Source organism: Brevibacillus sedimenti (assembly GCF_020923495.1).
Taxonomy (GTDB): domain Bacteria; phylum Bacillota; class Bacilli; order Brevibacillales; family Brevibacillaceae; genus Brevibacillus; species Brevibacillus aydinogluensis.
Genome location: NZ_CP064048.1, coordinates 2,337,208 through 2,452,550, shown reverse-complemented (window position 1 = coordinate 2,452,550; position 115,343 = coordinate 2,337,208). Strand labels below are relative to the sequence as shown.

Here is a 115,343-nt window from a genome sequence, read left to right as displayed (position 1 = left end):
ATGGACAGGGGTCGTGGCGGCGTGGTCCAGATAGATCATCTCGCGCTCTCCTTTTTTGCTTCGTACGCTGTTGCGTCAAATGTAGAACATGTAGCCGTCCGTCTGTCCTTCATCCTTGTAGCTGATCAAATCCTGCAGCGTCGTGGAATCGAGGACGGCAGATATGCTGTCGCGGATGCGCAGCCACAGATAGCGCTTGGCCGGGTCTTCCTCCTCGGTGAACTCCACCGGGCTGATCGGCCCTTCCAACACGCGGATAATGTCGCCGGCGGAGATTTCATCCGGCTTTTTTGCCAGGACATACCCGCCGTATGCGCCGCGGATGCTTTTCACCAGTCCGGCATTGCGGAGCGGCGCGATCAACTGCTCCAGGTAATGTTCGGACAAATCGTGCCGCTGGGCAATGCTCCGCAGCGAAATCGGGCCTTCGCCAAAGCGGTTGGCCAATTCCATCATAATGGTCAGGCCGTAACGTCCTTTCGTCGAAATTTTCACGGTACCAACTCTCCTTTTTTCCTCTCGCTCCCTGCCCACCTCCTCCATGACCATTGACCTACATGAGACGGGCGGTTGGGGACACACTACGTTGCAGGGGGTGAATGCACATGGCCACCAATCAAAAAGCGGTAGACGGAAAAAACCATCCCTCTGCGGCGCTGTACGACCATCCAGCCGGCACGATCGCCCACAAGGCGCGATTCGGAGCCAGCGAGCAGAGCAAACAGCCGAACGAAAACGGCGATCTTCCCAACAAACCGGGCGGAACCGCCCGTACCTGATCGCTCGTTCCCCCGCCACCCGGGGGAACGTTTACGGTCTGGGCATCTGTAAGCGCTCTGCCTGTCTGCAGCGAATTTCCTGCTCGTAGCCGATCGGCTTCGGCTGATAAAACGTGTAGTCGGTCCCGTCCGGCAAATACTGCTGCGGGACGTATCCGCCGGGATATTCGTGCGGATAGAGATATCCTTTGCCGTGGCCGAGCCGGGACGCACCCTTGTAGGCGGCGTCGCGCAGGTGGAGCGGCACCGGTTTGTGCCCGTCTCTCCTGATCGCGGCCAACGCCTGGTTGATCCCGTTGTAGGCGGCGTTACTCTTGGGCGCCGTCGCCAGGTACGTGGTCGCCTGGGCCAGGGGAATCCGTCCCTCCGGCATGCCGATCAACTCCACCGCCTGGAAGCAGGAAACAGCGACAGTGATCGCCTGCGGGTCGGCGTTGCCGATGTCTTCCGAGGCGGAGATCACCAGCCGGCGGGCGATAAACCGGGGGTCTTCGCCCGCATCGATCATCCGCGCCAGCCAGTACAGGGCGGCGTCCGGATCGGAGCCGCGAATCGACTTGATAAACGCGGATATGGTGTCGTAGTGGTTGTCGCCGCTTTTGTCGTAGCGAACAGCGCGCCGCTGGATGGACTCCACCGCTACTTCCAGCGTGACGCGAATCACGCCGTGTTCATCCGGAGGCGTCGTCTTCACGGCCAGTTCCAGTGCGTTCAACAGTCTGCGCGCATCTCCTTCGGCGTACCGGATCAGATGATCAGCAGCCTCGGGCGTGACCGTGACGTTCAATTCTCCCAGGCCCCGTTCGCGGTCGGTAACGGCCCGCTCCAACACCTGCCGCAGTTCTTCCTCGTTCAGCGGATGGAGCGAAAATATCTGCGAACGGGAGAGCAGGGCGGCGTTTACTTCAAAAAACGGATTTTCCGTTGTCGCCCCAATCAGGATAATGGTCCCATCCTCCACACAAGGGAGCAGGGCATCCTGCTGCGCCTTGTTGAAGCGGTGTATCTCGTCGATAAACAGCGTCGTGCGCTGACCGTTCATAACCAGACGGTCTTTGGCCTCGTCCACGATGCGGCGGATGTCGGCGACTCCTGCCGTCACCGCGTTTAGTTCGGCGAAATGGGATTTGGTCGTGTTGGCGATGATTTTCGCCAATGTCGTCTTCCCCGCCCCGGGCGGACCGTAAAAGATGAGCGAAGAGACCTGGTCGGCCTCGATCGCTCGCCTGAGCAGCTTGCCTGGTGCCAAAATATGTGATTGTCCGAGCACCTCATCCACGGTCCGCGGCCTCATCCGCGCCGCCAGCGGCTGGAGTTTGCCCGAATCGTGCTGTTCGTATGCGAATGAAAAAAGATCCATTACTACATACCCTTTCATGTTAATGGGGTTGTCTCAATATCATAGCATAATGGAAACAAACGTGCATTGGCAAGCAACCATTCATCGCTCAGGCGAGTCGGCAGGTCATGTGCCTATAGCAGCGAAGTCCCCCTGCCGGATATGCCCCACTACCGAACCGAGATCACACGCTGTTCCCGGCTGCTCTGCTCCGCCCATTCAATCACCCGAATCACGTTCATCGCATCCACAGGTGAAACAGGCGCCGGTGTATCGGACACAATCGCTTCGTACATCTGTTGATAGTACGTCTGATACGCGCCGGGAATGGTTTCCACGCTGCTGCTCACGTTCAGTTCTCCCACGCTCAGCGTGAGCTGTCCATACGTCTCTTTGCGATCCCTGCCCCACTCAGGTCCTCCCGGGATCTGTCCCGCTCGCAACGCGTCTTCCTGCGGGTCCAAACCGTACTTGATGAAACTGCCCTTGTCGCCGTGAATCATAAATCGGGGACCAGGCTGACGGACCAGCGAACCGGCGTGCAAAATCACCCGCAGCGCCCCGTATCCGAGCACGATGTGGAAAAAGTCCGTCGCCCTGGCTCCGGGACGCTGCGCGCCGACATCGGCCATCACCGTCTGCGGCAGACCGAAGAGATGAAGCGCCTGATCGATCAGATGGGAACCCAGGTCGTACAGAATGCCGGAACCGGGCAAATCCCGCTCCCGCCAGCGGTCGGTCACCTCCGGACGGTAACGGTCGTAGTGCGCTTCATACAGGAAAACCTCCCCCAATGCACCGGTTTGCAGCAGGTGTTTCACCGTCAAAAAATCGTTGTCCCATCTGCGGTTGTGGTAGACGCTGAGCACGCGCCCGCGCGACTCGGCCAGCCGGATCAGCTCTTCCGCTTCCGAAGAGCGGATCACAAACGGCTTCTCCACCACGACATGTTTGCCTGCCAAAAGCGCCTGCTTGGCGTACGGGTAGTGGGAGGTGTTTGGCGCGGCAACGACCACCAGTTCAATCTGATCGTCAGACAAAAGATCATCCACGCTGGCGACCACCTCTGCCTCGGGCAGGTCGGCACGCACCTTTTCCGGACGGGATGAGACGACCTTCGCCAGTTTTAATCCCGGCACTGCCCGAATCACCGGCGCATGAAAGACCTGGCCCGATAATCCATATCCAATCAACCCGACGTTTACCTGTTTCACAATGTTCCTCCCCCTTGCTCCGTCAAACGGGAAGCGACCAAGAGCTCCACGCCCGCCTGCTCCAATGCGCCCCGAACCGTTTCCGCCGGCTCCGCGTCGGTGACGACGATGTCGATTTTGTCCAGGCTGCACACCTTGTGAAACAGCCGCTTGCCAAACTTGCTGGAATCGGCCAGCACGATGACCTGATCGGCGCATGCCAGCATTGCCTTTTTCACGTACGCTTCGTCCACCGTTTGGGCGGTCAGTCCTTCCGACGTGATGCCGCACGCGCCGAGCAGCAGTTTGTCTACGCGCATTTCGTGCAGATCGGCGATCGTCTTGGGCCCAAACAAGCCGCGGTGCCAGACGTTTAGCTGACCGCCGAGCAGATGTATTTCCGCCGACCGCTTCCGGCTGAAAATGTCGGCCACGTCAATGGAGTTGGTGACGATTACGCACTGTTCGGCTGACATGCATTCCGCCGCAAACTGCACCGTCGTGGCCGTATCCAACAGAAGATAGTCACCGCTGCGGATCAACGACGCAGCCGCCCTGCCTATCTCCCGTTTGCCAGCGGGGTTGTTCAATCGCTCTTGGTAGCTCTGCACATGCTTGGTCAAGGTGGGCAGCACTGCTCCGCCGCGGACGCGAATGATTTCCCCTCGCTCCTCCAATTTGACCAGGTCGCGGCGGGCCGAGTCGCGGGAAATGCCAAACCAGTCGCACATTTGCTCCACAGTGATCCGCTGGTGTCGCTGCAGATGGCGCAGGACAGCGGCTAGACGTTCTTCTTGCTGCATGGTAACTCCCTCGTTTACGGAAAAGTTATCTCTATGATAAGCATTTTGCTTACGACCGTCAAAAATATTCGTGTATTGCGAGTGGTTTGTAAGCAAAACGCGCAATACCGTTGATCAGGAAAAGGAGATGCGCTATAGTAGACGGAAACGATATCCAAGGAGAGGAGCGAATCAACATGGCCCGGACAGAATCCACGATGTTCCCGCTCGGTCAAAAGGCACCTGACTTCGCACTGCCGGACACGGTAACCGGCAAGGTCATGTCGCTTTCCGAGCTTGCCTCCAAACAGGCGACGGTGATCATGTTCATCTGCAACCACTGCCCGTTTGTCAAACACGTACAAGCGGAACTGGTACGCCTTGCGAACGACTACCTTCCCAAGGGCGTCTCCTTCATCGCGATCAGTTCCAATGACGCTGCCGCCTATCCGGACGATTCGCCCGAGCGGATGAAGCAGGTGGCAGAAGAATGGAAGTATCCCTTCCCGTACCTGTACGACGAAACGCAGGAGGTCGCTCGCGCCTATCAGGCCGCGTGCACACCCGACTTTTACGTGTTCGACGGCAATCTGGCATGCGCCTATCGCGGTCAATTGGACGACTCCCGTCCAGGCAACGACATTCCTGTCACCGGCGCGTCCATCCGCGCTGCTCTGGATCAACTGCTCAAAGGCGAGCCCGTAACCGTCCCGCAAAAACCGAGTCTTGGCTGCAATATCAAGTGGAAGCAGCCTGAATGATGAATGAACAAAACCCACTACCGAAAGCTGGTAGTGGGTTTTGTATCATTATGTCTGCAGTCAAAGAAGCTGCTGCGTCATTTTCGCAGCAGCTTTTCCTTGGGTTATCCTTTTGCCGGCTGCCAGTCCAGTATGTCGCGGACGACGACGCTGGCCAGAATCAGCCCCGCAACGGAAGGCACAAACGCGTTGCTTGCTGGGGGACGGCGTGCCTTGCTGATCGGCGAATTGGTATCGGCAATCTGGGTACGCACGTCTTCGCGGATCGTTACCGGAATTTCTTTGGAATACACCACTTTGACGCCTTTGTGGATGCCTTTTTTCCGCAGTTCGCGCCGGATCACCTTGGCGATCGGGTCGTAGCTGGTCTGGGAAATGTCAGCCACTTCGAACCGGGTCGGGTCCATCTTGTTCGCCGCCCCCATGCTGGAGACGATCGGAATGCCGCGCCGCTTCGCCTCCTGGATCACGTGAAGCTTGGCCGTCATGAGGTCCATCGCGTCAACGATGTAATCCAGCTTGTGGGCGAAAAGCTGATCGGCCGTCTCCTGGTTGTAAAACATGTTCAGTGTGACCACTTCGCACTCCGGATTGATCGCAGCGATGCGCTCCTTCATCAGCTCGGTCTTTGGCTGGCCGATGGTATGCAGGGTGGCGTGAATCTGCCGGTTGATGTTGGTGATGTCCACCACGTCCTTGTCCACCAGCACCAGCTTGCCGACGCCAGTGCGGGCCAATGCCTCCACCGTAAACGAACCGACGCCGCCGATGCCCAGCACGGCGACGGTGCTGTTTTTCATTTTTTCCAAGCCCTCGGGACCGAAGGCCAGCTCACAACGGGAAAATTGATGAAGCATGTTTCCGTCAACCTCTTCCTCTCACACGATCTGTACGACCCGGCTTCTCCCTCTTGCCCGCTGTAATGATCATCGGAAAAGTAGGAATCCCGGGCAAAAAAGGAGCCCCATAATGCCGTGCAGCTCCTGAAGTTTTGAACCTGCGCCTGGCAGGTGGGTGTCTCGCCCAACCGTTCCGGACGTCCACTCGATGGAGGCGTGTCCTCGCGGGTGGGACGGCAGACTCCCATGAATGTGTTTGTGGCTCAAAACTATTCGGAAGTCACGGGCATCGCAGGGCTATTCTTCAGTATAACCAATGTATCAGAGGCGAATGCGCCTGTGCAAGTACGCTTATTCCTGCTCGTCTTCTTCCTTGACCGTGGTGGTGATGTTCAGTTCGGCAAGCTGCAGCGGCGATACTTGTCCCGGTGCGTCCGTCATTAGGTCGCTGGCGCTTGCTGTTTTCGGGAAGGCGATGACTTCGCGCAGGTTGTTGCGGCCGGCCAGCAGCATGACCAGACGGTCCAGACCGAGGGCAATGCCGCCGTGCGGAGGCGTGCCGTATTCAAAGGCATCCAGCAGGAAGCCGAATTGCTTGCGCGCTTCCTCCTGCGAAAAGCCGAGTGCCTTGAACATTTTTTCCTGCACGTCACGCTTGTAAATCCGCATCGAACCGCCGCCCAGCTCGTAGCCGTTGAGCACCATGTCATACGCCTGTGCCCTGATCTGTCCCGGGTCGGTTTCAAACAGATGCAGGTCTTCGTCTTTCGGACGCGTGAACGGATGGTGCAGGGCGACGTAGCGCTGCGCTTCTTCGTCCCATTCCAACAGCGGGAAGTCCACCACCCACAGGAAGGCAAACTTGCTGTGGTCGATTAGGCCAAGCTCTTCACCCAGTTTGGAACGCAGTGCGCCCAGCGCGTCTGCCACCACTTTCGGCTTGTCGGCCACAAACAGAAGCAGGTCGCCTTCTTCCGCTGCCAGCCGCTGTTTCAGCGCGTCAATTTCTTCCGCAGAGAAGAACTTGGCGATCGGCCCTTTCACCTCGCCGTCCTTGAAGCCCATCCAGGCCAACCCTTTCGCCCCGTAGCGGGCCGCGAATTTGCCCAGATCGTCCGCTTCCTTGCGGGAGTAGTGACCGCATCCTTTGGCATTGATCGCTTTTACCTGGCCACCGGTAGCGACGGCACCGGCGAATACTTTGAAATTGCAGTTGGCCACGAGATCGGACACGTCCGTCAGCTCCATGCCGAAGCGGATGTCCGGCTTGTCGGAACCGTAGCGGGCCATCGCTTCCGCATAGGTAAGGCGCGGGAACGGCGTTGGAACGTCCACGCCAATCGTTTCCTTGAAAACGTGGGCGACCATCTGCTCCATCATCGGCAGCAGCTCTTCCATGGACAAGAACGACGTCTCGATGTCCACCTGGGTAAACTCGGGCTGACGGTCAGCGCGCAGGTCTTCATCGCGGAAGCAGCGGGCGATCTGGTAGTAGCGCTCCAGGCCGGAGATCATCAGCAGCTGCTTAAACAACTGCGGCGATTGCGGCAGCGCGTAAAATTCGCCCGGATGTACGCGGGACGGCACCAGGTAGTCGCGCGCCCCTTCCGGTGTGCTCTTGGTCAGGATCGGCGTCTCCACTTCAACGAAGCCGCGGCTGTCCAAAAAGTCGCGGAATGCCTTGGACGCCTTGCTGCGCAGCAGCAGAGCGCGCTGCATCTCCGGACGGCGCAGGTCCAGATAGCGGTACTTGAGTCGGACCTGCTCATCCACGTCGATCTCGTCTTCGATCACAAACGGCGGTGTCTTCGCATCATTGAGAACCTCGATTTCGGCGACGTGCACTTCCACTTCGCCGGTTTTCAGCTTCGGGTTGACCGCTTCCGGATCGCGCTTGACCACGGTTCCCTTTACGGCCAGCACGTATTCGCTGCGGACCTTGTCGGCGATTTCCCACGCTGTTTTGTTATATTCCGGGTTGAACACGATCTGCACGATGCCGGTCCGGTCGCGGAAGTCGATGAAAATCACTCCGCCCAGGTCGCGCCGTTTCTGCACCCAGCCATTCAGGACGACCTCCTGACCGATGTGTTCCTTGCTTACTTCTCCACAATGCACGGTACGGTATTGCCACGTCATCTTCGGTATTCCTCCACTCTTCATCTCTGCGAATTATACTGAACCATTTTGTTATGCGCGTGCCGCCAGTCGTTCGGCCAGCACGGCGGCGACCTGGTCGCGCTTTACTTCCTGCTGTTCGCCGGTCGCCATCTCCTTGAGGACGACCGTGCCGTTTGCCAGCTCCGCCTCGCCGATAATCGCCGTATAAGCGGCACCCAGCCGGTCGGCCTGCTTGAACTGCGCCTTCATTTTGCGATCCAGGTAGTCCAGATCGGCGGACACCCCGGCGCGGCGCAGCTCGTCGACGAGGATGAATGCCTCCTGCTTTGCATCAGGGGTCTGGATCGCCACGAAACAGTCAATCCCCCCACTCACAGGCAGCTGGACGCCCTGCTTTTCCAGCGCGAGCAGCAGCCGCTCAATGCTGAGCGCAAAGCCAATGCCCGGCATGTCTTCGCCGCCCAGTTCGGCCACAAGCCCGTTGTAACGGCCGCCGCCGCAGAGCGTTTCGACAGCGCCGATTTCCGCCATTTTGATCTCAAATGCCGTCAGGGTGTAGTAATCCAGTCCCCGCACCAGCCGCGGATTGACCGTGTACGGGATGTTGAGCGCGCTCAGATAGCCCTTGACCGCCTCAAAGTGGGCAGCGGACTCGTCGCTCAGGTAGTCGAGAATGGACGGTGCGTCCTTGGTCAGCGTCCGGCATTTTTCGTTTTTGCAGTCCAGCACGCGCAGCGGGTTGCGGTCAATGCGGGATTGACAGTCGGCGCACAGCTCGCTGCGGACGCCGTTCAGGTGGGCGAGCAGGTGCTCGCGGTGGCGGGCGCGGTCCTCAAGGGTGCCGACACTGTTCAGCTCCACGCTCAAGCCCGTCAGTCCCATCTCCTGGTAGAATCGCATCGCCAGCGCGATCACTTCCGCGTCAATCGCCGGATCGCTGGAGCCGATCGCCTCCACCCCAAACTGGACAAACTGGCGGTAGCGTCCGGCCTGGGGACGTTCATGGCGAAACATCGGGCCCAGGTAGTACACTTTCACCGGCTGGTTGGGCTGCCCGTACAGCTTGTGCTCGACATAGGCGCGCACCACGCCGGCCGTCCCTTCCGGCCTGAGTGTCAGCGCGTCGTCGCTTCGCGGATTGGAGACGCTGTACATCTCCTTTTCCACGATGTCCGTGGTTTCGCCCACGCCGCGTTGAAACAGCTCCGTGCTCTCAAACAACGGCGTGCGGATTTCCTGATAATTGTAGCGGCGGCTAAGGTCGCGGGCCCTGGCCTCGACGTACTGCCACAGCTCCACGGTACCGGGCATGATGTCCTGCGTACCGCGGGGAATTTGAATCCTTGTCATCTTGCCTGAAACCTCCATTGTCTGTTCCCGCAGGAACGTTGGTAAGCAAAATAAAAAATCTCCCGCCGCCCGACATGCCGTCCGGACATGTCAGGGACGAGAGATGGTTTTCCCGTGGTGCCACCCTGATTGGACTCCGACAGGGAGTCCCGCTTGTTGGCCGTTAACGCCGGCGTACGCCTGCCGGTTACTGGGATGGCGGCCGAAATTGCGCCGTTTTTTCCGTTCACCGACGGTCCTCGGGGATGTCATTCGCCAGGCCGTTATAGAGAAACGCTCTCAGCCGCGGCGCTTCCTCTCTGGCTATCCGTCTCCTGGGTACTTGTTCCCGTCATCAGATCAGACAATTGATCTATCGTGAAAGCTTAATGAAAATCATAGCAAACCGCCAATCCGCCGTCAACAGGCGCTCGGTAAAACTTTTTCCACCGGCTACTCCGCCTGCTGCGCAGGTGCGGCTGCGGTCCCAAAGTAGACCTGATCGAGATCACGGAGCTTTTCTTCCGTCAGTTTCCGGTAGGTTTCGTTGTACGTCTTGGGGTCTTTGGGATTGGGCCAGCGCGTCAGCTTGCCGCTGCCGGGCGCCATCAGCTTGGACACGGCGCCGCAACCCAGCCCCAGGATAGTCTGAACTTCTTCCATGATCATGATATTGTAGATGCTCTCCCGGCCGTCAAGGGCGTAGCCGACATTTTCCAGGTTGCCGAGGATGTTTTTCTGCCGGTAGAGGTAGTACGGATGGTAGCCGTGGGCTTTCGTCCACTCCGACGCCAGCTCCATCATCCGGCTGATCTCCTCCCGGCTGGCTACCTTGTAGCGCTCTTTGTTTTGCGTCATCTCGGACGCCCGCTTGAACGAGAGGGTGTGCACCGTCAGCGAGGCGGGCATCAGTTTTTCCACTTCCCGCAGGCTGTGTTCCAGCTCGGCCAGTCCTTCGTTGGGCAGGCCGATGATCAGGTCCATGTTGATGTTGGTCAGCCCCATCTCCATGGCGAGATGGTACTTTTCAATTGTCTCCTCGACCGTGTGGTGGCGGCCAATTGCATGGAGCGTCTCCTGGGTAAACGACTGCGGGTTGATGCTGATCCGGTCCACGTTCCAGCGCTTCATCACCGCCAGCTTTTCCCGCGTGATCGTATCGGGCCGTCCCGCTTCCACAGTCAGCTCGCGCACATCCGCCATGTGCGGAAACGAGCGGTGCATCTTGTCGAACAGCTGATCCAGATCTTCGGCTGTAATGCTGGTCGGCGTGCCGCCTCCAAAGTACACGGAGGTGATCCGCATGTCATGCCGCTTCAGCCACTCGCCCAGCCGTTCCATCTCGTAATGCAATCCTTCCAGAAACGGATTGACGGAGGCGGTGTGGCTGCGGATGGCGTAGGCGGGAAAGGTGCAGTAGGCGCACTTGGTGGGACAAAACGGGATGCCGATGTAGACGGACAGCTCCCGGTCGATCCGGTACAAATCAGGCACCACCTGCAGCTGCCGGTCGACAATCTCCTGCAGCAGGCGGAGCTTGTATGGCCGGACCATGAAGTCCTGCCGCAGCCGGCGGTGTGCTGCTTCCTGACTGGCGCCGGAAGAGAGCAGATGATGCAGCAACTTGGTGGGGCGGATGCCGGTCAGGATGCCCCAGCCCTGCTCCATGCCGGTGAACTCCTCCAGCATGACCAGCAGGACGTAGCTGACCGCCTGCTTGGCGACTTTCCGCTTCCCTATCTCATCCAGGCCGGCAGTCTGTCTCTCAGCGCTGTGGACAAACCGGCGCCCTCCGGCCAACAGCTCGCCCTCCGCCGATACACTGCCGTCCCTGTCTGACAGAGCAATCCGGATGCGTACCCCCTCATCGCCGCTCCATTCGTCCACGTAGGCGATCTCCGGGTCTTCGTAAAACAAAGCGAGAATCAAGGCGATTTCCCGCTCGAATGCGTGTCCTTCACATTTGACTTGTATCATCGGTTCCACCTGCTTTTCAGTATGCCACCCTTCATCTTATCCGACCTGAAAAGCCGGGTCAACCGAATCGGCCGGTGCAAAAACGTCGCGTCATGAGTGCAGCTTTCGCCTCAATGTCCGTACATCCCGCACGCTGATGTCGAATTCCCTCGACAATTCCACGTCGGTGAGCGCGGATTCTTTCTCCAGAAAATCGTGGAAATCGACAGAAAACAGACGCCGATTGGCTTCCTGGGCAAATGCTTCCTTGTTGGATTGTCTCACTTTGTTCTCCTCGCTTTCTCGATGTATGCTCCAATCCCTAGTATGGCCGCGTCCGGAGAAAAGCATAAGCGAGGCGGAGCCAGGTGTGCCGTTTTGAGCGCAACGATTCGCAATTGCAAAAGAAGTTTGTCGGATAATGCAGGAAAAAGCAGGGGAAAGGCCGAAGGTATAACTTGGCAAATCATGCATGCGATCGACTTTTACTATCATGGAAAGGATGTCTGACGTGTTTCAGCAACAAAAGATTCTGCGGACCATTATGGCGGCGGTCTGCATCGTATCGCTTCCCGTATCGGCCGCAAAGGCGGAGAGTTCCGTCCAGGTCAGCGTGGACAAGCTGAACGTTCGATCCGGGCCAAGCCTGCAGGATCAGGTGCTTACCACGCTGCCCGTCAACAGCGTCCTGCCGGTCCTTGCCGAGCAAGGCGAGTGGCTGAACGTCCGGCTTCCCGACGGCCGCACCGGCTGGGTGGCCGGCTGGCTGGTCAAACCGACAGCCCAAGCGAACACAGGACTGCTGGCGGAGAGCCAAACGACCAACCTCAACGTGCGTACTGGTCCCGGCCTGACGTATTCCGTCATTCAGACCATTAATCCGGGTACGCGCTATCCGATCGTGCAGCGCAGTGGGGATTGGCTGATGATTGAGCTGCCCTCACAGAAAAAAGGGTGGGTGGCCAGCTGGCTGGTCACTGAGCACCGCGCTGCCGATCAAGGGACGACGGCGCCCGGCGGCGTTAGCGGCGGACAAGCTAACGGCAGCACGCCGGCGACGTCTCCCGCCGGACAGACAAATCAGCAGGGGCGCGAGCTGATCCTGGACTACGCGCCGTACGTCTACCCCGTACCGGACTACGCGCAGCCAGCCATCGGACAGCTCCACAACGGCGAGATCATCACCGTTTTGACGGAACAAAACGGGTGGATCCAGTTTCCCTACAACGGCGTCAACGCCTGGATACCCAAACAGGGAACGGGCCAGACTCCGGCTCCAGCCGGCAGCGGCCAGCCAAATCCGAATCCGCCGCAGCCTGCTCCGAACGCCGGTGCGCCCAGCTCCGGCCAGCCGCAATCTCCCGCAAAGCGGACTGCCACGGTCCAGACAGACGGTCTCAACCTGCGCGGCCAGCCCAGCACGAACAGTCCCATCCTGGGAACGTTAAAGCTGGGGACCACGCTGACCATTCTGGAACAGCAGGGCGATTGGTACCGCGTCCAGACGCCGGACGGCAAAACCGGCTGGGTGGCCGGCTGGCTCATCAGCGTGCAGCAACCGGCCATGTCCGGTCCGCACGTCACCATATTGAATCCGGACACCAACATTCGCTCCGGTCCCGGCACCCAGTACGACATCATCAAACGGGTACAGACCGGGGAAAAATACGCGATCGTGAAAAAAGAAGGAGACTGGTTCCAAATCACCTTGAGCGACGGTTCGACAGGCTACGTCGCCGGATGGCTGGTGTCTCCGCAGGGCATGCCTCCCGTCATCAAGGGCAATGAACTGGTCGGCAAGGTGATCGTGGTCGACCCCGGCCACGGCGGCAACGACACGGGAGCGACCGGTTCCAGCTTTTCCACACAGGAAAAGACGGTCAACCTGCAGGTGGGGCTGCTGCTGAAAAACAAGCTGGAAGCAGCCGGAGCCAAGGTGATCATGACCCGCAGTGACGACCGCAAGCTCACGCTGCAGCAGCGCGTGGACATTGCCGTGCAGAACAATGCGGACATTTTCGTCAGCATTCACCACAACACCCATCCCAACTCGCAGACAAACGGCACGATCGTCTTTTATTACAACCAGGGCAATTCGAGCAAGCTCGCCTCGCTGGTGCAAAGCGAAATCGTCAAGGCGACCAACTACAAGGACCTGCAGTCCAGGTTCGGCAATTACTACGTCCTGCGGGAGAATCCGATTCCGTCCATTCTGGCAGAGATCGGTTTCCTCTCCAACTACAACGAAGAGATGCGGCTGCGTTCCGAAAAACAACAGGATTTGGCCGCCGAAGGGCTGTACAAAGGCATTCTGCAGTACTTCGCCTCCCAAAACGTTCAGGGAGGATAAGCGTAAGACCCCTTGTCCGTTTTCCATGGAGAAAACAGCAAGGGGGTTTTTCGTTCGTCCGCGATGCAAGGAAACCATTTCCTTGACATCCATTTCATGCAACCGTTATGCTGAAGACATACTCATCAGTATGGAATGAATACATGGTCGGAGAGATACGATGACGACACGCGAACGAATCATGGAAGCGGCCCGACGGTTGGCCGCCCGCCACCCTTTTGACAGAATCAGTTTCGCCGATGTGGCGAAAGCGGCCGGCGTCCACTGGACAGCGGTGAGACGCCACTTCGGCAGCAAGCAGGAGATGAGAGCCTGGCTGGCCCAACAGCAGGAAGACAACGTGCCGTCACTGGCCGATACGCGGACGCGCATTTTGGATGCTGCCGCCCGCGTATTCGCCCGACTGGGGTATGCCGGAGCATCGTTGGAACAGGTGGCCGCCGACGCCGGGATGACAAAGGGAGCCGTCTACTGGCACTTTTCTAGCAAAAGCGATCTGTTCGCCGCCTTGTGCGAGAAAAACCTCACGCAGCAGCTCAAGATGCTTACCCAACAGGCGGGTTCCGCCCTCAATTCGGCTGTTCCCGCACAGGGGCTCGCCCGTTTGCTGCAGTCGCAATTTGCCTGCGTGGAAGAGGGTCAGGGCAATCCGATGCTGTTTTTCGAATTTGTCACCGCCAGCCGTGATCCGGCGGTCGGCGAAGTTCTGCGGGACGCGTACGGAAAAATCATCGACGGCGTCAGCGGCGTCCTCGCGCAGCTGCAGGAAAGCGGCGTCGTTAAACGCGATGTCGCCCCGGACTCCTTGGCAGTTCTGTTCCAGGCGTTAATCAACGGCCTGATCTTGGGCTGGCTGATTGACCCGGACCGCATCCGCTTTGAGCAGGTGGTGCCCGAGCTGTCGAGAGTCCTCTGGGAAGGCCTGCAGCCCTCGGTGGACGACGCCACTGCACCCGTTTGAAAGGCAAACGGGTTTTTTTCAGCAACCACATACTTATTGGTACGTTATTCTCATACGTTTACGTATGTAAAACGAATAGAAAGGGATGATGGAGATGATGGAGATCTATGCGATCGCGGGGGCGACAGCAGTCATGGTGGCGCTTCATGCGCACAACCACCGGAAGGTACGCCGCGCCCAAATGGCCTTTCCTCCTCGCGGATCATTCGTCACGGTGGAAGGACTGCGCCTGCACTACGTCTGTCAGGGGGCGGGACAACCGGTCGTGCTGCTGCACGGCGGAATGCTCTCCGCCTGCGATTACGCCGGGGTATTGGAATTGGCCGCAGAAGCAGGCTTCCGGGCCATCGCGTTTGACCGGCCAGGCTACGGCTACAGCGAGCGGCCCCGGCGGGACATGTCGACGCCGGCAGTTCAGGCCCGCCTGCTGCGGGAGGCGCTTTCCGTCCTTCAGGTGAAATCCCCCATTCTGGTGGCCCATTCGTGGAGCGGGTCGCTCGCGCTTTCCTATGCTTTGACCTATCCCGACGAGATCGCCGGTCTCGTACTCCTGGCACCGGGGGCCTACGCGGGTGACGCCTATCCGGCCGGAACGGCGGACCTTTTGATTGGCCGACTGCTGCGCGTTCCCTGGCTGGGCGAATTGCTGGCCAACACCGTGCTTCCGCCGTTGGCACGGCTGCTCACCAAACCGATGGTCACGGCGACATTTTCTCCTGACCCAGTGCCGCCGGGCTACCTGGAACAGGCCCGAGCCTTGTGGTCGAGACCGGGTCAGTTGAGGGCCAACCGCGAAGACATTTTGGCCTACGTCCGTACGGTCCCGCAGTGGGAGCCGCAATACGCCGAGATTCGCACGCCGGTCGTGATCGTCGTCGGCGATGCCGATCCGTTCCACCCCGAGCTGCAAGCCGGCCGCCTGCATCGGGAGATCGGCCACTCCCGGTTGGTGGTGCTCCCCGGCACCGGCCACATGATCCCGGATGTGCGTCCGGATGCCGTGGTGGAAGCTGTGCACATGGTATTGAAACACAAACAGCCGAGCTAGGCTCGGCTTCGTTTTCTCAGACCGGCCGCCTGTCCCACGGCTCCACCTGGCCGACGACCGTGAACGGCCGGTCGTCCTGGATCGCCGCACGGACGCCAACGGTGATCTCCTCGTTGGTCAGCCAGCGGGAATCGTCTCCCTGCAGCCGAAACCCGAGCAGAATCCGCCGGTACAAACAGTTGGGCACGTCGGCGACGCGGGGCGGTTCCTTGTAGGCACGGCTGCCGCAGACGTGAAACAGCCGCCATGTCCTGCGTTGCGCCGACAGTTCCTGCTGAACCGCCGGGAGCGCGTGGGGAGCGGTCGAGTGAATCCAGGCTACCACCAGATCGATTCCGCCCCGCTCGCGAACCAATGACGCGACCACTTCCCGAAACCGGTCCGTCTGGTGATAATCGACCGGCAGCAGGGAGAACCCCTCCGGCCTGCCGGATCGCTCCACCAGGGCCTGCAGCTTCTTCCGGTCTCGCCCAATCACGGCCACATGGTATCCCGCTTCCTGCAGCCACAGCGAGACCCCGGCCAGCATGCCGCTTCCGCCGATTACCAACGCTTCACGTCCCATCGCCATCCCCCTCTCCGATTCCCGTACGCTTCGCGATTAACCCGCACCTTCCGCCGTGGAATTGTCACGACTCCACGATCAGCGTGACGGGGCCGTCGTTGACCAGCCGCACTTCCATCATCGCACCAAACCGGCCTGTCTCCACATGCAGCCCTTTTTCCCGCAGCTTGTCGTTGAACAGTTCGTACAGCGGTTCCGCCTGTTCGGGGCGGGCCGCCGCCATGAAGTTGGGCCGCCTGCCCTTGCGGCAATCTCCATAGAGGGTAAACTGGGAGACGGACAAAATCTGTCCCTTTTGCTCCAGTACAGAGTGGTTCATTTTTCCCTCGCTGTCTTCAAAAATGCGCAGGTGGGCGATTTTTTCGGCGACAAACTCCACGTCCTGTTCGGTATCCTCATGGGTAATGCCGACCAGGAGCACAAGCCCGTGCTCAATCTGTCCGACGATCTCTCCCCCTACTGTAACGCTTGCTTCCTTGGAGCGCTGTACCACTACGCGCATGCATGATTCTCCCTTCTCTCTCAAATGAAGAGCACCCAATCTCTCGCGATCAGGTGCTTAAAATCCGCCGCACGGAATAAATGTCTTTGATGCTTTTGATTCGCTCCACCACTTTTTGCAGGTGGGCCACATTGCTTATCGTAATCGTCATGTGGATGGTAGCGAGACGGTTTTTGTCCGCTTTGCCGCTGACTGCGGCGATGTTGGTCTTGGTCTCCGCCACGACCTGCAGCACATCATTGAGCAGGCCGCTGCGATCCTGACCGGTGATTTCGATGTCCACGTTGTAGTTGTGCTTGGCGTCGGCATCCCACTCCACGTCGATCAGCCGCTCCAGGCACTCTTCCGTCAATACGTTGGGACAGTCACGCCGGTGAACCGATACGCCCCGGCCGCGAGTGACGAAGCCGATGATCTGATCGCCCGGAATGGGCGTGCAACATCGCGATATCCGCACCAGCAGGTTGTCTACGCCGCGCACTTTTACGCCCGATTCGCTGCGTGCGATCTGCGGGGACGGACTCGGTTTGTACTCCGGTGCGGGCGGGTTCTGTTCCTCCCGCTCCCGCCGCACCTTGTCGATCAGCCGGGTGACGATCTGTGCGGCGGTGATGCCTCCGTAGCCGACCGCAGCGAACATGTCCTCGTGCCCCTGGAAGTTGAAGCGTGCCGCCGCCTCTTTCAGGTTGGCTTCGGTCATCACCTCTTTTACGTCGTAACCGCGTGCCTTGATCTCCGCCTCCACCATCTGCTGCCCTTTGGCGACGTTTTCTTCCCGCTTCTCCTTTTTAAACCACTGCTTGATCTTGTTGCGAGCGTGGGCTGACTTGGCAATTTTCAGCCAATCCTGGCTGGGGCCGTAGGAATGCTTGGAGGTGAGAATTTCGACGATGTCACCCGTTTTCAGCGCGTAGTCCAACGGGACGATCTTGCCGTTGACCTTGGCGCCGATAGTGCGGTTGCCGACCGCCGAGTGAATCCGGTAGGCAAAGTCCAGCGGCACGGACCCTTTGGGCAGTTCCACTACGTCTCCTTTTGGTGTAAAGACGAACACCGTGTCGGAGAACAAGTCCTGCTTCAGCGACTCCATGAATTCCTGAGCGTTGGGCGCCTCCTCGGACCCCCCCTGGATGATCTCGCGCAGATTGCCCAGCTTTTCGGCAAACGAGCCCTGCACGATGCTTTTGCCTTCCTTGTAAGCCCAGTGGGCGGCGATCCCGATCTCCGCCGTCCGGTGCATCTCCCAGGTGCGGATCTGCACTTCCAGCGGTTCCCCTTTTGGCCCAATCACAGTGGTGTGCAGGGATTGGTACATGTTGGCCTTGGGCATCGCGATATAGTCCTTGAAGCGGCCCGGCATCGGCTTCCACAGCGTGTGAACGATGCCCAGCACCGCGTAGCAGTCGCGGATGTCGTTGACGATGATACGCAGCGCAAGCAGGTCGTAAATCTCGTTAAACTGCTTGTTTTTCTTGGTCATCTTCTTGTAGATGCTGTAAATGTGCTTCGGCCGGCCGGAAATCTCCGCCTCGATGTTCAGCTCTTTCAGCTTCTCCTTGATCATCTCGGCGGCCTCGTTGATGTACGCCTCCCGCTCGGCCCGCTTTTTCTGCATCAGGTTGACGATGCGGTAATACTGCTGCGGATTCAGGTAGCGCAGGGCCGTATCCTCCAGCTCCCACTTGACCGAAGCAATCCCCAGCCGGTGAGCCAGCGGTGCAAAGATTTCCAGTGTTTCGTCGGAAATTTCCCGCTGTTTTTCCTCGGACATGTGGCGCAGTGTCCGCATGTTGTGCAGGCGGTCGGCCAGCTTGATCATGATGACCCGGATGTCCTGGGCCATTGCGACCAGCATCTTGCGGTGGTTTTCCGCCAACTGTTCCTCTTTGGACTTGTATTTGATTTTCTCCAACTTGGTCACGCCGTCGACCAACAGCGCTACTTCCGAACCGAACTCTTCACGAATGCGATCCAGCGTAACGTCGGTATCTTCCACGACGTCATGCAAAAAGCCGGCGGCGATCGTCACTGCGTCCATGTGCAGGTTGGCGAGAATCCCCGCGACGGCTATCGGATGCATGATGTAGGGGACACCCGATTTGCGCACCTGACCTTCATGCGCTTTCTCCGCCAGGCGGTAGGCGCGCGTAATCAGATCCATATCGGTTTGGGACAAATAGCTGCTTGCTTTATTCAGTACTTCTTCCACGCCGGTGCTCATAGTTCCCTTCCCTTATCCTCTCATACAGAAACTTCCCACGAAGCCGGTTCACCTGTTCCATCTCGTTGTAAGGGTGGAATTAATACAACATGTCTATTTCATACTATTATCTTGTATGTCGTTTGCCTTGTAAAGTGATTTCCCCGCAAAGTATGAAGGAACCGTGAAAAGGGTCACAATTGGACAGCACAGCTGTTGCGCCCTTGTCGCCAAGAAAAAAGCTCTCCGTCCGCTGCGAGGGACAGAGAGCCACGCTTGCTAGTATTGAACCAGTGACTTGACAGGGATGTCGCCCAGTTTTTGGCGTCCGTCCAGATAGGTCAGCTCGATGAAGAAGGCAGCGCCGACAACTTTGCCGCCCAACTGTTCAACCAGGTTGATCGTGGTAGTAATCGTTCCGCCGGTTGCCAGCAGGTCGTCTGCAATCAGCACGCGCTGCCCGGGCTGAATGGCATCGACGTGTACAGCCAGCGCGTCCTTGCCGTACTCCAGGCTGTAGTCCGCCTTGATCGACTTGTACGGCAGCTTGCCGGATTTGCGAATCGGCACAAAGCCCAGGCCCAGCGTATAGGCGAGCGGAGCGCCCACGACAAAACCGCGCGCTTCCGGTCCGGCAATCACGTCTGCCTGCAATTCGCGGGCAAATTGGGCCAATTCGTCAATCGCCGCCTTGTAGGCAGCCCCGTCTTTCAGCAGGGTGGTAATATCCTTGAAGCGGATGCCCGGCTGCGGGAAATCAGGAATCACGCGAATGTATGATCTAAAGTCCATGAAACAATTCCTCCTACCAGGTGACAGTCTCCACCTGTTGTTGAAAATGGTGAATCAAAGAGTCATATGAGGAAAGCAGGAGTTCTGTCGCCAGTTCCGCCTCTTCCTTCCACTCCGCATAGTAGCGGGAGTCATCCAGCGGCCGTTTCGCCGCATCCGGCTGCAGGCGGAAGCTCTCTTCGTCCGAGCGGATAAACTCCAGCTCCGCAAACACGGCCAGCATGCCGTCCAAGACATCCCGCTTCAGCTTCAACCGACGGGCCAGGGCGTCCAGATGTATCCGCTGGACGCAGGGGACCTGCAGCAAAAACTGGTACAGCGCCTTGAACTGCTCACGTCCCGGACAGGACAGCCGCTCCGCCCCCAGATCGGGATCGCCGAACAGACAGTAGATCCGCTCCGCCTGTTCGAGGCGGGCCAGCACTCTGGTCAGATCGTATCGCCGCTTCGGCAGATCGTAGAGCACGACTGTCGGCACGGCCGGCAGATGACCGTCCCACGCCTCATCTGCGACAACGAGGAGCCTTTCCGGCTGCCCCGCCGCGGCCAATCCAGCGGCCAGCTCATCGTAGCTTTCCCGCCGGAACAGAATGGTCAGCATCTCATGCCGGGCGGCCAACTGCCGCCACCGTTCCTGTTTGTCGCGGCACCCCCTCCAGTCAAAAACCTGTCTGTGCGGCACGGCGAGATCGCGAATCGTCAGCTGCGGCTTGCGATGGCCGTTCCACTCGTTGACAGACAGCTCCGCCAATACGTCAAACCGCGCTTTTGGCGTCACTTCGCTGACGACATGGGCCCAGTTGAAGCCAATGGCATCCACGCTGCCGCCATCCTTGCAGAGCGAGCATTTCAAATGGCTGTCGTCTCGGCCGATCGTGCGCATGCCGGACGTCTCCACATCCCGCACCAGCACCAGCGGCGTGGGGTTGCCCATCCCAAACGGCGCCAGCTGTTCCAACTGCTCCGCCGTGTCGAGACTGATTTCCGCGAGGTCCAAGGTGACATCCGCCTTGGTCAGCGGCACGAAGTCTTCGTCCGTCAACCACTCGGCGGCCAGCCGGTTAAGCTGTTGGCGCAGCGGTTCGAGATTCTCGATCGGCAGTGTCATGCCAGCCGCCATTGTGTGACCGCCGTAGTGGGGCAGCCACTCTTTGCACGCCGTCAGCGCTTCGTACATGTCGAAACCGGCAATGCTGCGGGCGGAACCTTTGGCCGTTCCTTTTTCCCGATCAATTCCAAGCACGATTGTCGGCCGGTAAAACATCTCCACCAGCCGGGAAGCGACGATGCCGACCACCCCGACGTTCCAGCCTTCCTTGGCGAGAACGAGCACGCGATTTTCCTCCAGGGGAAACTGCTCGCTCACCATCTGCACGGCCTCGTCGGTGATGGCCTGCACCAGTTCCTGCCGCTCACGGTTAAGGTTATCCAGAATTCGGGCACATTGCTCTGCTTCCTCAGGGTCCTGCGTCGTCAACAATTTCACGGCCGCTTCGGCCGTCTCCAGCCGCCCGCCTGCGTTGAGACGAGGTCCGAGGGCAAAGCCGACGTGGCCCGCGGTCAATTCGCTGTCCGTCAGGCCGCAAACGCGAATCAACGCCTGCAGTCCGATGTTGCGTGTATGATTGAGCCGCTGCAGCCCGATACGGGCGAGAACCCGATTTTCATCCACCAACGGGACGAGGTCGGCGATCGTGCCCAGCGCGGCGAGATCAGCCAGATGCAGCGGCGGCTCTCCCAGCAGTGCATGGGCCAGCTTGAACGCCACCCCAACGCCGGCCAGCATGTCAAACGGATACGGGCAGCCCGGCTTTTTCGGGTTGATCACGGCAAATGCCTCCGGTAACACTGCCGGAGGTTCGTGGTGATCCGTCACGATAACATCCAGACCCAGTTGGTTGGCAAATGCCACCTGCTCCACCGCGCTGTTGCCGGTGTCAACGGTGACAATCAACTTGAAACCGCTTTCCTTGAGGTGGGCCAGTGCGTCTTTATGTAAACCGTACCCTTCCGTAAAGCGGTTGGGAATGTAGCAGTCAAACACTGCGCCCAATTGGCGCATGACATGAACCATCAACGACGTGGAACTGACACCGTCTGCGTCGTAGTCGCCGTAAATGCAAATCGGTTCGTTCCGCTCAATTGCCTGGCGAATCCGGTGCACGCTCTCTTCCATCCCGTCAAGCAGAAACGGGGGGTGAAACAACTCCGGCCCTGGCTCGAGAAAGGCACGCGCCCGCTGCGGCGAATCGATACCACGGATGACCAGGAGCCTGGCGATCAGCGGAGACAATCCGCATTCCCGGGCAATTTCGTCCGCCAATATCTCGTCATACGCGGCCAGTTGCCAGCGTGTTTTCGCTTTGAGCATAGGCCTTTCCTCCAATCCTCATTCATTATAGAGGAAAGGACGGGAGACTGACAACTGGCGAACACTTACGCCTGATCGTCCGGTGGCGGCTGATCATTCACCGGTGTTTCCTCGGGGCGGGGATCGTACGGGTTGACGTGCACAAACACGTCGCGTACGGCAGAGAATTGATCCATCAGTTCCCGCTTGACCTGTTTGGCGATCCGGTGGCCCGCTTCCACGGTGATGTGGGGATCGACGCCGATCTTTACGTCGACAATCTGGTAGTGGCCGTGTTCACGCGCGCGAAACGAATCAATCCGCTTCACGCCGGGCACTGCCTCGATGACTCGGCGCAGCTCTACCGTCTCCTCTTCGTGAAGCACGTGATCGAGCGTGCTGTGAATCGATTCCATCAAAATGCGGTAGGCCATCTTCAACACCAGCGCAGAGACGAAAATGCCGGCGATCGGGTCCAGGTACAAAAGCCAGGAGATCTCAAAGCGGCCGCCGAGGATTGCACCGCCAATCCCGATCAACGCGGCGAACGAGGAATAGACGTCGGAACGGTGTTCCCAGGCGTTGGCGATCAGCGACGCGCTGTTCAGCTTTTTGCCCAGATTATACTTGTAGCGAAACATCCACTCCTTGACAATCATCGAGCCGACAGCCGCCCAGGCGGCCGCCATGCCCGGCGGTTCCAACGGAGCGAACAGTGATTTGACCGACGCTGAGCCGATTTCTACGCCGACCAGCGCCAACAGAACGGAGACGATGATCGCCGCCACGGATTCCGCCTTTCCATGTCCGTACGGGTGATCTTCGTCGGGCGGACGCTCCGCGGCCCTTAGTCCAATCAGGACAGCCACCGACCCGACCACATCGGAGGCGGAATGGACTGCATCGGCAATCAGCGCCTGCGATTTGGCCAGCCAGCCGATCAGCAGCTTGACTGCGGCCAGCGCCAGGTTGCCAACAATTCCCACCCAAGCGCCAAACTGCGCCTTGGCCAAACGGTTATCCACAGCCATCGCCCCTTTCGCGGGAAGTATGGTGGAGAGAAAAAAACCGCGGGGAAGCTCCCCCGCGGTTTCGTCACTCAGCCCTCATTCGGAGCCGGAGAAAAACGCTTCTTTTTCATTTCCCGTTCTTTCAGGGCCACCCATACCTGAGCGGAAATGAAGATGGACGAATACGTCCCGCTCACTAGACCAAAAATCAGGGCCAGCGAGAAGTTGCGGATGCTTTCACTGCCCAGAGCGGCAAGCGCCAGGGCGGTGAAGAACACCGTCGCCACCGTAAAGATGGAGCGGCGCATCGTCTGCCACAGGGAGACGTTGACCAGGTGCTCCAGGTCTTCCACGGTTTTGGACTTCATCGTTCTTAGGTTTTCCCGAATCCGGTCAAAAATTACGATCGTGTCGTTGATTGAATAACCAACAATTGTCAAAATCGCCGCAATGAACGTCAAATCAACTTCCAGCCGGAACACGGAGAACAGCGCGATCGGAACCAGCACGTCGTGGATCAGACCGATGATGCAGGCGATGCCAAACAGCAGTTGGAAACGGATCGCGATGTATACGATGATCCCGACGCCGGCAATCGACACGGCAATCGCCGCCTTTCGCACCAGTTCACGGGCGATGCTCGGATCAACCGTCGCTTCCTGCTTGGTTACCTGCGGCCCGTACTTTTCCTTCAGCGCCTTTTCCAACGATTTCAGCTTTTCGGCGTCCACTGTCTGGTCAAAACGGGTCTGTGCCTGATGATCGCCATAGGGCGTCACAGGGGTGAAGACGGTATCCGGCACGTGCTGCTTGATCAGCTGTTCCACGTCGGATGGATTAAACTCCTTCCCAATGTAGATGTCGAGTCGGGTCCCCGCTTTGAAGTCGACACCCAGGTTCAAGCCCATAAACAGTGTGACGAGCAGGCCCAGGACGAGAATGATACCGGAAAAGAGGAAAAATTTCCGCCGGTTTTTGACGATGTCAAACTTGACAATATCTTCGTGTCGTTTAGAGCTCACCGATCTCACTCTCCTTTACCCCGAACCAGAACGGCTTCTTGATCATGTTGGAACGAACGAGCAGCCACAGCAGGAAGCGGGAACCAAACACGTTGGTGATGACGCTGACGATCAGCGTCATGGCCAGCACGATCGCAAACCCTTGGATGGAGCTTGTCCCGAAGTAGAACAGCACCGCTGTCGCGATCAGCGTGGTCACGTGCGCGTCGATGATCGTGATCAACGAACGGCGTTCCCCCGCACGGAATGCAGACAGGATCGTCTTTCCGGAGCGAATTTCTTCCTGAATGCGTTCGTAGGTAATAATGTTGGCGTCTACCGCCATCCCGACGGAGAGGATGAAACCGGCGATCCCCGGCAGGGTGAGCGTCGCGTCCATCCAGTCAAGCACGACGAGACAGAAGTAGGTAAACGCGACAAGTGTGATGTTGGCGATCAGACCGGGCAATCGGTACACCACCAGCATGAACACGATGATCAGCGCGGCACCCACGTAGCCGGCGTAAATCGTTTTTTGCAGCGCCAGCGTACCGAGCGACGCCCCGACCGATGTCACCTGCTTCTCGATCAGTTTTGCCGGCAGGGCACCCGAGTTGAGAATGTCAGCCAGTTCCTGCGCCGACTCCTGGGTGAAGTTGCCGGAAATCTGGGCGTTTCCGCCGGTAATCACGTTTTGAATGACCGGATTGGTCAGCATGTTGTCGTCCAGGTAAATGGCCATCGGTTTGCCCAGATTGGCCCGGGTAATGTCTTCCAGCTTTTTCGGGTCGGAAATTTTCAACGTCACGACGGGACGTTTCAGATCGTCGTATCCGACGCCCGCACCGCCCGAGGCGAGGTCGCTTCCGCGCAGCAGAACGTTGCCGTTTTCGTCGCGGAACTCCAGCACCGCCGGTTTGCCGATCAACTCGCGCAGTTCGTCCTGATTGGCCTTTTCCGACGCAATCTTGACGCGGATGCGGTTGGGCAACTCGGTCTCAATCACGGGTTCCGTCACTCCCCCGATGTTGACCCGCTTTTCGACCATGCCCGCGGTCGCTTTCAACAATTCCATATCCACTTGTTGGTTTGGCTCCAGCGGCTCTACGACGTAGAGAATCTCAAAGCCGCCCTGCAGGTCCAAACCAAGCCGGATGTTGCCTGCCACCTGCTGGGTCGTCGTGGTGATGAGCGTGGCCAACATGCCCACAACGACCAAAAACAGGAGGAATCTTCCCCATTTGATCATGTAGTAATACCCCTCTTTCCTTCCAGGGTTCGGTCAGAAGACGCAAACCAATATGCCCATTATAGCGAAGTGGAAAAAAACGTGTCAATTTTTGCTGGAAAGTAACACCATGGCAACCATCCCCTTTTCTTCGCATCAGCCAACTGTTACGAATGGCAAGGGGAAAAGTTTCACTGGGATTGCTTGTACATTTGCAGCATCAACCAGTTCATGTACTTGGTCGGTTTCAGCGACAGGATGTCGTTGACCAGGCGATGCAGGGGCGGAATGTCCTTGTATGCAGCTGTGACGCACTCCCAGACGTCCTCCGCCGTGACGTTTTCGTAGCCGAGCAGGGCGAATTCCTCTGCCTTGCTTTCGCACAGGCCGGCCACCTGTACGTACCATTCCCGTTTGCGCTGCTCGTCCATCTGCTCTCCCCCTCAAAGTAGTCATGCCGCAAGCGGCACGTCCATATTCTTATAGTACGAACTGTTCACGAAATTTGGGCGGTAAAGGAGCCTGCCATGAGACAGTCTTTCTTTTACGGAACGGTCATCCTCATCATCGCGGGCGGCGTGACCAAGGTGCTCGGCTTTGCCAACCGCATCGTCCTGTCGCGATTGATCGGCGCGGAAGGGATGGGCTTGTACCAGATGGTGGTTCCCCTGCTGTACTTTCTCATCACAGTGACCACATTTGGACTGCCCGTCGCCATCGCCAAACAGGTAGCAGAAACGGAGGCGGCTCAGGACAGCCGGCAGAGCCGCCGGTTCCTGCTGCTGGCGCTGGGGGTCGCCGGGGGTATCAGCCTGATCCTGTGCGCGCTGTTGCTTGCGCTGTCCGGGCGCATCTCACAAATGCTGTTTGCCGATGCCCGGGCCGATATCGTCCTCTTGGCCGCGGTGCCGGTCATCCCGATCGCCAGCATTTCGCTGGTGCTGCGCGGCTATTTTCAAGGCAAACACAACATGACGCCGACAGCCGTCTCGCAGTTGGTGGAGCAAGTGGTCCGCATGGGGACAGTGGTCGTTATGACGCTCGCCTTCCTGCCGTTTGGTATTCAATACGCCACCGCAGGCGCCGTCGGCAGCATCGTGTTCGGCGAAGCGGCCGGCCTCATGTACATTCTATGGCAGTACCGGCGTTCCAGCCGCAACACGGCGGCCCGCATCTGGGAACAGCCGCTGCTGACTGTTTTTTCTCAGAGCCGCGAAAGCCTGCGCCAGTTGTTCAGCGTATCGCTGCCCGTCACCCTGAGCAGGATCGTCGGCTCGATCGCCTATGTGCTGGAGCCGATGATCGTGCCGTTTGCCCTGGTGATGTCCGGACTCTCGACGACGGTGGCGACCAGCCAGTACGGTCAATTCGCCGGGATGGCCGTCCCTTTGCTCTTGTTTCCTACGTTTTTAACCTATTCCTTGTCCGTTTCGCTCGTTCCTGCCGTGGCGGAAGCGTCCTATCAAAAAAATGCCCCACTCGTGCATCGGCGCATCTATCAGGCGATGCGGATTACACTCGTCATCGGAGCACCGTGTACCGTCCTGCTGTACATTTTTGCCGAACCGCTCTGCGGGCTGCTTTACAAAAACCCGGACGTGGGACTGCTGTTGAAGGAGATGGCGCCGTTTTCCGTCTTCCTCTTTTTTCAGGCGCCGCTGGCGGCTGCGCTGCAAGGGCTTGATTACGCACAGGTGGTGTTTCGCAACACGCTGATCGGCGCTGTTGTCAAGACGGTTGCGATGTTTGTCTTCACGATTCAGCCCCCGTTCGGCATTCACGGAGCGGTGATCGCGCTTAACATCAACATCACGTTGGTCACGCTCCTGCACCTCGCCAGCCTGGTCAAGGTGATCGGTTTTACCGTGAACGTGCTGGAGCTGTGCAAGATCGGCGCGGCGATGGTGGCGATGGGATACGCCGGTTCGTACATGGCTGCTCACTGGTTTGCCGACACCGCGACGGTCATCTTGCCGCTGCTCGTCTGCTCTGCCGCCAGCACGCTTTTGTACATGGTGCTGCTCGTGGCGATGCGGATTCTCGGCAAACAGGACGTCCAGCGCATTCCCTGGATCGGCGAGCAATTGGCCATCTTTTTCCCGCGGCGCTGATTGCCACGGCGCTGACGCCTTGGTACGTTAACGCTGCCGTTTGTCCTTGGTGTCCAGATAGATGATCCCGCGCTCGTCAATGCTGCAGAATGAGACATCGCGGATGTCCTTGATGCCGTACTTGCGGATTTCCCGTTTCAGCCACAGCTTGTTCTGGCCGATTTTTCGCAGCGCCTCCTCCCGCACCTGTCCGTCCAGGATCAGCGGGATCGGCAGGCCCGAAAACGTCACCTCACCCAGCGGCTTTGGGTCCGGTAGATTCAGGTCTTCCCGGGTCAGCGGCTGCTTCGACTGTTTGAGAAAGACGCTCATCTGCCCGGTCGGTTCCATGAGGGCAAATTCCACGTCCGCCAGGTTCTTGATGTTCTTCTGCCGCAGGTGAACCATCAGGTCGTCAAAAGAGAGCCGGTTGCGCCGCATCGCGTCTTCACGAATCTGGCCATTTTCTATGATCAAGTCGGCCGAACCGCCAACCACGTCGCGAAACTTCTTGTTTTTCATCGACAGATACGCCATGCCGATTTCCAGCAGTCCGATCAGCAGCATCGGGACGTAGAACAGGAACGCCTGTTTGTCGATCTCTTCAATCGCCAGTACTGCCATCTCTGCCAACATGATGGAGATGACGATGTCAAATACGGACAGTTTCCCCAATTCCCGCTTGCCCATGAGGCGCAGCAGAACCAAAAGGAAGAAGTAGGAAAACAGGGTGCGCATCAGCGCGATTGTCAGATCTTCCATTTCCGTCGGCCTCCCCACGCAGAGTTTGTGGTTAGTCTCCGCGAGAGGCCGTACGTGTATAAGCGCCAATTTTGACTAAACGCACCCCGGCTGTGCTACAGCCACTTTCGCTTGCGGAAAATGTGCAGCATGGCAAAGGTCATGCCGATCATGACGACGAGGGCGATGATCAACATGTACGGCTCCGCCCCCGGGCCCAGCCAACTGAATGTGTTCATTCCAAACAGGCCGGTGATGAACGTCAGCGGCAGAATGATCGTGGAGATGATCGTCAGCACGCGCATCGTCTCGGTAGTCTTGGCGCTGATGATCGTGTAGTACGTGTCCAGCGCGCCGTTGACCAGGTCGCGGAACGTCTCCGTGGAGTCGGCAATCCGCTCCAGGTGATCCGTCAGGTCGCTGTAGAACGGAACGTTTTCCTCGGATATGTCAAATGAATAGCGTCCATTGACATTGGCGAAAATCCGCTTTTGTGGCAATATCACGCGACGAATCAAAATAATCGTTCGCTTCAGCGCCAGAAACTCTTCCGTGATCTCCTCCATCCTGTGCTCGAAGATCTCGTCTTCCAGCTCGTCGATCCGCACGCTGATCCTGTCCATGATCGGGAAGTACTCGTCGGTGATGCCGTCCACGATCGCGTACAGCAGGTAGTCGGGGCCGCGGTTCAGATAGGAGATGTTCCGGTGGCACATGGCCGCGATTCGGCCGATCGTGTTCATTGGCGATTTGTGAATCGTCACGATGTAGTTGGGACCGAGAAAAACGTTCAGTTCCACCGTGGTGATTTCGTCGTCGCTCTCTTCGTTGTAGCGCAGCGCATGAAACACGAAAAAGTAGTAGTCGTCGTACTTGTCTACCTTGGCACGCGGGCTGACGTGCAGACAGTCTTCAATCGCCAGCGGGTGGAAATCAAAGATCTTGGCAATGTACTGAAGTTCATTGTTCCCCACATCGTACAGGTCAATCCAAAGCAAATCTTCCGGTGACTTCAGCCATTCGTCCTTTTTGCTCAGGTCGACATCGTGGTACATCTTCTGCTCCGAGTGGTTGTAAAAGTAAGTCTTGATCACGCATTCCTCACCCCCCGTCTGGTTCCTCATCCATCATACGAAAATTCCTTCCGATGTTCAACGCGAAGATGAATACGCCGCCCAAGCCCCTCATATAGATGGTACAAACTGACCAGTGAGGAGGGTTAACCGTGCGGAGTGCTACCACCTCGGTATTTACAGGTCTCTTATACACGCTCGGTCTGGTGCTGACGGGCGCTCTCCTGGCCGCCCTGCTGCTGTCCTTTACCAACATACGCGAAAGCACCCTGCCGTATTTCACCTACACCATCAACGCGCTGGGCCTCTTGTTGGGCGGCTATGTGACAGGACGGCGCTGCGGAGGAAAAGGCTGGTACTACGGCGGGCTGACCGGTCTGTCTTACTTCCTGCTCGTGCTGTTGATCGGGTTTTTGGGCTTTGATGCGACCATGCAGTGGAGCACCCTGTTGTACCTGCTGGGCGCGTTTGTGACAGCGGCTGTCGGCGGCATATTCGGCGTCAACTCCGTTTCCAAGCAGTACTAAGCAATTTACGGAAGGGTTTTACGTGACCGAAGCCGCGGGCATCACCCGGTCTTTCCCCCGCATGCGACAGGCAGCAAACGTAAAAAACATCCGGCACCATTGAGGTAGCCGGATGTTTTCGCGTGGATGAAAACTTATTTCGACTCTTCCTTCGATTCCGCAGCCGGTTCGCTGGCGGAGACCACGTTGTTAACGGCACCGCGGTCAAACGTAACGTGGACGTTGTGGGCAATTCGCAGCGTAACGGTATCATCCGTCAAATCCTGAATCGTGCCGTGGATACCGCCGATGGTTACGACTTTATCACCTTTTTTCAGCGAAGCCAGCATGGCATTGCGCTGTTTCTGCCGCTTCTGCTGCGGGCGGATCAGCAGAAAATAGAAGATCACAAACATGATGATGATGGGCAAAAAGCCTTGCAGTTGTTGCATGATTGTCCTCCTTTTTTCTTAGAAAGATCTATCTTCACTCAATCCGTATTGAGCGAAAAACTGATCGCGAAAATCGCGCAGCCGGTCTTCGGCAATCGCCTGACGCACCTGTTCCATCAGCTTTACCAGAAAATACAGGTTGTGATACGTGGTGAGCCGGACGCCAAAGATTTCGTCTGCCTTGATCAGATGACGGATGTAGGCGCGCGTGTAGTTTTTGCAGGTGTAGCAGTCGCAGTTCGGGTCCAGCGGGGTGAAGTCGCGGGCGTACTTGGCGTTGCGGATCACCAGCCTCCCCTGGCTTGTCATGCATGTCCCGTTGCGGGCAATGCGGGTGGGCAGCACACAGTCAAACATGTCGATGCCGCGAATCGCTCCCTCAATCAGCGCGTCCGGTGAACCTACGCCCATCAGGTAGCGCGGCTTGTTGGACGGCAGCAGCGGTACCGTATGCTCCAGCACCTCGTACATTAATGAAAACGGTTCACCGACACTTAATCCCCCAACCGCGTACCCGGGGAAATCGAGCGAGACAAGGTCGCGGGCGCTCTGCTCGCGCAAATCCTTGTACATGCCTCCCTGCACGATGCCAAACAGCGCCTGGTCATTCGGCCGGGTGTGGGCTTTCAGACAGCGCTCCGCCCAGCGCGTGGTCCGCTCCATCGACTGCTTCACGTAATCGTATTCAGCCGGGTACGGCGCGCACTCGTCAAACGCCATGAAGATGTCGGCGCCGAGCGCATTTTGTATCTGCGTCGCTTCTTCCGGTCCGATAAACAGCTTTTCTCCGTTCAGATGGGAGCGAAAGAAAACGCCTTCTTCCGTAATCTTGCGCAAATTGCTCAGGCTAAACACCTGAAATCCGCCGGAATCGGTCAAAATCGCCCGATCCCAGTTCATGAAACCGTGCAAACCGCCTGCCTCCCGGACAATTTCATGACCGGGCCGAAGAAACAGGTGATAGGTGTTGCTCAGGATGATGCCGGCACCGATCTCCTTCAGTTCCTCCGGACTCATCGCCTTGACGGTCGCTTGCGTTCCCACCGGCATGAACACAGGGGTGTCAATCGTCCCGTGCGGCGTATGCAGCTTGCCGAGCCGTGCCCCTGTCTGCTTGCAGGTTTTGATCAATTCGTAGCGTACAGCCAATCTGTGTGCACTCCTCAAACTCTGGATGTAATTCTCACCTATTATATAGAAACTGGCAGCTTTTCACAAGGAAAAACCGGGGGACAAGCCCCGGCATTACAAAATCAGCATGGCATCTCCGAAACTGAAAAAGCGGTATTCCTCGGCAATCGCAGTCCGATATGCCCGCAGCACGTTTTCCCTGCCGGCCAGCGCGCTGACCAGCATGACCAGCGTTGACTTGGGCAGGTGGAAGTTGGTCAACAGGCCGTCGATAATCCGGAACTCGTAACCCGGATAGATGAAGATGTCCGTCCAGCCCGATCCGGCCGCCAGCCTGCCGTCATGCATGCCGCCCACCGTCTCCAGCGTCCGGCAGGCGGTGGTGCCGACCGCAATCACACGCCTGCCTTCCGCCTTGGCCCGGTTGACCGTCTCGGCGGTCTCCGGCGGAATCTCGTAATACTCGGCGTGCATCACATGCTCTTCCACGACATCAGCGGTGACCGGGCGGAACGTGCCCAATCCGACGTGCAGCGTGACATACGCAATCTCGACGCCCTTTTCCGCGATCTGGCGCAGGTACTCCTCGGTAAAATGAAGGCCTGCCGTCGGTGCGGCCGCCGACCCCCGTTCACGGGCATACACGGTCTGGTAGCGCTCCTGGTCTTCCAGCTGCTCGTGGATGTACGGCGGCAGCGGCATGGTGCCGAGTTGGTCCAGTATCTCGTAAAAAATCCCGTCGTAGTGAAAACGGACAATGCGCCCGCCGGTCTCCGTCACTTCTTCGCAGACACAGCGCAGCAGTCCATCGCCAAAGACCACTTCCGTCCCCGGCTTTACCCGCTTGCCCGGCTTGACCAGTGTCTCCCAGCGGTCGCCGCCAAGCGACTTGAGCAGGAGCACTTCTATTTTCGCTCCCGTTCCGCTCTTTTCGCCGATCAGGCGCGCGGGCAGCACGCGGCTGTCATTTAGCACCAGCACGTCGCCCGGCCGCAGGTACTCCACCAAATCCGTAAAGCGGCGGTGTGTCAGCTCCCCTGTCCGCTTGTCGAGGACAAGCAGTCGCGACGCCGTGCGATCCTTCAGGGGATGCTGTGCAATCAGCCGCTCTGGCAGTTCAAAATCAAAAAGTTGTACGTCCACAATTCCGACTCCTCATCTGCAGTCCAACGAGCCGTGACGGGATCACCGCTCAATTGTCACATCCTGGTAGTAGTGTTGCAAGATTTGTTTATAGTCATACCCGTTTTCCGCCATCGCTTTCGCCCCGTATTGAGATACGCCGAGGCCGTGGCCAAAGCCGTAGCCGCGGAACAGGAACATCGGCTGCTTGCTGAGCGTGCGCCAATCGCCATCACCGCTGTAAATCAGGAACTGGTCGCTGTAGCCGTTGGCCGAGGGCGACTCCCAACCGTCAGCCCCGAGCACCGCCACGCTGCCGCCACGCGTGTACTCGCGCCGTTTGCCGTCCGCGCCCAACACCGTAAACGTCCCCATTTCCTCCACGTCAAACTTGGTGCTGCGCAAACTGCCGCCGCCCTGTGTGAATATGGAGCGGTGCGCGTCCGGCGACGACACCTTGAGCGTCACGCCGTTCGCCTCCATTTCCAGCACACGACCCGACGGCCCCCGTTCGGTGACGACAAGCGACTCCACTGTTTCGCCGACCCGCTGCGCTTTGTTGCGGTCCTGACTGGCGTTGACCATCGCCGCCACTTCTTGCCCTGTAAACGGTCCGCGCGTCCAAGCGTAGGCATTTTCTTCCGCTTCCTCCCGGATGATCGTCACCTGCGTCCCTGCGGGCAGCGTGGTGAGCACGCGGTGGTAAGTGGTGCTGGGACCGGACCGCAGGTTGGTCCCCTCCGTCGCGATCACGGCCTGCTTCAATCCCACAGGATTGACGCCCCCGTTCAGCCGGATGAGGTCGCTGCGCACATATCCCAGGGTGCCGTCCGTCAGCGCCACGTAGTACCAGCGGTTGGCCGTTTCCAGCGGTCCGCGGTCTTCACTGGGCACGGGACGAAGGTAGGGAACAGGATTGCCCCACGCTTCCGTGCCGTCGGCGGTCATGCCGCCTGCGTTGGAATAGTACAGGGATTCAACCAGTTTTCCTCTGTACCTGATTACTTCGCCTGCCGTCTCGTCGACGGCCTGGCGGATGTCGGCAGACTCGCGCCCGTACCCGTAGTACGCCTGCTCGTACACAGTGTCAGATACGTTGGCCACGCCGTATTTGTTCCCTTGGCTGATCGCCCTCGTACGGGCCAGGACAGCCTGCGTCTTGAGCGCTTCCAGCGGCCAGCCCGCAGCCATTTCTGATCCGACCACGCCGTACAAGTACTGCTCCAGCGGCAGTTCATTCACGACCGTCAGATGCCCGTTGTACTCGGACAGCTCGATTTTTCCCCGATACTTGCGCTGGTCCCGCTCCTCCACGCCGATCAGCGGCAGGGCACCTCCCTTTTTCGGCTCCACGATCAGCCTGGCTTGCGGCGAGAACGCGTATTTCCATATGGTCTCGGAACCGTACACGTCCTTTTTCAGCACCGCATACGCACGGCTCGCCGCTGCCCGGTAGGAATAGCCGGGTCTGGCCGCCGCCGCTTTTTGCGCCAGGCTCTGGACAGAGTCTTGGCTCACTTCGTCTCCGATCCACACGGCGTATTCCAGCTTGCCATTGTCCGCCACCAGCACCGGGTACGCCGGAAGACCTGCGCCAGCCAGCGCCTGCTGTGCATCCAACGCCTGCTGCCAACTGCCGAAGCGGCCCGCTTCCAGTCTCATCGGTCCTTTGACCGCCGGCTGCTGCCCGGTTGCCTGAGCGACTGTTTGGGCCTGGGCTGCCGCCGCCTGATACGTGTCATACGTGCCGCTGACCACCTGGTACATCGTCTGTCCGCCCCGCTGGACCGCCTGAATGGAAGCGTCCCACTTGCGCTGGCTGAGCTGCTGCGCCACTTGCTGAGCCCGGTTGAGGTCACTCGTTTCCGTCACCAGCAGGTGATATTCGTCGGTGCGAAAACGCGCCGCATTTCCCCCCAAGGCAGGCAGTTTTACCGCTCCCTCGCTGCCACTGAGCGTTACTTCCAATCCAGTGCCGCTGGTCAGCGTCACTGCCGGCACCACACCGCGGTATCCTTGTCCAGTATCAATAAACAGCGCGACCCTGATGTTGGAGTCGGCTGCTTCCACGGGAACCTGTCCCGTCAGAAGCGTCGCCGACAGCAGGCCGGCCGTAAGGATTTTCCCCATCCAACGCTTGCACATGCCGCTCGTCCTTCCTCTCCGATGTTTTGTTGCGCGTCGAAAAATGGCATCAACTCCCATGTTTTTCGACAAAATCGCGATTTTTCCTGCCCCGTTTGCGAATTTGGAACCGGGGAGATTTCTGCTGGAGACAAAAAGAAGCCGACGTCGGCAAGAAGGACGTATGTAAACAGCTACTTTTTGTAAAATGAATGTGAACCTAAAAGAAACCCCTGCACAATCCCGCTGCACTCATGGATTTCCATATGAGCGCCTAACAGCTGGTAATACGAGATGCTTTTCGTTAGACTTTCCAACCCCTCGTCGATCTGTTTACCAACCAACTCGTGCATGCCTTTTAGCTTATAATACAGCGCCACATGCTCCAGTTTTTTGGGGGTATTTAGGACCTTCGGCATGAATTGGCTTTCCTGTTTCACCAGTTCGTTTACCCCGTCATTGTCTCCGGTCTGCAAATACACTTCCATAAGATCTACCGCAATAGCAATACGACCTTCGTGAGCAGAGTCAGCGAGACACGCTTTCAGTTCTGCAATTGCCTTGTCGAATTCCGAATTTTTGACGTAAAGCTGGGCGCGCAGATATCTGGCGCGGTTGGCTTGCGAATAGGGATGTTTTTCGTACCTCTTCAGGTAAAGCTCGGCGAGAATGCAATCGCCCACATTTATGTACGCGTTTGTAATGGCTAAAAGCGCTGATGATTGCAATTCGTTTACCGAACTGTCTTTTTCAACCGCTTCCTTGCACAGGCTGATGCACTCGTCAAAGTATTTTAGCGCGTAAGCCTGCAAGCCCAATCGATAGTAAGCTTCAATGCGATCCGCGGGCTGCAAGTATTCCATATACACCAAAAGCTCCTTCCCTCTGCGATACGACTCCTCCATCCTGTAAAAGTCGTAACGTTCAATCAGGTAGCGTTCAAAAAGAGCCTTTGCCAAGTAAAACGGGATGCCGCGCTTTTTTGTATGGGCGATCATCACGTCGTAAAGCGTCAGTTTAATTTCCTCTGCGTCTGAAGCATTCGCCGCCTGAAGCAAGTGATCGAGCGCGAGGAATTCGTTCATTTTTGGGGCTTCCAGTAGCTTGTTAGCCGCTTTGCGGACGAGGTATCTGTCCGAGCAGGCGATGGCTTCCTTCAACAACCGCTTGATGATGTCAGCTCGTTCTGAGATGTCCAGGTAAAAAGAGATTAGACTCTCATGCGGAATATGCAATACTGAAGAAATTTTCTGACACTTGGAAAATTCCGGACGCTTAATCGCTCCCGACTCAATGCGAGACAGCACGCTTTTGTTAATGCCGGTTTTCTCAGCTAATTCGCTTAATGTCATCTTCTTTTTAGATCGATGTTCCTTTACCATCTCTGCAAACGACATTGGTACGCCCCCCAAACAGTATATAACCATTATCTGTAAATACTGTTGCCAGAGTACCATGAAAAATAATTTTTGTAAATATTTTGTTAATTTTGTTGAATTTTTACTGCTATATCAAACAAAGAGCCTGCTCTTCAATTGAAGGGCAGGCTCCGTCTTTCATGGCTATTTGAACAGGCGGAACAAGTATCCGGCCAACGACAGCAGAATACTGATCACGATGCAGGTGACGATCGGAAAGTAAAACTTGACGTTTTCCTTTTCCACCTCGATGTCTCCGGGCAGGCGTCCGAGCGGCAGAAAGCGGCCGCCCACCTGCCACAACAGACCGATTGCGATCAGCACGGCTCCTCCAATAATCAGCAGTTTGGCTACCGGATTCACGCTTTCATCTCCCGACCAAAGTGTTGATAAGCCAACGGCGTCACCACACGGCCGCGGGGGGTCCGCTGCATGAAGCCGATTTGCAGCAGGTACGGCTCACAGACGTCCTCAATCGTCTGCCCTTCCTCTCCGATGGTAGCGGCGATTGTGTCCAAGCCGACCGGCCCCCCGTCAAACCGGTCGATGATCGCCAGCAACAGTTTGTGGTCAATGTGGTCCAGCCCGCAGGCATCCACCTGCAAGCGCTCCAGCGCTTCCCGGGCTATCTCCGCGGTAATCACGCCCTCACCCTGCACCTGGGCGAAATCGCGGACCCGTTTTAACAGCCGGTTGGCTACGCGGGGTGTTCCGCGCGAGCGTTTGGCAATCTCTTCGGCGCCGCCCTCGGTGATGCCGATCTGCAATATGTCGGCGGCCCGCGTAACAATAAACGTCAGTTCGGGAACGGTGTAGAACTCCAGCCGGTTGACCACGCCGAAGCGGTCCCGCAGCGGAGACGACAGCATCCCCGCCCGGGTGGTGGCCCCGACCAGCGTGAACGGCGGCAGATCCAACCGGACACTGCGTGCGCTCGGCCCTTTGCCGATGACGATGTCCAGGGCAAAGTCCTCCATCGCCGGGTACAGCACTTCTTCCACGCTGCGGTTGAGCCGATGGATCTCGTCGATGAAGAGCACATCGCCCTCCTGCAGATTGGTGAGCAGCGCGGCCAGATCGCCGGGCCGTTCGATCGCCGGACCGGAGGTGGTGCGGATGTTTACCCCCAGCTCGTTGGCGATGATTTGCGACAAGGTGGTTTTGCCGAGGCCGGGGGGACCGTACAGCAGGACGTGGTCCAGCGCTTCCTTGCGCATTTTGGCCGCCTCGATGAACACCTTCAGATTATCCTTTACCTGCTGCTGTCCGATGTATTCATTCAGATAGCGGGGACGCAGGCTCAGTTCCGCCGCATCCTCCTCCACATGCATCTGCGTCGTAATGATGCGATGATCCAACTCCTCACCCCCTCATTAACAGCGCAAGCCCCTGCTTGATCAACTGCTCAACCGGCGCGCCACCCTTGGCCGCTTCGGACAGGGCGCCGCGAATCGACTGCAGCTCGGCGTCGGAATAGCCCAACGCCGTCAACGCCTCCTGCGCCTCCTGTAGCGCGGACGCCGCCTTTTCGCCTGCCGCCAGTTCCGTCGCGGCAACAGCCATGACCGCCGACGGCGTGTAGCCGGTCAGCTTGTCTTTCAAGTCAAGGATCATCCGCTGCGCGGTCTTTTTCCCGATTCCGGGGAACTTCGTCAGATAGGAGACATTCTCCTGTTGAACAGCCATCACGATCTGTTCCGGCGTCGCGGCGGCCAGGATGGACAGCGCTCCTTTGGGGCCGATGCCGTTGACGTCCAGCAGCTTGCGGTACAAGTCGCGCTCCTCCCGCGTGGCAAACCCGTAGAGCAGGATCGCGTCTTCCCTGACGTGGTGATGGGTGTACAGCCTGGTTTTCGTCCCTTCGTACCGGACGAACTGGTACGGATTGGGACAAAAGAGGCGATAGCCGATGCCGCCGGCTTCGATGACGATGTACTCGGCATCCAGGTAAGCCAGCGTGCCTTCCACAAAATCAATCATCGTTGTGCTCCTTCCGAAAGGGAAATAAAGGCGCGGAACTGCGCGTGGGTGATGGCGATGCCCAGTGCGTCGGCGACGTCATCCGGCTTGGGCGTCTCCTTCAACCGGAGCAGCATTCGCGTCATCTCCTGAATCTGCCTTTTTTCTGCTCCGCCATAGCCGGTAACCGCCTGCTTCACCTGCATGGGCGTGTATTCGTAGACGGGAATGCCGGCCATCTCGGCGGCCAGCAGGATGACTCCCCTCGCTTGCCCGACCGTAAAAGCGGTCGTGACGTTTTTGTTGAAAAACAGCTTCTCAACGGCCATCTCATCCGGCCGGTATGTATCAAGCAGGCTCTGCATCGCTTCAAAGATCTGTTTCAGCCTTAGCGGCACCGGCAGGCCCGCCTCCGTCTGAATGCTGCCGTACTGTACAGGGCGCAGTTTACTGCCCTGTTTTTCCAAGATGCCAAACCCGACGATGGCAATGCCGGGGTCGATACCGATGATGCGCATGGGCCCACTCTCCGCGTTCAAGTTTCTGTTCCTACTGTACCACAAAGCGGAGAAAAAGCGAACGTGCATTTCCATCGGCAAAAGAAAAAGCCCGACCCTTTCACAGGATCGGACTGCATACGGCGTCACCTAGTGCTTGTTCAATCCCAGTGCATCCGCTTCGTCGTGCAGCATGTGCGCGTATTCGTCCACGCTTTCACGCATCTGTTCGCGGATCTGGTTGATCCGGCGATAGTCGAGCTTGTTGTGCCCCTGGTTCAATTGAACATACAAACGCTGGTGAAACTGGTCTTTGTAGCTTCCTCGAGGCATCGAAGACATGCTGGCAAGACCCCTCCTTAAAGCGCCGTATGAGAACAGTTTGGCGTGAGCATCAGCATGATATGATGGCAAGATTTGCTTCGCAAGCGGGATGCGCCCGGCAGCGCACACTATTACGCGGAGGTGTCCTGACGTGCGTAATGTCCTGATCGTCACATTATTCCTCTGCTCTGCGCTGCTGTGGCAGCCCCTCCATACCGCAGCGGCCGCACCCCCGTCCGAACTGCTGATTGTCGTCAGCGTCGGACCGAATGCCGACTTTTTGTCCACGCTGTCCATCCGTCAAAAAAACGGGCTGGCTCAAATCATCCTGCGCAGCCCGATCGGCCCTGCCAGCCACCCTCCCGAACCCGTCAGGGCAACGGTCTCCATCGGCTCCCGCACGTTTTTGTACGGGTATGACGGCCGCCTGTACGACCAAAACCGGCATGCTGCCGTGCACTTGCCCAACGATGCGGCTGCTGAGCTGGATCGGTACGTGAACCGGCTGGAACAGGTCCACTTCGGCAAACCGCTTGACTGGAGCGAAGTGCGCCGCATGTTCAAACGAATGGGGTACGCCACCGTCATCGACTTGGAGACGGGAAAACAGTTTCGCGTGCAGCGGCGGGCGGGCAGCCGTCACGCCGACGTGCAGCCGCTCACCAAAGAGGACACCCGGATCATGAAAGAGATCTACCAGGGCAAATGGAGCTGGAAGCGTCGGGCGATCCTGGTGAAGGTGAACGGCACGTACCTCGCCGCCTCGATGCACGGCATGCCGCACGGGGCAGGCGCGATCCGCGGCAACCAGTTCCCCGGTCATTTCTGCATCCACTTTACGGGCAGTTCCACGCACCGGCGCAAGGAGCCGGACCCCAGTCACAGCCTGATGATATTGAAGGCGTCGGGAAAACTGCCGGAAACGGTGATGGCCGCCTCGCCGTACCAACTCGTGGACTACTTCCTCACTTCCTTACACGAACACGATTCGCAGACGCTGCGCATGACCACGGACGGCTTTGCGCTGCCCCCGTTCCTTCAGGGGATTGACTCTGTCAAACGAACCGAGGAGATCCGGCCCGGCGATACCCACGACATCCTCGCTGTGGAGATTCCGGTGCGCCTCGACTACGTGAACAGCGAGGGTAAGAAAAAAGAGGGGCGCTGGGTGTTTCACTTGTGCCGAACCGCCCCCTGGACCCCGTGGAAAATCACGGATATATGTGCCGACGAGTAAAGGCTGCCCGCAACGGGTCAGCCTCCCATCTCAACTTTCTTCTTCGTCTGTCTGAAACTCACTGTACGTGGACAGCACGCTGTTGTACTCCGCCAGATCGCGGACACGGATGCCCCGTTTCAACGATTCCAGCTTATCCTTGGTCAGTTTTGTTTCCATTTTTGCGGTGTCAATCCGGTAAAACGTCTGCACCACCTGCTGCTCCGCCGGCAGGCCATTGAACAACGTCAGCACGCCATCGGGCGACAAGCCGAAGTATCCGTTTGCCTTGCACGACGGAGCCAGATCGTTCTCCCGCTTGTACAGGATCAGCTTGGCAGGATCGGACGCGATAATCTCCCACCCGCTGTACGCCACCAGGGCTTGGGCCAGTTGCTCGTGCGGAACCTGTTTGATTTCTTCATCCTTTACGCCGCACAGGTAGGTGCGAGCCAGCACCAGCTGGTACGGCTTGTTCACGGTCTCCTGTGATCCGCCTGTCTCCACAGCCAGCCAGGATAGTCCGCTCCCGTTTTGGTCCCGGATCAATTCTCCTGCCGCAATGCCGCCGGCCAAACCAACGGCAAACACGGCTGTCCACGACATGAAAAACAACCAATGCCGCCTCATGATACCCATGTACTCCTTTGTACCTGTTTCCAACTAGCATTGCCAATTTTCTAATAGGAAATACCCGGGAATCGCCAAAATTCTTATCTTTGCGACAACTACCCGTGGAAAATATACCCAATCCCCTACAGACGTGATACACTATGATTGCACGTAATCTATCTTTCACGGGAGGAATGCAATCCTATGAAAAAGGCACGCGTACACAGGCTGGCCAGCTGTCTCCTGTCTGCTTCCCTGGTTGTGGCGGCGCTTTCGTTCCCGCTCGTACCGGCAAGCGCCAACGGGGACTCCACACTGAAACTGCGCCTCTTGGAGACGACCGACCTCCATACGCACATCGTCAACTACGATTACTATCAAGACAAGGAAACGGACGAGTTCGGCCTGGCCAAGACTGCTTCGCTGATCAAAAAAGCCCGCGAAGAAGTGAAAAACTCAATGCTGTTTGACAACGGCGACCTGATCCAGGGCAATCCGCTGGGCGATTACGTGGCAAGGGTAAAACCGCTCAAGGACGGCGAGATTCATCCCGTTTACAAGGCGATGAACCTGTTGAACTACGATGCCGGCAACATCGGCAACCACGAGTTCAACTTCGGCCTGGAGCATCTGGATCGCAGCCTCAAGGGGGCGAAATTCCCCTACGTCAACGCCAACGTGTACGTGGACGACAAAGACAACAACCCGGACAACGACAAGAACAAGTTCACGCCTTATCTGATCCTGGAGCGCACGTTCAAGGATGAGCGCGGCAAGGACGTCAAGCTGAAAGTGGGTGTGATCGGCTTTGTTCCGCCGCAGATCATGGTGTGGGACAAGTCCAACCTGGAAGGCAAGGTGATCGCCAAGGACATCGTGGAGACGGCGAAGAAATACGTGCCGGAAATGAAGAAAAAGGGAGCCGACATCATCGTCGCCATTCCCCACTCCGGACTTGGCCCCGTCGAAGCGGGCACCACTCTGGAGAACGCCAGCTATCAACTGAGCAAAGTGGACGGCATCGACGCCATCTTGTTTGGCCACTCCCACTCTGTCTTCCCGGGCCCCGGCTATGAGAACATCCCGGGCATCGACGCAAAAAAAGGGCTGATCAACGGCAAGCCGGCCGTCATGCCGGGCTACTGGGGCAACCATCTGGGCGTGGTCGACCTGACGCTGAAACAGGAAAACGGCAAATGGAAGGTCGTCGAAGCGGAATCCCGGGCGATCCCGATCTACGATACTGCGAACAAAAAAGCTCTGGCTGACGTGGACACCTCCATCGTCAATGCCGTGAAGGAGGATCACGACAAAACCGTCGAGTGGGTGCGTTCTGCAGTAGGCACAACCACCTCGCCAATCCACAGCTATTTTGCGCTGGTCCAGGACGATCCGTCCATCCAAATCGTCACCAACGCTCAAAAGTGGTACGTGGAGAAAAACATCAAGGGCACGGAATATGAGGGCATTCCGGTGCTGTCTGCAGGCGCTCCGTTCAAGGCGGGCGGCCGCAACGGGGCAAGCTACTACACCAACATTCCGGCCGGCACCATCGCGATCAAGAACGTGTCCGATCTGTACATTTACCCCAACACGTTGAAAGCGGTGCTGGTGAACGGCGCGCAATTGAAAGAGTGGCTGGAACGCTCCGCCGGCCAGTTCAATCAGATCGACGTGAACAAGACGGAGGAGCAGCCGCTGATCAACGAAGCCTTCCCGACTTACAACTTTGACGTCATCGACGGGGTCACTTACCAGATCGACGTCACCCAGCCGTCCAGGTACGACAGGGAGGGTAAGTTGGTCAACCCGAACGCGAACCGGATCAAGAACCTCTCGTACAACGGCAAACCGGTCAAGGCGGAGGACAAGTTCATCGTCGTGACCAACAACTACCGGGCCAGCGGCGGCGGCAACTTCCCGGGTCTGGACGGCAGCAACATCGTCATCGACTCGCCGGACGAAAACCGCCAGGTCGTGATCGATTACATCCTCAGCCAAAAGACAATCAACCCGGCAGCCGACAACAACTGGTCGTTCGCTCCGATCACCAAGAAGGTAAACGTGACCTTCACCACGTCCCCGGACGCCAAACCTTATGCCGAACAGATGCCGCATCTCAAGTACCTGACTACGCTGGAAAACGGCTTTGTCAAATACAGCATCGACCTGTCCAAGGCAGCCTCCAAGTAACGCGAAAAAAGCTGATGGCATCCGTGCCGTCAGCTTTTTTCTTTTACCCGACAAATAGATAGGACCCCCAGGGAGAGCGCTGAAAAATCGCCGGGCCCGCTTCCAGAAACATTCGGCGCGACCGGCGCAGCCGCGCTTCCATCTGTACGAGCTGCAGCACACCGCGCATGGTGTAACCCGGCCGGTTGGCGTACACGCCCGTCACTTCGCGCAGGAAATTGTCCGGGTAGCGCAGAAGCTGGTGGATCATCCAGACTTGGGTGTCGCTGAGCACATTTACCCGGCTGTACGCCTCAATCGCTTCCACAAACGATTCGACGCGGTACCCCTGCATCAGCAGCATGCGCCCCATGAGCTGGACCAGATCGCTGAGCTGCATGTCGTGGCTCACGGTGTCCAGGTCGATCAAATAGCATCTTCCTTGCGGCGTGATCAGAAAATTGTGGCTGGCCACGTCCCGGTGGGCGAGCGTACCCTGTTTGACCACGGCAAACAGCTCCGACGCCAGCGGCAGTTTGTACGCCGTCTGCAAAATCTCGCGGCTGTCACGGATGACTTCATCCGCCATCTCCAGGATGATCTGTTCCAGCCGGTTTTGCGGGCCATGCTGTTCCACGTGCCAGATGATCCGCTCGAAATGCTCCAATCGGCTTTCCCATTTGTCCAGCAAAGCCGGTTTGCCTTCAAATGCATAGGGATAAGGGACGGGGAAGCCGCTGGCCGCCTGGTGAAATCTGGCCAGCGTCGCGGCCGATTTTTTTACGTCGGATAGCGAGGTGTTGTCGGCTTCCCGGCCATCGATCATTTTCATCACGGTGTAGTAACGGTTCTGAAACGGAAAGATTTTCTCTCCGCGCTCATCGGAGACGTACTGAACCGTTTGGTAAAATCCTTTCTCTTGCAGGGTATCGGAGAGTCGGGTCACCCACTCCGCCTTCTCCCGATCTTTGTAGCCCTTGATGATCCAATGGCCCCGATCCGTCTTGAGAAGATGAACATTGCGTCGGGGCTTTATCCCATAGATGCGGCAGCGGAACGCTTTTTCAAGAGAAAGAACAAAGGATCTGCTCATGTCCTGACACTCAGGAAGAAGAAGATTCATCGTGCCCCTGTTCCCAATTTGGCCACACTTCCTGAGCGGGCAGGGCCGGAATGGATTGGGAAGCAGAGTACGTCAACGGGGTCGCGTTCTCCTGTGTGCCGCTGTCACACTGACAATCTTGATAGGGCAAGTCATCATATGGACCATCGTGACCGCTGTCCCGACACGAGCAAGAGCTGGACGTCGAATCGCAGCACTCCCGATGATGCCGCTTTTTCTTGCGGCGGGTACGGCCCGGCGGACGCCGCCATCTCGACGGACTGTCTTCATACAGGTAATCCGGCGGCATCGCGTGTGGCGGCAGCATTTCCGGACCTGTCCACGGCGGCATCATGTTCGGCGAAATCATTTCCGGACCCGCCCACGGCGGCATCATGTTCGGCGAAATCATTTCCGGACCCGCCCACGGCGGCATCACGTTCGGCGGCAGCATTTCCGGGCCTGCCCACGGCGGCATCGCGTGTGGCGGCAGCATTTCCGGGCCTGCCCACGGCGGCATCGCGTGTGGCGGCAGCATCTCCGGGCTTACGCGCGGCGGCATCGCGTTCGGCGGCAGCATTTCCGGGCTTACGCGCGGCGGCATCGCATTCGGCGGCAGCATTTCCGGGCTTACGCGCGGCGGCATCGCGTTCGGCGGCAGCATTTCCGGGCTTACGCGCGGCGGCATCGCGTTCGGCTGCTGCGTCTGCGGGCTTACCCACGGCGGTCTTCCGCAAGGCGGGCAGATCGGCTGCGTCGGACTCACCTTGGCCGGTGGAGCCGTCGGCGGAACCGGCCTCAGTTGAGGCGGCACAGGCGGCCGAATCGGTTGAATCGGCGGCTGTGGAGTGACCGGACGAGTGGGCGAAGGCACAACCTGCGGCGATAACCTGGTAGGCGGTGTCGGCGCAGCGTACGGCACGAACGGACGCACTTGGCCGGGGGGCGCAGGCGGAACATTCGGCCCATATGGTCTTACCTGGCCGGGCGGCATTGGCGGCACTCCTGGTCCGTATGGTCTTACCTGACCGGGCGGCATTGGCGGAACATTCGGCCCATATGGTCTTACCTGGCCGGGCGGCATTGGCGGCACTCCCGGCCCGTATGGTCTTACCTGACCGGGCGGCATTGGCGGCACTCCCGGCCCGTATGGTCTTACTTGGCCGGGCGGCATTGGCGGAACATTCGGCCCGTATGGTCTTACTTGGCCGGGCGGCATTGGCGGCACATTCGGTCCATACGGTCCAATATCGCCGAACGGCGCGGGCAGTTCAGACGGCTCGGAAGGCAGGGCCTGCGGCGCTTCTTGTTCTGCTTCGATTTCCACTTCGCGCTCTTGCCCGATGTCTGTGTCCATCTCTGGTTCTGTTCCTGGTTCCGCTCCCGGTTCGGTTCCCAGTTCCGTTTCCGGTTCTGTTTCCGGTTTCAGCTCCTGATCCGTGTCTTCCTCCGGCGGCTCCATCGGCCGCATCTCGATTTGCTGCGGCACCTCCGGCTCCATTTGTTCTTCCTTGATCGGCTTTTCTTTAACCCGGGGAGATTCCTGCGATGATGACGTCCTGTTTTTCTGCGGCCGTACCGGCACGCGCTTGGACGGGATTTTTACCCGCATGCCGGGATAAATCAAGTCAGGGTTTTTTATCTGGCTGTTCAGGCGAAGCAGTTCTTTAAAATCGACGCCGTATTTTTTGGCGATTTTCCACATGGTGTCGCCTCGTTGAACTACGTGGATTTTCACAGTTTCTCCTCCCTCTCGGAAACTCCTTTTCATGGTATGCACCCATGGGCGTTTTGCTCACCCCGGCAAAAAAGGGCGTTCGCCCATCTTGCGGAGCGCACGAAAAAACGGCTGTTTGACGTGTCGTCAAACAACCGTTCCGATGGGAGTTTTCTGCAGCAGTGCAGTGAAACTGCCGCTTTCCTCCACGCACTTGCCACGCTTTCACCTTTTTTCTCCAACGCGGACACCATGCTTGAACCGCTCAGAAGGTCCCCGGCATTTTCCTCTTCTACATATGGCTTACTCCTTGTAAATGGCCTTCAGATAAAACGGATACGTGCCGAGCTGGCGGACCTGGCAGCCAAGTGCCTCAATCTCGGCAAACGCGCCGGGAAGCAGCACATCGTCCATTCTTTGTTCAATGTCAATCACGAACAGGTAGCTGCCCAATCCCTTTTTGGTCGGGCGGGATTCGATGCGGGACAGGTTGATCTTGCGCCAGGCAAACGCGGCCAGCACCTGGTAGAGGGCGCCCGGAAAATCTTCTGGAAGCGTGACCAGGATGGTCGTCTTTTCCCTGTCAGACGGGGGCATCTCCAGCGGTTCGCGACCGACGAGGACAAAGCGGGTATAGTTGTTGGAATAGTCTTGAATCTCCTGCTGAGCAAACGACAGCGGGTAGATTTCCGGATTGAGCCGCGTCCCGATCGCCGCCCACGGTTCCTCCGGATGCTCGCTGACGATCTGTGCCGCCTGCGCCGTGCTGTTGGTGTACTCAATTTCAGCGTGGGGCAGGTGCTTGCGGAGAAAATTGTGACACTGGGCGATGGCGTGCGGGTGCGACAAAATCCGGGTAATGGCTTCGAGCGGCAGGATGTCGTCCCGCTTGGCCACCAGCAAGTGCTGTGATATTGGCAGCGCCAGTTCGGCCAAAATCGGCAGGTCCACCTCGTGAATCAACCAGTCCATGGCCGCGTTGACGGTGCCTTCAATCGTGTTTTCCACCGGCACCACGCCGTAGTCTGCCTCTCCTGTGGCAGCGGCGTTCAGAACGTCGATGATGCTCGGACACGCCAAGTAACGAAACGGCCGACGCGCCGTCAACGCGCGGGCCGCTTCTTCTGAAAATGTTCCGCGCGGTCCGAGAAAAGCCAATCGTTTCTCCATGACAATACTCCTATCCGCATTCTCTATCTGGTCGAGATTGTCACCTGTGCGCCATGCTCATCGGGTCTTAACCGCATCGTCCGGTAGGAAACGCCGTGCTTTTGCATCACACTGTCGACAAACGCCTGCAGCTTTTCCCGCTCCGCGTCCGTCGAGTAGAAGCAGAGCATCGTCGGTCCCGCGCCGCTCAGCGCCGCACCCAGTGCGCCGTTGCGAGACGCCCCGTCCAGGATTTCACGCAGGCCGGGGACAAGCGCAGCCCGGTACGGCTGATGCAGCCGATCCCCCATCGCCTGACCCAACAGGTCCAATCTGCCTTGGGCCAAAGCGGCCACCAGCAAACTGCTATGACCAACATTATATATGACATCCGGTTTGCTGTACACATCAGGCAGGACATGGCGCGCCTTTTCCGTCGACAGCGGATAGTCAGGGATGATTACGAGCGTATGCAGCCCCTCCGGGGGAGCAAGGCGGACGTAAGGGATCGGCTCCTCGTCCCGCTCCGGCATCGTCGCCACCACAATGCCGCCGAACAGCGACGCCCCCACGTTGTCCGGATGGCCTTCCAGCCGGGTGGCGATGGCAAACAGCCGCTCCCGGTCAAACGGCTCTCCGGCCAGCTTGTTGGCGGCGACGAGTGCGCCGACGATCGCCGCGGCGCTGCTGCCAAGCCCCCGCGTCAGCGGCGCTTCCGTCGTTGCGCGGATATACAGTTCGGGGACGGGCAGCCCCGCTTCCGCAAACAGTCCTGCGGCCACCTGGTACAGCAGGTTCCCCTTGTCCGCGGGCAGCCCCTCCAGTTCCTCGCCGATCAGCACGATTTCCGTCGTCTCGCTGAGCGCCATCTCCACTGTGGAGTACAATTGAAAGGCCATGCCCACGGCATCGAAGCCCGGTCCCAGGTTGGCGGTGCTGGCGGGGACGGTGACCCGCACGAGAGGACGGTTCATCACGAAACGCCTCCCGCATTTTCGCGAATCAACGCCATCACCGCGTCACGCGTCGCCGGCACGGAGCGCGGTTCTTCCCCTACCAGCTTGAGGGCGGTATTGGGATCTTTCAGTCCGTTGCCCGTCAGCACGCATGCGATCGTCAGGCCCTGCTCCAATCTACCCGCCTCGCGCAGCTTGATCACGCCGGCCAGGGAAGCGGCCGATGCCGGTTCGCAGAAGATGCCTTCGCTTTTCGCGAGCAAATGGTAGGCGTGCAGAATTTCCTCGTCGGTCACGCTGTCCACCAGACCGTCCGATTCGGCGATAGCCGCCAGCGCTCCATCCTTGCTCGCCGGGTTGCCGATGCGAATCGCCGTGGCAATCGTCTCCGGATTGGGCACGGGATGGCCGAGGACCAGCGGCGCCGCTCCCGCCGCCTGAAAGCCGAACATGCGCGGCAGTTGTGCCGTTTTTCCGGCTGCGTGGTACTCCTTGAAGCCCTTCCAGTATGCCGTGATGTTGCCGGCGTTGCCCACCGGAATGGCGAGAATGTCCGGGGAGGTGCCGAGCGCGTCGCAAATTTCAAACGCGGCGGTTTTTTGCCCCTCGATCCGGTACGGGTTGACCGAGTTGACCAGCGTGATCGGCTCAGCAGCGGTGATGTCGCGGACGATGCGCAGCGCTTCGTCAAAGTTCCCGTCGATGGCGATAACCTCCGCTCCGTAGGCGATCGCCTGCGCCAGTTTGCCCAGCGCGATGTTGCCGCTCGGGATCAGCACGATGCAGCGCAGCCCGGCGCGGGCGGCGTAGGCAGCGGCAGCAGCAGAGGTATTGCCGGTGGAGGCGCACATGATGGTGGTGCTGCCTTCTTCCAGCGCTTTGGCGACGGCCATCACCATGCCGCGGTCTTTAAACGAGCCGGTCGGATTCAGCCCCTCATACTTGAAGTACAGCTCTACACCCAATTGCCGGGAGAGAGACGGAGCGTATATCAGTGGCGTGTTGCCCTCGTGAAGGCTGACATGCGGAGTCTTTTCCGTCACCGGCAGAAACTGGCGGTACCGGGCGATGATGCCTGATTGCCGGTCGGCCTGAACAGACGATTGCCATTGGCTCATGCCTGCTCGCCTCCTTCCACGCGGTAGCAGCTTTTCACTTCGCTCACGATCTCCAGTTCTTCCATGCCCTGCAGCACCTCGTCCATGTCTCCCTTCGACGCCAGATGCGTCACGATGATGATTTCCGCCTGTTCACCGTTGTTGTACGGCTGCTGCAGCACCTGCTCCAGCGAGATGTTCTTGTCCGCCAACAGCTGCGTAATCTGCGCCAGTACACCGCGCTTGTCGGCCACGACGATGCGGAGGAAATATTTTGACAATTTCTGCTTGTCATCCTTGAGAATCTTTTCTTTGTATGGAGCGACCATGCCCCGTCCGTTTACACCCAGCTTCATGTTTTTCACCACCGTCACCAAGTCCGACACGACGGCCGTTGCCGTCGGAAGTTCGCCTGCACCCGGACCGTAAAACATGGTCTCGCCCACTGCTTCCCCGTGCACGTAGACGGCGTTGAACACTCCGTTGACCGATGCCAGCGGGTGACTCTTGGCGACCATTGTCGGCTGTACGCTTACCTCGATTGCTTCGCCGTCCCGGCGGGCCAGACCCAGTAGCTTCACCTCGTAGCCCAGCTTTTTGCCGTAGGCGATATCTTCCTTGGTCACCCCGCTGATGCCTTTGACGTCCACATCCTCCAGCTTCATCGGCACACGGAAGCCCAACGTCGCCAGAATCGCCATCTTGCGGGCAGCGTCATAGCCTTCGACGTCGGAGGTGGGATCTGCTTCGGCGTACCCGAGCGCCTGCGCTTCCTTCAGCACGTCGCTGTAATCGGCACCGTCCTGGCTCATTTTGGTGAGGATGTAGTTGGTCGTGCCGTTGACGATCCCCATCATTTTGGTGATACGGTCAGACGAAAAACCTTCCACCAACGCTCTCAGAATCGGAATACCGCCGGCGACACTGGCTTCGTAATAGACGTCGCAACCTTTCTCCTGCGCTTTTTGCAGGATTTCGCCGCCGTGCAGGGCCATCAGATCCTTGTTGGCGGTGACGACGTGCTTGCCCCGTTCCAGCGCTGCCAGAATATATTCTCTCGCCGGCGAGATGCCGCCGATCACTTCCACGATCACGTCGATCTCCGGGTCGTCCAGCAGATCGGACGCATTGGTCGTAAGCACGCTGTTCATCGACGGGATGCTCCGGGTCTTCTCTGCATCCTGCACCAGAATCCGCTTGATCTCGATGCCCAGCCCCGTCTGTTTTTGCAAATCCTCCTGATGGGCCTGGATGATGCGAACGACGCCAGTGCCTACTGTGCCAAACCCCATCAACCCCAGTTTTACCGTTTGCTTGTCCATGTCTCTCTCCTCCTATCCGGCAGCCGCTATCCGCGACCGACAATCATCGCTTTGCGCACACCGTTTATCTCTTGCAGTCCTTCCAGAAACTCCGTGCTGGACACCTTCAGATGAGCCATGTCCACCGACATGGAAATGTTGGCAATACCCTGGAGCGGGATCGTCTGGTTGATCGTCAGCACGTTGCCCCCTTGCTCCGCTATGTACTGCAGCACCTTGGACAAGTACCCGGAGCGGTGTTCCAGCGAAAACGTGATGGTCATGATCTTCTCACTCATCATCGCGTTGAACGGAAAAATGCCGTCCTTGTACTTGTAAAAAGCACTGCGGCTTAATCCCACCCGTTCCACCGCCTCGTTTACCGTATCCACTTCTCCGGCCTCCAGCAGTTTTTTCGCCTCGATGGTCTTGGCGATCGACTCCGGTAAAATGTCGGAGCGAATCAAGTAAAACTTTTCTTCCCGTTTCACACGTTGTGTCCTCCTGAGAAAAACAGTTGTTTTTGCCTAGAGGACATTATAGCTGATCCCTTTTCCCCTGACAATCCTTCTATGCAATTTTTTTGTGCTCGCCTGCTCGTACATGAGCGAATTTCCCTTGGCACAGACTATAACGGACCCAGAGCAAAGCGAGGTGAGTGACCAATGGCTGGACGCGGCAAGACGGACAAGTCGGAGCGCCGGAACAACCACCCCGCCGCCAAGCCGAGCGATTTGGACCAGTTCGGCGACAACACGCGGGGGAAAAAAATGGCCCAGTCTCCCCACGCAGTGGAAGATCCGAGCGGCAACAAGTAAACGGGCACAGCAAAAAAAGTATGCCTGTGGTCAGGCATACTTTTTGCTCCCAAAATATTCCATTTATTTCCTCCGGACGAACGCTTTCTTCCTGAGACGTTCACGCATTCCTGCTCGTTGCAAGGAATTGCAAGACTTATGCGTTGCGTCCGGATTGTGCCAATTTTTCGTAATAACGCTGCAGCACGTGACGATATCTTTCCTCCAGATCGGTGATGACCAGCTTTAACACCGCCGAACCGTCCCGAAACGTCTTCTCCACCACTTTTGTCATCGCCACCAGTTCCTGCTTGTAATGCGGAAGAAAAAAGGACAAGTGCAAAAAATCGCCTACGGAGACGAATCCGTCCGTGCCGACAATCAGATGCGTCGGGGAAAACCGAAGCAGGACGCCCTCCCCGCTTTCTTCTATGGGTCGGGCTCCCATGATTTTGTACGGAACATTGATGACAAAATCAGGCTGCAGGAGCGGCCGCTCTCCTTTGGCTTCCTGTTCGATGCTGGTCGGCACCAGGCGCGCCAGCTTCACGGGCCACACCGCCTGTTCCTGCACCACCTGCAGACTCAGCCAGGTAATGGCTTCATCCGTTTCCCAGCGCAGATGGACGATGGTTCCCAACAGGGAGGTGTTCGTGTCGCTCTCCACGTACGAAAGGATCAGATAGCCCGAATGAACATGTTCGACGATGGCATGAAGCGGCCGATTTGCTGCCAAGGGCGTCACCAGTTCGACCGCTCCGCCCCGCTGCAACCGCTTGTCCGCAATAAACGGAGAAAGGGAGGGGATATCCGCCATACTGTTATCACTCCACAAATTCAAACTCAAAATCACCAATGCGGACGGTGTCGCCATCCTTGGCCCCGTGTTTGCGCAGGGCTTCGTCCACGCCCATGCTGCGCATCATGCGGGCGAAGCGCTGAACAGAATCGTAGCTGTTCAGATTGGTCATGCGGACCAGCTTTTCAATTTTTTCGCCGCTGACGACATATACCTCGTTGTCGCGGGAAATCTCAAACGGCTCCGGCTCTTTCTCTGCGCGGAAGACGACGCGCTCTTCCGCTTCCGCCACCTCTTCGACAGCCGGCTTGTCCGGCAGCGTTTCCAACAGATCGGCCACGGCGTGCATCAGCTCCTGTACCCCCTGGCGGGTAGCCGCTGAAATTTCGTACACGGTCACACCGGGCACCAGTTCCTGAAAGCGGCGCAAATTCTCCTTTGCCTCGGGCAGGTCCATCTTGTTGGCGGCGACGATCTGCGGCCGCTCTTCCAGCTTCAGGTTGTACAGCTTCAGTTCCCGGTTGATCTGATGGAAATCTTCCACCGGGTCGCGTCCGTCCACGGCTGCCATGTCGATCACGTGGACGATCAGACGGGTCCGCTCTACGTGTCGCAAAAACTGGTGCCCCAGCCCCACACCTTCATGCGCCCCTTCGATCAGCCCCGGCAGGTCCGCCATGACGAAACTGCGTTCGCCCAGATCGACCACGCCCAGGTTGGGCGTCAGCGTGGTAAAGTGGTAGGCGGCAATCTTCGGCTTGGCCGCCGTTACGCTGGCCAAAAGCGTCGATTTGCCGACGCTGGGATAGCCGACCAGACCGACATCGGCAATCAGCTTCAGCTCCAGTCTCACATAGCGCTCCTGTCCCGGTTCACCGTTCTCCGAGATGTGCGGCGCCGGATTGGCCGGTGTGGCAAAGCGGATGTTGCCCCGTCCGCCGCGCCCGCCTTTGGCGATGACGGCCCGCTGTCCGTTCTCGACCAGGTCGGCGATGACCTCCCCGGTATCGTCATCAATCACGGTCGTCCCCGGAGGAACCCGCACGACGAGGTCTTCCGCTCCGGCTCCGTGCTGCCCTTTATTGCGTCCGTTCTCGCCGCGCGGAGCCTTGAAATGCTTCTGGTAGCGAAAATCCACCAGCGTGCGCAGCCCTTCATCCACGACGAAGACCACATCTCCGCCGCGCCCGCCGTCACCGCCGGCCGGCCCGCCCAGCGGCACGTATTTTTCCCGTCGGAAAGAGACGGCTCCATTTCCGCCGTCTCCCCCCTTCACGTAAATCCTTACCTGATCGACAAACATGCTGTCACCTCTCTCATTCCGCCACTGGAACAGCCGTTTCCAGTACCCATTCCTCGTCTGTATGTATGCACGCGGTGATTATCACCGGAATTCGACTCTTGTCACGTACCAGTTTTTCCAGTTCGCACTGCGCGGATGCACGCAGCTTCCCGGCCAGGTCAAAGCGAAAATGGATGCCCTTTTCGCCTCGGTACAAGCTGATTTGCATGCTGGCCGGTTCAAATTCATTCCGGTCCAGGTGCTCTCCGACCGTAAACACAATACCTGCCACCAACTGAAACAGGTCATGCTCGTCTGCTGCTGCCTTGCGCAGGTCCACTTCGCTGCAGACATCCACTTCCAGCAGCAGGTCATTGTTTAGCGCGTTAAACGTCAAAAAGAAGACGGACAGCAGCGAGCTGTTCAGCCTGGCCACCATGCTTTCCTGCATGGCCAGCTCCGCGATGCGTTTCAGGTACTTTTCACCTTCTTCCAAGCGGCCCAGACGCAGGTAGCCGAGCAAAACCTGGACATGGTTGAGCCAGTCGTGCCGCTGCCGGTTCAATACGGCCAGCAGTTGATCAGTTTGCTGCGTGAACAGCGTGCGCTCGTCCCTCATCTTCCCCACCCAAACCGATAAATTTCTTTCTTCTACCATTGTACCATACCTGCGTAACGACTAAAAGAAATCCTCCATGCCGGATAAAAAGAAAACCCAGCGACAAGGCTGGGTTTTCGTCTCCGAACTATTTACGCTTGAGAAGCGACCGGTTCGATCACCACTTGTTTGCGATCGCGGCCCAGACGCTTGAAGCGAACGATGCCGTCAGCCGTTGCAAACAGCGTGTCGTCGCCGCCTCTCATGACGTTAGCACCCGGGTAGATCTTCGTACCGCGTTGGCGTACGAGGATGTTGCCAGCTTTCACGAATTGACCGTCGCCGCGCTTCACACCCAGACGTTTGGAGATGGAGTCGCGACCGTTCTTGGTAGAACCTACCCCTTTTTTGGAGGCGAAGAACTGCAGGTCAACTGGGAACAGGAATTTCATAGTCAGGCACCTCCTTGCCATTTTGAATCGTGAATCGCCACGTATTTTCCGTTCGTTTCAGCTACAACAAACAGGGCAACAACCATGCTCTCAGCCAAGAGCTGTTGTTTCTCATGAAGGCGAGCGTCGTCGAGACGGCCCACTCTCCAGCGGAGAAACCCGCCCTCTTCTGCTGCGTGCTCAACGTCCGGAACAAATCCGAGCAGTGGCTGAATCGAATTGACGATCCCGAGACTGACCGCGGACACGGCTGCACAGACGATGTCCTCGCCATGCCTGCCGGCGTTGGCATGTCCCGAAATCGCAATCTCTTCAATTTCACAGTGCGCATTGCGCTGAACAGTTACGGTAATCATCTCGGTACGTCACCAAAATTACGCATTGATCTTTTCGATCACAACTTTGGTGAACGGTTGACGGTGACCTTGTTTGCGACGGTAGTTTTTCTTGGCTTTGTATTTGTACACGATAATTTTTTGACCTTTACCGTGTTTTTCTACTTTGCCGGTTACCGTTGCGCCTGCTACGGTAGGAGTACCTGCCGTAACTTTGCCGTCTTTGCTTACAAAGAGAACTTTGTCGAAAGTAACTACGTCACCTTCGCCTGCAGCCAGTTTCTCGATGTAGAGAACAGAGCCTTCTTCTACTTTGTATTGCTTGCCGCCGGTTTCGATAATTGCGTACATGTTGTGCACCTCCTATACTCAGACTCGCCTGTGCAGGTGCGCCGCGAACGGCGTCTTGTCCAACCTGATTCGAGCGGTTACAGTATGCGCGAGGCATAGCTGCATGACAGACATTAGGTTACCATACCTGTACTGTACAGTCAAGGCATTTTATGCTTTTTCCCGATACAGCCGGTCCGCTTCCTCTCTGCGGCCGGCGTACAGGATGCGGTATCGCTCGGGCGGAAGATGGTCAGCGCGCAGCACGTACAGATGCAGCGGCCGCCCCTCTGGACTATCAGCCGCCAAGCGTTCGTACATCCGGGCCGGCACCTCGACCAGCGCCGCTTCCGCCTCCTGGCTGAGGACAAGCCCGCCCAGCTCGTCAAACAGTCGGCGCTCCAGCTCGTCGACGGAGAGGACTCGTCCCGTTCCGCCACAGCAGGAGCACGGCTCCGTCATCCGTTCGGCCAGGCTGGCCCGCACCCGCTTGCGAGTCAGCTCAACCAGGCCGAGCGCGGTCATGCCTAACACCGCCACCGGCGCCGTATCCTTGGCCGCTTCGGCGCGCAGGGCAGCCAACACCCGCTCCCGATTGGCCGCTTCCTGCATGTTTACAAAATCGATCAGGACAATCCCACCGATGTCGCGCAGCCGCAGTTGACGGGCAATCTCCCGGGCCGCTTCCAGGTTGGCGGCAGTTATCGCCTGTTCGCGCTGCTGTCCCCCTTTGCCGCTAAAGGCTCCCGTGTTGACGTCGATCACCGTCATCGCTTCCGTGCGGTCAAACACGAGATGGACGCCGCTCGGCAGGGGGATGCGCCGCTGCAGCGCCCGGTCCAGTTGGGCCTCCAAGCCGAGCCGCTCAAACAGCGGTTCCCTGCCCTGATAGCGGCGAATCTTGTCCGCCGCGTCGGGATACAGCACCTCCGTCAGTTCCTTGACGCGCTGAAAGGCGGCCGTCTCTTCGACGATGATCTCCTCCGCGTCCTCCGCTCCAAAGTCGCGCAGTGCCGCCTCAATCAGTCCGACATCGCGGCAGATCAGGCACGGCGTTTTCCGCCCGGCGGCCGAGGCGAGCGCTTCCCGCCAGCGCTTTCGCAAAAAGGTTAGCTCGCGGGCCACTGCTTCATCGTCGACATGTTCGGCTTCCGTCCGCACGATCACTCCTTCGCCGTCCTCCAGCAGTCCGGCGGCCCGCTCCCGCAGCTTCCGCCGTTTTGCCTCGTCCGCAATCTTGCGCGAAACCGAGACGCGGGCAGTCGGCTCGGCCGGCACGCTTGCGACCGGCAGGCCGTTTTCCACCGTCCCGACGGCTCGTCCCTCCGGAGGCAGGTACACCAGCAGTCGGCCGGGGATGCTGACGCGCGTCGTCACTTTTGGCGCCTTCCCTTCCGCCGCTTCCTTGCTCACCTGCACCAGCAGTGTTTCACCTACTCGCACCAGCTCGTTGATCAGGCGCTTTTCCGTTCCATGAAACGGCGGCAGGGCATCGTCCACGTACAAAAAGGCGTTTTTTCCCTGGCCGATGTCGACAAAGGCGGCCTGTATCCCCGGCAGCACATCCGTCACCCTGCCCCGGTAGACACAACCCGCCTGCGGTTCCGTCTCCGCCTGTTCGCTGCGCCATTCGACCAGTCGCCCCTGTTCAAGCAGCGCCGCCCAGAGCCTGCCGCCAGACCCGCTGATAGCCACCTGTTTCACGCCGTTCCTCTCCTTTTTCCCTCTTCCCGCGCATGTAAGACGGACGGGCCGGCTTGACGTCCCGCACGTCCACGCCATGCCCACCATCGCTTGGGCGGGGTCCGCATCATCACTCGCACCACGTACTCTACCACAGCGGTGAAAAAAAGAAAAGCGGCGGGGCCGCGCTCACACCAACTGCCCGACGGCGGTATCGTGTTTGTTTTCAAACAGAAGCGCATGCAGCAGCCGCTCCTCAGCCAGCAGACCGCTCCCCTGCACGTAGACCAGGTGGGAACAGCCGCGCCGCAGCAGATGAGACACCTCCATCGCCGTCGACTCGGGCGGAACGGTCAAGGCCCGCACACCGTACTCTTCCGGCTGGCGCGCGTATTTTTCCATCAGAAAGCGGATGAATTGGTAGGGAAAACGCAAAAAGGCCTGAATGTTGACGGCCAGCAGATACACGGCCACCACGGCGACATTCGTCTGCAGAGACAGGACAGACACACCCAGCATCAGTGCAGACAGCATGGCGCTCAGTGTCAGCGACGCGATGGCTGCCCGGCGGTATGGCATGCACCAGCAGAGGACAGCTTGAACGATCCGCCCCCCATCCAGCGGCCAGATCGGCAGCAGGTTGAAGCCGGCGACCGCCACGTTGCCGGCCAGGAAAAAGCGGGCCCACTCATCCGTCCAGATGCCGGCATACCAGCATACCAGGGAGACCGCGATCATGACCACGTTGAGAAACGGGCCGGCCAGGGCCACCACAATCTCGTCAAGCGGATCGACTGCGTAGGCTTCCTCCATCGTCGCCACGCCGCCAAACGGCAGCAATTCCACTTCCGTGACCGTCCAGCCCAGCTCCCTGGCGACCGCGATATGCCCCATCTCGTGAATCAGCACGATCACAAACAGGGTGATAATCTCCCAAAACTTTCCCAACAGGATCGACATGCCGATCACAATCCAAAACAGCAGGTGAATGCGCAGGCGGATGCCGAACGGGCGCCACTCATTCAAAGGAAATCACATCCAGCGGATCGATCGCCTGCTCCTGCGCCCGTGCCCCCAGGTACAGATACCGGGCCGTTTCATTGATGGCTCGCGGGATGCCCACCACCTGTCCCGGCTGGAGAAAGTCGTTTACCGCGACCTGAATTTTCTCCAAATTGCCAAACCACATCTCCCGTCCCTGGGCCAGACGGACAACCACCGTCGTGCCAAAACCAGGCTTTTCCCCCACAAACGTCACCCACCCGGCCTCGCCCATCGTGACCGCACCGTCTGTCCCGGTGCTCAGCACAACCTTGCCGCTGGCATGGTCAAAGGGCTTCACCACTTTCCACGAAACCGGCCATTTCCAGACGGTCTGTGTGCTGTGCCCGTCCACCGGAACCGCTTTCTTGCCCGACAGGGACGGCAACAGCGTCGGCAATGCACCGAAGCGCGCTTCGTACCAGTCGGCCACGCCGGCAAAATTAAAATCGCGCGTCATCACTTCGCGCGCCGAATGTTTCCAGTCCAACGGAACGACGGACGTTTGGAAAATCAGATAGGCCAGACCCACCAATAGCGCGGACGCGAAGATCCGGATGCCCCATTGCTCCCGGTCAGGCAGTTGGGGCATGGTGCTGTTCCGGCGGGAAACGTATGGAAACAGAGCGTCGTCGGGGTCGATCGGATCTTTCCAGTCGTCGACAAACGGGGCCAGACTGTCGCGCGACTGTGAGCGAATCCGCTCCATCCGCGCCCGCCTCCTCTCTTTGACACGATCCACTTCGTCGAACATGTCCCATCCCTCCGATGGCCAAGCTTTTGTACCATCTTATGACCTGTCTGTCCGCATTATAACCGCGCGGCATACAGCCGTAAGGAACGGATGACGGCTGTTGACCTGGGCAGCTGGGGACTGCCCCGACATGCAAAAAAGCAGCCTCTCCATCGAGAGACTGCTTTTGATATGGGCCATTGTTTACAGTTTCACAACGTTCGCAGCTTGCGGTCCGCGGCTGCCTTGAACGATTTCGAACTCAACCTTTTGACCTTCTTCCAGCGTTTTAAAACCCTCTGCCTGGATAGCGCTGTAGTGTACGAATACGTCATCTCCGCCTTCAACCTGGATGAAACCGTATCCTTTCTCCGCGTTGAACCATTTAACAATACCTTGTTGCATGAAACAAAACCTCCTAAACATGCGCCCGCATCGGGGCGAAAGAGTGATCCGTTAACCTGTTTTTACAGAGGAGTTTTTGCCGGTATGGAAAAAGTCGTACCGAGCCGAGATTTGACCACATGGTGGCGTCTCTCAACAAGGTACGACTCCACAACCTATATCAAATCACTACAGCTAGTAAAACGGGTTAACTTAGATTGAGTGTATCACATCCGGATCGGTTTGTCACGCATTTAATCAAAACGCAGTCTGTCCTTGCGCATCCCGATGTTCAGGACGACGCCGATGATCAGAAAATTGGTCAACAGCGAGCTGCCGCCGTAGCTGATAAAGGGCAGTGGAAGCCCGGTGATGGGCATCAACTGGATGGTCATGCCGATGTTCTCAAAAATCTGGAACGTGAACATGCCGACCACCCCTGCCACTACATAGGAACCAAACGGATCTTTAACCTCCATCGCGATGCGGATCATCCGGTAAATCAGGAAGAAGAACAGGATCATCAGCACACCCGCGCCGACGAAACCGAGCTTTTCCGCAATGACGGTAAAGATGAAGTCGCTTTCGCCGACGGGGACCCAGCCGAAACTGGCCTGGGTCGGCGTGTTAATGCCTTTGCCAAACAGTTGGCCGGAGCCGATCGCAATCAGCGATTGCTTCAATTGAAAACCGCGCCCCATCGGTTCCAGATCGGGGTTGAGCCAAAACTTGATCCGATCAAACTGATACGGTTTGAAGATCTTGAAGAAAATCGACTGATGGAAAAAGTACAGATACGTCATAAACCCGAAAAAGCTGCCGACGAGCGTGCCCAGGTAGAGCACGTGTTTCAACCGGATGCCCCCCACAAGCAGCATGGTGGCCAAAATGCTGCAGTACACCAGCGCGCTTCCCAAATCGGGCTGCACCAAAATCAACAGCAAGGGCACGGCGACGATGAGCCCGACGGGAATGAGCTGATAGAAATACCGGAACCGCTCGGGATCGTCAGCCTTGTTGGCCAGGTAACGGGCCACCGTCAAAATCGTAAACAGTTTCATCGGCTCAGACGGCTGAAACAAAACGCCCCCCGGCAGGCGGTACCAACTCGTGGCGTTGTTGATCGGCGTCGTCTGGAATACGCCGATCAAAAGGATGATGCCGATGGCGTACAAGACGTAAGACATGGAGTAATACAGCCGATAGTCGAACAGCAGCGTAGCGAAAAGCACCATAAATCCGATCGCGTACCAGATCATCTGCTGGTTGGCCATGTGGATACCTTTGTCCGATCCGGAAATACCACTGTAGCTGTACACGGCCAAGCCAAACAGGATGATCACAATTGGCCAGTCGATCGATTTCAGATGTCGTTTTTCAAGGTCAAACATAGTAGTTTCTTCGCCCTCCCTGGCTCCCATTCTCACGAGGGACGCGGCTTCCTGGGATCCGCTTGCGCATCTGCGCCGATAAGAATGAAAGAACAGGAAAACTCCTGTTCTTTTGGTTCGGCTAACGTCGCTTTATTTCAATCCGAAAAACCTGCGCACCTTTTGCAGCACGCCCGTCTTTTCCTGCAGCGGCTGAAGCGGCACGGCTTCGCCCAACAGGCGGCGGGCGATGTTGCGGTAGGCGATGGACGCACGGGACTCGTGGTTCATCACCACCGGCTCACCCTGGTTAGCCGATTTGATGACATGATCATCATCCGGCACAACGCCAATCAAGTCAATGGCTAACAAATCCAGAATATCTTCCACATCGAGCATGTCGCCGTTTTTCACCAGGTGCGACCGCACACGATTGATCACCAGCTTGGGCATGCCGACCTGTTCCCGTTCCAACAGACCGATGATCCGGTCCGCGTCACGGACAGCGGCTTTCTCTGGCGTCGTGACTACGATCGCCTGATCCGCGCCTGCCACCGCGTTGCGGAATCCCTGCTCGATCCCGGCCGGGCAGTCGATCAGGACATAGTCAAACTCCCGCTTCAACTGTGTGACGATTTCCTCCATCTGCTCGGGGGAAACCGCCGACTTGTCCTTGGTCTGTGCAGCCGGCAGCAGGGACAGGGTTTCGAACCGCTTGTCTTTGATCAGCGCCTGCTGCAGGCGGCAAGTCCCTTCCGCCACATCCACCAGGTCGTAAATGATGCGGTTCTCCAGTCCCATGACGACATCCAGATTGCGCAGTCCGATATCCGTATCGACCATGCAGACTTTCTGGCCCAGGAGAGCGAGCGCCGTTCCCAAATTGGCGGAAGTGGTCGTCTTGCCCACGCCGCCTTTTCCTGATGTTACGACAATTCCAATACCCACGTCCGTTCCTCCTCTTACCCTAACGCCTCACACTTTTTTCGCGCCCAATTCGGGGCGAATCCGGGGCAGATAATTCATTTTGGCTACCAGCATGGTGCCGTTCTCCAAATAGGCGAATTCCGTGCCGCCGTTTTTCGCCCACTCTTCTCCCGGCCTGCTGATCACTTCCGCGATGCGCAGTTGGGTGGGATTCATGACCGCGGCGGCGATGATCACCTGCGTATCCCCGTTGATCCCGGCGTGGGCGTACCCGCGCAAATGACCCAGCACGTAAATGCTGCCCGTCGTCCGCACGATGCCTCCCGGGTTGACGTCTCCCAGAAGCAGCAAGTCACCGTCGAACTCCAGCACCTGCCCGGCGCGAACCGTGTGTACCTGGATGGAAAACGTCGATTTGAGACGTTCGGCAAACGCTTCTTCCTTGGTGATCACGTCCGCTTCGATCGTGTGGATCACCAGATTGCCTTTTTGCCGGATAATTTGCGTCAACTGCTCCTGTTGTTCAGGAGTGCAGTATCGCTTTCCCAATTTAATCGAAACGCGAATCAACGGACCCGACAAGATCTGTTGATGGCTGTGCTCTATCTTTTCACGCAAATCGGCCAGAAGTTCGTCGAAGGAACAGGCGTCATCCATGAAAAAGACGAGACCATCTTTTGTTCCCTTGATCGTGACCTTGTTTTTCACAGTCGTCACCTGTTTCACCTCGAGCGATACCATTCGCCACGATTACAAAAGATTCCTGCTCCATTGAAAAAAATTGCCGAATGCAGTCGGTCGCAGCTCATTGCTGTTCAGCCTGGGTCGGCTGCTGCTGCGAAGCAGTGTTCGCGGCGGGGGTCAGCACGCCCGGATACATTTCGTTGTATGCCTCCAGCAGTCTGCGGGCAATCGGACCGGTGGCGTCCGAACTGGACGTGCCGCTGCGCAAGCTGTCGGGAGCGAGCACGACAAACACCAGTTGCGGGTTTTCGTAGGGGGCAAAGCCGACCAGCAGGGCGTTTTCTGCCTTGCGCCCGGTCTGCGCCGTCCCCGTCTTGGCCCCGACGTTGAACGGCAGGCCCTTGAACGTGCTTGCCGCCGTACCGCCTGGCTTCGTCACGGCCAGCATCCCTTCCTTGACCACCTGAATGTATTTCGGATTGACGTTGACCCGGTTCAGCACTTCCGGTTCGATTACGGTCAACGTCTGTCCAGGCTGTTTCGGGTCCGTCGTGCCGCGGCGGATTTCATTGACCAGATGCGGGCGCACCCGGTATCCGCCGTTGGCGATAGTCGAGACGTACTGGGCGATCTGAATCGGCGTGAACAAATCATATTGGCCGATCATGGCGTCGGCCAGGTTGCCGTAGTGTGAATAGGGGTTTTCCCATCCCATCTTCTCGCCGGGAAGATCGATGCCCGTCTTCACCCCCAGTCCAAACTGCGCATTGTAGTAGTCCAGCACGGAAAACTGTTCGGACCAGTGATTCTTCGCCCGTCCTGCCAGGCGGATCGCCATCTCGTACATGTAGGTGTTGTTGGACACGGCCAGCGCGCGACGGGCGTTGACCGGACCGTGTCCGCTCGGTTTCCAGTTCCGTTTGTACATGTTGCCCACCTTGAGGCCGCCGCGGTCGATGATGGTTTCGTTGGGAGTGGTAAGCCCCTCGTTCAGGGCGATCATCACCGACATGGGCTTGTAGGTGGACGCCGGAGGAAACGGCGTATAGATGAATCGGTTTGCCTCGTTGGGCAGGATGACCGACGTATACACCTCGTTAAATTTCTTGCGGTCGTAGTACCAGTTCACATCGTAATCCGGATAGCTGGCCATCGCCAGGATTTCCCCCGTGTTCGGATTCATCACCAGAACATGGGCCTCCTTGAATTCCTTTGGCGTGGTCGGCTTGCTCTTGAACTTGAGAAACTCCTCTTTCAAAATGGCTTCCACCTTGCTTTGGAAGCGCCAATCCATCGCCAGCACCAGATCGTTGCCCGGTTCCGGTTCCCGGCTCATCCGCTTTTCAACCGTCTGCGAGTCCTTGTTGACGTGCACTTCCATCACGCCGTCCTTGCCGCGCAAATAACGCTCGTAATACGCCTCCAGACCGGTCACGCCGACGCGGTCAAACGGATTGTATCCCTGCGCCTGGTACTCCTTTAACTGCTCCGGCTTGATGGCGTTGATATAGCCAAGGAAGTTGGTGCCAAACGGCGTTCCGTCCGGGTCCTGAATAATTTGTCGCACCGGTTCCAGCACAACGGAAATACCGGGCAATTCGGACAGACGTTCCTCGATTTGATACCGCTCCGCATCCGAGATGTTCACTTTTACGCGGCGCGGAATGTAGCTCGGCATATGTGAAGAGCGCATTTCCTGCAGCAGGGAAAGCTTGTGCCACTGGAACTGGCGCTGCTGGTCGTTGAGCGGCAGACTTACGTCCAGGTCAAAAATGGCCGCGTAGCCCAGCAGTTCCGTATCCGATTTCCCCTTCAACTCCTCGGGATTGGGAAGCTTGTTGATCCGGTATTTGATCTGGCCGATCAGGTCGTCCCGGTACTCCTTGTCCAGCGTCAACTTCAGTTCCGCGTTGCTGGAGACGGCGTATTTCAACAGCTCCGCATCGGACATTTCATCCAGCTCTGCGCGCTGCCCCGGGTCGTTCAGCTTTGCCTTGAGCAGACTCAGTGCCTGCTTTCGCGAGGTGTCGTCAAACGGGGAGCGCACATACAACCCGACGTACAGCGCCGTCTTGATCAGTTGGTAGTCGGACATGCTGTCGATCTCACTTACCTTCGGCACCTGCCGCAGCTTGTGCTCGATCTGCTCGATCAATTTGTTTGTCTCCTCGGGGCCAAACGCAACCGGCAGCTTGGATTCCAGTTCGACCGTCTTTTTCAGAAGTTCCTTGTCCGTCCCCATTTTCACGCCATCCATCGACAGGATGCGGGCCAAAAGATCGGCCACCTTATCCTCGTCGATCTCCTGCCCCAGCTCCTCCACGTAGGTAACGGTATAAACCGGCTTGTTGGAGACCAGCACCTCGCCGTTTCGGTCAAGGATGCGGCCGCGGGGAGCCGAAATCGGCAGCTCGCGGATGCTGTATTTCTCCAGTTCATGTCGGTACTGCTCTCCTTGCACTAGCTGGACGTAGGCGAGACGCAGGATGATGGCGGCAAAAAACAGGAACACAAGCAAAAACAGGATGTTTAATCGAACCGGTATGTCCGACTTCTGCTCATTCTTTTCGTCCACGACCCCTCTCCTCCTTTCCAGTGCCCCCGCCGGGATGACCCGGCTGCTTGTGCCGCTACTCCAACGGGAGGTCGCGTTTGAACATAACGGATTCGCACAGACGCTTGATCGGGGAGTAAATCACCAGGGCACTCAACATATTTAATACGACCGTTGGCAGAATCTGCCAGTTGAGCATCCACTGCACGTCAACAGGGGCTTTGGTGAGAAGCAGATGGAGGCTGTACAGCAGCCACTCGTGGGCAAACAGGATCAGGCTGCACGTGACAAACACCATCCCGAAGCCCCGCTGAAACAACAAAACGATTAATCCTGCAAAATAGCTGGCCACCATCATCGTTATCATGTACAGACCGATCACCTGTCCGTACAGCACATCTTGCAAAAATCCGAGTGCCAGCCCGTAATAAAGTCCTTCCCGCCGCCCCAAAAACATCGAGACGAGAATGGTGCCGACAAGCGCAAAGCGGGGTACTGTCATCAGAGACAGACCCCATTTGTCAGGCAAAAAGACCTGAACCAGCGTACCTTCCAGAACAAACAGCAAGAGCAGCGTCGCAGCGAGCAGAAACCGTGGCATTACCTTCCACCTCCGCCCGATCCTGCAGACGCTTGCGACTGCGTGTTCTGTCCAGGCTGAGTTGACTGTTGTCCCTGCGGCTGATTGGGTATCAGCTCACCCGTGGGCGAGAAGGTGAAGTTGCGCTCTACCACCATCACTTCGTTCAATTGGGAAAAGTCGGCGCTCGGCTGGATATAGGCGGTCTGCGTCAATCCGTAATCGTCAGGCTGTACACGAACAACGTATCCAATCGGCAGATTGGGCGGAATCACTCCACCAAATCCGGAGGTGATCACCTGCTGCTTTGGTTCGATTTTCTCTCCCAAAGGGATTTTGCGCATGACAAGCAGGCGTTCTTGCGGATCGTATTCTTCAATGACACCGCTGACGGGATGGTGGGTAACGGTGCCGTTGACGTTGCGCACGGTTTGAATCGAGGCCGAGACGTTATTACGCCGCTCATAGCTGGTCAACAGTTCCACGGTGGCGGAAAAGTTGGCCACGCTCTGCACCCGGCCGATCAATCCCTTGGCGGTCATGACCGCCATGTCTTTCTTGATGCCGTGTTTCAATCCCTTGTCGATCGTGATGACGTTGTTCCACGTGTCCGGATTTCTGGCCACCACTTCTGCGTAGCGAAGCTGGTAGGACTTTTTCAACGATTCCTCTGCTTGCAACAGCTTGCGAAGACGGTCGTTTTCCGCCTGGAGCGAGTGCAGCTCCGCCGTTATCCGGGCGTACTGGTCCAGGCTTGCCTTGAGCGCCCGGTTTTCTTCGTATACGTTGTACGCGTCGCCAATTTCTTGAAAGAAGGTGGAAACAGCCTGGGCAGGGCGGTAAAAGATCCCCTGCACCACGCTGAACACATCCTTGAAAAACATTTCCGGCCAGGTCAGGCGAGCCCGTTCCCGGGACGTAAAGCCCACGATGGAAATCAACAGGACCAGGCCCACAAGCACAATAATCAGCCGCTTGTTCCCGAAAAACGACATGCCGCAACCTCCGATTATTTACCGCGCTTTTGTCTGGAAGAGGTGATTCCGTGTTTCGATTTGAACAGATGGAGGTTTTCCAGCGCGCGGCCGGTTCCGATCGCGACACAATCCAGGGCGTTTTCCGCCACGTGCACCGGCATGCCGGTCTCCTTGCTCAGCAGGCGATCGATATTACGCAGCAGCGCTCCGCCGCCGGTCAGCACGATGCCGCGGTCCATGATGTCAGCTGCCAGCTCCGGCGGACTTTTCTCCAGTGTTACTTTCACGGCTTCGACGATGGCTGCCACCGTTTCCGCCAGCGCTTCGGCAATTTCCTCGCTGCTGACGGACAGAGTTTTCGGCAGCCCGGTCACCAGGTCGCGCCCGCGAATCTCGACGGTCTCCAACTCGTCGGGAGCGATGGCGGAGCCGATCTCCAGTTTCAGCGTTTCCGCGGTGCGCTCGCCGATCATCAGGTTGTACTTACGTTTGATGTATTGAATGATGGCTTCGTCCATTTCGTCGCCCGCGACGCGAATGGAACGGGAGGTCACGATGCCGCCGAGCGAAATGATCGCCACTTCCGTCGTCCCCCCGCCGATGTCCACGACCATGCTGCCGGTCGGTTCCCACACCGGCAGGTCAGCGCCAATCGCTGCGGCAAACGGTTCTTCGATGGTGTACGCTTCCTTCGCGCCGGCCTGTTTGGTGGCGTCTTCCACGGCCCGTTTTTCCACCGCGGTAATGCCGGACGGAACGCAAACCATCACGTTTGGACGGCGGCTGAACAGTCCCTGGTTTTTCTGCGCCTGGTTGATGAAGTAGCGCATCATTGTTGCCGTCGTGTCAAAATCGGCAATCACGCCGTCCTTCATCGGGCGAACGGCGACGATATTGCCGGGGGTACGGCCAATCATGCTCTTGGCAGCATTCCCGACTGCTTCGATCGTATTGGTGTCGGTGCGAATCGCCACGACGGACGGTTCGCGTACGACAATCCCTTTTCCTTTTACATAGACCAGTGTATTGGCAGTGCCAAGGTCAATCCCCATGTCACGAGAAAATCCACCAAACATAAAAAAACTCCTTCCGCTGTTGTCCGGTTACAAATCAATGATGTAATAAACTCTGGTAAAACATGCTCGGTAACACCGGTCCATTATGCGGAGCCAACGCATACCCGTTACAGGTAGCCCTGCTCTTTCAAGCTCACGTACCTGGCGTCACCGATGATAATGTGGTCCAGCAGGGTAATGCCAAGCAGTTCGCCGGCTTCCCGCAAGGTGCGGGTAATGGCGAGGTCTTCCCTGCTGGGTGTTGGGTCGCCGCTGGGATGGTTATGTATGCAAATGACCGATGCGCTGCTGGAGCGAATCGCTTCTTTGAATACTTCCCGCGGATGCACAATGGAGGTGTCCAGACTCCCGACAAAAATCGTTTTTTTGCCGATGACGTGATTTTTGGTGTTGAGAAACAGACAGACAAAATGCTCCTGCGTCAGATGGCCAAGCTCTGGCATCATCAGTTCCGCCACATCGCGCGGCAGACGGATGGACGCGCGGCGCTGCCCCGAACCTCCAAGCAGTCTGCGCCCCAACTCGAATGCAGCATGCAACTCGATCGCTTTCACCTGTCCGATTCCCTTCAAGCTGGTGAGTTCGGTGTGAGAGGCTTGAGCCAGGCTGCGCAAGTCGCCAAACGTAGCCAGCAGGCGCTGGGCAAGTTCAAACGCCGTCTCCTGTTCACTGCCCGTTCGCAGCAGAATCGCGAGAAGCTCGGCATCGGACAGATGGCCCGCTCCTTCGCGCAGCAGTCTTTCTCTTGGGCGGTCATAGTAAGGGACGTTTTTCTTACGCATTTCGTTACAGGTGGTTGCCGACATTTTTACCGCCTCCAGCAAATCGTGATCGGTTTGCGGAAACGGCTGGCATCAGAAGCGTCATGAGCGGGCAGAGGCCGTTGCCGCGGAATGCGCAGCACTGATGCGTTACAGCAGGGTGATTCCGAAGCGGGAAAGCATGCGGGCCGTCAAGCACAGCGGCAGTCCGACCACCGTAAAGTAGTCGCCTTCGATGCTTTCCACAAGGGTGGAGCCAATGCCTTGAATGGCGTACGAACCGGCCTTGTCCATCGGTTCCTTGGTCGCGATATAGGAGCGAATTTCCCGCTCGGTCAGCGGGCGAATCCGCACCGTGGTCTTGCAGTGTGCAACCTCGAAACGGCCGGTAGCGGCATCCGTCAGAGCGACGCCGCTGTACACGGTATGCTCACGGCCCTGGAGCTCCGAGAGCATGCGAAAAGCGTCCGGCTCGTCAGCCGGCTTGCCCAAAATGCGTCCGTCCAGGACCACGATGGTATCAGAGCCGAGCACGACGCCGGCATCGAGGCGGGAAGCGACGGCCTGCGCCTTGCGAAGGGCCAATTCTTCCACTACCGCTTCCGGGGACATTCCCGGCTGTGTCGTCTCGTCCACTTCACTGGTCATGACGGTAAACGGCAGACCCAACGTCTGCAAAAGTTCCCGCCTCCTCGGCGACGAGGAAGCCAAAATGAGTGATGTTTCTGCTTTCATGTCACGTTCGACCTACTTCATTCTGCGATATATCCAAAAGGCGAGAGCAAGCCCTCCGATACTGGCCAGATTTAGTTTTACCTGAATGTTTATGTTATACTTCAGGATTTCCAAATCGGCCGCCGGGGTCCATGAAATCTCTTTACTCTTTGCGAGAAACGGGATCCACGGTCCCAAAATCTCTCCCAGGATACTGCCGCATAACATCCCGGAAAGTAAAAGAAGCAGAAGCGTAAGTGTTTCTTTCCCCTTCAAATCCCTCATCTCCCTTTTTGTCTCTGCGTCCGAACCACTATTCCCCGCATCCGTCCCGCAGAGGTGCGGTGCAGCCAATGGCGGCTGCCCGACCGGTGCCGTGCGGCAGCCCGGCAATACCGGAACGAAGCCGTTCGAACATCTATATCTCTCAAGGGATTTCTTTTTTGCCAACCATAAGTGTAGCAAATGGGACAAGGTGAAACAATCCCCGATACTTACTGTATGTAAAGAAAAAACTTCCTGCAAGAAAACCTGCATGGAAGTCTTGGTCATGTACCGTTATTCCGCCGCTTTCACCTGCCGGACCCAGTTGGCGTAGTTCTCCCAGAACGTCAGCACGCCGGCCTGCACCTGCCAAGCATACGATTCCGCGCTGGCCGTCTTGCCGCCGACAATTGCCTCCGCCATTTTGTCGCGGGCCTGCACAGCCTGGTTCATGCCGTTGACCATTCCGGCGAACAGAGACTGCCCCGACTCTTGCGCGGAAACGGATCGGCCCTGCTCCAGAAAACGGCGGTGCTGTTCTTTGATCGCGGACGCTTCTTCCTTAGACAGCACCGGCTGGGCCGAACTGATCACGTGACCCGATTGGCTGGCCAGGGTGCGGGCCATCTCCAGCCCGGTTTGGAAAAACGCATTCAAATCCTCCGGTGTTGCCGTCCCCGCCGCTCCTGTAACGGAAACGCTTCCGGAGACACCCGGCAGGACCCATTCCTTGACGTAGACGTCCATTCCCTTTGCCTTCAGATTGCTGGCAAACCCGAGCACGGCGTCGCGGGCAGGCGCCGCAGCAGCAAACAGATACTGTTTGTCCTCTCCTTTGTACAGGAAGTGCGGGATGCCCGCTGCGTCCAACGGCTTGATCGCCTCGACTGTTGACGTCTCGGGTTGGAACACTCCGATCTGGGCCACGTACAAACGCTCCTCCGGCAGTTGCAGCTCCACCATTTGCTTTGTGCCGTCCGCGTCAGTCCCTGCGGCTTCGGGTGTGACCGGTCCGGCCGCTTTCATCCCGTCTGCCTTATCATCCTTCCCCCCGGCCGAAAACGTCGTCACGGTATCGCTCAATACACTTTGATACGACCGGGACAGTTGTTCTTCGCCGAAAACGCTCAGCACCAGCAGTCCGAACACCAGCCCGATCGCCACCGCGCCGCCGGTGGCAAACAGATTTTTTGTCACGGTGCCTTGACGCACCCATTTCGACAGGACAACCCGGCTGCGTCTGAAACGGCCGCTTTCCTCCTCATCCGGGGAGAACTCCGCCTCCCGCTGCGGCTCAACGCCGCTATCCCGCACTGCCGTCACCTGCGGGTGCTTTTTGTGAAGCTCTTTTAACAGCGACCAGGCATCCTCTTCCCGCGACGTTTTGACGGTCGGGACGAGAGGGATCCCCTCTGCTTTCCGCCACTCGATCGGGGGCTGCCCGCCGTCCGTCTGCCCTGTTTTTTTCTCCGTCCTGCTTCCATCCCACCGCTCGCCGTTCAATTTTACCGTCACCTGCGTTTTTCTCTGTCCGCTCATGACAACGCCCTCCTCAAAAACAGGCTCTGTTTGTACCAGTCTACGTCGTGTGGGGACAGGTTATGACAGCATGTGGACAGCGAGGATGCCCGCACAGAGAAACGGAGCAAACGGCAGCGATGCCCCACGCCTTGCCTGCCCATCCAGCAGCATCAGGACACCTGCCGCCAGCGCCAGCGCACTGCCGACGGTAAGCCCAGCGGCAAACGTCCGCCAGCCGACCGCTGCCGCCAGCACACCCGCCAGTTTGGCGTCCCCCATCCCCACCACATCAGGTCGAACCGCGGAGATCGTCCCGAACAGCAGCAAGCCAAAACCCCCTGCCAACAGCGAGGAAAGCCAGGCGTCCGGATGCTTCAGCCAATGCAGGGCCGACAGGACGGGCAGGGCCGCCAGCAGGACGGCATTGGGGATGCGCCGGAACAAAACATCGGTCAGAGAAACCAGGAGACTGAATACAATGAGTAGGAGAGCGGAAAGCTGCTCTGCGATGTCCCTCCCGTCCTGCATTCGTACGACGGCAAACAGGGTGCCGCAGAGAAGCGACACGACCAGCCGGCAAAAAAGCGCAGGAGCACGGAAAGCAGACGGCCCAAAACGACAGGCCAGTCCGCATACATACCAGCCGGCAGCAGTGCCAAGAACTCCCGCACCGATCGCTCCCCACATCTCCACAGCAATGCTCCCTCCCTGTTTTTCTTCGCTGCAATGATTCTGCCTCTTCACAGCGGGACAAAAACAGGGGAGCCGTATCTGCCTAATCCAGCGGCCTCATTTTTCTGAGGCCATGCTCAAACTGGTGCAGCTGGTCTATGCGCTCGTTGACGAACTGGAAATCCTCCTGCCACCCCTGCTGCTTCGATTCCTGCACGACTTCCGCCTTCTTTTCCAGCGTCTTGATTTCGTTTCGCAGCGCGATGATGATATCCACAAATGTGTCCATATTCATCTGCCGGATTCGCTGAATAAACTGCCATCCCGCTTCCGTCAGCCGATATTGTTTGTTTGCCACGAAGTGATCCCTTCTTTATTGTAAAATGTGTCAAATTTTAATACTTTCGTTTCAAAACATGGACTTTTTGACGTCGCAATTTATATAATTATATTTGAATATGTTTATATAGACGAATTTACAAGGAAGGAATGAATGCATACTAGCATGAAAGAATTCCCTCCCCTTCGTTGAGGTCAGAGTTGACGTCAGTTCATCCAAACAGGAGGCGATCGTTGTGTTCAATATTCGGGAGTGTGACTTGCCTGGTATCGGGCGAAAGTACCAAATCGATACCAGGGGAGGAGACAAGCTTGTAGTCGTCGTTCACGACGACGGCCGAAGAGAGCTGTACCACTTTGACAAGGACGACCAGGATGACAATATCTCCATGGTCACGCTGGATGACGACGAAGCGCGTCAGGTCGCCGGCATCATCGGCGGGATGACCTATAAGCCGAAAGCCCTCGATACCATTGAAATTGCCTTGGATCAGCTGGTCATCGAATGGTACAAGATTGAACCTGGTTTTCGCTGCATCGGAAAAACCATCGGCGAACTGGACATCCGCCAAAAAACAGGGGCAATCGTCATTGCCATCATTGAAAAAGACCACAAACAGATTATCAGTCCCGGGCCGGAGCAGGTCCTTACCGCCGGCTCAACCCTGGTGGTTGCCGGGGAAAGAAAGCAGGTGAAGGCGTTAAAAACCACGCTTAGCACGGGAGGTGAATGATATTGGAGTACATCGTGTTTGAAGTAGGCCTGGCCATCGCGTTGATTGCCATCGCCGGCTTCATTTCCACGAAACTTCGCTTCTCCATTGTCCCCTTTTACATTCTGGTCGGCATGGCGGTGGGGCCCCACGCCCCTGATATCGGCCTGTTTGACCTCCGCTTCATTGAAAGTGCGCCGCTCATCGAATTTATGGGCCGCATCGGCATGCTGTTTCTGCTGTTCTACCTGGGACTTGAATTCTCCGTCGGCCGCCTGATCAAGGCAGGCCGCTCGATCGCCGTAGGCGGTACCATCTACATCGCCATCAATTTCACGCTCGGACTTTTGTTCGGGTTTGCCGCCGGGTTTCCCACAAAGGAAGCGCTGGTGATTGCCGGCATTACCACCAGTTCGTCCAGCGCCATCGTGGCAAAAGTGCTGGTCGACCTGAAACGGACAGCCAACCCGGAAACGGAGATGATCCTCGGCATTATCATGTTTGAGGACATCTTCCTGGCCCTCTACATCTCCATCATGTCCGGCCTGGTGCTGGGCGGGGCCTCATCGATTGCGGGCGTCATTACTTCCGCACTGATCGCGCTCGGCTACATGCTGCTGTTCATCATCATTGGGCGAAAGGCGGTCCCCTTGCTGAACCGCGCGCTCCAGATCAAATCCAATGAAGTGTTCATGCTCGCCGTGTTTTCCGGCCTCTTTCTGGTCGCCGGCTTCTCCGAGAAGATCCACGTCGCCGAGGCGATCGGAGCGCTGCTCGTCGGCCTGGTGCTCGCGGAAACGGAGCATATGAAACGAATCGAGCATCTGATTCTGCCTTTCCGCGACTTTTTTGGCGCCATGTTCTTCTTCAGTTTTGGCCTGACGATCGATCCCTTGGCGCTGAGCGGAGCCGTGTGGCTGTCCATCATCGCCGTACTGCTCACAATGATCGGTAACTTTTCCGCCGGTCTGCTCGCCGGACGAAGCGTCGGCCTGTCCCCCAAGGCTTCGTCCAACATCGGACTCACCATTATGTCACGCGGTGAATTCTCCATCATCATCGCGAATCTGGGGAAATCCGGCGGCCTGCTTGAGATCCTCCAGCCGTTTGCGGCCCTTTACGTGTTAATTCTGGCGATTACGGGCCCGTTACTGACGAAGGAATCAAAGCGGATTTACAACCTGCTGAACCGGGTAATCCCATTAGAGCGGATGGGGCGGAAGAAGCCTGCGGAAAGCTCCGGCCAGCATTGACAACCGGCAAGGCCACAGCCAGAGGCCGCTCGGATGTGTTCCACGCGGCCTCTGGCGACCACTCACGGCATCCATTTGACCAAGAGACCGGCGTGCACCAGCCCGCCGCCAAAGCCGTAGAGGAGCAGCGTATCCCCGGGCTTTACCTTTCCGTCGCGGATGCCCAGTGAAAGCGCCAGCGGAATGGTGGCCGCCGACGTATTCCCGTAGTACTCCATGCTGTACAGTGTCTTCTCCAACGGAAATCCGCTTTTTTCGCAGATGGACTCAATCATCCGCAGATTGGCGCTGTGGGGAATGAACCAATCCACGTCCCCAAGCGTAAGTCCGGCCTGCTCCACCACTTTCGCCATGCCTGCGGGAACCGTAGTGACCGCCCATTTGTACACTTCCCGGCCGTTTTGCACGATACAACCGTTTCCTGCCAGTTCTGCCTCACCCATTCGCCGCGACAACCCCGTGCGGTACAGATGAATGCCTCCCTCTCCTTTTGTTCCCAAATGGGCGGCAAGAAATCCCGGGTGCTGCTCATCCCGCTCCACCAGTACCGCCCCGGCGCCGTCGCCAAACAGAATGCAGGTGGTCCGATCCGTGTAGTCGGTCACCTTGGACAAGGTTTCCGCGGCCACGACCAGCACTTTTCGATGCAGCCCCGCACTGATCATGCCGTTGGCCAAGTGCAGGGCGTAGGCAAACCCGGCACAGGTGGCGTTTACATCAAGCGCTCCCGCCTGCCCGATTCCAAAGCGGGCTTGAATGCGGCTGGCGACGCTGGGAAAGGGGTAATCCGGCGTGGTCGTAGAGACGAGAATGAGGTCGACATCCTCCACCGTTTTTCCATACGCCTTGATCATATCCTCAACGGCGGCGATTGCCAAATCGCTGGTGAACTGGTTTTCGTCGGCGATCCGCCGCTCCCGTATGCCGGTGCGCTGCACGATCCACTCATCCGACGTGTCTACCATCTTTTCCAGGTCAAAGTTGGTCAGCACACGCGCCGGCACGCAGGTACCAATGGCCGTGATGCGTGCTTTCGATGCCGTTTTCATACTCATCTTTTCTCACCTCGCTCGTATTGTACCCCTATTATATCACCAAGTATTATTACCTGATGCTAATTTTCCCGTTTTATTCTATTGCTTTCATCACAAAAAACGCCCGGACCGTCATCCGGACGTTTTTTTGCCGTTTTTCACACGTGCTTGCCGTTACTTGACCAGCTTTTCCACCAGCCAGTAAGCGGACTTCCAAATGTCGCCCGCTCCCATGGTCAGGACCATGTCGCCGGGCCGCAGCGCGTTGACCAGATGCTCCTGTACCTGTTCTTTCGTCGGGATGTACTGCGCGCGCGGGTGGCTGTTGGTGCGAATCTTTTCCACCAGCGCTTCGGCGGTCACCCCTTCGATTTTCTCCTCGCCAGCCGGGGAGTAGATGTCGGTGATGATCACCTCGTCCGCTTCCTTGAACGCCCGGCTGAACTCATCCATGAGAAAATACGTGCGGGTGAATCGCTGCGGCTGAAAGACGGCGATCACGCGTCTGCCCGACGCCCGGGCGCCGTTCAGCGTGGCCATGATTTCCGTCGGATGGTGGGCGTAGTCGTCCACCACGAGGATGTCACGCGCTTCTCCGATAATCTGGAACCGACGTTTTGCTCCTCTGAACGTTCCCAGCGCCTGCGCAACCGCTTCAAAGCTCAGCCCCGCTTCCAGACAGACGATAATCGCTGCCAGTGCGTTGGCCACGTTGTGCTTGCCCGGCACGTGCAGCGTCAGCTCGCCGAGCAGCTCTCCACGTCGGTACACCTCGCATTGGGTGCGGCGGTCGCCGCAGACGATCGACCGTGCGCAAAAATCCGCCTGATCCACAAACGACGGGTGGATGGCGTACGTAATCACTGTTTCGGATACCGCTGTCAACATTTCCCGGACAGTCGGATCGTCGAGACACAGAATCGCTTTTCCGCCCGGTTTCAAGTGACTGAGGAACTGCGCGTACGCCCGCTTGAGATTGTTAAAATCGCCGCCAAAATGTTCCAGGTGGTCCGGTTCAATGTTGGTGACGACTTCGTACACAGGCCGATACTCCAGGAAGGAGCCGTCGCTCTCGTCCGCTTCCGCAACGACGATATCGCTTTTGCCCGCTTTTGCGTTGGTTCCCGCATTCAGCAGTTCTCCACCGATGATAAACGTTGGATCTACTCCGCACTCTTCCAGAACGTGGGCGATCATCGAAGTCGTCGTCGTCTTGCCGTGTGCACCTGCAACGGCCACGCCCGTCCGCTCGTTGAGAATACGGGCCAGCATCTGGGAGCGGTGCAGCACAGGAATGCCGCTTGCCTGGGCCGCGACGACTTCCGGGTTATCCTTTGGAATACTGGTGGAATATACGACCAGATCGCTGCCTGCGACATGCTTGGCATCGTGGCCGATATACACGACAGCTCCCCGTTCCACCAGTTTTTGGGCCAGATCGTTCATTGCGACATCTGAGCCGGTTACCTTGTAGCCAAGGTCGATCAAGACGCGGGCGATGGCACTCATGCCATATCCGCCAATGCCCACAAAGTGGACGCGTTGGGCCTGATCCACCCTATTCACCTGCCTCTTCTACTGTAGTGGGAAAGAACGCGCGTACTTGGGCGATGAAGTAGAGCGAACCGCAGACAACCAACCAATCGTCGCCGTTTACCCTCCGGCTGTCCTTCACCCAAGAAGAAAGAAACGCCTGCCAGTCGGAGACGGACTCAAGACTTTCTGTCTGCCATCCTCCCGAGCAAAACGCATCGTACAATTGCCGGCTCTCGGCGGCGCGAGGAAAGTCAAACGTCGCAAGGTGTATGGTCTTCACACGCTCTTGCAGCGGTTTGAGCGCCTCGGCCATCTGAGCAAGCGGCTTATCCGCCAGTCCGGCAAACAGCAGGTGCAGCCGGGTGTCTGCTGTCACCAACCGCTCCAGACTGCTCACCAGCGCTTCTATTCCCTCCCGGTTGTGTGCCCCGTCCAACACGACCATCGGTCTTGACGAGACGACTTCTAGACGTCCTGGCCAGCGAGTTTGTTGCAGTCCGCGGGCAATTTCCTCGTCTTCCAGCAAAAAGGAGAAGAAGTTTTTCAGCACGTCGATCGTCATCAGGGCAACGGCAGCATTATCCGCCTGATGGGGGCCGTTCATGGCCAGCCGGTAATCCGTCTCGTGCCGGCGGTGCAGGCTGCGGTAGCGGATGAGCTGCTCACCCATCCGCTCCTCCAGCTGCTCCACGTCAAAGTGTTGACCGATTGTGTACAGTGTGCCGCGTGCTTTCTCGACGTGTTCCCGGAAAACGGTGAGCACTTCCGGCCGCCGTTCACCGGTCACGACAGGCACACCCGGTTTGATAATCCCCGCTTTTTCCCGAGCAATCTCCTCCAGGGTGCCTCCCAGGACATCCGTGTGATCCATGCCGATGTTGGTAATGACCGAAACGAGCGGAAAGACGACGTTGGTGGAGTCGTTCCGTCCTCCCAATCCCGCTTCCCACACGACGACGGCGGGTCTGGCAATCTTGGCAAAGTAAAGGATGGCGATCATGGTGATCACCTCAAACTCCGTGGGCGAGCCGTACTCCGTTTCCGCCGCGCAGCGCTCCACGAGCGGCTTCACCTCATTGGCCACCGCTACCAGATCATCCTCGGGGATCATGACGCCATTAAACCGAATCCGCTCGCGAAAATCGAGCAGATACGGAGAGGTGAACGTGCCCACGCTGTAGCCGGCTTCCAGCAGCATCTGCGTCAGATAGGCGCAGGTGGAGCCTTTTCCGTTCGTGCCGGCGACGTGGACAAACGCCAGCCTGCGCTCGGGATGATCCAATTCCTGCAGCATCCACCGCATTCTCTCCAGACCCGGTTTCTGCCCGAATCTCAGCAGCCCGTGCAGCCAGTCAAGCGTTTCACTGTACCCTTCCAAACGGTTTACGTTCATACCGCATTGCTCCATTCTCAAAAGTATGCGAAAGGTCGGCGGTTCATTCGCTTTTCAGTTCCGCCAGGCGGGCAATCACTTTGTCCCGCTTCTCCATGTAATCAGCCAGTTTGGCCTTTTCTTCGTCAATCACTTTTGCCGGGGCTTTTGCCATAAAGCCCGGGTTGTTCAGCTTGTTCTCGATCCGCTCCACTTCCTTGTGCAGCGTCGCCAGTTCTTTTTCCAGGCGTTTGATCTCCTGGTCGAGATCGATCAGCCCGGCCAGCGGCAGGAACAGCTCCGCACCCGTCACCACAGCGGACATCGCCTTGTCCGGCGTCGCCAACTGCTCACTGATCTCCAGGCGTTCAGGATTGCAGAAGCGGACGATGTACTCTTTGCCCCGGTTCAGGCGTTCCAGCGCAACGGCGTCGCCCGGCTTGATCAGCAGCTCGATCTTTTTGGACATCGGCACGTTGACCTCGGCGCGAATGTTGCGCACGCTGCGGATCACTTCCATGAGCAGGTTCATCTCTGCCTCGGCATCCGGGAAGCTCCACTGTTCATTGACAGTCGGCCATGCCGCCACCGTGATGCTCTCGCCCTGGTGAGGCAGCGCCTGCCAGATTTCCTCGGTGATGAACGGCATGAACGGATGCAGGAGGCGCAGCGTTTGATCCAGCACGGTGGCGAGCACGGACTGGGTCGTCTTCTTCGCCGCCTCGTCGCTGCCGTACAGCGGCAGTTTGGCCATCTCGATGTACCAGTCGCAGAGATCGTCCCAGATGAAGTTGTACAGCACACGTCCTGCTTCGCCAAATTCAAACGCGTCCATCAAGCGGGTCACGTCGGCGATGGTAGCCTGCAGACGGGAGAGAATCCACTTGTCCGGCGTGGACAGTTCGCCCGACAGGTCAATGTCCTCGTAGCGGAAGCCGGCCATGTTCATCAGGGCAAAACGGGAGGCGTTCCAGATCTTGTTGGCGAAGTTGCGGTTGGATTCCACCTTCTCCCAGTAGAAGCGCTGGTCGTTCCCCGGCGAGTTGCCCGTCGCCAGCGTGAAGCGGAGCGCGTCTGCCCCGTATTTTTCAATTACTTCCATCGGATCGACGCCATTGCCCAGCGACTTGGACATCTTGCGCCCTTCGGAATCGCGAATAATGCCGTGAATCAACACGGTCTCAAACGGATTTTTCCCGGTAAACTCCAGGCCGCTGAAAATCATCCGGGCGACCCAGAAGAAGATGATGTCGTAGCCGGTGACCAGCACGTTGGTCGGATAAAAGTACTTCAAGTCCTCGGTCTCGTCCGGCCAGCCCAGCGTGGAGAACGGCCAGAGCGCGGACGAGAACCAGGTGTCAAGGACGTCCGGGTCCTGCTCCAGCTTGTGGCTGTGGCAGTGCGGGCACTCGGTCACGTCGTCGCGGGACACAATCGTCTCGCCGCAGTCCTGGCAGTACCATGCCGGAATCCGGTGTCCCCACCAGAGCTGACGGGAAATGCACCAGTCGCGAATGTTTTCAATCCAGCGCAAATAGTTGTTCTTGAAGCGTTCCGGAACGAATTTGACGCTGTTCTCGCTGTACGCATTGGCGATGGCAGCATCGGCCAGAGGCTGCATTTTGACGAACCACTGCGTCGACAGGTACGGCTCGACGACGGCGTCGCTCCGCTCGCTGTGACCCACCTGGTGGATGTGCTCCTCGATTTTGAACATGACGCCCTGCTCGGTCAGGTCCTTGATGATCTGCTTGCGGCACTCGAAGCGGTCGAGGCCCTGATACTTGCCGGCGTTTTCGTTCATCGTGCCGGTTTCGTCCATGACCACGATCTGCGGCAGGTTGTGTCTCAAGCCGATTTCAAAGTCGTTCGGATCGTGGGCCGGCGTGATTTTCACGGCGCCGGAACCAAACTCGGGGTCGACGTAGTCGTCAGCTACGATCGGAATTTCCCGGCCGACAATCGGCAGAATCACCGTTTTGCCGATCAGGTGCTTGTATCGTTCGTCATCCGGGTGAACAGCGACAGCAGTATCACCCAGCATCGTTTCCGGACGGGTGGTCGCCACTTCGATGTAGCCGCTGCCGTCAGCCAGCGGGTAGCGCATGTGGTGCAGCGCGCCCTTCACCTCTTTGTAGATCACCTCGATGTCGGAGAGCGCCGTGCGTGCGACCGGGTCCCAGTTGATGATGCGGTTGCCGCGGTAGATCAGGCCTTTTTCGTAGAGACGGACGAATACCTCGCGCACCGCCCGGGACAGTCCTTCGTCCATGGTAAAGCGTTCACGCGAATAGTCCAGCGCCAGCCCCAGCTTTTCCCACTGGTCGCGGATGTGTTGGGCGTAGATGTGCTTCCACTCCCAGACTTTTTCCAAAAACTTCTCCCGACCCAGATCGTGGCGGGAAATGCCCTGTTCGCGCAGGTTTGCTTCCACGCGGGCCTGAGTGGCGATTCCGGCGTGGTCCATCCCCGGCAAAAACAGCGTGCTGTAACCCTGCATTCGCTTGGCGCGGGTGATGATGTCCTGCAGGGTGGTGTCCAGAGCGTGCCCCAGGTGCAGCTTGCCCGTCACGTTCGGCGGCGGGATGACGATCGTGAACGGACGTTTGTCCGGATCACGCTCCGCCTTGAAAAACTGCTTTTCGATCCAGTACGGATACCATTTGCTTTCCGCTGCCTTCGGATCGTAGTTCTTCGGCAGCAGTTGATCGATGTCTTGCGTCGGTTGAGTCGACATAGCACATCCTCCTTCGGAAAATAAAAAAACCTTTCATCCAAAGGACGAAAGGATCATTTCGCGGTACCACCTTTGTTAACACACGGCGCGTCGAAAAGACAGACGGGGCGTGCGTTCCCTCAGACACATAACGGCTGTTGACCGGTTTCGGCTAAGCGGCATCGCTTCACCGAAACAACTCCCGGGCGACCTTCAGCCATTCCCTGCCTTAGAGAATCTCGCAGCAAATGATTCTCCCTCTCTGCCAAGGCGTCCTGGCCTACTCTTCCCGTTCATCGCTTGTTCCCTGTTCTGTTGCAGATTCTAGGTTATTATTATATACAAACTGCGCGCAGCCCGTCAAACCCGGCCTGCTACGCTTTTTTGACGCCAATGCCGAGCGCCTCCGCAAACCCCAGCAGTTCCAGGATGTCCAATATCTCTTCCCGCACGTTGACGATTTCCACGTGTTTGCCCGCACTAAGCAAATCCTTGGTGGTGTAAAACAGGCTGCAAATCCCTGAAGAATCGACAAACGTCACGTCGCGAAAGTCAACCGTCACGCGTTGATTCCGCTCCCCGTATTCGCGCAGCAGCCGCCCCACTTCGTCCCCTACGGCCATGTCCAGTTCTCCGGCAAAAAACAGCGCGGCCTGTCCGTCCGCTTCGATTGCCCGGTATTCCATGCACAAACTCCTCTCCCTTGGTTTTCTCATCACGCCACCGATACTGACAGTTCCCTGCTTTCATGTATTACCCTTTTGTGCATTTCCCAAACATTCACAATGGTTGGACGCGGCACTCCAAGACCAGTTTTGTGCCCGCCGACGAACTGCAAAGCAGGAGCCGGTCGCAGCACCGCAGCATGACGTGAAACCCGACACCCAGCGAGTTTCGGGTGGAATAGCCCTGGATCAGCGTCGCACGCGGCAGTTCTTCCAGATCGATGCCGCCCCCCTGGTCATGGACGACGGCGCGGCACACTTGCTCATTTGCCCGGTAGAGAGTGACCGTACCGCCGCTGCCGTGCTTCAGCGTATTGCTGGCCGCTTCGTTCAGCGCCACGATGTACTGCAATAGACGCTTGTCCGCCATTCCGAGCGGCTCCAGCACCCGTCGGCACTCGCGCCTCAGCCTGCTCAAATCCTCCGGAGCCCGCACGTCAATGGCAGCCAGCATCTCTCCTTCCCTGATCAGTGCAAACAGTTCCTCGTCAGTCAACAGGACCAGCTTGTCGCCCGTCACCGACGCCAACACCTGTTTGTACAAATCCCACTCTTTTTTCTGCCGCCGCCGCTCCTCGGCAATCGCCTCCGTAATGTCGATCAGCGCAAGGCCGCACGTCCGGTCCGGCAGGGGAGACGCGTACAGCTCGTAGACACGGCTCCCGTCCGGCGCCACGACCTGTTCCCTGAGCGCGGTGCCCGCGTCCGCCGCCCGTGCCGCCAGACGGCGCATCTCCTGCTCCAGCGGCTCGTCCACCCGAGCTGTCCCGAGCGGACGCAGGCGGCCGTCCTCCACCAGATAAAGGTAGATCGCCCCCACCTGGCGCAGGATGGAGAGCTTCTGCAGCTCCTGCTTGATTATCCGGCTCCACTCGTCGTTCCGCTCCCGCATGTTTTTCAACAGCGAGGCCGGGTCGAGCTCCCCGCTCAGATGCCAGCGGTGAAACTCATCCAGGAGCAGCCGCTCCAGCACCTCGTTCCGGCGCAGCACCTTTTCAATATCCAGCACGTAATACGGCACATTGCGGATTCCCCGGACCAGGCTGCCGATAATCCGAAAGTCGGCGGCCAGCTCCACTTCAATTCGCCCATGCAGCGGCTGCCCGGGACAGTACAGCCCCACTGCGGTCCGGCTGACCGCGCGCAGCTCCGCGACAGCCTCCGCGCCGTCCGCCAAAAGCGTCAGACGAACCTGCCGGGGCGGCAGCACCTTCTGCGCCGAGCGGCCCACCCGCAGTTCGTTCAGGCAGTTGCGGCAGGAGGGCTCGTCGGGACACCGCTCACACAGTATCATGCTCCTTCCCCCTCTTTCTTCGCAGCCGTTTGAAACTGAAGGATCAACAAGGAAATGTCATCCTTCTGCTGCCAGGCGCGGGTCAATTCCCAGACGCGCTGCTCCACCAGGGCAATGCGATCTTCGGCCGATGTCCGGCATTCGTTCCACAATGCGGACAATTCCCGGCGCCATCTGTCGGGGCAGCGGCTCGAATCGCGCCGCTTCAGGTCTGGCAGGCCATCCGTGTAGACGAGCAGCATGCCGTCTTCAGTAATGTCCATTTCCTCCCGGACGTAGCGGCTGTCGGACGACAACCCCAGCCCCAAGCCCCCGGCGCAGGAGAACAGGCCGACCTTGCTGGCCGACAGGTACAGCGGCTGGGGATGGCCCGCCCGGCTGAGAAAGAGCTTGTGGGCAACAGCGTCGTACACCACGATCAACATCGTGATGAACGAGCGCGTTTTGCTCAAATCCGCATACAGCAGGTTGTTCAGCCTGTAGAGTATCTGGTCAGGCTCCCAGCACGTCTGGATCACTGCCCGCAGCGCGCTGCGAATGCTGTTGGCCATCAGGCTGGCCGGCAGGCCGTGTCCCGATGCGTCTGCCACGACAAAGCAGGTGTAGCGCTGGTCAATCCGGACGTAATCCACGTAGTCCCCGCCCACGTAGGCAACCGGCAGATAGACCGCTTTTGCCTGCAGGCGCGGCAGCACCATCCGTTCCTCAGGAATGAGCAGCAGTTGAATTCTCCGCGCAAGCTCCATCTCCTGCTCCATCAGGCGCAGTTCAAGCGACTGGTTTTCGTGCAGACAGCGCAGGATCAGACCACGCACGTTGACCGCGAGCAGTCGGTAAAAGGGGTGCTCCATCTCTTTTTCATCCGCCTCTTCGTCCGCCGTCTTGGCCAACACCACCACGTAGCGGGGCGACAGCGGCGAATCCCGCTGTTCGTCGACGACAATCTGCTCCGTCAGCGTATGCCGAATTTGCGGATGGTCCGGATTGCCCCGGACGCTCTCGTAATAGACGACACCATCCGCTGACTCCAGGGACAGCCGCAGGTATAAAAGCGTGCCCATTTTGGCAAACCAGGCGTCCACCAGCTCCTCGATCACCAGCTGCAGGTTTTCGTAGCTCACTTCCCTCATGCTGTGCTCGTTGCTGACGATCAGGAGCTGTTCATAGCGCTGCTTCAGCTTGAGCAGCTGCGCCATCTGGGCGTTTTTCCGCCCACTCTGCTCCAATTGCTCCGCGAACCTCCGTTCCAGTCTGTCCACATACCCAAAGGCGCGTTTGATCACGCTCCGGTTGGCCCGGATTGTCAGCACCAGCCTCACCAGCGCCACCAGCGCTCCCAGGGCCATGCCGATCAGACTGAGGCGCGGTATGGCGGCAACGGATAAGGCGGCAACCACGGTACCTGTCAGCAGTACCGCCGCCATGGATGCATCATGGAGGGAAAATGTCAGTCTTTCGTACGAATGGGTGCAGTCGTCGATTTCCAGTGAGCGTTCACTGACTCGCTCACGACGCTGATGCGCCCGGCAGAGAAGCCAAAGCGAAGCGGCCCCCGCTCCAAACAGCAGAGCCGGAGACAAAAAGGGCAGCGCCGCCGTCAAAACAATAAACGGCAAAACGGCCGCAAGCAGGCGGCGCCGATCCGGCTGGGCCGCATCCGCCATCCGCCGATTGGCGAGTGCCAGGGTGACGGCGGGAAGCAGCAGCAAAAACCCGCTTTGCAGCGCCATTTGGGCGTGCAGCTGGCGGGACAAATCCGGCATGAGCATCAGGCAGACGGCTGTTGTGCCCAACATGGCGCACAGCGTCAGTGCGTCCAGCAGCGTCTTCCACCGCTCGCGGCCGAGATACGGAGCAAACATCGTGTGCAAGGCCAACAGAAAAAAGAGCGAAAAGCACACACACAAAGACAGGCTGATTATCCGGACCCAAGCCATCGGGATGAATCCCAGCAGGTGTCCGGCTCCCCAGCTGATCAATCCCCATCCCAGCCAAAACGCATCCCAACCCCTATCGCAAGCTGAACGACGGGACACATGCACCAGATACGCGCCCGCGCCCGTACCCAGCGTGTAAAGAAGAGCTTCCCAGATCATCGTGGATCTCCTTATTTTTGCTATCCTATCAGACTATTTTCATTTTACCTACCCGCTCACTCCTGCGTCCAAACCTGTTTTTGCCCCGATAAGCGCGGCTGGTGCAAGGCACTGGCTGTATTCCTTGCGCATATGCTGGAACGAGGTGATTCCGATGAACTGCCGCTGGAAATTCCACCCCACCTATCTGAGGATCAAGTACGGCTGCAAACAGGTTCTGCTGCCGCTGATCATCTTTCAGTTCATCCGCACGGTGATCGTTCCCACATCGTTTGACGTCGTCCTGCTCGGCATCCTGGGGCTCTTGTACGTGGCCATTTACCTCGGCTGGCTGTAGGGGACTTCAATGAGGACAGCAAAAAAACAACGCCCCACTCTGTGAGACGCTGCTTGTCAAAAGGCCTGCTGAACCCAGCGGTTGAGCCGCATCAACCGGTCTATATCCTTCTCCAGCCGCTTGACGGCGTACAGTTCGTTCCAATCCCGCATGCCGCCGTAGTAGATTTCGATATCCCGCATCACCCTTTCCGGGTAGGTGAGAAAGATTGAAAGCAGGTCGATCTCATCCGGCCGAAGCGGAAAGATGCTGGTGTAGTGATGAAACAGTTGACTCGCCCCCGCCGCGTCGCCCGCCTGGTGAAAATAGGCGCGGTAGAACAGGGTCAGGTCACGGGTGGGCGTGTCAAAGAGGGCGCGGTCAAAGTTCAGCAGCTTTCCCTTCCCCGAGCGGTCGGGCATGATGTGGGCCGGATGGGGGAAGCCGTGGATCAGGGACAAGCGGAAGTGGGCGTGGGTCTGGTGCCGTTCCCGCCAATCCCGGAGCCGGGCAATCGCTGTTTGGGCCAGTTCGGACACGTACGCCTGATTGGCGAGGAAGACCACGTCAAACGGCGATGGATACAGGCGCTCACGGGCCAGGTCGGCCGCCTTCTCCGCATGTGCCAACAGATGCTGCCAGCGTTTCAAAAGGGAGTCGATCAGCGGCTCTACCTGGCGAGGATCGTCAAACCGGAAATTTTGCGTCAAATGGTGCAGCTCGGCCAATCGTTCCACGGTCGGCGTCGCCCAGGCCAATGGCTGATTGTCCCACAGTTCGCCACCGGGCATCCAGACGGTCAGGTAATACGTGGTCTCTCCCTGCTGGACGTAAGGTTCGTCGTATTTCGTGTAACAGTACGGCACGGCTCCGTCCCATCCCCGCTGCTGCAGATGGCGCAAAACGCCGCTGACAAGCAGCAGCTTTTGCGCAGAGACCCGCGTCCGCTTGCAGACAAACGATCCGTAAGGGGTCAACACCTTGTACACGTTGGGGGGTTTTAGTTCATCGACGGTCTGGGCGTACATGTCGTATTCACGAAACAGCGGATAAATATCGTCAAAGCGGCTCATACGCCTACTCACTCCTTGCACCCTCAGCCCGCTCAGCCACACGCCGCAGCAAACCGTCGACGGCTTGCTGACGAACGAGGGCCTGCTCAAACTCCGCTGCCGAGCCCCCGTCCGGCTGACCATCATCCTCCATGTATTTTTCCATTTGTTTCCATAATTCCATTGGTGCCGCCAGAAACGCCAGCATTAGCGTATAGTCGCCGTAACTGAGCGGTTTTGCCTCCTCGTAGCCGTCGAGAAAGGCATCCACCTGAGCTTGGTCATGATGCGTCAGGTACAGATCCCGCAAAAAGACGGCCACATCCCGCTGCTGAACGGACAGCGTCGGCTGGAAAAAGCCGCGCAGGTAAAGCCTGCCATCGATCATGCCCAAATTGTCCCGGTGCAGTTCGCCGTGCGAGACGGACAGTGCAGCCGGATCAATCCGCGAACTGGCCAATAGGTCGGCGCTGCGCTGCATACGCTGGAGCACGAAGGGAAACAATTCGGCGACTCGCCGCCGTTCCCCCTCCGCCCGCCTGTACCTGGCCCGTACCGCTTCCCACAATTCCCGTGCCCGCCTTGACTCGGCCACCGCCTGAAGCTGTTCCTGGCGCCAAAAGTCTACGGCGGGAAACAGGCTGCTCTCCCGCTGGGCTGCGTGCATCATGCCGATGATCCTGCCGCATTGGCGGATGGTCTCGTGATCCGTCGGAACCGGTTCGATGTGGCGCAGATGGTCTGTCAGGGTAATGCCGCGGCTGGCCTTCACCAGATACGGTTTGGCATCCCGCGTGCGAATGAACCGTTCCAGTTCGCGAAACCCCTGCCGGGCCATCCTCTCCCGCCAGGCAAACGACCAGCGCATCACGTCCACACGCGGCCAGATACGCAGTTCCTTGGTGCCCCGGTTTGTCTCCAGCAGATAGCAGTCTTCCAGCGGCGTCATGTGGATTACCCTCGCCCGATAGCGCCGACAAATCTCGGAAAGGTCGATTTTCTCCACGGTTCCCCGCTCCTCACTCTGGAATGTACAAAATTTGCCCCTCCACTACCTGGTCCGCGCTCAACTTGTTTACCTCCAGGATCTTGGAGATGGGCAGGGAGTACCGCTGGGAAATGGATTCCAGCGTGTCGTTGCGCTGAATGATGCACAGTTTCAACTTGCTGTACCGCTCTTCTTTGCCGCGGATGAACGAGGTGAGGTTGTGCATCGCTTCCAGCGTCCTACTGTCCGGCTCGTACGCGTCCGCCCTGCGGGAAGAACTGGAGGACGACTCGGCGCTTTCGGCTGCCTGCGCTTCCTGTTGGATGCGACTTGCCTGGGAAAAGATGGACGTGAGGTTCAGTTTCTCCCCTTCTCCCTCGGTCGGCTTGCCGGAGATGGCCACACGCACCTCCCGCTCCTCTTCCGTCTTGGGAGCAGTCTGCACTTCCAAAACGTCCGGCTCCTCCTGCGCTTCGACGGTATCCGCCTCTTTCGCCTCCGCCTTGGCCTCGGCCACTCCCGTTTCTTCCGCTTTTACGCTTGCTTCAGCCGCTTCCGCTGCTTCCGCCTCCACGCTTGCTTCGGCCTTCACGCTTGCTTCCGCTTCGGCCGCTTCCGCTGCTTCCGCCTTCACGCGGGCCTCAACCGCTCCCGCCTCTTTTGCCTTCTTGTTGGCCTCGACAATTCGCGATTCACCCGCTGCAGGCCTGGCGCTTCCCGTTTCTTTACCTTCTGCCTGGGCCTCAACACCGCGTGTATTTTTCAATTCGGCCTCGTACGATGATGCGAATCTGGGAGCAGTGGCATCTGGAGCACTCTCCCACCTGCTTTGCTCCTCCCGAGCAGACGCGCGGTTCACCTCCCAGGGTGGAGCCTGATGAAACGACATCTCTGGATATTCGTCTGCTTCCAAAGCCGGCTGATCCCACGCACCTGTCACCTCACCGTATTCCGCTGAGGCGGTCACATCGCCATAATCCGTCTGGGGAGATGGCAAAGGTGAGGCAGGCCGGTCAAACATCGCCGCGTATTCAGCAAGCTCCTCTGCCTCCGCATGAGGCTCCCGCTCCATCCTCTCCAGCTCAGACAGCCTCTGTTCGAGTTCTTCCAACGAAGCTGGACGTGCCACGCGGTCCCGCTGGTCCGGGCTGATTGCTTCGGCCTGCCACTGTTCTGCTGCGCGGCTCTCCACATCCACGTCCGAATGCATGTCCGAGTCCGTCTGCGGCTGCACGTCTGCACGCACGGACATGTCCGCTTCCGCCGTTTCCACCTCCGACTGCATCGCCTTCTGGTCGGATACCCAGTAAGGCTCTGCCATGTGGGCGGCTTCATCGGCGGGGGCCGTTGCCGAGTCAGGCTGCAGGGCGGATTGTTGCCCCTGCTCGGTCAGCTGAATGCCGGCAATTTTCAGTTCTGCTTCGATCAGCAGTTGATGCGGCGTTTCCACCTGGCAATCAAAACCGTCTACGACCGCGTAAATGTCCCCCATTTCGGCAACCCGGCTGACTGGGATCGTGATGTTGACGGGGATCCGATGATTCACTTCCTCCTCAAAACCGAACAGCCCGCCGTTGTTTCCCGCCTGCGGAAACGGAGCGAATGTCACCGCTTCCACCAGGGTTTCCGCTCCGCCTTCGGTAGGCTCCGAGGCGCCCCTGGCCGGCTCGTATGTTCCGTACAACTGCAGGCAGCCTGTTATGGAGATGAAGGACTGGTTTTCCAGCACCTCAATATCGGGGACCAATTCCAGCTCTTTCAATTCGCCAATCCCGGCGCGTTCCGCGGGGAGGAATATGGTTTCCTTGATGGCGAACGACAGCAGCCCATCCTGAATCGCCATTCGTGCTCCTCCTTTCAAGTGCAGGACATTTCCCTATACTATATGGACAGGACGAGCCGTTTAGCACTGCAAAATGAAAGGAGCACAAAAGAAATGATAGCCGTGCTGCAGCGAAAAGACGGAGACGTGCGCCAACCAGCGGTCTGCCGGTGATGTCCAATGCTGCCATCAGCAAATGAGGGCAGCCACAACAGCTTTTTTGACATGGACATGCCGCACGGATACGCAAAAAAACCGGGGCATCAATTCCCCGGTTTTTGTGTCAAGTGGTCAAGCAGTTCGCGCATTGCCCGTTTTCCCTGGTCAATGCAGTCGGGCACCCCGACTCCGCCGTATGAGGCGCCTGCCAGCCGCACTGCAGGAAGCGCTGCACCTACTTTGGCAGTCACGTCGCGCAGCCACTGCTGATGGCCGACCATGTAGGGAAGGCCCCTGTTCCAGCGGGTGACCCGGTAAAAATCAGGCGTATCGCCGATCTTCATGACCCGTTTTAAATCGCGAATGACCACGTCGACGATCTCCTCGTCGGAGCGGTCGACGATTTCCTCGTGGCCCGGCTTGCCGACATAGCAGCGGACGAGCGCTTTTCCCTCGGGTGTCGTATGGGGCCACTTGCGATGCGTCCAGGTGCAGGCGGTGATGGTGTAATTGGCCTTGCGCGGCACGACGAAGCCCGTTCCCTCCACGTCCAGAGGCACCGCCTCCGCCGGGTAGGCCATCGCCACCGTGGCCATGATCGTCGGCTTTGCACCGCCGAGCGGCGGGATATCGACGTACGGACGCAGCAGTTCCTGCGCCACCGGATGAGGGACGGCCAACAGCACTGCATCCGTCCGCAGCGTCCGACCGTCGCTCAACTGCAGCATATATCCCTCCGGCCGCTTTTCGATCTGCCGCACTCCGGTATTCTTCTGCACCGCCTCTGCCGGCAACAGCTGCTCGATCCGCTCCGCCAGCGACTGCAGTCCGCCTTTCAGCGTCATGAACATGCCCGTCGGCTTTTTCGGCTGTTCCGGCTTTGCCTGCGGCCGTGCGTTTTTCATCGCCAGGATCAGGCTGCGGTACTTTTGTTCCATTTGCGCATACTGCGGAAACGTGGAGAGCAGGCTCAGCTTGTCGATGTCGCCGCCATACACACCGGAGATGAGCGGCTCGATGACGTTTTCGATCACTTCGTCGCCGAGACGGCGGCGGAAAAAGTGACCGACTGATTGGTCCTCGCCCGGTTTTCCGCCCGGCAGCACCAGGTCGGCGGCAGCCCGCAGTTTGCCCAGCGGCGACACCAGCGGCGTCCAGACAAACGGCAGCAGTTTGGTGGGAATGCCCATTACCGCCCCTTCCGGTATGGATACGAGGCGATCCTTATGGACGATGTACGCCTGTCCGGCGTGGTTGTGCACAAGCTGATCGCCCAACCCGACGTCTTTGATCAGTTGGGAGGCGCTTGTTTTACGCTCCAAAAAGGAGTCCGCCCCCAACTCGATGGTAAATCCCTGATGCCGCCACGTCTGGATTTTGCCGCCCAACCGGCTGCTTTCCTCCAGCAGGGTAAAGCTGACCGGTACGCCCTCTTCACGGCTCCATTTTTGCAGGTAGTAGGCGGCGCTCAGTCCCGTGATGCCGCCGCCCACGATCGTCACATGCAGGTGTTTGTCGCTCATACGCTATTTCCCCAAGTCCGCCAACTTCTTTCCGACAACATCCGCCAAACAGGCGATAAACTCCGGTCTGGCGTTGGGCATCGGCGGGCGGTAGTAGTTTGCGCCCAGTTCTTCCGTCACCGCTTTGCACTCGATGTCGTTGTCGTAGAGGACTTCCAAATGTTCGGCGACGAACCCAACCGGACAGTAGACAAACGACGTGTAGCCATGCGCCGCGTGCAGCTCTCTGGTCAAGTCCTGCACGTCCGGCCCCAGCCACGGTTCCGGCGTTCTGCCGGCGCTTTGCCATCCCACCGCGTAGTGGGTGACTCCGGCGGCCTCGGCAATCCGTTTGGCCGTATCCTCCAGCTGTTGCGGGTACGGATCGCCCAGCTGCAGAATCTTCTCCGGCAGGCTGTGAGCCGAGAAGATGACCACCGCTTTCTCCCGCTCCGCTGCCGACATGGCAGCAAACGTGTCGCGAAGCGCATTCGCCCAGTAAGCGATAAAGCCCGGCTCCTCATACCAACTGTCGATGCTGTTGATCACCGGACCGCCAATCTTCTCCGCATGGGCTTTTGCCCGAGCGTTGTACTCCTTGACACTGTAGGTGGAGTAATGGGGAGCAAGCACCAGGCTGATCGCCTCGGTGATGCCGTCGCGGTGCATCGCATCCACCGCGTCCTCGATAAACGGCGCGATGTGCTTCAAGCCGAGGTAACCGACAAATTCCGCATCGGGGTGACGGCGGTTCAACTCCGCTTCCAGCGCTCGCACCTGCTCGTCCGTAATCTCAGCAAAACGGTTGATCCCGCCGACCGCTTCGTAACGCGCCTTCAGGTCGTTCAGCAGGTCTTCCGGCGGTTTGCGACCGCGACGAATATGGGTGTAGTACGGTTCGATTTCGTCCTGGCTGCGCGGCGTTCCGTACGCCATCAGCAAGAGGCCCCATTTACGCTTCGCCATCTGTTCACACCTCCCGTCACGAATCTCGGCGGTAACTGTGGATGAAGCGGGTCAGTTTCTGCAGCGTTTCCACCTTCGCATCCGGGAAGACGCCGTGCCCCAGATTGAAGATGTAGCCAGGCTGTTTGGTCCCCTCGTCCAAAATCGCCTTCGCTTTGGCCTCCAGCATGTCCCACGGCGCCAGCAGGAGCGTCGGGTCGAGATTGCCCTGCAGCACCTTGGTGACCCCCAGTTCCCGCGCGGTACGGATGGAGGTGCGCCAGTCGAGACCGACCACGTCCACCGGCAGGCGGTCCCACTCCTTCAGCAGGTGGCCGGCGCCAACGCCGAAGTAGATCGTCGGCACGCCTGTTTCTTTCAGCGCGCTGAAGATGCGGTGCATCACCGGCGCAATATAGGTGCGGTAGTCCTCGTCGTTGAGTGCGCCCACCCAGGAGTCGAACACCTGCACAGCCTGCGCACCGGCGCCAATCTGCGCTTTCAGGTAGCGAATGGTCATCTCTCCCAGCTTGTCCATCAGCGCCTGCCATGCCTCCGGCTGCGTGTACATGAACGCTTTCGTCTTGTGGTAGTGCTTCGACGGGCCGCCCTCGATGATGTAGCTGGCCAGGGTGAAAGGCGCGCCGGCGAAACCGATCAGCGGTACGGAGAGCTGCTGGCGCAGGATTTTAATCGCTTCCATTATGTACGGCACGTGCGATTCCGGGTCCAGTTCGCCCAGGCGCTGCACATCGGAAAGCGTTTTGACCGGATTGGCAATGACTGGTCCGACGCCCGACTCGATGTTGACGTCCACTCCGATCGGCTTCAGCGGGGTCATGATGTCAGCAAACAAAATGGCGGCATCGACACCCAACTGCTCAACGGGCAGCCGCGTGACTTCCGCACACACTTCCGGTATGTAATTCATCTCAAAAAAGCTGTACTTGGCGCGAATCGCCCGGTACTCCGGCTGATAGCGCCCCGCCTGCCGCATGTACCAGACCGGTACGTGCTCCGTCGGCTCGTGGCGACAGGCTTTCAAAAACGTATCGTTAAACGGTTTTGCACTCATGAACAAACCTCTCTTCGTTCAAAGAATGATCCTCTTTCATGATACCATCCACCATTCGACAAATCCCGCATCTTTTGTGTCAAAATCGTTATCGTTTCATAGTGTTTCCAAAAAGTTCCTACTGAATGCGAATATCCCCGGTCGCGGAGCGGACGAGGATGCGGGGTCCGTCGGAGCCGTTCGATCCGTCCAGCCTGTGATCCGTTCGCTCGCTGTAGGATAGTCCGGGCCACTCGGCGTCCACTTCACCCGTGTCGGATTTCAGGTCGAGCCGGACGGCCGCCGGTTTCTTCTCCACTTTGATCTGCACGTCGCCCGTATCAGTTGTGATGTCAACATTGCCGGTCAGTTCGGCCAGCACCAGATCCTGCACGTTTCCCGTATCGCTGTCGATGTTGACATCGCCGCGGATGCCGACCAGGTCCATGTCACCCGTGCCGGTGCTGACCGCCAGCTGGTCGCCCTCAAAGCCGTTCAGCTTCACGTTACCGGTGCCTGTTTGGATCGTCAGGCGCTTGGCCTGCAAGCTGCCGGTGCGAATGTCTCCCGTCACGGTGGCAAGCTGCACGTCCTGATAGGCAGCAGCAGGAATGGTCACCTGGAGTTCCAGTCGAGTGTTGGGAGAGAAGAAAAAGCCGCCCTGTTTTGGCTCCCCCACAGTGATCCGCAGGATACCGTCAGGGGTTACCTCCGTCTGCAGCGTCGGCTTGAGAGCAGCGGACAGCTCCCCGACCAGCCGGACGCTGATCGACGACTCCTGGGCTGCGGAGAAGACAACATCAGCTGTCTCCGTCTTCAATTCGATATTGTTCACCTGCTGTGTGATCGTACGCTGCTCGTCGATGGACTGCACGTCAAAATGGAAATGCCCCCCCTGATGAAACTGCCAGACGAGCCCTCCCACTCCGACAAGAAAGGCAAGAAAGAAAAAGCCGAATAATCGATTACTGATGCGTTTCATCTCATTTCCCCCTGATCAAGCGCAGATTGAAATGCAGGTAGCGCAGAGATTGCCGGTACAGCCAGCCGGTCACCCGGAACAGCCCGATCGCCATCATGCCGCCCAGTCCAAACGACGCGATGCCGGCAAACACCATGTAGGTGCGGTGATCGGATGCTTCCGGAATGACAAAAGGAAACAGCAGGCCGACCGGTGCGATCAAAAGTGCCAGCGAAGCGGCGTAGAGGCCGATCAACACGCCGATGAGCGCAAGAAACGGTCCCAGGACAAAGACGAGGTTAAAGAAGACAAGCATGACGGTCGCGATCACCGTCCGCGTCATGTTGCCGACGGACGCATCGGAATTCGCCTGGTATATCCGATGGTCGGCCAGGATTTCTTGTGCAATCAGCCGGGGACTGCCCAGTGCTTCGGCAATCTCCTGCTCGCTTTTTCCGCTCTTGACACCGTTCAAAAAGTGCTGCGTGTAACTGGCCAGGATGTCCAACCGCTCCTTGTCCGGAAGCTCGCGCAGCAAGCTGTCCAGCTCACGTATAAATTCACTTCTCGTCATAAACGATCCCCCTGGTTCATCCGATTGACCCCGCAGGCGAATGCACAACTCCACGTAACAAACGGAGTCGTTCCCGATCGGTTCGCCCTGAATCGGGAAGCTGGCAACGGACAAGCATCGACCCGAGCCAAACGCATTTTCCCATTGCTGACTTGTGAACGGCGCTTTCACTACCATTGTACTAGGATCGCGGCGATTAGCGAATACAGCCCCAAATGTACGTTACGAGCAAGGCCCCCGTTTCATTTCATACGTGTTCTCGATTGGGCGACGGGAGACACACATTTCTTCTCTGCGCCAGTCAAGCGGAGGCGTATTTTCCAGTGATGTCTGTTTCAAAAACAAACGACGCCAGATGGCAGCGCCTATGAAATATGAAAATGTGAATCTGACAATCTGTATTATGTCCGGTTGATATAGTTATAGACATGCTGGCAGCATTATTGTAAAATAAAACCAAATATTCCAAATATTAAATTATTTAAGGAGGAATTTGCGATGAGCCGACGTTTTCTGCCCGCCTTGCTCGCCCCTTCCCTCGCCCTTTTGCTGGCCTGGCCGTCCGCTGCCGCAGCAGCCCCCAGTCCCACTCTGCACGACGACAATCCAAACGGAAAAGCAGGTGATTGGTACACCGGAGCGATACCGCCCAACGCTTCGAATGACAAACCGGTATTGCTGTTCGTGCAGGGGCTTCATTCTGACTACACCACGTGGACTGCCTCCGACGACTTTTACACCGCCGCTTACAACGCCGGATACCGCACCGCGTTCGTCCAGCTGCCGGATGCGGAGGGCACCGGCGGCAGCATGTGGACCAACGGCCGCATATTGGCAGATGTCATCAAGAAAGTGGCCGACTACTACCAAGTCCCCCAGATCAATGTAATCGCCCATTCAAAGGGCGGCATTGACACGCAAGCGGCGCTGGTGTACTACGGAGCGCACCCCTACGTCAACGTCGTACATCAATTGGGCACGCCCAACAAGGGGTCGGAACTGGCCGACCTGGCCTACAGCGATTGGACGTGGTGGCTGGCGGAGATTATTGGCATGCGTGACGATGCCGTCTACTCGCTGCAAACCTCCTACATGGCGCAGTTCCGTGAGCAGACAGACAGCCGGGCGGAAGCCCGCAAGGCCACCACGTACATGGGAGCAGGTACCGGTGACGATGGATGGTTTTCCCCCACCTGGTTCGCCCATGCCATCCTCCCCGGCTCGGATGACGGGGCCGTCTCCCTCGACTCGGCGTTCGGTCTGCCGTACGGTATCCGCTCCTTTACGGACAAAGGCTCGGAAAAGCTCTCCCACTTCCAGCTGCGGGATGCCTCCAAGACTTGGGAGCTTGTCCGGCCCAAGCTGAAACTGGCTTCCGCCGGATGGAGTGAAGCCGGAGCGGCTGAAGCCGAGTGGACTGACGCTGGATCGGCCAAAAAAGCGGATCAGGCCGACCGGGTGCCGGCACGCAGCAAAGACGACGCTACCAGTGCCATCTATCGCGGCGGAGAAGTGGACGGCGAGCAGACGGAGCGCATTCCTCTGGAAGGCGGCCTCAAGAACGTGATGATCGACGTCATGGTGGCTGACGAAGCGACCACGGTGGAACTCATCAGTCCGTCGGGGAAGGTGTACAGGCCGGAAGATGGAGAGGCAGTGTCGGACGAACACGGCATCTTCGGCAAAGCCATGCATCACGTCTTCTCGATTGACAAGCCGGAAAAAGGAGAGTGGACCGCGAAAATCAACGGCAAACGGGACGCGTACTTCCTGCTGGCCGCCGTCAAAGGAGGCGTCGACCTGAATTGGCAGGCGGACAAGCAGGTGTTCAAGAAAAACGACACCGCTTCGCTGCAGCTTGAGACGCGCAAAGGCAAAACAAAGCAGACCTCGCTTCAGCAGGCCACGCTGCGTCGGTCCGGATCCGGCAAGGGAACTGAGCTGAAGCGGCTCCGTGTCAATGCGGTCAGCGACAACGAGATGAACATTCGCTTCCAGGTGCCGTCCGAGCCGGGTGTCTACAATCTGTCGTTTGAGGTGACAGGCGTAGACGAATCAGGGGCAGCGTTTACGCGGTCGGTCAACTACAATTTTGCCGTCACGGACGATGACGGTGAGATTCCTCTTCCCGAATAAAACGAAAGAAAGCCCTCCGTCCGGCAGCTGTTCGGACGGGGGCTTTCGCTGTTGCTTCATGGCGGGTAGCAGCAGTATGGTCCTGCCGATCGCTCGTTTTACTCGTTGACTTCGACGATGCGCCCTTCTACCTTTGGGTTCACCGTCTTTTTGTTTATCAACGCTTCTTCGACGATGGTGTAGAGCGTGAGGCCGGTGTTGAATCCCGGTTTGTTAAACGACTCGTAGCCGTCGCCGCCGGCAGCGATGAAGTCGTTGGTGGCTACCTTGTAGGTTTTCTTCAGATCAAGCGGCTGGCCGCCCACTTTCACTTCCACGACACGCTCGCCGGCCGGCTTTTTCGGATTGTAGGTAAAGGACATGCCGCTGATTTGCGGGAATCGTCCTGCGCCTTCCTCCACCTGGCTGACGCCGTTTTCCAGCGCCTTTTTCAGCTCTTCGCCTGTCACTTCGATCACGGTCAGGGTGTTCGGGAACGGCAGCAGCGTGTACAGGTCCTTTTTCGTGATGTCGCCCGCTTTCAACTGGGTGCGGATGCCGCCTCCGTTGATCAGGGCCACGTCCGCTTCGTGTCCTTTGATTGCCTTCGTGCGCTCCAGCATGATGTCTGCGACCAGGTTGCCGACGTTGGTTTCTTTTTTGCGCACCAGGCTGCGGTCTCCGTCCAGATCCACTTCCGACTTGGCGATCACTACGCCCATGACTTCGTCGATCTTGCTGACAATCTCCTGCACCAGTTTCTCTACTTCCGGGTCAGCCTGTACACTCTCATCGTACTCTTTCAACCCGCCGCTAAACGCGACCAGCTCCTTGCCCAGGTAGTACAGGTCGGCACGGCCCAGAGATTTGCCGTATTCCCAGTCCTGCACGATGTAGGTGCCGTTGACCACTTCCGGTGTCTTCAGCGGCGTGTGGGAGTGGCCGCCGACGATCAGGTCGATGCCCGGCACGTTCTTCGCGATTTCGCGGTCCACCTCAATCCCCACGTGGGAGACCACGATCACGTGATCCGCTTCCTTTTTCAACTGCGGCACGACCACCTTCGCCACTTCCACCGGATTTTTGAACGTCAGCCCTTTCACGTTGTCCGGATGCGTGAGAATGGGCGTATCCTCCGCCACGAAGCCTACGAACGCGAACTTCTTGCCGCCGATCTCCGCCTTGTACGTGGGCACGAGGAACTCCGTGCCGTCAGCCTTAAACACGTTGGCGGAAATGATCGGGTACTTCAGCATATCGCGCAGCTTGAGGAGCTGTTCGTAGCCGAAGTCAAACTCGTGATTGCCCGCGGCCATCACGTCGTAGCCGAGGTGATTGAGAATCGGCACGACGGACTCTCCCTTGAACTGGTTGACGAAGACAGTGCCCTGGAAGGTGTCGCCGGCGTCAATCAGCAGGAAGTTCTCGTTTTCCTGACGCCACTCTTTCAGCAGCGTGGCAATCTTGGCAAAGCCGAATTCCTTGAGGCTTGCATCCTCTTGAATATGTCCGTGCGTGTCATTGGTGTGGGCGATGGTGATGTGCGTGGTGGCCGCGTCCCCGATAGCCTGGAAGAATTCGCCGCGGGTCACCTGTGCCTTGTTTTCCAGCTTGAGCGTATAGCCCAGCTTTTTCGCCATCTCCGTCAGCTTTGCGGCGGACGGCAGTTGTGTCGGAGTGTTGATGTCGTTTGCGCTAATTGCTCCCTGGCTGTTTAGCCAAGTCAGGTACGGTGCGGACCAGTGGGCGCCTTTGCCCGCCGAGGCGGTGACGTGGACTCCTTTCAGTTTGGCAAAGACGACGGCGGCCTCAGCCAGCGTCACGCTGCGCTCCAGCGCCAGATCACCGTTTTGTCCCGGTAAGAGGATGGACTTTTTTACCATCCAGTCCACATGCTTTACCGGATGGAGCGGCGCGGCAAACGCCGATCCGGCCATCAGCGACGAACAGATCGCTGCAGCCACTACGGCCAGGCTGATGCGACGTGCTTTTTTCATGAGTGCTTCTCCCCCCAAAACAATAATTGATAGAATAGGACAGCACTACTGATTATAGCAAAATTTTCTTGCGATTTGTCCACATTTTGTCAGAAACTTCCCATAAATTCGCCAATCGCCGCCGTCAAGTCATCCGGGACTTCCAGCATGCCCATGTGGCCCGCTTTCGGCAGCAGCACCTGGCGAACGTGCGAACCGTCTGCCGTGAAGGTCTTGGCCGGGGAGACGATCTGGTCCTGTTCGCCCGCGACAAGCAGCACAGGCAGGCTGGTTTTCTGCAGGACGTGCCGTCGATCCGGCCGATCTCTCATCCCCTGCAACGTGCGGATCGCTCCCTGCGGATCAGTCCCAAGACCTATTTCCCTGGCCAGCCGCACATCGTCAGGACGGGAGGTGACGCTGTCTGGGGCAAACAGCCTGGGCACAAGCGCCTTGATAAACGGCTCCATCCCGTTCTGCCTGATGCTCTCCATGCTCTTGTCGCGGTTGGCCTTTCCCTGTTCGTCGTCGGGATACGCGGTGGAGTGGATCAGCCCGAAGCCAGTCAGCCTGTCCGCGTAGCGCTCCGCAAACGCCAGCGTCACGTAACCGCCCAGCGAGTGGCCCAGCAGCGTCGTCTGTTCCACTTCCAGCGCATCCAGCAGATGAACCAGATCCTCTGCCAGCCGTTCCATCGTGTACGGCTCGTCCGGCGCGGAACTGCTGCCGTGTCCCCGCAAGTCCGGCACGATCACGCGGAACCGCTTTGCCAGTGCGGGTATCACCTTTTGCCAATAGGCTGAACTGCCGCAAAAACCATGTACCAGCATGAGCGGTGCGCCGCTGCCCGCATCGGTGTAGGCGAGGCGAACGCCGTTTGGCAACGATACTTGTTTCATCATCGCAAATCCCCCTCGTTTTTCTCCTATTTTCAAAGTGTTGCCCGGCCAGGCGGATTCATACACCTGTCGGCTGAAAGCCGGATCACGTGGAATCCCCGGCCGCCGGAGCGGAACAAGTCCGCTTGCCAGGGCTTGTCCTATGATTGGAAAAACACGGTAATGAACTCCCTCAGGCCAATCACGCGCTGGAAATCAATCTGGACGCGGAGGCGTCGCTCGACGTGCTGCGCCGCCTTATGCGGGATATGGCCACGTTCCTCTCCGACCGCCTTTCAATACCCGCACGATAGGATACGGACTGCGGAGACCGCCCTCTCTGTTCCCGGCACCGCCGGCGGTTTGCCGCAGCCCGTCCCCCCTTTCCTCTTCTCAGACTTTAGACTCATTTCTCGTTTGAACGCGCAAAAACACTCACGACGAAAGCCCCTCGTGCCGATATGTGAAAAGGACCTCACGTTTACGACTCTGAGCACACCTGGAGGGAGCGTCATGATACATGCATCTCGTCGGGCACTTATCCTGCTGATCGCGCTGATTATAGTAAGTCTCGTATTTTTGATAGGACTCTCCACCAAGGAGACAACGGCCGAAGTACTGCCAACCCGCGTGAAGCCTGCCGAAGGAAAGCCGCTGAAAGCCACGTGGCTTTGGCACACATACGAGACCGCTTCGGAACCGGATCAAATCCTCACGTTTGCCGCCGAGCAAGGCGTAAACCTGCTGTATCTGAAAATCGATACCTCGCTCTCCCCTGCGTATTACCGGAAGTTCATCGGCAAAGCCCGCGCTGCCGGAATCGACGTGCATGCGTTGGGCGGGAAATCCGATTGGGGGCTGGCACAAAACCGTCAGGACATCCTTGCGCTCGTCGATTGGGTCAACCGGTACAATCGCAAAGCAAAGGCTCAGGAAAAAATCACCGGCATCCATCTGGACATCGAACCGTACCTCCTGCCTCAGTGGAAAACAGATCAGCAAGCAGTCATCCGGCAGTGGATGGGCAACGTGGAGGCGTATGTCAGCAAAATCAAGCAGCAGCCTTCCCTGCAGATTGGGTGTGATCTGCCGTTTTGGCTGGACAATATCCCCGTCCCCGGCAGCCCCGACACCTCGCTGGCCGAATGGATGATCGCCAAGCATGATCACGTGGCCGTGATGGCTTACCGCGACCGGGCGGCAGGATCGAACAGCATCTCCTCGCTCGTGACCCAGGAGCTGGAGATGGCCGACCGTCACGGCAAGAACCTGCTTGTCGCCGTTGAAACGAAACAAAGCAGCGAGGGCAATTTCATCACCTTTTTCGAAGAAGGCAACGCGTTCATGGACCGGGAACTGAACAAGCTGCCCGCGCTCATGGCGAAACACCCTTCCTTTGCCGGCGTGGCTGTCCACTCCTATGAATACTGGAAGGAATTGGCAAGATAATCCTCCAACAAAAAAGTCCCTGCCGCAATTAGAGTGCACCCCTTAAAGTAGACATTGGAAAAACCCCTTGGGAAAACCGATGTTACTTTAAGGGGTGAATTTTTTATGGCTATCAAAGGTCAAAAGTTCAAGCATTATCCTTTGTCGTTGAAAATGGAGGCAATACGATTGCATGTAGAGGAGAAGTGGACATACAGACAGATCACTGAGCATTTAGAAATCCAGGATAAGGATCGAGTAAAAAAGTGGATGCGGAAATACAAACAACTTGGGGAGTTCGGTCTTTTGGATCAGCGTGGACGACGTACAGCGTACATCGATCAAGATCGACATGTGAAAAAATTGAAACGGGAGAACGAAATTCTAAAAAAGTGTTTGGAAATCTGGATGCGGGAGGTGTAAGAAAAAAGTATCGTGTGATGGAGAATGTCGCAGCGTTGTACCCGATTACCGAACTCTCCAAACTTCTTGGTGTATCGAGGAGTGGGTATTATCGGTATCTTGCACAGAAGGAGTGGGATAGAGACGGAGAACTGAAACAGCAGATTCAAACCATCTATGATGAACGAAAAGGAATATATGGGTATCGAAGAATTCAAGCGGAACTCTTTCGTCAATACGGCAAGGTTGTGAATCATAAGAAGGTGTTACGACTCATGCAAATTCTTGGGCTGAAAGCCATTATTCGTGGCAAGCGAGCGTATCGGAGCACGTATCGAGCGGCTGAATCTGATGGTCGTGTTGCCGAAAATCTGTTGAAGCGTGACTTCACAGCCGAGAAACCAAACCAGAAGTGGGTCACCGATGTTACCCAGTTTCGTGTAGGAGATCAACGTATCTTCTTATCAGCGATTAAAGACTTGTTTCACAACGAAATCGTGGCGCACCATGTGAGCTTACACAATGACAATGCCCTTGTCCTGGAGACGTTTCGGAAAGCATTTGAAAAGCATAAGGACGTGACTGGACTGATCGTACACAGCGATCAAGGCTCCCAGTACACGTCCCACGCATACCACGACATGCTGCAAAAGGTTGACGCCCGAATCAGCATGTCGCGAAGGGGCAATTGTTTAGACAATTCCCCTATGGAGAGTTTCTTCTCGCACTTAAAGGCAGAAGCTCTCTATCCTTATGATATTCGAAGTCTGGATGAAGCGCAAAGACGAATTGAGGAGTACATTCGTTTTTACAATGAAGAGCGTTTGCAAATCAAATTAAATAAGCTGACGCCAGTCGAGTACAGGCGTCAGCATGCGGCCTAACGGCCGGGGGTTTTTTAAGTGTCTACAAAATGGGGTCTTGACCAAATCGGACAGGGACTTTTGTTGTCTCAACACTCCCGACAGCGCGGGCAGCTGCTGCTGTTCTTCGCCGTGTGCCGGTTTACAGCTTTTTCATCGCCTGGTAGCTGGCTTCGATGGTGCGCTCAATATCCGCTTCCGTATGGGCCAGTGAGACGAACATGCCCTCAAACTGGGACGGCGGAATCATGACGCCTTCTTCCAGCAGGTAGCGGAAGTAGCGGGAGAAGCGCTCCAGATCGGATGTCTTGGCTGTCTCGTAGTTGACGACCGGCGTCTCCGTAAAGAACAGGCACACCATGGAGCCGACGCGGTTTACCGTATGCGGGATGCCCAGCTTCCGTGCGTTGTCCGCCAGTCCTTCTGCCAGGCGGGAAGAGAGTGCATCCAACCGCTCGTAGACCCCGTCCTCACCCAGTATCTGCAGCGTGGTCAATCCCGCTGCCATCGCCAGCGGGTTGCCGGACAGTGTGCCTGCCTGGTAGATCGGTCCCGCCGGTGCTACGTGCTGCATGATGTCCCGCCGGCCGCCGTATGCGCCGACCGGCAGGCCGCCGCCGATCACCTTGCCCATTGTCGTCAAGTCAGGGGTGATGCCGTACAGCTCCTGCGCGCCGCCGCGGGCAACGCGGAAGCCGGTCATCACTTCGTCAAAGATCAGCAGTGTTCCGTAGCGCTGCGTAATCTCCCGCAAGCCCTCCAAAAAGCCTGGCTGCGGCGGTACGACCCCCATGTTGCCGGCGACGGGTTCCACAATTACCGCAGCCAAATCTTCGCCGTACGCTTCAAACGCCATTTTCACGCTTTCCAGATCGTTGTACGGTACGGTGATCGTATGAATGGCCGTCGCTTCCGGCACACCTGGGCTGTCGGGCAGTCCAAGCGTGGCCACGCCAGAGCCCGCCTTGATCAGCAGGCTGTCGGCATGTCCGTGGTAACAGCCCTCAAACTTCATGATTTTGTTCCGCTTGGTATAGCCGCGCGCCAGCCGGAGTGCGCTCATCGTCGCCTCCGTGCCGGAGTTGACCATCCGCACCACTTCGACCGACGGGACGATCTCGCAGACCAGCTTGGCCATGTCCGTCTCCCGTTCGGTCGGAGCGCCAAAGCTGGTGCCAAGCGCAGCCGCTTCCTGGATCGCGGCAAGTACTTTCGGGTGGGCATGGCCCAGAATCAGCGGCCCCCAGGAACCGATGTAGTCGATGTAGGTGTTGCCGTCCACATCGACGACGCGCGCTCCCTCTCCTTTGGCAATGTAGACGGGATTGCCGCCCACGCTTTTAAACGCCCGTACCGGGCTGTTTACTCCGCCCGGTATGTACTGCTGTGCTTCCGCAAACAGCCGGATCGATTTTTCCATCTTCATCGCCTGCTCACCTCGCCAGCCATTTTGCCACGTCTTTGGCATGATAGGTAATGATCAGGTCGGCACCGGCCCGCTTGAAGCCGACCATCGTTTCCATGACAATCCGCTCTTCGTCGATCCAGCCGTTGGCCGCCGCCGCTTTGACCATGGAGTACTCGGCGCTCACGTTGTAGACGACGATCGGCAGATGAAAGGACTCACGCAGGCGCAGCACCATGTCCATGAACGCCAGCCCCGGTTTGACCATCAGGAAGTCAGCCCCCTCCGCCACGTCGGAAGCTGCTTCGCGCAGCCCTTCACGGGCGTTGGCCGGGTCCATCTGGTACGCCTTGCGGTCGCCCGACTTGGGCGCGGAATGAGCCGCATCCCGGAATGGGCCGTAGAACGACGAGGCGTATTTGACCGCGTAGGACATGATCGGCACGTGGGTAAAGCCGGCTTCGTCCAGCGCCGCACGAATTGCCGCCACAAAGCCGTCCATCATGTTGGACGGTGCGATGATGTCTGCTCCCGCTTTCGCCTGCGAGACTGCCGTCTTTGCCAGCAGCGTCAGCGATTCGTCATTGACTACGTCGCCGTCGCGCAGCACGCCGCAGTGGCCGTGGTCGGTGTATTGGCACAGACAGGTGTCGGCGATCACGACCAGTTCAGGATGTCTTTCCTTGATCTGACGGATGGCTCGCTGCGTCACGGCATCGTCGTTGTAGGCTTCCGAACCGCAGGCGTCCTTGTGCTCCGGCACACCGAAGACCAGCACGGACTGGATGCCCAACGCTGCCACCTCGTCAATTTCCTCGTTCAGGCGGTCCAGCGAGAAGTGATAGACGCCCGGCATGGAGGGAATTTCCTCCTTGATGTTCGAACCTTCCACCACAAAGATCGGGTAGATCAGATCCTCCACACGAACGTGGTTTTCGCGTACCAAGCTGCGCATCGCCGCGCTGGAACGAAGCCGGCGATGACGGTCAAATGTGAGTGCCATGTACATCCCCTCCCAGATTTGCTGTTAACGCTTGCAACAAGCCGTCCACCGTGTACTCCCTGGCCACGGCGTGAACCGGCAGGCCGAGGCGCTTGGCCGTCTCAGCCGTAACCGGCCCGATGCAGGCAATCCGCACGGAGGCCAGCAAGCCGTCCAACCCGTACGGGGCCATCACCTGCGTGAAGTGCTGCACCGTGGATGAACTGGTAAACGCAATCGCGTCGATTTCCCCACGGCGCAGCCGCTCCGCCGCTTCCGGGGCATTCGCGCCGTCGATCACCGTTTCATAGGCGTCCACCTCGGTCACCTGCAGCCCCATGCGGCGCAGTTCATCCGGCAGCGTCTTGCGGGCGATGTCGGCCCGCGGCAGCAGCACCCGCTGGCCCGGTGTCAGACGCCCCTGGAGCGCGGTGAGCATGCCCTCCGCCACGTAGTCGGACGGAATCACATCCGCCGTCCAGCCGTGTTTTGCCAGTTCGGCAGCTGTCTTGGGTCCGACCGCCGCCACGAGGCCGGTCATCCGATCCGGGCTCACGCCCAACTGCCGCATTCGCTCCAGAAAAAAGCGGACGCCGTTGACGCTGGTGAACATCACCCAGTCAAACGAATCCAGGCGGCCAATTGCGTCGTCAAGCGGTCCCGTGTCGGTCGGCGGCACCATTTTCAGCAGCGGAAACTCGTATGCCTCGCCGCCCAGCGCCTCAATCTTTTCCACCAGCTCGCGGGCCTGGCTGCGGGCCCGCGTCACCATCACCCGGACGCCGGAAAGCGGCAGGCGATCCTCGCCAATCGGCGTCAGCCGGTTCATCCCAGATTCTCCTTCTGCACCTCTGCCAGCACCTCGCCGGCTCCTTCCGCCAGCAGGGTGTCAGCCAGTTCCCGGCCGAGTGCGTCCGGATCGGTGCCGGAGATTGTCCGCTTGAACACCCGTTTTCCGTCAGGCGACGCGACCAGACCGGTCAGTGTCACGGTCGGCGCGGCATCGCCCGGCGCTTCCGCCACGGTGGCGTAAGCCCCGATCGGCACCTGGCAGCCGCCCTGCAAACGGTGCAGGAAGCTGCGCTCTGCCGTCACCGCCAGGCGGGTCGGCGGGTCGTCCAGGCGGCGCAGCAGCGCGAGCGTCTCCTCGTCGTCCGCCCGGCACTCGATGGCCAATGCCCCCTGCCCAACCGCCGGCACGCTGATCTCTACCGGCAGATACTGGCTGATCGTTCCGTCCCACTTGACCCGCTCCAGTCCGGCCGCCGCCAGGATGATGGCGTCGAAATTGCCTTCGTTCAGTTTGCGGATGCGCGTATCGATATTGCCGCGCAGCGATTCGATCTGGATGTCCGGCCGGTAGGCCAACAGTTGTGCGGAGCGGCGCAGGCTGCTCGTGCCCACCAGCGCCCCGTGCGGCAGCTCATCCAGCGTCTTGCCGTCCTTGGACAAGAGCACGTCGCGGGGGTCCACCCGCTTGGGAATTGCCCCGATCACCAGTCCCTCCGGCAGCTCTGCCGGCATGTCCTTCAGACTGTGCACGGCCAGGTCCGTCTCCTTGTCCAGCAGCGACTGCTCGATTTCCTTGACGAACAGTCCCTTGCCGCCCACCTTGGACAGGGTGACGTCCAGGATGCGGTCTCCTTTCGTGACGATTTCGTGCAGTTCAAACGACGCCTCGGGCGCAAGCCGTTTCAATTGGTCCACGACCCAATTGGTCTGGGTGAGCGCCAGCATGCTGCGGCGCGTTCCTACCTTCCAGTTTCTCATGGTAGCCTCCTTGCGTGGCGGTTACAGCCATCTATGAAATGTGGAGATGTCGGTGGCCAGAAAGTTGACCAAGAGCAGCAGAAACGCCGTCAGGTTAAACTGGGCCAGCCGCCGCATCTGCCAGGTGTCGCTGAAACGCTTGTACAGCCAGTACGAATACGCCCCCAGCACCAGGGTCGACAGCAGCACCTTGGCATCGAGCCAAAACTTCTCGGGCAGGACCACCCTGCCCCAGATGATCCCGAGAATGATTGCCAAGAGCAGCATCGGCACCCCGACCATGTTCATCCGGTACGCGTACGCTTCCAGCATGTCGAGGCTGGGCAGCCGCCGCAGCAGCGGCGTCCAGCGTTTTTCTTTCAGCATCTTGTGCTGCAGCAGGTACATCGCCGAAAAGATCATCGACAGGGAAAACGCCCCGTAGCTGAACAACGCCAGCGTGATGTGGATCAAGAGCAGGTCCGACGTGAGCGTTTCCGATATGGCCGTCAACGGCGTCTCCGGCAAAAACATGGAGAGCACCAGCACGACAAAGCCGATCACATTGGTAAAGAATACCAGCAAATCGATGCGAAAAAAATAATTAATCAGAAGTGACAGGGAGACCAGCACCCAGGAATAAAAAAAGAGCGTCTCAAACAGTGTGATGACGGGAAAGTACGATTTCGCCGCCACCTGTGAGACGAAAAAAGCGGATTGCAAGGCCCAAACGACAGCAAGCAACCCGAAAGCCAGGCGATTGACTTTCCGGTTGCTTTGCAAGAAGTCGTTGAAATAGAAGAGAACACTTGCAGCGTAGAGAAAGATCGTCAGGTCGTAGATCCATCTCGCGTCGGCCATGTACGCTCTCCTCTCTTTCCATTTCGGTCCCTACTCGCGGAAGCCGGACGCAACGACCTGCTCACGAGAGGACAAGTGTTTTTTTTTCTCTTTTTCCCAGTCGGCTTCCCGCTCAAACCGCTCCAGGGTCTCTTCCAATGCAAAGATGGTTGAGAACATGTCCAACACGTCGTCCCCGTTCGACTTGGCCGCCATCTCTTTCAGACGGACGACCGGATCGTGCAATAACTGATTAATCATGCCCTTGGTCGTCTTGCGAATGATGTGCAGCTCGCGTTCGGTCAGGTTGGACAGCTTGTTCTCCATTTTGCGCATTCCTTCGCTGTGGATCGCCTCCGCCTTTTCACGCAGCGCGGCAATCAGCGGTGAAACGCCCAGCGTCTGGTACCAGGTGGTGAAGGCGACGATTTCATCGGCAATCATCCCCTCCAGCCGCTCCGCCTCGCGGGAACGCTCCGCCAGGTTGCTGGCGACAATACCTTCCAGATCATCAATATCGTAAAGGTAGACGTTATCCAGTTCGTGCAGGCCGGGGTCCAGATCCCGCGGCACAGCGATGTCGATCATAAACAACGGGCGGTGTTTGCGACGCTTCATGATCGGCATGAGCTGTTCCTTGGTGATCACATAGCCTGCAGCTCCTGTGGAGCTGATGACGATGTCGGCGGTGAGCAGTGCCTCAGGCAACTGCTCCATCGTACAGGCGTCCCCTTTGAATTTCTCCGCCAACATCCGGGCACGCTCCAGCGTCCGATTGGCGACCCGCACGTGCTGTGAACCGTTGGCGTGCAGGTGTTTGGCGGTCAGCTCGCTCATTTTGCCCGCGCCGACGATCAGCACTTCCTTGCCCGCGAAGGAGCCAAAAATCTTTTTCCCCAGTTCCACCGCGGCGTAGCTGACGGAGACAGCGTTTTGGCCGATCCCCGTTTCCGTGTGGGCCCGCTTGGCAAACGTGACCGCCTGCTTGAACAGCATGTTGAACACCGTTCCAGTCGTCTTGAGCTGCTGGGCGAGCAGGAAAGCGTCCCGTACCTGTCCGAGGATTTGCGTCTCGCCCACCACCATGGAGTCAAGGCCGCAAACGACACGGAACAGGTGTTCAATCGCTTCTTCGTTTCCTTTTATATAAAGATGTTGCTTGAACGACTCTTTGTCGACGCCAAACCACTCCGCCAGAAATCTCAGCACGTAGTCCCGCCCCACGTTCAACTGATCGCAGACCACGTAGATTTCCGTGCGGTTGCACGTTCCGAGAATGACGCATTCCGCTATGCTCTTCGTCTGGGAGAGGAGATGAAGAGCGCGTGCTGTCCCGTCATCGCTGAACGTGAATTTTTCCCGAATTTCGACTGGTGCTGTTTTGTAATTAAGACCCAGCAAAAGGATATCCATAATGTCCTCCCGGTATTACATGCCAGTCGGCTCTGTGTAAAATGCACTATTATTATAACATTATGTCCCCAAACGACCACTTGTAAATGTGAAAAGTTTATTAACGGGTGCAGCTGGGTCTTGATCCTACAGGCGAAACCGCTTCGTGATTCGCTGCAGCGACATCGTCTTCTCGGCCAGTGTCTCTGCTTCCTCTGCCAGCAGATGCACGCCGCCTGCCTGCTGCTCTACGGCGCTGGCCGCCGCCGAGACGCTCTCCGCAATCTGGCCTGCGATCGTCTTTACCTGGGTCAGCGTCTGGCCGATCGCCCCGCAGTGCTGGCCAAGCCGCTCGGCCCACGCGGCGTTTTGGGCCGACAGTGCCTGGTTGGCGTCCACCACCACCTGCAGGCTGCGGATCGCCTCACCCGCTTCCCGCACGTGACGGCTGGAGCGTCGCAGGTCGTCCAACTGGCGCTCCACTTCTGCCGCCGTCTCGGTCACGTCCGCATGAATGGCGGCTGCAGTGTACAGGATGCTGTCCGCAAACTGCGCGGTCTCCTCCGCCAGCTCACGAATCTCTGCCGCCACCACGGCAAAGCCCCGGCCGTGTTCCCCGGCTCGAGCCGCCTCAATGGATGCGTTGAGCGCCAGCATATTGGTCTGCCGGGCAATCCTGGTGATCGCCGCCACCTGCTGCCGAATCTGTTCCGCAGCCTGTGCCAGTTGGCGGATCGCTTCCGCCGTTTCGGCCATGCCGGACTCCGCTTGTCCCACCTGGCGGGAAGCTGTCTCCACCGCATGGTTGCCCCGCTCCGTGGTCATCGTGGCGCTCTCGCTCATCTCTCTCGTCTTGTTCAGGGCCGTCTGCATCTCCGTCAGCATGGCTGTCATTTCCTGCAGGTGCTCGACCGCTTCGGCGGCCACATGGGCCTGTTCCTCTGTCCCCGACTGAAACTGCTGCATCATGCCGCTCAGTTCGTCAAAGGTGTCCCGCAGTTCCCGTGACCGCAGCGCCTGCTTGCGGCTGATCTCCCCCGTGCTGTCCGCCGCACCCGCGATCTCGCTTACGATGTTCTGGATGCCGATCGCCATCTTGTTTAGTTCCAGCCCCGTCTGATGAAATTCATTGCGCGAGCGGGTGACCACTTTCCGGGTCAGATCGCCGGACGAGACGGCCCGGGTCAGCTCGCGCCATTCCTGCAGGCTGGTGCGCATGATCCGGTATATCCACAGGCTGCCGATCAACCCCGCGCCGAGCGAAACGAACGCCCACACCGCCGTTTCGGCAAGCGGCAGACCCCTCCCAAGCAAGGCCGCCCATCCGCACAGCGGCGGGATACAGCCGAGACCGATCAGCGCCGGTCCCAAAAACGGCCGGTGCAGAATCGTGCCCATCCGGAGGACGTACCGTCTGCCGCCAAATGTGCCGATCGGAGCGGCGGTGTCGATCAGCCGCTCGCCCGTGTTGCGCAGGTAAAGCTGGGAGAGGACTTCGCGCGCCGCGGCTGCACGCCGTCCCACCTCGTCGTCAAACACGATGCCCTCCCGCAGCCGGTTGGTATGGATATGTCCGTATCCCGTCTCGTCGACAATGACGAAGTATTCGCGATTCCCCAACTGCTCGTCCAGAATCCTTCGGACAGCTTCCCGTTTCTCCTCCAACCCGCTGCTGCCTGCCAACAGCTCGGCCAACCGCTGGGCGGTGCGGGTCACTTTGGTTTCCGCCCGGCGGGCCCGCCGCGACCGAAGTACGGACTGATTCATGTGAATCCCCCTTTTGACTTTTCTTTATTTTCCGATATTTACATGCAATTGCCAAGCTGAACTCCACCTGTGCTTGATTTCCCCTCTGGCATGCCGTATCATGCAGGCATGGAACCGAAACGTTTGCAATCGTCTGAATCATTCGGAAGGAGAGAAACAACCGTTGAAAAAACAATGGATGGCTGACGTGACCCTGTTTCTGATCGCGTTTGTCTGGGGAGCCACGTTCCTCGTCGTCCAGCAGGCCATCGCCGCTCTGCCGCCCAACGCCTTCAACGCGGTGCGCTTTTCCATCGCCACTCTCTTTCTGCTCGCCATCCATTGTCTGATCGATCGCGAGCAGCTGAGGAGCTGGAACTTCCCGCTGATCAAGGCCGGATGTCTGATCGGATTTTGGCTCTGTCTGGGCTACGCCCTGCAGACGGTTGGATTGATGTACACCACACCGTCCAAAGCGGGCTTTATTACCGGTCTGTCGGTAGTGCTGGTCCCGCTGTTTTCCTTTCTGATCCTGCGCGAGAAGATCAAACCTGCCGCCATCACCGGCACGCTGATCGCCGCCTGCGGGCTCTACCTGCTGACGAAAACCTCGTCGCTTGCGTTCAACCTCGGCGACGTGCTGGTCTTCGGCTGCGCCATCTGCTTTGCGCTGCAGATCGTCGCCACCGGCAAATACGCTCCTCGATTTCCTGCCCTCCCGCTGGCGATCGTCCAGTTGGGGACGGTGGCCGCGCTGAGCTGGGGGTATGCGCTGTTGTTCGAGGACTGGCGCCTTGCCTTCGACCCGGCGGTGCTGCTGGCGCCGGAAGTGGCGCGCGGTCTGATCGTGACCTCGATCTTTGCCACCGCGCTCGCCTTTTTGGCCCAGACGGCGCTGCAAAAGAAGACGAGTTCCACCCGTGTGGCGCTGATCTTCTCCCTGGAGCCGGTGTTTGCCGCGCTCACTTCGTACCTGTGGATTCACGAAGTGCTGACAGCGCGGCAATTGGCGGGATGCGCCCTGATCTTTACCGGAATGATCCTGGCGGAGCTGCCGATCCAGGAATGGTGGAAAAATCGGCGCATCAGGCTCAATCAGGATGATGGCAGCCGAGAGTCGGCGTAATGAACAGTGACAGATAAAAAAACGGGGCTGGCTTTTGTGCCAGTCCCGTTTTTTCACATTTTCACAGCACACAGACGGGTGCGGTTTGCCCGCTTGCCCCACGCAGATACGCGCTTGGTTACCTCGTCTGTTTCAACTCCAGCAGCACCGCTTCCACAAACAGTTTCATCACGTTGCCGCACACCTTTTGCGGCAACCGTTCGGTCCGCTTCATCCAGCGCTTCAGCCGAAACAGGTGATACGCCGCCGTGAGCGTCCGGCCGCTTGTGCCCGCCTCGATCATGGCGGTAACCGACTGCCCGACCTTGGCCCAATGCCGGTACTTTTCCACCCAGCCGCCAATTTCGGCGGCCAGTTTGCGGTTGCGCATCCGCTCCATTAAGTGCAGCGCCGTCTCTTCCATATCGGCAAACAGACGTCCGAGCATGCGCAGTCCCGCCTGCCTGTCCCCGTACAAAAACTGAAAGCGAAACTGCAGAAACGCCTCCAGCAGCGCCGGCGACTCGGTCTCGTTGAGAAACGAACCCTGCACATTGTCTGCGAAGCGGAGTACGGCGGCGGCGTCTTCCGGACCGGCCACTTCTTCCACGGCCTTGGCCCATGCCAAGGCTGGATCGTACCCTTCCGGATCGCGCAGGTAAGCCGCTGCCGTCAAGAGCGGTATCTTTGAGCTCTCCGCCCGCGCCATCGGATTGGCCACGTATCCGGCTACGTGCCGCCACAGACCGGGATCGCGGTGGCGCAGCGGGCCAATGTGCAGCTCATCGGCCATCGCCAGGTCGTTTACCGGATAATTGTCCCAAATCAGCGGTTTGTGCCCCGTCCGTTCTGCAAAAAAGCGGGCGTCCGCCTCGGGCAAAAACGGCGAGCAGACAAAGCGGCCGGTCCAAAACAGGTCGATTGACTCCGGCAGGTGCTGTCCCAGTTCCGTGATGTACGGTTCGTCGCCCATTCCGTGATACTGGGTGGGACAAACGGTCAGCTCCACTCGCTCCTCCCAGCCATCGATCACCTCGTGCAGCTTCAGCACTACTTCCGCGTGCGCTTGCGCCAGCGTGCGGTAGCGGCTTACGTCCGCCGGATGCATCAAGGCCAGCGGGATGTCGTCAAACAGCAGGGCGAAGTGACGCACGCCCCGTTCGTACATGGACCGGTACTTTGCCAACAGGCGGGAAACATGGCTGTCATCGGCGTACTCCATATTCAAGCCGGGGCTCAAGCAGTAGACAAACCGCACCCCGGACTCCCGAGCGCACGCCATCCAGCCCTCCATCTGCTCCAAAGCCTCGGGCGGATGCGGCTCCTGCCAGCGTTCCCGCAAATAGGGATCGTCCTTGGGTGAGTAATAGTACGTATTAAACCCATGCCGCCCCAAAAAGCGAATCATGTCCAGCCGCTCCGCATTCGTCCACGGAGTGCCGTAGTAACCTTCGATTACACCGCGTACGGGAAAAAACTCACGGTTGTGCATGGACACCCCTCTTTTCCCGCAGGTGTTACGACGGGGCGTTGCCCGATTCCACCGTTTCCGGCGTCCCGCCTGCGAGATCCTGCTCAACTTCAGGGGCAGTTTCTTCCTGACGCTGCAAGCGGCGAACGATTTCACCCCACAGTTCGTCCCGTCCCTGGCCCGTTTCCGAAGAAAAGATAATGAGTGCATCGTCACCGCGCATCTTGAGTTGTTCGCGGATTACTTTCGTATGCTGAAGCCAGCGGCCGCGAGCGATCTTGTCCCCCTTGGTGGCCACGACCACGGTGGGAATGCCGATTTCCTTGCACCAGTCGTACATCGCCACATCATCCTTGCTGGGCGCGTGGCGAATGTCCACCAACTGAATCACAAACCGCAGCTCCTTGCGCTGCTTCAGATAATTTTCAATCATTTTGCCCCATTGCTGTTTCAGCGATTTTGCCACTTTGGCGTAGCCGTAACCGGGGAAGTCGACAAAATAGAGCAGGTTGTTGACACGAAAGTAGTTCAGCGTCTGTGTTTTTCCCGGCTTGGAACTGGTACGGGCCAGCCCCTTGCGATTCATCATTTTGTTTAACAGCGAGGACTTGCCTACGTTGGAGCGGCCCACCAGGGCGATCTCCGGCAAGCCATCTGTCGGGTACTGTTTGGGTCCGACGGCGCTGATGACAAACTCAGCCGATGTGATCTTCATCGCGTTTCACCAACCGCTTGCCGGGTAAGCGCGTGGCGCAGGACCTCGTCCATGTGTTCCACCGTGATCAGTTTCAATTCCTTGCGCACGCTTTCCGGGATGTCTTCGATGTCTTTCTCGTTTTCCTTGGGCAGGATCACCGTCGTCAGTCCGGCCCGATGAGCGGACAGCGCCTTTTCTTTCAGTCCGCCGATCGGCAGCACACGGCCGCGCAGGGTGATCTCACCGGTCATGCCCACCTCTTTGCGCACCGGGATGCCGGTCAGGGCAGAGACGAGCGCCGTGGCGATGGTGATGCCGGCAGACGGACCGTCTTTGGGGATCGCTCCTTCCGGCACGTGTATGTGGATGTCGTTTTTCTCGTGGAATTCGGGGTCGATGTTCCACGCGGCGGCGCGGGAACGGATGTAGCTGAATGCCGCCTGAGCCGACTCCTTCATGACGTCACCGAGCTGACCGGTCAGCGTCAGTTTGCCCTTGCCAGGCAGAATGCTCACTTCTACGTTCAGCGTGTCGCCGCCCGCCTGCGTCCAGGCCAGGCCGGTTACGGCACCCACCTGGTCTTCCCGCTCAGCCAGGCCGTAGCGATAGCGCGGTTTGCCCAGCAGGCTCTCCACCGTTTTGGGCGTCACCACGACCCGCTTTTTCTCGCCGCTGACGATCAGCCTGGCTGCTTTTCGGCAGATGTTGGCCGCTTCCCGATTCAGGTTGCGCACGCCCGCTTCTCTGGTGTACTGACGAATTACCTTCAGCATCGCCTCTTCGTTCATCTGCAGCTTATCCCTGCCCAGTCCGTGCTCTTCCATCTGCTTGGGCAGCAGGTAGTCGCGCATGATGTGCAGCTTTTCCAGCTCGGTGTAGCCGGCGATGGAGATGACCTCCATCCGGTCCAACAGCGGGCGGGGAATCGTATGCGTGCTGTTGGCCGTCGTGATAAACATCACGTTGGTCAAATCGTAGGTCTCCTCGATGTAATGGTCGCTGAACTTGTCATTCTGGTTGGGGTCCAGCACTTCCAGCAGCGCGGAAGCGGGATCGCCGCGAAAGTCGGAGGCCAGCTTGTCGATTTCATCCAGGAGAAAGACGGGGTTGATCGTGCCTGCCTGTTTCATCCCCTGGATGATCCGGCCCGGCAGCGCACCCACATAGGTGCGGCGGTGGCCGCGAATCTCCGCCTCGTCACGCACCCCGCCCAGCGAGATGCGGACAAACTCCCGCTCCAGGGCACGCGCAATGGAACGGGCGAGCGACGTTTTCCCCACGCCGGGAGGCCCGACCAGGCAGAGGATGGGACCGCGCATGGAATTGACCAGCTTTTGCACCGCCAGATACTCCAATACCCGTTCCTTCGGTTTTTCCAGCCCGTAGTGGTCTTCGTTCAGCACCTGTTCCGCGTGATGGATGTCCAGATTGTCGACGGTCCTGCGCGTCCACGGCAGGGACAGCAGCGTGTCGATGTAGGTCCGGATCACCGCTCCTTCGGCGGACGTGGTCGGCATTTTCTCCAGGCGCTCCAGTTCTTTCTCGATCTTGTTCTTGATCCGCTCGGGAGCGTCGGATTTCTCCAGCTGGGCGCGCAGTTCATCCACTTCACTCTGCCGCCCGTCTTTTTCGCCCAGCTCTTTTTGGATCGCTTTCATTTGCTCACGCAGGTAGTATTCCTTCTGCGTCCGCTCCATCTGCTTCTTGACGCGGTTGCTGATCTTGCGCTCCAGTTCCAGCACCTCGCGCTCGTTGTTGAGGATGTCGAGGAGAATGTTGAGCCGCTCCTTGATGTTGGTCGTCTCCAAAATCTCCTGTTTGTCCTTCATTTTCAGCGGCAGATGGGAGGCGATCACGTCGGCCAGCCGACCCGGTTCCTCGATGTCGCTTACGGATGTAAGCGCCTCCGGTGAAATCTTTTTGGACAGCTTGATGTACTGTTCAAAATGGCTAAGCACGGCGCGCATCAGCGCTTCCACTTCGTTCTCGTCAGCCTTTTCCTCTTCCAGGTACGTGATCGAGACCTGGAAGAAATCATCCTGCCGTATATATTCATCGATTCGGGCCCGCTGCAGGCCTTCCACGAGGACGCGAATCGTGCCGTTCGGCAGCTTCAGCATCTGTTTGACCCGTGCCACAGTGCCGACGCTGAAGATTTGCTCGGCGCTGGGTTCTTCTATGTGGACTTCTTCCTGCGTCGCCAACAGGATCTGGTTGTCATCCACCATGGCCTGCTCCAGGGCGCGGACTGATTTTTCCCGTCCCACATCCAAATGGAGTACCATGGATGGATACACAAGCAGTCCGCGCAACGGGAGAAGCGGTATCTCTCGTTTACCGGAACGTTCGCCCAAGCTTATGCACCTCTCCTTGATCTGTACGAATTGCCTGCTTAACATGCAAAAACGGCTCAGACAGCCGTTTTTGAACATCGCGTAAGCTTCGGAGTGAAGCTTTTTATCATTGTAGCGCAAACGGAATCCGATGTCTAATTTCCGGGCGCACCGCCGTTACAGCGCGCCATTACAACGACAGAGACGAAGAGGCGAGATCTTCCGCCGGAAGCTGCAGGGTGAAACCGGCGCTCTCCGTCTCCGGTTCTGCCAGAAGGGCCAGATCGATTGCCTGCTGCACGGTGGAGACGGGTATCACTTCGATGTCCTGCATGTCGGCAAACAGCGACTGCCAGTTCTCCTCGGGAATCAGCACGCGTTTTGCCCCTGCCTGTCGGGCGGCTTCCACCTTGGCCACTACGCCGCCGACCGGTTTTACCTTGCCGTGGATGCTCACTTCCCCTGTCATGGCAACCAGGTTGTCTACCGGCCTCTCCTTGATCGCCGAATAAATGGCGACGGCAATCGAGATGCCTGCCGAGGGACCGTCTACCGGCACACCGCCGGGAAAGTTGATGTGCAGGTCGTAATCGTACGGCTGGACCCCCAGCCGATTCAGCACGGTCAACACGTTTTCGATCGAGCCTTTGGCCATCGACTTGCGCCGGACCGTGCGGCTGCGACCGCCTATTTCCTCTTCTTCGACCAGGCCGGTCATGGTGACGCGGCCGGCCCCGGGTGTCGACGCCCGGCTGGCGGTCACCTCCAGCTCCATCACGCTGCCCATGTTGGGGCCGTACACAGCCAGGCCGTTGACCAGCCCCACCTGCGGCGTGTCATGCACCTGCTTTTCCTGGCGCGGCGATTTTTGGCTGCTGTGCACGACCCATTCCACATCGGCGGCGCGGATCGTCGAGCGCCCCTCGGTCATTGCGATCCCTGCCGCGATCTGCAGCGTGTTGATCGCCTCCCGGCCGTTGGTGGCGTACCGTTCGATGACGCCGACCGCGTCGTCCTCCATCGACATGTCCATTTTGGAGACGGCGGTGCGGACGATGCTCCCGATCTCCGCCGGCTTGAGCGGCCGGAAAAAAATCTCCAGGCACCGGGA

Annotated in this window: 109 protein-coding genes, 1 other RNA gene and 2 other annotated features (2 of these 112 only partly in view); of the genes, 19 read left to right on the top strand and 91 right to left on the bottom strand. The window is 58.2% G+C overall.

Features of this window, described 5'->3' with window-relative positions:
* A protein-coding gene (locus tag IRT44_RS11970) for a cysteine desulfurase family protein (protein WP_212132435.1) crosses the window boundary here: on the bottom strand, positions 1-39 show its 5' portion. 1,095 nt of this gene lie to the left of the window's left edge; 39 of the gene's 1,134 nt are visible here — the first part of the coding sequence; the start codon lies at positions 37-39; the stop codon falls past the left edge of the window.
* Positions 40-75: 36 nt separating this feature from the next.
* The gene (cymR, locus tag IRT44_RS11965) at positions 76-495 is read right to left on the bottom strand and encodes a cysteine metabolism transcriptional regulator CymR (protein ID WP_171565420.1); all 420 of its coding nucleotides are present in this window, start codon (positions 493-495) and stop codon (positions 76-78) included.
* Between the two features lie 110 nt (positions 496-605).
* Between cymR and IRT44_RS11960 the strand changes: the two genes are divergently transcribed.
* Positions 606-779, top strand: a complete 174-nt coding sequence (locus tag IRT44_RS11960; protein ID WP_171565421.1) for a hypothetical protein — start codon at positions 606-608, stop codon at positions 777-779.
* A 31-nt stretch (positions 780-810) separates the two neighbouring features.
* Here the strand turns inward: IRT44_RS11960 and IRT44_RS11955 are convergent, their stop codons facing one another.
* The 3 genes from IRT44_RS11955 to IRT44_RS11945 form a co-directional block, all read right to left on the bottom strand.
* The gene (locus IRT44_RS11955) at positions 811-2,139 is read right to left on the bottom strand and encodes an AAA family ATPase (protein WP_230076730.1); all 1,329 of its coding nucleotides are present in this window, start codon (positions 2,137-2,139) and stop codon (positions 811-813) included.
* A gap of 149 nt (positions 2,140-2,288) precedes the next feature.
* The gene (locus tag IRT44_RS11950) at positions 2,289-3,332 is read right to left on the bottom strand and encodes an oxidoreductase (protein ID WP_171565423.1); all 1,044 of its coding nucleotides are present in this window, start codon (positions 3,330-3,332) and stop codon (positions 2,289-2,291) included.
* Positions 3,329-4,114, bottom strand: coding sequence for a DeoR/GlpR family DNA-binding transcription regulator (locus IRT44_RS11945; protein ID WP_171565424.1), 786 nt, complete (start codon positions 4,112-4,114; stop codon positions 3,329-3,331). Before IRT44_RS11945 ends, IRT44_RS11950 begins: the two co-directional genes overlap by 4 nt.
* Before the next feature lie 176 nt (positions 4,115-4,290).
* On the opposite strand from IRT44_RS11945, the gene IRT44_RS11940 reads away from it, so the two are divergent.
* A complete protein-coding gene (locus tag IRT44_RS11940; RefSeq protein WP_171565425.1) occupies positions 4,291-4,854 on the top strand; it encodes a thioredoxin family protein in 564 nt (187 codons plus the stop codon).
* Positions 4,855-4,958: 104 nt separating this feature from the next.
* Here IRT44_RS11940 and IRT44_RS11935 read toward each other — a convergent pair whose 3' ends face one another.
* The 6 genes from IRT44_RS11935 to IRT44_RS11910 all read right to left on the bottom strand — a co-directional run bounded on the left by IRT44_RS11935 (position 4,959) and on the right by IRT44_RS11910 (position 11,384).
* Positions 4,959-5,711 carry a tRNA threonylcarbamoyladenosine dehydratase gene (locus IRT44_RS11935; RefSeq protein WP_171565426.1) on the bottom strand — a complete coding sequence of 251 codons (753 nt, stop codon included), beginning with the start codon at positions 5,709-5,711 and terminating at the stop codon, positions 4,959-4,961.
* 100 nt (positions 5,712-5,811) lie between these two features.
* Positions 5,812-5,994, bottom strand: a non-coding RNA gene (ssrS, locus tag IRT44_RS11930) — 6S RNA.
* A gap of 50 nt (positions 5,995-6,044) precedes the next feature.
* A complete protein-coding gene (gene aspS / locus IRT44_RS11925; RefSeq protein WP_212132935.1) occupies positions 6,045-7,832 on the bottom strand; it encodes an aspartate--tRNA ligase in 1,788 nt (595 codons plus the stop codon).
* A gap of 51 nt (positions 7,833-7,883) precedes the next feature.
* Positions 7,884-9,164, bottom strand: a complete 1,281-nt coding sequence (gene hisS / locus IRT44_RS11920; RefSeq protein WP_212132934.1) for a histidine--tRNA ligase — start codon at positions 9,162-9,164, stop codon at positions 7,884-7,886.
* Between the two features lie 432 nt (positions 9,165-9,596).
* Positions 9,597-11,120 carry a coproporphyrinogen III oxidase gene (locus tag IRT44_RS11915; RefSeq protein ID WP_230076729.1) on the bottom strand — a complete coding sequence of 508 codons (1,524 nt, stop codon included), beginning with the start codon at positions 11,118-11,120 and terminating at the stop codon, positions 9,597-9,599.
* Positions 11,121-11,210: 90 nt separating this feature from the next.
* Positions 11,211-11,384, bottom strand: coding sequence for a hypothetical protein (locus tag IRT44_RS11910; RefSeq protein ID WP_230076728.1), 174 nt, complete (start codon positions 11,382-11,384; stop codon positions 11,211-11,213).
* 217 nt (positions 11,385-11,601) lie between these two features.
* Between IRT44_RS11910 and IRT44_RS11905 the strand changes: the two genes are divergently transcribed.
* The 3 genes from IRT44_RS11905 (at position 11,602) to IRT44_RS11895 (ending at position 15,458) form a co-directional block, all read left to right on the top strand.
* On the top strand, positions 11,602-13,449 hold the full coding sequence (locus IRT44_RS11905; protein ID WP_230076727.1) for an N-acetylmuramoyl-L-alanine amidase family protein: 1,848 nt from the start codon (positions 11,602-11,604) through the stop codon (positions 13,447-13,449).
* A gap of 160 nt (positions 13,450-13,609) precedes the next feature.
* On the top strand, positions 13,610-14,410 hold the full coding sequence (locus IRT44_RS11900; RefSeq protein WP_212132932.1) for a TetR/AcrR family transcriptional regulator: 801 nt from the start codon (positions 13,610-13,612) through the stop codon (positions 14,408-14,410).
* A gap of 94 nt (positions 14,411-14,504) precedes the next feature.
* Positions 14,505-15,458, top strand: coding sequence for an alpha/beta fold hydrolase (locus IRT44_RS11895; RefSeq protein WP_230076726.1), 954 nt, complete (start codon positions 14,505-14,507; stop codon positions 15,456-15,458).
* A gap of 16 nt (positions 15,459-15,474) precedes the next feature.
* Here the strand turns inward: IRT44_RS11895 and IRT44_RS11890 are convergent, their stop codons facing one another.
* From IRT44_RS11890 to IRT44_RS11850, 9 genes are all read right to left on the bottom strand, one after another.
* Positions 15,475-16,023 (bottom strand): short-chain dehydrogenase, encoded by a 549-nt coding sequence (locus tag IRT44_RS11890; RefSeq protein ID WP_230076725.1) that lies wholly within the window; start codon positions 16,021-16,023, stop codon positions 15,475-15,477.
* Between the two features lie 64 nt (positions 16,024-16,087).
* Positions 16,088-16,525 carry a D-aminoacyl-tRNA deacylase gene (dtd, locus tag IRT44_RS11885; RefSeq protein WP_171565434.1) on the bottom strand — a complete coding sequence of 146 codons (438 nt, stop codon included), beginning with the start codon at positions 16,523-16,525 and terminating at the stop codon, positions 16,088-16,090.
* Positions 16,526-16,574: 49 nt separating this feature from the next.
* On the bottom strand, positions 16,575-18,746 hold the full coding sequence (locus tag IRT44_RS11880) for a RelA/SpoT family protein (RefSeq protein WP_171565435.1): 2,172 nt from the start codon (positions 18,744-18,746) through the stop codon (positions 16,575-16,577).
* 258 nt (positions 18,747-19,004) lie between these two features.
* Entirely contained in the window at positions 19,005-19,517 is a 513-nt protein-coding gene (locus tag IRT44_RS11875) for an adenine phosphoribosyltransferase (protein WP_171565436.1), read from the bottom strand.
* A gap of 13 nt (positions 19,518-19,530) precedes the next feature.
* Positions 19,531-21,888 carry a single-stranded-DNA-specific exonuclease RecJ gene (gene recJ, locus IRT44_RS11870; protein ID WP_230076724.1) on the bottom strand — a complete coding sequence of 786 codons (2,358 nt, stop codon included), beginning with the start codon at positions 21,886-21,888 and terminating at the stop codon, positions 19,531-19,533.
* 65 nt (positions 21,889-21,953) lie between these two features.
* Complete coding sequence (locus IRT44_RS11865; RefSeq protein ID WP_212132929.1) at positions 21,954-22,898, bottom strand: cation diffusion facilitator family transporter; 945 nt, start codon at positions 22,896-22,898, stop codon at positions 21,954-21,956.
* Between the two features lie 68 nt (positions 22,899-22,966).
* On the bottom strand, positions 22,967-23,899 hold the full coding sequence (secF, locus tag IRT44_RS11860) for a protein translocase subunit SecF (RefSeq protein WP_230076723.1): 933 nt from the start codon (positions 23,897-23,899) through the stop codon (positions 22,967-22,969).
* A complete protein-coding gene (gene secD, locus IRT44_RS11855) occupies positions 23,889-25,127 on the bottom strand; it encodes a protein translocase subunit SecD (protein ID WP_212132928.1) in 1,239 nt (412 codons plus the stop codon). Before secD ends, secF begins: the two co-directional genes overlap by 11 nt.
* Positions 25,128-25,297: 170 nt before the next feature.
* Positions 25,298-25,537 carry a post-transcriptional regulator gene (locus IRT44_RS11850; protein WP_230076722.1) on the bottom strand — a complete coding sequence of 80 codons (240 nt, stop codon included), beginning with the start codon at positions 25,535-25,537 and terminating at the stop codon, positions 25,298-25,300.
* Positions 25,538-25,633: 96 nt separating this feature from the next.
* On the opposite strand from IRT44_RS11850, the gene spoVB reads away from it, so the two are divergent.
* Positions 25,634-27,217, top strand: a complete 1,584-nt coding sequence (gene spoVB / locus IRT44_RS11845) for a stage V sporulation protein B (protein ID WP_212132927.1) — start codon at positions 25,634-25,636, stop codon at positions 27,215-27,217.
* A gap of 27 nt (positions 27,218-27,244) precedes the next feature.
* On the opposite strand, the gene IRT44_RS11840 is transcribed toward spoVB, so the two are convergent.
* The gene (locus IRT44_RS11840; protein ID WP_230076721.1) at positions 27,245-27,958 is read right to left on the bottom strand and encodes a DUF421 domain-containing protein; all 714 of its coding nucleotides are present in this window, start codon (positions 27,956-27,958) and stop codon (positions 27,245-27,247) included.
* 95 nt (positions 27,959-28,053) lie between these two features.
* Complete coding sequence (gene corA, locus IRT44_RS11835; RefSeq protein ID WP_171565444.1) at positions 28,054-29,031, bottom strand: magnesium/cobalt transporter CorA; 978 nt, start codon at positions 29,029-29,031, stop codon at positions 28,054-28,056.
* Between the two features lie 131 nt (positions 29,032-29,162).
* Here corA and IRT44_RS11830 point away from each other — a divergent pair, with 131 nt between their 5' ends.
* Positions 29,163-29,537, top strand: coding sequence for a TIGR04086 family membrane protein (locus tag IRT44_RS11830; protein WP_230076720.1), 375 nt, complete (start codon positions 29,163-29,165; stop codon positions 29,535-29,537).
* Positions 29,538-29,671: 134 nt separating this feature from the next.
* On the opposite strand, the gene yajC is transcribed toward IRT44_RS11830, so the two are convergent.
* From yajC to IRT44_RS11780, 10 genes are all read right to left on the bottom strand, one after another.
* Positions 29,672-29,968, bottom strand: coding sequence for a preprotein translocase subunit YajC (gene yajC / locus IRT44_RS11825; RefSeq protein ID WP_171565446.1), 297 nt, complete (start codon positions 29,966-29,968; stop codon positions 29,672-29,674).
* Between the two features lie 18 nt (positions 29,969-29,986).
* Positions 29,987-31,117, bottom strand: coding sequence for a tRNA guanosine(34) transglycosylase Tgt (gene tgt, locus IRT44_RS11820; RefSeq protein ID WP_171565447.1), 1,131 nt, complete (start codon positions 31,115-31,117; stop codon positions 29,987-29,989).
* A 96-nt stretch (positions 31,118-31,213) separates the two neighbouring features.
* Positions 31,214-32,242, bottom strand: coding sequence for a tRNA preQ1(34) S-adenosylmethionine ribosyltransferase-isomerase QueA (gene queA / locus IRT44_RS11815; protein ID WP_171565448.1), 1,029 nt, complete (start codon positions 32,240-32,242; stop codon positions 31,214-31,216).
* Positions 32,243-32,284: 42 nt separating this feature from the next.
* Complete coding sequence (locus IRT44_RS11810) at positions 32,285-34,366, bottom strand: SpoIID/LytB domain-containing protein (protein WP_230076719.1); 2,082 nt, start codon at positions 34,364-34,366, stop codon at positions 32,285-32,287.
* A 173-nt stretch (positions 34,367-34,539) separates the two neighbouring features.
* Positions 34,540-35,742, bottom strand: coding sequence for a helix-turn-helix domain-containing protein (locus IRT44_RS11805; protein WP_230076718.1), 1,203 nt, complete (start codon positions 35,740-35,742; stop codon positions 34,540-34,542).
* Positions 35,743-35,907: 165 nt separating this feature from the next.
* Positions 35,908-36,126: a DUF2905 domain-containing protein gene (locus IRT44_RS11800; protein WP_230076717.1), complete on the bottom strand. Its 219-nt coding sequence runs from the start codon at positions 36,124-36,126 to the stop codon at positions 35,908-35,910.
* Positions 36,123-37,121: a Holliday junction branch migration DNA helicase RuvB gene (gene ruvB, locus IRT44_RS11795; RefSeq protein WP_171565452.1), complete on the bottom strand. Its 999-nt coding sequence runs from the start codon at positions 37,119-37,121 to the stop codon at positions 36,123-36,125. The genes IRT44_RS11800 and ruvB overlap by 4 nt, the downstream gene beginning before the upstream one ends.
* A 4-nt stretch (positions 37,122-37,125) precedes the next feature.
* Positions 37,126-37,743: a Holliday junction branch migration protein RuvA gene (gene ruvA, locus IRT44_RS11790; RefSeq protein ID WP_171565453.1), complete on the bottom strand. Its 618-nt coding sequence runs from the start codon at positions 37,741-37,743 to the stop codon at positions 37,126-37,128.
* The gene (gene ruvC, locus IRT44_RS11785; RefSeq protein ID WP_171565454.1) at positions 37,740-38,240 is read right to left on the bottom strand and encodes a crossover junction endodeoxyribonuclease RuvC; all 501 of its coding nucleotides are present in this window, start codon (positions 38,238-38,240) and stop codon (positions 37,740-37,742) included. The genes ruvA and ruvC overlap by 4 nt, the downstream gene beginning before the upstream one ends.
* Before the next feature lie 129 nt (positions 38,241-38,369).
* A complete protein-coding gene (locus IRT44_RS11780; protein WP_171565455.1) occupies positions 38,370-38,561 on the bottom strand; it encodes a hypothetical protein in 192 nt (63 codons plus the stop codon).
* Between the two features lie 133 nt (positions 38,562-38,694).
* Between IRT44_RS11780 and IRT44_RS11775 the strand changes: the two genes are divergently transcribed.
* Positions 38,695-39,780, top strand: coding sequence for a hypothetical protein (locus tag IRT44_RS11775; RefSeq protein WP_230076716.1), 1,086 nt, complete (start codon positions 38,695-38,697; stop codon positions 39,778-39,780).
* A gap of 30 nt (positions 39,781-39,810) precedes the next feature.
* On the opposite strand, the gene IRT44_RS11770 is transcribed toward IRT44_RS11775, so the two are convergent.
* Positions 39,811-40,389 (bottom strand): BofC C-terminal domain-containing protein, encoded by a 579-nt coding sequence (locus IRT44_RS11770; protein WP_171565457.1) that lies wholly within the window; start codon positions 40,387-40,389, stop codon positions 39,811-39,813.
* 186 nt (positions 40,390-40,575) lie between these two features.
* Between IRT44_RS11770 and IRT44_RS11765 the strand changes: the two genes are divergently transcribed.
* Complete coding sequence (locus IRT44_RS11765) at positions 40,576-42,564, top strand: bifunctional 2',3'-cyclic-nucleotide 2'-phosphodiesterase/3'-nucleotidase (protein WP_171565458.1); 1,989 nt, start codon at positions 40,576-40,578, stop codon at positions 42,562-42,564.
* 43 nt (positions 42,565-42,607) lie between these two features.
* Here the strand turns inward: IRT44_RS11765 and IRT44_RS11760 are convergent, their stop codons facing one another.
* The 7 genes from IRT44_RS11760 to IRT44_RS11725 all read right to left on the bottom strand — a co-directional run bounded on the left by IRT44_RS11760 (position 42,608) and on the right by IRT44_RS11725 (position 50,356).
* Complete coding sequence (locus tag IRT44_RS11760) at positions 42,608-43,636, bottom strand: phosphotransferase (RefSeq protein WP_171565459.1); 1,029 nt, start codon at positions 43,634-43,636, stop codon at positions 42,608-42,610.
* A gap of 10 nt (positions 43,637-43,646) precedes the next feature.
* Positions 43,647-45,383: a SafA/ExsA family spore coat assembly protein gene (gene safA / locus IRT44_RS19400; protein ID WP_326838915.1), complete on the bottom strand. Its 1,737-nt coding sequence runs from the start codon at positions 45,381-45,383 to the stop codon at positions 43,647-43,649.
* 282 nt (positions 45,384-45,665) lie between these two features.
* Positions 45,666-46,532: a prephenate dehydratase gene (gene pheA / locus IRT44_RS11745; protein ID WP_171565461.1), complete on the bottom strand. Its 867-nt coding sequence runs from the start codon at positions 46,530-46,532 to the stop codon at positions 45,666-45,668.
* Positions 46,533-46,555: 23 nt separating this feature from the next.
* Positions 46,556-47,485, bottom strand: coding sequence for a homoserine kinase (gene thrB, locus IRT44_RS11740; protein WP_171565462.1), 930 nt, complete (start codon positions 47,483-47,485; stop codon positions 46,556-46,558).
* A complete protein-coding gene (thrC, locus tag IRT44_RS11735) occupies positions 47,485-48,585 on the bottom strand; it encodes a threonine synthase (RefSeq protein ID WP_171565463.1) in 1,101 nt (366 codons plus the stop codon). The genes thrB and thrC overlap by 1 nt, the downstream gene beginning before the upstream one ends.
* Entirely contained in the window at positions 48,582-49,886 is a 1,305-nt protein-coding gene (locus IRT44_RS11730; protein ID WP_212132922.1) for a homoserine dehydrogenase, read from the bottom strand. The genes thrC and IRT44_RS11730 overlap by 4 nt, the downstream gene beginning before the upstream one ends.
* 26 nt (positions 49,887-49,912) lie before the next feature.
* On the bottom strand, positions 49,913-50,356 hold the full coding sequence (locus IRT44_RS11725) for an ACT domain-containing protein (protein WP_171565465.1): 444 nt from the start codon (positions 50,354-50,356) through the stop codon (positions 49,913-49,915).
* 174 nt (positions 50,357-50,530) lie between these two features.
* On the opposite strand from IRT44_RS11725, the gene IRT44_RS11720 reads away from it, so the two are divergent.
* Positions 50,531-50,683, top strand: a complete 153-nt coding sequence (locus IRT44_RS11720) for a hypothetical protein (protein ID WP_171565466.1) — start codon at positions 50,531-50,533, stop codon at positions 50,681-50,683.
* A 136-nt stretch (positions 50,684-50,819) separates the two neighbouring features.
* Here the strand turns inward: IRT44_RS11720 and IRT44_RS11715 are convergent, their stop codons facing one another.
* The 23 genes from IRT44_RS11715 to IRT44_RS11605 form a co-directional block, all read right to left on the bottom strand.
* The gene (locus IRT44_RS11715; RefSeq protein ID WP_230076715.1) at positions 50,820-51,479 is read right to left on the bottom strand and encodes a PilZ domain-containing protein; all 660 of its coding nucleotides are present in this window, start codon (positions 51,477-51,479) and stop codon (positions 50,820-50,822) included.
* A gap of 7 nt (positions 51,480-51,486) precedes the next feature.
* The gene (gene obgE, locus IRT44_RS11710; protein WP_171565468.1) at positions 51,487-52,764 is read right to left on the bottom strand and encodes a GTPase ObgE; all 1,278 of its coding nucleotides are present in this window, start codon (positions 52,762-52,764) and stop codon (positions 51,487-51,489) included.
* A 13-nt stretch (positions 52,765-52,777) separates the two neighbouring features.
* Positions 52,778-53,362, bottom strand: coding sequence for a Spo0B domain-containing protein (locus IRT44_RS11705; RefSeq protein ID WP_171565469.1), 585 nt, complete (start codon positions 53,360-53,362; stop codon positions 52,778-52,780).
* Between the two features lie 131 nt (positions 53,363-53,493).
* Positions 53,494-53,793, bottom strand: coding sequence for a 50S ribosomal protein L27 (rpmA, locus tag IRT44_RS11700; protein WP_029097468.1), 300 nt, complete (start codon positions 53,791-53,793; stop codon positions 53,494-53,496).
* 2 nt (positions 53,794-53,795) lie between these two features.
* Entirely contained in the window at positions 53,796-54,149 is a 354-nt protein-coding gene (locus IRT44_RS11695; RefSeq protein WP_171565470.1) for a ribosomal-processing cysteine protease Prp, read from the bottom strand.
* 18 nt (positions 54,150-54,167) lie between these two features.
* Positions 54,168-54,479, bottom strand: a complete 312-nt coding sequence (gene rplU / locus IRT44_RS11690; protein WP_171565471.1) for a 50S ribosomal protein L21 — start codon at positions 54,477-54,479, stop codon at positions 54,168-54,170.
* A gap of 10 nt (positions 54,480-54,489) precedes the next feature.
* Positions 54,490-54,568: a sequence feature (ribosomal protein L21 leader region), on the bottom strand.
* A 61-nt stretch (positions 54,569-54,629) separates the two neighbouring features.
* On the bottom strand, positions 54,630-56,162 hold the full coding sequence (locus tag IRT44_RS11685) for a ribonuclease E/G (protein ID WP_230076714.1): 1,533 nt from the start codon (positions 56,160-56,162) through the stop codon (positions 54,630-54,632).
* A 168-nt stretch (positions 56,163-56,330) separates the two neighbouring features.
* Entirely contained in the window at positions 56,331-57,167 is an 837-nt protein-coding gene (locus IRT44_RS11680) for a M50 family metallopeptidase (protein ID WP_230076713.1), read from the bottom strand.
* Positions 57,160-57,936, bottom strand: a complete 777-nt coding sequence (locus IRT44_RS11675; protein ID WP_230076712.1) for a M23 family metallopeptidase — start codon at positions 57,934-57,936, stop codon at positions 57,160-57,162. Before IRT44_RS11675 ends, IRT44_RS11680 begins: the two co-directional genes overlap by 8 nt.
* Before the next feature lie 183 nt (positions 57,937-58,119).
* Entirely contained in the window at positions 58,120-58,320 is a 201-nt protein-coding gene (locus tag IRT44_RS11670) for a cold-shock protein (RefSeq protein WP_029097474.1), read from the bottom strand.
* Positions 58,321-58,553: 233 nt separating this feature from the next.
* A complete protein-coding gene (gene rodA, locus IRT44_RS11665; RefSeq protein ID WP_171565474.1) occupies positions 58,554-59,690 on the bottom strand; it encodes a rod shape-determining protein RodA in 1,137 nt (378 codons plus the stop codon).
* Between the two features lie 132 nt (positions 59,691-59,822).
* Entirely contained in the window at positions 59,823-60,617 is a 795-nt protein-coding gene (gene minD / locus IRT44_RS11660; RefSeq protein WP_171565475.1) for a septum site-determining protein MinD, read from the bottom strand.
* A 27-nt stretch (positions 60,618-60,644) separates the two neighbouring features.
* A complete protein-coding gene (gene minC / locus IRT44_RS11655; RefSeq protein ID WP_304414479.1) occupies positions 60,645-61,313 on the bottom strand; it encodes a septum site-determining protein MinC in 669 nt (222 codons plus the stop codon).
* An 88-nt stretch (positions 61,314-61,401) separates the two neighbouring features.
* Entirely contained in the window at positions 61,402-63,855 is a 2,454-nt protein-coding gene (locus IRT44_RS11650) for a peptidoglycan D,D-transpeptidase FtsI family protein (protein ID WP_171565477.1), read from the bottom strand.
* Between the two features lie 55 nt (positions 63,856-63,910).
* Positions 63,911-64,435 (bottom strand): rod shape-determining protein MreD, encoded by a 525-nt coding sequence (gene mreD, locus IRT44_RS11645; RefSeq protein ID WP_171565478.1) that lies wholly within the window; start codon positions 64,433-64,435, stop codon positions 63,911-63,913.
* Entirely contained in the window at positions 64,435-65,409 is a 975-nt protein-coding gene (mreC, locus tag IRT44_RS11640; RefSeq protein ID WP_171565479.1) for a rod shape-determining protein MreC, read from the bottom strand. The genes mreD and mreC overlap by 1 nt, the downstream gene beginning before the upstream one ends.
* Positions 65,410-65,423: 14 nt before the next feature.
* Positions 65,424-66,467 carry a rod shape-determining protein gene (locus tag IRT44_RS11635; protein ID WP_171565480.1) on the bottom strand — a complete coding sequence of 348 codons (1,044 nt, stop codon included), beginning with the start codon at positions 66,465-66,467 and terminating at the stop codon, positions 65,424-65,426.
* Between the two features lie 107 nt (positions 66,468-66,574).
* Positions 66,575-67,249 (bottom strand): RadC family protein, encoded by a 675-nt coding sequence (radC, locus tag IRT44_RS11630; RefSeq protein WP_171565520.1) that lies wholly within the window; start codon positions 67,247-67,249, stop codon positions 66,575-66,577.
* A gap of 129 nt (positions 67,250-67,378) precedes the next feature.
* A complete protein-coding gene (locus IRT44_RS11625; protein WP_230076711.1) occupies positions 67,379-67,963 on the bottom strand; it encodes a Maf family protein in 585 nt (194 codons plus the stop codon).
* Between the two features lie 12 nt (positions 67,964-67,975).
* The gene (locus tag IRT44_RS11620) at positions 67,976-68,494 is read right to left on the bottom strand and encodes a DUF4321 domain-containing protein (RefSeq protein WP_230076710.1); all 519 of its coding nucleotides are present in this window, start codon (positions 68,492-68,494) and stop codon (positions 67,976-67,978) included.
* Between the two features lie 6 nt (positions 68,495-68,500).
* Positions 68,501-69,745 (bottom strand): hypothetical protein, encoded by a 1,245-nt coding sequence (locus IRT44_RS11615; RefSeq protein ID WP_171565482.1) that lies wholly within the window; start codon positions 69,743-69,745, stop codon positions 68,501-68,503.
* Between the two features lie 60 nt (positions 69,746-69,805).
* A complete protein-coding gene (locus IRT44_RS11610; RefSeq protein ID WP_230077882.1) occupies positions 69,806-70,414 on the bottom strand; it encodes a prepilin peptidase in 609 nt (202 codons plus the stop codon).
* Positions 70,415-70,502: 88 nt separating this feature from the next.
* On the bottom strand, positions 70,503-70,757 hold the full coding sequence (locus IRT44_RS11605; RefSeq protein ID WP_230076709.1) for a hypothetical protein: 255 nt from the start codon (positions 70,755-70,757) through the stop codon (positions 70,503-70,505).
* Positions 70,758-70,974: 217 nt separating this feature from the next.
* Here IRT44_RS11605 and IRT44_RS11600 point away from each other — a divergent pair, with 217 nt between their 5' ends.
* Both IRT44_RS11600 and IRT44_RS11595 read left to right on the top strand, forming a co-directional pair.
* Positions 70,975-71,472, top strand: coding sequence for a cation:proton antiporter regulatory subunit (locus IRT44_RS11600; RefSeq protein ID WP_171565485.1), 498 nt, complete (start codon positions 70,975-70,977; stop codon positions 71,470-71,472).
* 2 nt (positions 71,473-71,474) lie between these two features.
* On the top strand, positions 71,475-72,704 hold the full coding sequence (locus IRT44_RS11595; RefSeq protein WP_230077881.1) for a cation:proton antiporter: 1,230 nt from the start codon (positions 71,475-71,477) through the stop codon (positions 72,702-72,704).
* A 62-nt stretch (positions 72,705-72,766) separates the two neighbouring features.
* On the opposite strand, the gene IRT44_RS11590 is transcribed toward IRT44_RS11595, so the two are convergent.
* The 7 genes from IRT44_RS11590 to IRT44_RS11560 form a co-directional block, all read right to left on the bottom strand.
* Positions 72,767-73,753, bottom strand: a complete 987-nt coding sequence (locus IRT44_RS11590; RefSeq protein WP_371808881.1) for a ketoacyl-ACP synthase III — start codon at positions 73,751-73,753, stop codon at positions 72,767-72,769.
* Between the two features lie 159 nt (positions 73,754-73,912).
* Complete coding sequence (gene murC / locus IRT44_RS11585; protein WP_230076708.1) at positions 73,913-75,295, bottom strand: UDP-N-acetylmuramate--L-alanine ligase; 1,383 nt, start codon at positions 75,293-75,295, stop codon at positions 73,913-73,915.
* A 1-nt stretch (position 75,296) separates the two neighbouring features.
* Positions 75,297-76,667, bottom strand: a complete 1,371-nt coding sequence (locus tag IRT44_RS11580; RefSeq protein WP_230076707.1) for a bifunctional folylpolyglutamate synthase/dihydrofolate synthase — start codon at positions 76,665-76,667, stop codon at positions 75,297-75,299.
* Between the two features lie 43 nt (positions 76,668-76,710).
* Positions 76,711-79,383, bottom strand: coding sequence for a valine--tRNA ligase (locus tag IRT44_RS11575; RefSeq protein WP_212132910.1), 2,673 nt, complete (start codon positions 79,381-79,383; stop codon positions 76,711-76,713).
* A gap of 37 nt (positions 79,384-79,420) precedes the next feature.
* Positions 79,421-79,668, bottom strand: a binding site (T-box leader).
* Between the two features lie 68 nt (positions 79,669-79,736).
* Positions 79,737-80,048, bottom strand: coding sequence for an STAS domain-containing protein (locus IRT44_RS11570; RefSeq protein WP_171565491.1), 312 nt, complete (start codon positions 80,046-80,048; stop codon positions 79,737-79,739).
* Between the two features lie 94 nt (positions 80,049-80,142).
* Positions 80,143-81,381: an ATP-binding protein gene (locus IRT44_RS11565; protein WP_230076706.1), complete on the bottom strand. Its 1,239-nt coding sequence runs from the start codon at positions 81,379-81,381 to the stop codon at positions 80,143-80,145.
* Positions 81,378-83,477 carry a SpoIIE family protein phosphatase gene (locus IRT44_RS11560; RefSeq protein WP_230076705.1) on the bottom strand — a complete coding sequence of 700 codons (2,100 nt, stop codon included), beginning with the start codon at positions 83,475-83,477 and terminating at the stop codon, positions 81,378-81,380. The genes IRT44_RS11565 and IRT44_RS11560 overlap by 4 nt, the downstream gene beginning before the upstream one ends.
* 154 nt (positions 83,478-83,631) lie before the next feature.
* Between IRT44_RS11560 and IRT44_RS11555 the strand changes: the two genes are divergently transcribed.
* Entirely contained in the window at positions 83,632-83,814 is a 183-nt protein-coding gene (locus IRT44_RS11555; RefSeq protein ID WP_171565493.1) for a hypothetical protein, read from the top strand.
* A gap of 56 nt (positions 83,815-83,870) precedes the next feature.
* Here IRT44_RS11555 and IRT44_RS11550 read toward each other — a convergent pair whose 3' ends face one another.
* The 8 genes from IRT44_RS11550 to IRT44_RS11515 form a co-directional block, all read right to left on the bottom strand.
* Positions 83,871-84,866, bottom strand: coding sequence for a protein kinase family protein (locus IRT44_RS11550; RefSeq protein WP_171565494.1), 996 nt, complete (start codon positions 84,864-84,866; stop codon positions 83,871-83,873).
* A gap of 4 nt (positions 84,867-84,870) precedes the next feature.
* Positions 84,871-85,851 (bottom strand): aminoglycoside phosphotransferase family protein, encoded by a 981-nt coding sequence (locus tag IRT44_RS11545; protein ID WP_230076704.1) that lies wholly within the window; start codon positions 85,849-85,851, stop codon positions 84,871-84,873.
* Between the two features lie 13 nt (positions 85,852-85,864).
* Positions 85,865-87,676, bottom strand: a complete 1,812-nt coding sequence (locus IRT44_RS11540; protein ID WP_230076703.1) for a LysM peptidoglycan-binding domain-containing protein — start codon at positions 87,674-87,676, stop codon at positions 85,865-85,867.
* Between the two features lie 242 nt (positions 87,677-87,918).
* Positions 87,919-89,337 carry a protoporphyrinogen oxidase gene (gene hemY, locus IRT44_RS11535; protein ID WP_171565497.1) on the bottom strand — a complete coding sequence of 473 codons (1,419 nt, stop codon included), beginning with the start codon at positions 89,335-89,337 and terminating at the stop codon, positions 87,919-87,921.
* 3 nt (positions 89,338-89,340) lie between these two features.
* Positions 89,341-90,282 (bottom strand): ferrochelatase, encoded by a 942-nt coding sequence (hemH, locus tag IRT44_RS11530; protein WP_171565498.1) that lies wholly within the window; start codon positions 90,280-90,282, stop codon positions 89,341-89,343.
* Positions 90,283-90,298: 16 nt separating this feature from the next.
* Complete coding sequence (gene hemE, locus IRT44_RS11525; RefSeq protein WP_171565499.1) at positions 90,299-91,336, bottom strand: uroporphyrinogen decarboxylase; 1,038 nt, start codon at positions 91,334-91,336, stop codon at positions 90,299-90,301.
* Between the two features lie 118 nt (positions 91,337-91,454).
* Positions 91,455-92,297 carry a DUF4097 family beta strand repeat-containing protein gene (locus IRT44_RS11520; RefSeq protein ID WP_171565500.1) on the bottom strand — a complete coding sequence of 281 codons (843 nt, stop codon included), beginning with the start codon at positions 92,295-92,297 and terminating at the stop codon, positions 91,455-91,457.
* 1 nt (position 92,298) lies between these two features.
* Positions 92,299-92,850 (bottom strand): HAAS signaling domain-containing protein, encoded by a 552-nt coding sequence (locus IRT44_RS11515; RefSeq protein ID WP_171565501.1) that lies wholly within the window; start codon positions 92,848-92,850, stop codon positions 92,299-92,301.
* A 498-nt stretch (positions 92,851-93,348) separates the two neighbouring features.
* On the opposite strand from IRT44_RS11515, the gene IRT44_RS11510 reads away from it, so the two are divergent.
* Positions 93,349-94,986, top strand: coding sequence for an esterase/lipase family protein (locus IRT44_RS11510; RefSeq protein WP_171565502.1), 1,638 nt, complete (start codon positions 93,349-93,351; stop codon positions 94,984-94,986).
* Between the two features lie 98 nt (positions 94,987-95,084).
* Here the strand turns inward: IRT44_RS11510 and IRT44_RS11505 are convergent, their stop codons facing one another.
* Both IRT44_RS11505 and IRT44_RS11500 read right to left on the bottom strand, forming a co-directional pair.
* A complete protein-coding gene (locus tag IRT44_RS11505; RefSeq protein ID WP_171565503.1) occupies positions 95,085-96,962 on the bottom strand; it encodes a bifunctional metallophosphatase/5'-nucleotidase in 1,878 nt (625 codons plus the stop codon).
* Between the two features lie 89 nt (positions 96,963-97,051).
* A complete protein-coding gene (locus IRT44_RS11500; protein WP_212132903.1) occupies positions 97,052-97,843 on the bottom strand; it encodes an alpha/beta fold hydrolase in 792 nt (263 codons plus the stop codon).
* A gap of 143 nt (positions 97,844-97,986) precedes the next feature.
* On the opposite strand from IRT44_RS11500, the gene IRT44_RS11495 reads away from it, so the two are divergent.
* The 4 genes from IRT44_RS11495 (at position 97,987) to IRT44_RS11480 (ending at position 100,533) form a co-directional block, all read left to right on the top strand.
* The gene (locus tag IRT44_RS11495) at positions 97,987-98,133 is read left to right on the top strand and encodes a hypothetical protein (RefSeq protein WP_230076702.1); all 147 of its coding nucleotides are present in this window, start codon (positions 97,987-97,989) and stop codon (positions 98,131-98,133) included.
* A gap of 199 nt (positions 98,134-98,332) precedes the next feature.
* Positions 98,333-99,268: a hypothetical protein gene (locus IRT44_RS11490; protein ID WP_171565505.1), complete on the top strand. Its 936-nt coding sequence runs from the start codon at positions 98,333-98,335 to the stop codon at positions 99,266-99,268.
* A 105-nt stretch (positions 99,269-99,373) separates the two neighbouring features.
* Positions 99,374-99,670, top strand: coding sequence for a helix-turn-helix domain-containing protein (locus IRT44_RS11485; protein WP_230076701.1), 297 nt, complete (start codon positions 99,374-99,376; stop codon positions 99,668-99,670).
* A 17-nt stretch (positions 99,671-99,687) separates the two neighbouring features.
* Positions 99,688-100,533 carry an IS3 family transposase gene (locus IRT44_RS11480; protein ID WP_230076700.1) on the top strand — a complete coding sequence of 282 codons (846 nt, stop codon included), beginning with the start codon at positions 99,688-99,690 and terminating at the stop codon, positions 100,531-100,533.
* Positions 100,534-100,654: 121 nt separating this feature from the next.
* Here the strand turns inward: IRT44_RS11480 and hemL are convergent, their stop codons facing one another.
* The 7 genes from hemL to IRT44_RS11445 all read right to left on the bottom strand — a co-directional run bounded on the left by hemL (position 100,655) and on the right by IRT44_RS11445 (position 108,647).
* Complete coding sequence (hemL, locus tag IRT44_RS11475) at positions 100,655-101,938, bottom strand: glutamate-1-semialdehyde 2,1-aminomutase (protein ID WP_171566350.1); 1,284 nt, start codon at positions 101,936-101,938, stop codon at positions 100,655-100,657.
* Positions 101,939-101,945: 7 nt separating this feature from the next.
* Positions 101,946-102,920, bottom strand: a complete 975-nt coding sequence (gene hemB / locus IRT44_RS11470; protein WP_171566351.1) for a porphobilinogen synthase — start codon at positions 102,918-102,920, stop codon at positions 101,946-101,948.
* Positions 102,904-103,728, bottom strand: a complete 825-nt coding sequence (locus IRT44_RS11465) for a uroporphyrinogen-III synthase (RefSeq protein ID WP_171566352.1) — start codon at positions 103,726-103,728, stop codon at positions 102,904-102,906. Before IRT44_RS11465 ends, hemB begins: the two co-directional genes overlap by 17 nt.
* Positions 103,725-104,669, bottom strand: coding sequence for a hydroxymethylbilane synthase (gene hemC / locus IRT44_RS11460; protein ID WP_230076699.1), 945 nt, complete (start codon positions 104,667-104,669; stop codon positions 103,725-103,727). Before hemC ends, IRT44_RS11465 begins: the two co-directional genes overlap by 4 nt.
* Positions 104,670-104,690: 21 nt before the next feature.
* Positions 104,691-105,509 (bottom strand): cytochrome C assembly family protein, encoded by an 819-nt coding sequence (locus IRT44_RS11455; RefSeq protein WP_171566354.1) that lies wholly within the window; start codon positions 105,507-105,509, stop codon positions 104,691-104,693.
* A 30-nt stretch (positions 105,510-105,539) separates the two neighbouring features.
* Positions 105,540-106,901 (bottom strand): glutamyl-tRNA reductase, encoded by a 1,362-nt coding sequence (hemA, locus tag IRT44_RS11450; protein WP_171566355.1) that lies wholly within the window; start codon positions 106,899-106,901, stop codon positions 105,540-105,542.
* 126 nt (positions 106,902-107,027) lie between these two features.
* The gene (locus IRT44_RS11445) at positions 107,028-108,647 is read right to left on the bottom strand and encodes a methyl-accepting chemotaxis protein (RefSeq protein ID WP_230076698.1); all 1,620 of its coding nucleotides are present in this window, start codon (positions 108,645-108,647) and stop codon (positions 107,028-107,030) included.
* Positions 108,648-108,810: 163 nt separating this feature from the next.
* Between IRT44_RS11445 and IRT44_RS11440 the strand changes: the two genes are divergently transcribed.
* The gene (locus IRT44_RS11440) at positions 108,811-109,752 is read left to right on the top strand and encodes a DMT family transporter (RefSeq protein WP_305792674.1); all 942 of its coding nucleotides are present in this window, start codon (positions 108,811-108,813) and stop codon (positions 109,750-109,752) included.
* Between the two features lie 118 nt (positions 109,753-109,870).
* On the opposite strand, the gene IRT44_RS11435 is transcribed toward IRT44_RS11440, so the two are convergent.
* From IRT44_RS11435 to lonB, 4 genes are all read right to left on the bottom strand, one after another.
* Complete coding sequence (locus IRT44_RS11435; protein WP_230076697.1) at positions 109,871-111,223, bottom strand: protein O-GlcNAcase; 1,353 nt, start codon at positions 111,221-111,223, stop codon at positions 109,871-109,873.
* A 25-nt stretch (positions 111,224-111,248) separates the two neighbouring features.
* Positions 111,249-111,917 carry a ribosome biogenesis GTP-binding protein YihA/YsxC gene (yihA, locus tag IRT44_RS11430; RefSeq protein ID WP_230076696.1) on the bottom strand — a complete coding sequence of 223 codons (669 nt, stop codon included), beginning with the start codon at positions 111,915-111,917 and terminating at the stop codon, positions 111,249-111,251.
* Positions 111,914-114,253, bottom strand: coding sequence for an endopeptidase La (lon, locus tag IRT44_RS11425; RefSeq protein WP_230076695.1), 2,340 nt, complete (start codon positions 114,251-114,253; stop codon positions 111,914-111,916). The genes yihA and lon overlap by 4 nt, the downstream gene beginning before the upstream one ends.
* A gap of 169 nt (positions 114,254-114,422) precedes the next feature.
* Positions 114,423-115,343 carry the 3' portion of an ATP-dependent protease LonB gene (lonB, locus tag IRT44_RS11420; RefSeq protein WP_230076694.1) on the bottom strand. The gene runs 771 nt beyond the window's last position, so 921 of the gene's 1,692 nt are visible here — the last part of the coding sequence; its start codon lies off the right edge, out of view — the gene reads right to left on this strand; it ends in the stop codon at positions 114,423-114,425.

Coding starts and splice junctions, on each gene's coding strand:
- IRT44_RS11960 (WP_171565421.1), top strand. CDS start 606: ATGGCCACCAATCAAAAAGCGGTAGACGGAAAAAACCATCCCTCTGCG.
- IRT44_RS11955 (WP_230076730.1), bottom strand. CDS start 2,139: ATGGATCTTTTTTCATTCGCATACGAACAGCACGATTCGGGCAAACTC.
- IRT44_RS11945 (WP_171565424.1), bottom strand. CDS start 4,114: ATGCAGCAAGAAGAACGTCTAGCCGCTGTCCTGCGCCATCTGCAGCGA.
- IRT44_RS11940 (WP_171565425.1), top strand. CDS start 4,291: ATGGCCCGGACAGAATCCACGATGTTCCCGCTCGGTCAAAAGGCACCT.
- IRT44_RS11935 (WP_171565426.1), bottom strand. CDS start 5,711: ATGCTTCATCAATTTTCCCGTTGTGAGCTGGCCTTCGGTCCCGAGGGC.
- aspS (WP_212132935.1), bottom strand. CDS start 7,832: ATGACGTGGCAATACCGTACCGTGCATTGTGGAGAAGTAAGCAAGGAA.
- hisS (WP_212132934.1), bottom strand. CDS start 9,164: ATGACAAGGATTCAAATTCCCCGCGGTACGCAGGACATCATGCCCGGT.
- IRT44_RS11915 (WP_230076729.1), bottom strand. CDS start 11,120: ATGATACAAGTCAAATGTGAAGGACACGCATTCGAGCGGGAAATCGCC.
- IRT44_RS11905 (WP_230076727.1), top strand. CDS start 11,602: ATGTCTGACGTGTTTCAGCAACAAAAGATTCTGCGGACCATTATGGCG.
- IRT44_RS11900 (WP_212132932.1), top strand. CDS start 13,610: ATGACGACACGCGAACGAATCATGGAAGCGGCCCGACGGTTGGCCGCC.
- IRT44_RS11895 (WP_230076726.1), top strand. CDS start 14,505: ATGATGGAGATCTATGCGATCGCGGGGGCGACAGCAGTCATGGTGGCG.
- IRT44_RS11890 (WP_230076725.1), bottom strand. CDS start 16,023: ATGGGACGTGAAGCGTTGGTAATCGGCGGAAGCGGCATGCTGGCCGGG.
- dtd (WP_171565434.1), bottom strand. CDS start 16,525: ATGCGCGTAGTGGTACAGCGCTCCAAGGAAGCAAGCGTTACAGTAGGG.
- IRT44_RS11880 (WP_171565435.1), bottom strand. CDS start 18,746: ATGAGCACCGGCGTGGAAGAAGTACTGAATAAAGCAAGCAGCTATTTG.
- IRT44_RS11875 (WP_171565436.1), bottom strand. CDS start 19,517: ATGGACTTTAGATCATACATTCGCGTGATTCCTGATTTCCCGCAGCCG.
- recJ (WP_230076724.1), bottom strand. CDS start 21,888: ATGCTCAAAGCGAAAACACGCTGGCAACTGGCCGCGTATGACGAGATA.
- IRT44_RS11865 (WP_212132929.1), bottom strand. CDS start 22,898: ATGGCTGTGGATAACCGTTTGGCCAAGGCGCAGTTTGGCGCTTGGGTG.
- secD (WP_212132928.1), bottom strand. CDS start 25,127: ATGATCAAATGGGGAAGATTCCTCCTGTTTTTGGTCGTTGTGGGCATG.
- IRT44_RS11850 (WP_230076722.1), bottom strand. CDS start 25,537: ATGGACGAGCAGCGCAAACGGGAATGGTACGTACAGGTGGCCGGCCTG.
- spoVB (WP_212132927.1), top strand. CDS start 25,634: ATGAGACAGTCTTTCTTTTACGGAACGGTCATCCTCATCATCGCGGGC.
- IRT44_RS11840 (WP_230076721.1), bottom strand. CDS start 27,958: ATGGAAGATCTGACAATCGCGCTGATGCGCACCCTGTTTTCCTACTTC.
- yajC (WP_171565446.1), bottom strand. CDS start 29,968: ATGCAACAACTGCAAGGCTTTTTGCCCATCATCATCATGTTTGTGATC.
- IRT44_RS11810 (WP_230076719.1), bottom strand. CDS start 34,366: ATGTGCAAGCGTTGGATGGGGAAAATCCTTACGGCCGGCCTGCTGTCG.
- IRT44_RS11805 (WP_230076718.1), bottom strand. CDS start 35,742: ATGTCGTTTGCAGAGATGGTAAAGGAACATCGATCTAAAAAGAAGATG.
- ruvA (WP_171565453.1), bottom strand. CDS start 37,743: ATGATTGATTTTGTGGAAGGCACGCTGGCTTACCTGGATGCCGAGTAC.
- ruvC (WP_171565454.1), bottom strand. CDS start 38,240: ATGCGCATCATCGGTATCGACCCCGGCATTGCCATCGTCGGGTTTGGC.
- IRT44_RS11780 (WP_171565455.1), bottom strand. CDS start 38,561: ATGTCTTCGATGCCTCGAGGAAGCTACAAAGACCAGTTTCACCAGCGT.
- IRT44_RS11770 (WP_171565457.1), bottom strand. CDS start 40,389: ATGAGGCGGCATTGGTTGTTTTTCATGTCGTGGACAGCCGTGTTTGCC.
- IRT44_RS11765 (WP_171565458.1), top strand. CDS start 40,576: ATGAAAAAGGCACGCGTACACAGGCTGGCCAGCTGTCTCCTGTCTGCT.
- IRT44_RS11760 (WP_171565459.1), bottom strand. CDS start 43,636: ATGAGCAGATCCTTTGTTCTTTCTCTTGAAAAAGCGTTCCGCTGCCGC.
- pheA (WP_171565461.1), bottom strand. CDS start 46,532: ATGGAGAAACGATTGGCTTTTCTCGGACCGCGCGGAACATTTTCAGAA.
- thrB (WP_171565462.1), bottom strand. CDS start 47,485: ATGAACCGTCCTCTCGTGCGGGTCACCGTCCCCGCCAGCACCGCCAAC.
- thrC (WP_171565463.1), bottom strand. CDS start 48,585: ATGAGCCAATGGCAATCGTCTGTTCAGGCCGACCGGCAATCAGGCATC.
- IRT44_RS11730 (WP_212132922.1), bottom strand. CDS start 49,886: ATGGACAAGCAAACGGTAAAACTGGGGTTGATGGGGTTTGGCACAGTA.
- IRT44_RS11720 (WP_171565466.1), top strand. CDS start 50,531: ATGGCTGGACGCGGCAAGACGGACAAGTCGGAGCGCCGGAACAACCAC.
- IRT44_RS11715 (WP_230076715.1), bottom strand. CDS start 51,479: ATGGCGGATATCCCCTCCCTTTCTCCGTTTATTGCGGACAAGCGGTTG.
- obgE (WP_171565468.1), bottom strand. CDS start 52,764: ATGTTTGTCGATCAGGTAAGGATTTACGTGAAGGGGGGAGACGGCGGA.
- IRT44_RS11705 (WP_171565469.1), bottom strand. CDS start 53,362: ATGAGGGACGAGCGCACGCTGTTCACGCAGCAAACTGATCAACTGCTG.
- rpmA (WP_029097468.1), bottom strand. CDS start 53,793: ATGAAATTCCTGTTCCCAGTTGACCTGCAGTTCTTCGCCTCCAAAAAA.
- IRT44_RS11695 (WP_171565470.1), bottom strand. CDS start 54,149: ATGATTACCGTAACTGTTCAGCGCAATGCGCACTGTGAAATTGAAGAG.
- rplU (WP_171565471.1), bottom strand. CDS start 54,479: ATGTACGCAATTATCGAAACCGGCGGCAAGCAATACAAAGTAGAAGAA.
- IRT44_RS11675 (WP_230076712.1), bottom strand. CDS start 57,936: ATGTTCGACGAAGTGGATCGTGTCAAAGAGAGGAGGCGGGCGCGGATG.
- IRT44_RS11670 (WP_029097474.1), bottom strand. CDS start 58,320: ATGCAACAAGGTATTGTTAAATGGTTCAACGCGGAGAAAGGATACGGT.
- rodA (WP_171565474.1), bottom strand. CDS start 59,690: ATGTTTGACCTTGAAAAACGACATCTGAAATCGATCGACTGGCCAATT.
- mreD (WP_171565478.1), bottom strand. CDS start 64,435: ATGCCACGGTTTCTGCTCGCTGCGACGCTGCTCTTGCTGTTTGTTCTG.
- mreC (WP_171565479.1), bottom strand. CDS start 65,409: ATGTCGTTTTTCGGGAACAAGCGGCTGATTATTGTGCTTGTGGGCCTG.
- IRT44_RS11635 (WP_171565480.1), bottom strand. CDS start 66,467: ATGTTTGGTGGATTTTCTCGTGACATGGGGATTGACCTTGGCACTGCC.
- radC (WP_171565520.1), bottom strand. CDS start 67,249: ATGCGTAAGAAAAACGTCCCTTACTATGACCGCCCAAGAGAAAGACTG.
- IRT44_RS11625 (WP_230076711.1), bottom strand. CDS start 67,963: ATGAAAGCAGAAACATCACTCATTTTGGCTTCCTCGTCGCCGAGGAGG.
- IRT44_RS11620 (WP_230076710.1), bottom strand. CDS start 68,494: ATGACCAAGACTTCCATGCAGGTTTTCTTGCAGGAAGTTTTTTCTTTA.
- IRT44_RS11615 (WP_171565482.1), bottom strand. CDS start 69,745: ATGAGCGGACAGAGAAAAACGCAGGTGACGGTAAAATTGAACGGCGAG.
- IRT44_RS11610 (WP_230077882.1), bottom strand. CDS start 70,414: ATGTGGGGAGCGATCGGTGCGGGAGTTCTTGGCACTGCTGCCGGCTGG.
- IRT44_RS11590 (WP_371808881.1), bottom strand. CDS start 73,753: ATGAAAACGGCATCGAAAGCACGCATCACGGCCATTGGTACCTGCGTG.
- IRT44_RS11580 (WP_230076707.1), bottom strand. CDS start 76,667: ATGAACGTAAACCGTTTGGAAGGGTACAGTGAAACGCTTGACTGGCTG.
- IRT44_RS11575 (WP_212132910.1), bottom strand. CDS start 79,383: ATGTCGACTCAACCGACGCAAGACATCGATCAACTGCTGCCGAAGAAC.
- IRT44_RS11570 (WP_171565491.1), bottom strand. CDS start 80,048: ATGGAATACCGGGCAATCGAAGCGGACGGACAGGCCGCGCTGTTTTTT.
- IRT44_RS11565 (WP_230076706.1), bottom strand. CDS start 81,381: ATGATACTGTGTGAGCGGTGTCCCGACGAGCCCTCCTGCCGCAACTGC.
- IRT44_RS11560 (WP_230076705.1), bottom strand. CDS start 83,477: ATGATCTGGGAAGCTCTTCTTTACACGCTGGGTACGGGCGCGGGCGCG.
- IRT44_RS11555 (WP_171565493.1), top strand. CDS start 83,632: ATGAACTGCCGCTGGAAATTCCACCCCACCTATCTGAGGATCAAGTAC.
- IRT44_RS11550 (WP_171565494.1), bottom strand. CDS start 84,866: ATGAGCCGCTTTGACGATATTTATCCGCTGTTTCGTGAATACGACATG.
- IRT44_RS11540 (WP_230076703.1), bottom strand. CDS start 87,676: ATGGCGATTCAGGATGGGCTGCTGTCGTTCGCCATCAAGGAAACCATA.
- hemY (WP_171565497.1), bottom strand. CDS start 89,337: ATGAGCGACAAACACCTGCATGTGACGATCGTGGGCGGCGGCATCACG.
- hemH (WP_171565498.1), bottom strand. CDS start 90,282: ATGGCGAAGCGTAAATGGGGCCTCTTGCTGATGGCGTACGGAACGCCG.
- hemE (WP_171565499.1), bottom strand. CDS start 91,336: ATGAGTGCAAAACCGTTTAACGATACGTTTTTGAAAGCCTGTCGCCAC.
- IRT44_RS11520 (WP_171565500.1), bottom strand. CDS start 92,297: ATGAAACGCATCAGTAATCGATTATTCGGCTTTTTCTTTCTTGCCTTT.
- IRT44_RS11515 (WP_171565501.1), bottom strand. CDS start 92,850: ATGACGAGAAGTGAATTTATACGTGAGCTGGACAGCTTGCTGCGCGAG.
- IRT44_RS11510 (WP_171565502.1), top strand. CDS start 93,349: ATGAGCCGACGTTTTCTGCCCGCCTTGCTCGCCCCTTCCCTCGCCCTT.
- IRT44_RS11505 (WP_171565503.1), bottom strand. CDS start 96,962: ATGAAAAAAGCACGTCGCATCAGCCTGGCCGTAGTGGCTGCAGCGATC.
- IRT44_RS11500 (WP_212132903.1), bottom strand. CDS start 97,843: ATGATGAAACAAGTATCGTTGCCAAACGGCGTTCGCCTCGCCTACACC.
- IRT44_RS11490 (WP_171565505.1), top strand. CDS start 98,333: ATGATACATGCATCTCGTCGGGCACTTATCCTGCTGATCGCGCTGATT.
- IRT44_RS11485 (WP_230076701.1), top strand. CDS start 99,374: ATGGCTATCAAAGGTCAAAAGTTCAAGCATTATCCTTTGTCGTTGAAA.
- IRT44_RS11480 (WP_230076700.1), top strand. CDS start 99,688: ATGGAGAATGTCGCAGCGTTGTACCCGATTACCGAACTCTCCAAACTT.
- hemL (WP_171566350.1), bottom strand. CDS start 101,938: ATGAAGATGGAAAAATCGATCCGGCTGTTTGCGGAAGCACAGCAGTAC.
- hemB (WP_171566351.1), bottom strand. CDS start 102,920: ATGGCACTCACATTTGACCGTCATCGCCGGCTTCGTTCCAGCGCGGCG.
- IRT44_RS11465 (WP_171566352.1), bottom strand. CDS start 103,728: ATGAACCGGCTGACGCCGATTGGCGAGGATCGCCTGCCGCTTTCCGGC.
- hemC (WP_230076699.1), bottom strand. CDS start 104,669: ATGAGAAACTGGAAGGTAGGAACGCGCCGCAGCATGCTGGCGCTCACC.
- IRT44_RS11455 (WP_171566354.1), bottom strand. CDS start 105,509: ATGGCCGACGCGAGATGGATCTACGACCTGACGATCTTTCTCTACGCT.
- hemA (WP_171566355.1), bottom strand. CDS start 106,901: ATGGATATCCTTTTGCTGGGTCTTAATTACAAAACAGCACCAGTCGAA.
- IRT44_RS11445 (WP_230076698.1), bottom strand. CDS start 108,647: ATGAATCAGTCCGTACTTCGGTCGCGGCGGGCCCGCCGGGCGGAAACC.
- IRT44_RS11435 (WP_230076697.1), bottom strand. CDS start 111,223: ATGCACAACCGTGAGTTTTTTCCCGTACGCGGTGTAATCGAAGGTTAC.
- yihA (WP_230076696.1), bottom strand. CDS start 111,917: ATGAAGATCACATCGGCTGAGTTTGTCATCAGCGCCGTCGGACCCAAA.